The organism is Bacillus siamensis KCTC 13613 (assembly GCF_000262045.1).
Lineage (GTDB): Bacteria > Bacillota > Bacilli > Bacillales > Bacillaceae > Bacillus > Bacillus siamensis.
On the sequence record NZ_AJVF01000023.1, the window covers coordinates 1 to 109,862 of the forward strand.

Annotated in this window: 102 protein-coding genes, 2 tRNA genes, 4 pseudogenes and 2 riboswitches; of the genes and pseudogenes, 26 read left to right on the forward strand and 82 right to left on the reverse strand. The window is 44.3% G+C overall.

The genetic code is table 11. The features are described 5' to 3' along the window. The 4 genes and pseudogenes from Y79_RS1000000121380 to Y79_RS0106640 all read left to right on the forward strand — a co-directional run. Positions 1–550: pseudogene (locus Y79_RS1000000121380) on the forward strand (hypothetical protein); the annotation flags it as partial. A gap of 22 nt (positions 551–572) precedes the next feature. Beyond that, positions 573–779: a bacteriocin immunity protein gene (locus Y79_RS0106630; RefSeq protein ID WP_014417133.1), complete on the forward strand. Its 207-nt coding sequence runs from the start codon at positions 573–575 to the stop codon at positions 777–779. A 191-nt stretch (positions 780–970) separates the two neighbouring features. Further along, positions 971–1,441, forward strand: a complete 471-nt coding sequence (locus tag Y79_RS0106635) for an antitoxin YezG family protein (RefSeq protein ID WP_016936982.1) — start codon at positions 971–973, stop codon at positions 1,439–1,441. A gap of 44 nt (positions 1,442–1,485) precedes the next feature. Continuing rightward, the gene (locus Y79_RS0106640) at positions 1,486–1,956 is read left to right on the forward strand and encodes an antitoxin YezG family protein (protein WP_016936983.1); all 471 of its coding nucleotides are present in this window, start codon (positions 1,486–1,488) and stop codon (positions 1,954–1,956) included. 352 nt (positions 1,957–2,308) lie between these two features. Here Y79_RS0106640 and Y79_RS0106645 read toward each other — a convergent pair whose 3' ends face one another. From Y79_RS0106645 to Y79_RS0106680, 8 genes are read right to left on the reverse strand one after another with little or no spacing between them, the layout of a single operon-like run. Further along, positions 2,309–3,184, reverse strand: coding sequence for an ABC transporter permease (locus Y79_RS0106645; RefSeq protein WP_016936984.1), 876 nt, complete (start codon positions 3,182–3,184; stop codon positions 2,309–2,311). Continuing rightward, the gene (locus Y79_RS0106650; protein ID WP_016936985.1) at positions 3,185–4,138 is read right to left on the reverse strand and encodes an ABC transporter ATP-binding protein; all 954 of its coding nucleotides are present in this window, start codon (positions 4,136–4,138) and stop codon (positions 3,185–3,187) included. 36 nt (positions 4,139–4,174) lie between these two features. Beyond that, positions 4,175–4,888, reverse strand: a complete 714-nt coding sequence (locus Y79_RS0106655; protein ID WP_016936986.1) for an SDR family oxidoreductase — start codon at positions 4,886–4,888, stop codon at positions 4,175–4,177. A 10-nt stretch (positions 4,889–4,898) separates the two neighbouring features. Then, complete coding sequence (locus Y79_RS0106660) at positions 4,899–5,849, reverse strand: beta-ketoacyl synthase N-terminal-like domain-containing protein (RefSeq protein ID WP_016936987.1); 951 nt, start codon at positions 5,847–5,849, stop codon at positions 4,899–4,901. 18 nt (positions 5,850–5,867) lie between these two features. Then, on the reverse strand, positions 5,868–7,067 hold the full coding sequence (locus Y79_RS0106665; protein WP_016936988.1) for a beta-ketoacyl-[acyl-carrier-protein] synthase family protein: 1,200 nt from the start codon (positions 7,065–7,067) through the stop codon (positions 5,868–5,870). A gap of 1 nt (position 7,068) precedes the next feature. Then, positions 7,069–7,509 carry a 3-hydroxyacyl-ACP dehydratase FabZ gene (fabZ, locus tag Y79_RS0106670; protein WP_016936989.1) on the reverse strand — a complete coding sequence of 147 codons (441 nt, stop codon included), beginning with the start codon at positions 7,507–7,509 and terminating at the stop codon, positions 7,069–7,071. Between the two features lies 1 nt (position 7,510). After that, on the reverse strand, positions 7,511–7,774 hold the full coding sequence (locus Y79_RS0106675; protein WP_016936990.1) for an acyl carrier protein: 264 nt from the start codon (positions 7,772–7,774) through the stop codon (positions 7,511–7,513). A gap of 18 nt (positions 7,775–7,792) precedes the next feature. Next, positions 7,793–8,356: a GNAT family N-acetyltransferase gene (locus Y79_RS0106680; protein ID WP_016936991.1), complete on the reverse strand. Its 564-nt coding sequence runs from the start codon at positions 8,354–8,356 to the stop codon at positions 7,793–7,795. A 614-nt stretch (positions 8,357–8,970) separates the two neighbouring features. On the opposite strand from Y79_RS0106680, the gene Y79_RS0106685 reads away from it, so the two are divergent. After that, positions 8,971–9,573, forward strand: a complete 603-nt coding sequence (locus Y79_RS0106685; protein ID WP_016936992.1) for a response regulator transcription factor — start codon at positions 8,971–8,973, stop codon at positions 9,571–9,573. An 82-nt stretch (positions 9,574–9,655) separates the two neighbouring features. Here Y79_RS0106685 and rlmD read toward each other — a convergent pair whose 3' ends face one another. The 3 genes from rlmD to Y79_RS0106700 form a co-directional block, all read right to left on the reverse strand. After that, positions 9,656–11,044 (reverse strand): 23S rRNA (uracil(1939)-C(5))-methyltransferase RlmD, encoded by a 1,389-nt coding sequence (rlmD, locus tag Y79_RS0106690; protein ID WP_016936993.1) that lies wholly within the window; start codon positions 11,042–11,044, stop codon positions 9,656–9,658. Positions 11,045–11,203: 159 nt separating this feature from the next. Continuing rightward, entirely contained in the window at positions 11,204–12,115 is a 912-nt protein-coding gene (locus tag Y79_RS0106695) for a diacylglycerol kinase (protein WP_016936994.1), read from the reverse strand. Positions 12,116–12,267: 152 nt separating this feature from the next. Continuing rightward, positions 12,268–15,411, reverse strand: a complete 3,144-nt coding sequence (locus tag Y79_RS0106700) for an efflux RND transporter permease subunit (protein ID WP_016936995.1) — start codon at positions 15,409–15,411, stop codon at positions 12,268–12,270. A 129-nt stretch (positions 15,412–15,540) separates the two neighbouring features. On the opposite strand from Y79_RS0106700, the gene Y79_RS0106705 reads away from it, so the two are divergent. Next, a complete protein-coding gene (locus Y79_RS0106705; RefSeq protein ID WP_016936996.1) occupies positions 15,541–16,389 on the forward strand; it encodes a TetR/AcrR family transcriptional regulator in 849 nt (282 codons plus the stop codon). Positions 16,390–16,451: 62 nt separating this feature from the next. On the opposite strand, the gene gatB is transcribed toward Y79_RS0106705, so the two are convergent. From gatB to gatC, 3 genes are read right to left on the reverse strand one after another with little or no spacing between them, the layout of a single operon-like run. Further along, positions 16,452–17,882 (reverse strand): Asp-tRNA(Asn)/Glu-tRNA(Gln) amidotransferase subunit GatB, encoded by a 1,431-nt coding sequence (gene gatB, locus Y79_RS0106710; RefSeq protein ID WP_016936997.1) that lies wholly within the window; start codon positions 17,880–17,882, stop codon positions 16,452–16,454. 13 nt (positions 17,883–17,895) lie between these two features. After that, positions 17,896–19,353 (reverse strand): Asp-tRNA(Asn)/Glu-tRNA(Gln) amidotransferase subunit GatA, encoded by a 1,458-nt coding sequence (gatA, locus tag Y79_RS0106715; RefSeq protein WP_016936998.1) that lies wholly within the window; start codon positions 19,351–19,353, stop codon positions 17,896–17,898. A gap of 14 nt (positions 19,354–19,367) precedes the next feature. Then, positions 19,368–19,658 (reverse strand): Asp-tRNA(Asn)/Glu-tRNA(Gln) amidotransferase subunit GatC, encoded by a 291-nt coding sequence (gatC, locus tag Y79_RS0106720; protein ID WP_003155732.1) that lies wholly within the window; start codon positions 19,656–19,658, stop codon positions 19,368–19,370. A 422-nt stretch (positions 19,659–20,080) separates the two neighbouring features. On the opposite strand from gatC, the gene putP reads away from it, so the two are divergent. Then, positions 20,081–21,559, forward strand: a complete 1,479-nt coding sequence (putP, locus tag Y79_RS0106725; protein WP_016936999.1) for a sodium/proline symporter PutP — start codon at positions 20,081–20,083, stop codon at positions 21,557–21,559. 120 nt (positions 21,560–21,679) lie between these two features. Further along, positions 21,680–22,372, forward strand: coding sequence for an MgtC/SapB family protein (locus tag Y79_RS0106730; RefSeq protein WP_016937000.1), 693 nt, complete (start codon positions 21,680–21,682; stop codon positions 22,370–22,372). A 37-nt stretch (positions 22,373–22,409) separates the two neighbouring features. On the opposite strand, the gene Y79_RS0106735 is transcribed toward Y79_RS0106730, so the two are convergent. From Y79_RS0106735 to pcrB, 5 genes are all read right to left on the reverse strand, one after another. After that, positions 22,410–23,405, reverse strand: coding sequence for a phosphotransferase enzyme family protein (locus tag Y79_RS0106735; protein WP_016937001.1), 996 nt, complete (start codon positions 23,403–23,405; stop codon positions 22,410–22,412). A gap of 235 nt (positions 23,406–23,640) precedes the next feature. Next, positions 23,641–24,837 carry a CamS family sex pheromone protein gene (locus tag Y79_RS0106740; protein ID WP_016937002.1) on the reverse strand — a complete coding sequence of 399 codons (1,197 nt, stop codon included), beginning with the start codon at positions 24,835–24,837 and terminating at the stop codon, positions 23,641–23,643. A gap of 15 nt (positions 24,838–24,852) precedes the next feature. Continuing rightward, the gene (gene ligA / locus Y79_RS0106745; RefSeq protein ID WP_016937003.1) at positions 24,853–26,859 is read right to left on the reverse strand and encodes an NAD-dependent DNA ligase LigA; all 2,007 of its coding nucleotides are present in this window, start codon (positions 26,857–26,859) and stop codon (positions 24,853–24,855) included. A gap of 24 nt (positions 26,860–26,883) precedes the next feature. Next, a complete protein-coding gene (pcrA, locus tag Y79_RS0106750; protein ID WP_016937004.1) occupies positions 26,884–29,103 on the reverse strand; it encodes a DNA helicase PcrA in 2,220 nt (739 codons plus the stop codon). Between the two features lie 57 nt (positions 29,104–29,160). Continuing rightward, a complete protein-coding gene (gene pcrB / locus Y79_RS0106755) occupies positions 29,161–29,850 on the reverse strand; it encodes a heptaprenylglyceryl phosphate synthase (protein WP_016937005.1) in 690 nt (229 codons plus the stop codon). A gap of 195 nt (positions 29,851–30,045) precedes the next feature. Between pcrB and Y79_RS0106760 the strand changes: the two genes are divergently transcribed. Continuing rightward, the gene (locus tag Y79_RS0106760; RefSeq protein WP_016937006.1) at positions 30,046–31,620 is read left to right on the forward strand and encodes an FMN-binding glutamate synthase family protein; all 1,575 of its coding nucleotides are present in this window, start codon (positions 30,046–30,048) and stop codon (positions 31,618–31,620) included. A gap of 34 nt (positions 31,621–31,654) precedes the next feature. Here the strand turns inward: Y79_RS0106760 and Y79_RS0106765 are convergent, their stop codons facing one another. From Y79_RS0106765 to Y79_RS0106775, 3 genes are read right to left on the reverse strand one after another with little or no spacing between them, the layout of a single operon-like run. Further along, entirely contained in the window at positions 31,655–31,966 is a 312-nt protein-coding gene (locus Y79_RS0106765) for a YerC/YecD family TrpR-related protein (RefSeq protein WP_003155745.1), read from the reverse strand. Between the two features lie 2 nt (positions 31,967–31,968). Then, complete coding sequence (locus Y79_RS0106770) at positions 31,969–32,964, reverse strand: DUF3048 domain-containing protein (RefSeq protein WP_016937007.1); 996 nt, start codon at positions 32,962–32,964, stop codon at positions 31,969–31,971. 24 nt (positions 32,965–32,988) lie between these two features. Continuing rightward, complete coding sequence (locus Y79_RS0106775) at positions 32,989–34,731, reverse strand: adenine deaminase (protein WP_016937008.1); 1,743 nt, start codon at positions 34,729–34,731, stop codon at positions 32,989–32,991. Positions 34,732–34,853: 122 nt separating this feature from the next. Here Y79_RS0106775 and Y79_RS0106780 point away from each other — a divergent pair, with 122 nt between their 5' ends. After that, positions 34,854–35,084 carry a YgaP family membrane protein gene (locus Y79_RS0106780; RefSeq protein WP_003155749.1) on the forward strand — a complete coding sequence of 77 codons (231 nt, stop codon included), beginning with the start codon at positions 34,854–34,856 and terminating at the stop codon, positions 35,082–35,084. Positions 35,085–35,196: 112 nt separating this feature from the next. Here the strand turns inward: Y79_RS0106780 and purD are convergent, their stop codons facing one another. The 19 genes from purD to Y79_RS0106875 form a co-directional block, all read right to left on the reverse strand. Next, on the reverse strand, positions 35,197–36,465 hold the full coding sequence (gene purD, locus Y79_RS0106785; RefSeq protein ID WP_016937009.1) for a phosphoribosylamine--glycine ligase: 1,269 nt from the start codon (positions 36,463–36,465) through the stop codon (positions 35,197–35,199). A gap of 15 nt (positions 36,466–36,480) precedes the next feature. After that, positions 36,481–38,019, reverse strand: coding sequence for a bifunctional phosphoribosylaminoimidazolecarboxamide formyltransferase/IMP cyclohydrolase (purH, locus tag Y79_RS0106790; RefSeq protein WP_016937010.1), 1,539 nt, complete (start codon positions 38,017–38,019; stop codon positions 36,481–36,483). Continuing rightward, positions 38,016–38,603: a phosphoribosylglycinamide formyltransferase gene (purN, locus tag Y79_RS0106795; RefSeq protein ID WP_016937011.1), complete on the reverse strand. Its 588-nt coding sequence runs from the start codon at positions 38,601–38,603 to the stop codon at positions 38,016–38,018. Before purN ends, purH begins: the two co-directional genes overlap by 4 nt. Continuing rightward, positions 38,600–39,640, reverse strand: a complete 1,041-nt coding sequence (gene purM / locus Y79_RS0106800) for a phosphoribosylformylglycinamidine cyclo-ligase (RefSeq protein ID WP_016937012.1) — start codon at positions 39,638–39,640, stop codon at positions 38,600–38,602. The genes purN and purM overlap by 4 nt, the downstream gene beginning before the upstream one ends. A 90-nt stretch (positions 39,641–39,730) precedes the next feature. Beyond that, positions 39,731–41,161 (reverse strand): amidophosphoribosyltransferase, encoded by a 1,431-nt coding sequence (gene purF, locus Y79_RS0106805; protein ID WP_016937013.1) that lies wholly within the window; start codon positions 41,159–41,161, stop codon positions 39,731–39,733. Further along, positions 41,137–43,365 carry a phosphoribosylformylglycinamidine synthase subunit PurL gene (purL, locus tag Y79_RS0106810; protein ID WP_016937014.1) on the reverse strand — a complete coding sequence of 743 codons (2,229 nt, stop codon included), beginning with the start codon at positions 43,363–43,365 and terminating at the stop codon, positions 41,137–41,139. Before purL ends, purF begins: the two co-directional genes overlap by 25 nt. After that, positions 43,349–44,032 carry a phosphoribosylformylglycinamidine synthase subunit PurQ gene (gene purQ, locus Y79_RS0106815; RefSeq protein ID WP_016937015.1) on the reverse strand — a complete coding sequence of 228 codons (684 nt, stop codon included), beginning with the start codon at positions 44,030–44,032 and terminating at the stop codon, positions 43,349–43,351. The genes purL and purQ overlap by 17 nt, the downstream gene beginning before the upstream one ends. Then, positions 44,029–44,283 carry a phosphoribosylformylglycinamidine synthase subunit PurS gene (purS, locus tag Y79_RS0106820; RefSeq protein ID WP_003155758.1) on the reverse strand — a complete coding sequence of 85 codons (255 nt, stop codon included), beginning with the start codon at positions 44,281–44,283 and terminating at the stop codon, positions 44,029–44,031. The genes purQ and purS overlap by 4 nt, the downstream gene beginning before the upstream one ends. Beyond that, on the reverse strand, positions 44,283–45,002 hold the full coding sequence (purC, locus tag Y79_RS0106825; RefSeq protein ID WP_016937016.1) for a phosphoribosylaminoimidazolesuccinocarboxamide synthase: 720 nt from the start codon (positions 45,000–45,002) through the stop codon (positions 44,283–44,285). The genes purS and purC overlap by 1 nt, the downstream gene beginning before the upstream one ends. Before the next feature lie 75 nt (positions 45,003–45,077). After that, positions 45,078–46,370 carry an adenylosuccinate lyase gene (gene purB, locus Y79_RS0106830; protein ID WP_016937017.1) on the reverse strand — a complete coding sequence of 431 codons (1,293 nt, stop codon included), beginning with the start codon at positions 46,368–46,370 and terminating at the stop codon, positions 45,078–45,080. Then, a complete protein-coding gene (gene purK / locus Y79_RS0106835; RefSeq protein ID WP_045926633.1) occupies positions 46,370–47,551 on the reverse strand; it encodes a 5-(carboxyamino)imidazole ribonucleotide synthase in 1,182 nt (393 codons plus the stop codon). Before purK ends, purB begins: the two co-directional genes overlap by 1 nt. Next, positions 47,505–47,993, reverse strand: a complete 489-nt coding sequence (gene purE / locus Y79_RS0106840; RefSeq protein WP_003155768.1) for a 5-(carboxyamino)imidazole ribonucleotide mutase — start codon at positions 47,991–47,993, stop codon at positions 47,505–47,507. Before purE ends, purK begins: the two co-directional genes overlap by 47 nt. A 133-nt stretch (positions 47,994–48,126) precedes the next feature. Then, positions 48,127–48,228, reverse strand: a riboswitch (purine riboswitch). 78 nt (positions 48,229–48,306) lie between these two features. After that, entirely contained in the window at positions 48,307–48,504 is a 198-nt protein-coding gene (locus Y79_RS0106845; protein WP_003155772.1) for an NETI motif-containing protein, read from the reverse strand. After that, a complete protein-coding gene (locus Y79_RS0106850) occupies positions 48,501–49,055 on the reverse strand; it encodes a DUF2179 domain-containing protein (RefSeq protein ID WP_016937019.1) in 555 nt (184 codons plus the stop codon). Before Y79_RS0106850 ends, Y79_RS0106845 begins: the two co-directional genes overlap by 4 nt. Before the next feature lie 117 nt (positions 49,056–49,172). Continuing rightward, on the reverse strand, positions 49,173–49,346 hold the full coding sequence (locus tag Y79_RS01000000120010) for a Fur-regulated basic protein FbpA (RefSeq protein ID WP_076982558.1): 174 nt from the start codon (positions 49,344–49,346) through the stop codon (positions 49,173–49,175). A gap of 137 nt (positions 49,347–49,483) precedes the next feature. Continuing rightward, positions 49,484–50,266 (reverse strand): hypothetical protein, encoded by a 783-nt coding sequence (locus tag Y79_RS0106860; RefSeq protein WP_016937021.1) that lies wholly within the window; start codon positions 50,264–50,266, stop codon positions 49,484–49,486. A 197-nt stretch (positions 50,267–50,463) separates the two neighbouring features. Continuing rightward, entirely contained in the window at positions 50,464–51,786 is a 1,323-nt protein-coding gene (locus Y79_RS0106865) for an NCS2 family permease (protein ID WP_003155780.1), read from the reverse strand. Positions 51,787–51,917: 131 nt separating this feature from the next. Then, positions 51,918–52,019, reverse strand: a riboswitch (purine riboswitch). A gap of 123 nt (positions 52,020–52,142) precedes the next feature. Beyond that, positions 52,143–53,585: a DUF4179 domain-containing protein gene (locus Y79_RS0106870; protein ID WP_016937022.1), complete on the reverse strand. Its 1,443-nt coding sequence runs from the start codon at positions 53,583–53,585 to the stop codon at positions 52,143–52,145. Then, positions 53,567–54,100 carry a sigma-70 family RNA polymerase sigma factor gene (locus tag Y79_RS0106875; protein ID WP_016937023.1) on the reverse strand — a complete coding sequence of 178 codons (534 nt, stop codon included), beginning with the start codon at positions 54,098–54,100 and terminating at the stop codon, positions 53,567–53,569. Before Y79_RS0106875 ends, Y79_RS0106870 begins: the two co-directional genes overlap by 19 nt. 447 nt (positions 54,101–54,547) lie before the next feature. Between Y79_RS0106875 and Y79_RS0106880 the strand changes: the two genes are divergently transcribed. Continuing rightward, a complete protein-coding gene (locus Y79_RS0106880) occupies positions 54,548–55,585 on the forward strand; it encodes a PIN domain-containing protein (RefSeq protein ID WP_016937024.1) in 1,038 nt (345 codons plus the stop codon). 186 nt (positions 55,586–55,771) lie between these two features. Here the strand turns inward: Y79_RS0106880 and Y79_RS1000000120365 are convergent. The 16 genes and pseudogenes from Y79_RS1000000120365 to Y79_RS1000000121470 form a co-directional block, all read right to left on the reverse strand. Next, positions 55,772–56,422, reverse strand: a pseudogene (locus Y79_RS1000000120365) (site-specific integrase); the annotation flags it as partial. Between the two features lie 404 nt (positions 56,423–56,826). Beyond that, positions 56,827–56,967 (reverse strand): hypothetical protein, encoded by a 141-nt coding sequence (locus Y79_RS1000000121385; RefSeq protein WP_016937026.1) that lies wholly within the window; start codon positions 56,965–56,967, stop codon positions 56,827–56,829. A 224-nt stretch (positions 56,968–57,191) separates the two neighbouring features. Then, the gene (locus Y79_RS1000000121200) at positions 57,192–57,350 is read right to left on the reverse strand and encodes a hypothetical protein (RefSeq protein ID WP_016937027.1); all 159 of its coding nucleotides are present in this window, start codon (positions 57,348–57,350) and stop codon (positions 57,192–57,194) included. A 235-nt stretch (positions 57,351–57,585) separates the two neighbouring features. Further along, on the reverse strand, positions 57,586–59,127 hold the full coding sequence (guaA, locus tag Y79_RS0106900; protein WP_007408887.1) for a glutamine-hydrolyzing GMP synthase: 1,542 nt from the start codon (positions 59,125–59,127) through the stop codon (positions 57,586–57,588). A gap of 163 nt (positions 59,128–59,290) precedes the next feature. Next, a complete protein-coding gene (locus tag Y79_RS0106905) occupies positions 59,291–61,498 on the reverse strand; it encodes a DUF4129 domain-containing transglutaminase family protein (protein WP_016937028.1) in 2,208 nt (735 codons plus the stop codon). A gap of 18 nt (positions 61,499–61,516) precedes the next feature. Continuing rightward, positions 61,517–62,701, reverse strand: coding sequence for a DUF58 domain-containing protein (locus Y79_RS0106910; RefSeq protein WP_016937029.1), 1,185 nt, complete (start codon positions 62,699–62,701; stop codon positions 61,517–61,519). Beyond that, a complete protein-coding gene (locus Y79_RS0106915) occupies positions 62,701–63,663 on the reverse strand; it encodes an AAA family ATPase (RefSeq protein ID WP_016937030.1) in 963 nt (320 codons plus the stop codon). The genes Y79_RS0106910 and Y79_RS0106915 overlap by 1 nt, the downstream gene beginning before the upstream one ends. Before the next feature lie 138 nt (positions 63,664–63,801). Continuing rightward, positions 63,802–64,136, reverse strand: a pseudogene (locus Y79_RS1000000120710) (cation transporter dimerization domain-containing protein); the annotation flags it as partial. A gap of 28 nt (positions 64,137–64,164) precedes the next feature. Beyond that, entirely contained in the window at positions 64,165–65,649 is a 1,485-nt protein-coding gene (locus tag Y79_RS0106925; protein ID WP_016937032.1) for an ABC transporter substrate-binding protein, read from the reverse strand. Next, positions 65,642–66,361 carry an aspartate/glutamate racemase family protein gene (locus Y79_RS0106930; protein WP_016937033.1) on the reverse strand — a complete coding sequence of 240 codons (720 nt, stop codon included), beginning with the start codon at positions 66,359–66,361 and terminating at the stop codon, positions 65,642–65,644. The genes Y79_RS0106925 and Y79_RS0106930 overlap by 8 nt, the downstream gene beginning before the upstream one ends. Before the next feature lie 135 nt (positions 66,362–66,496). Then, a complete protein-coding gene (locus Y79_RS0106935) occupies positions 66,497–67,522 on the reverse strand; it encodes a TauD/TfdA family dioxygenase (protein WP_016937034.1) in 1,026 nt (341 codons plus the stop codon). Positions 67,523–67,585: 63 nt separating this feature from the next. After that, complete coding sequence (locus Y79_RS0106940; protein WP_016937035.1) at positions 67,586–68,830, reverse strand: ATP-grasp domain-containing protein; 1,245 nt, start codon at positions 68,828–68,830, stop codon at positions 67,586–67,588. A gap of 26 nt (positions 68,831–68,856) precedes the next feature. Beyond that, the gene (locus tag Y79_RS0106945) at positions 68,857–70,104 is read right to left on the reverse strand and encodes an MFS transporter (RefSeq protein WP_016937036.1); all 1,248 of its coding nucleotides are present in this window, start codon (positions 70,102–70,104) and stop codon (positions 68,857–68,859) included. Next, entirely contained in the window at positions 70,091–71,353 is a 1,263-nt protein-coding gene (locus Y79_RS0106950) for an ATP-grasp domain-containing protein (RefSeq protein ID WP_016937037.1), read from the reverse strand. Before Y79_RS0106950 ends, Y79_RS0106945 begins: the two co-directional genes overlap by 14 nt. Positions 71,354–71,438: 85 nt before the next feature. Continuing rightward, positions 71,439–72,482 carry an amino acid--tRNA ligase-related protein gene (locus Y79_RS0106955; protein WP_016937038.1) on the reverse strand — a complete coding sequence of 348 codons (1,044 nt, stop codon included), beginning with the start codon at positions 72,480–72,482 and terminating at the stop codon, positions 71,439–71,441. Between the two features lie 196 nt (positions 72,483–72,678). Then, a pseudogene (locus tag Y79_RS1000000121470) lies at positions 72,679–73,108 on the reverse strand (cation efflux transmembrane domain-containing protein); the annotation flags it as partial. Positions 73,109–73,318: 210 nt separating this feature from the next. Between Y79_RS1000000121470 and gabP the strand changes: the two are divergent. From gabP to Y79_RS1000000121475, 4 genes are all read left to right on the forward strand, one after another. Beyond that, positions 73,319–74,704: a GABA permease gene (gene gabP / locus Y79_RS0106960; protein WP_016937039.1), complete on the forward strand. Its 1,386-nt coding sequence runs from the start codon at positions 73,319–73,321 to the stop codon at positions 74,702–74,704. A 108-nt stretch (positions 74,705–74,812) separates the two neighbouring features. Beyond that, positions 74,813–76,351: an outer spore coat copper-dependent laccase CotA gene (gene cotA, locus Y79_RS0106965; RefSeq protein ID WP_016937040.1), complete on the forward strand. Its 1,539-nt coding sequence runs from the start codon at positions 74,813–74,815 to the stop codon at positions 76,349–76,351. 206 nt (positions 76,352–76,557) lie between these two features. Then, the gene (locus tag Y79_RS0106970; RefSeq protein WP_029575254.1) at positions 76,558–76,773 is read left to right on the forward strand and encodes a cold-shock protein; all 216 of its coding nucleotides are present in this window, start codon (positions 76,558–76,560) and stop codon (positions 76,771–76,773) included. 98 nt (positions 76,774–76,871) lie between these two features. After that, positions 76,872–77,030, forward strand: a complete 159-nt coding sequence (locus Y79_RS1000000121475; protein ID WP_016937042.1) for a hypothetical protein — start codon at positions 76,872–76,874, stop codon at positions 77,028–77,030. A 32-nt stretch (positions 77,031–77,062) separates the two neighbouring features. Here Y79_RS1000000121475 and Y79_RS0106980 read toward each other — a convergent pair whose 3' ends face one another. Together Y79_RS0106980 and Y79_RS0106985 are read right to left on the reverse strand one after the other, a co-directional pair. Next, positions 77,063–78,106, reverse strand: a complete 1,044-nt coding sequence (locus tag Y79_RS0106980; protein ID WP_016937043.1) for a TolB family protein — start codon at positions 78,104–78,106, stop codon at positions 77,063–77,065. A gap of 65 nt (positions 78,107–78,171) precedes the next feature. Continuing rightward, positions 78,172–78,540 carry an RlpA-like double-psi beta-barrel domain-containing protein gene (locus Y79_RS0106985; RefSeq protein WP_016937044.1) on the reverse strand — a complete coding sequence of 123 codons (369 nt, stop codon included), beginning with the start codon at positions 78,538–78,540 and terminating at the stop codon, positions 78,172–78,174. Positions 78,541–78,900: 360 nt separating this feature from the next. Between Y79_RS0106985 and Y79_RS0106990 the strand changes: the two genes are divergently transcribed. The 4 genes from Y79_RS0106990 (at position 78,901) to Y79_RS0107005 (ending at position 83,684) form a co-directional block, all read left to right on the forward strand. Then, the gene (locus Y79_RS0106990) at positions 78,901–79,941 is read left to right on the forward strand and encodes a 2,3-butanediol dehydrogenase (protein ID WP_016937045.1); all 1,041 of its coding nucleotides are present in this window, start codon (positions 78,901–78,903) and stop codon (positions 79,939–79,941) included. A 188-nt stretch (positions 79,942–80,129) separates the two neighbouring features. Beyond that, complete coding sequence (locus tag Y79_RS0106995; RefSeq protein ID WP_016937046.1) at positions 80,130–80,627, forward strand: RNA polymerase sigma factor; 498 nt, start codon at positions 80,130–80,132, stop codon at positions 80,625–80,627. Next, entirely contained in the window at positions 80,627–81,487 is an 861-nt protein-coding gene (gene rsiV, locus Y79_RS0107000) for an anti-sigma-V factor RsiV (RefSeq protein WP_016937047.1), read from the forward strand. The genes Y79_RS0106995 and rsiV overlap by 1 nt, the downstream gene beginning before the upstream one ends. 265 nt (positions 81,488–81,752) lie before the next feature. After that, positions 81,753–83,684, forward strand: a complete 1,932-nt coding sequence (locus Y79_RS0107005) for an acyltransferase family protein (protein WP_016937048.1) — start codon at positions 81,753–81,755, stop codon at positions 83,682–83,684. Between the two features lie 39 nt (positions 83,685–83,723). On the opposite strand, the gene Y79_RS0107010 is transcribed toward Y79_RS0107005, so the two are convergent. The 8 genes from Y79_RS0107010 to gutB form a co-directional block, all read right to left on the reverse strand. Further along, positions 83,724–84,728, reverse strand: a complete 1,005-nt coding sequence (locus tag Y79_RS0107010; protein WP_016937049.1) for an SPFH domain-containing protein — start codon at positions 84,726–84,728, stop codon at positions 83,724–83,726. A gap of 26 nt (positions 84,729–84,754) precedes the next feature. Continuing rightward, on the reverse strand, positions 84,755–85,516 hold the full coding sequence (locus tag Y79_RS0107015; RefSeq protein WP_016937050.1) for a TPM domain-containing protein: 762 nt from the start codon (positions 85,514–85,516) through the stop codon (positions 84,755–84,757). Further along, positions 85,516–86,541 (reverse strand): TFIIB-type zinc ribbon-containing protein, encoded by a 1,026-nt coding sequence (locus Y79_RS0107020; protein WP_016937051.1) that lies wholly within the window; start codon positions 86,539–86,541, stop codon positions 85,516–85,518. Before Y79_RS0107020 ends, Y79_RS0107015 begins: the two co-directional genes overlap by 1 nt. Before the next feature lie 50 nt (positions 86,542–86,591). Further along, positions 86,592–87,278, reverse strand: a complete 687-nt coding sequence (locus Y79_RS0107025) for a PspA/IM30 family protein (RefSeq protein ID WP_016937052.1) — start codon at positions 87,276–87,278, stop codon at positions 86,592–86,594. Positions 87,279–87,396: 118 nt separating this feature from the next. Further along, the gene (locus Y79_RS0107030; protein WP_016937053.1) at positions 87,397–87,711 is read right to left on the reverse strand and encodes a DUF4306 domain-containing protein; all 315 of its coding nucleotides are present in this window, start codon (positions 87,709–87,711) and stop codon (positions 87,397–87,399) included. A gap of 233 nt (positions 87,712–87,944) precedes the next feature. Then, entirely contained in the window at positions 87,945–88,907 is a 963-nt protein-coding gene (locus Y79_RS0107035) for a carbohydrate kinase family protein (RefSeq protein WP_016937054.1), read from the reverse strand. 101 nt (positions 88,908–89,008) lie between these two features. Further along, on the reverse strand, positions 89,009–90,385 hold the full coding sequence (locus Y79_RS0107040; RefSeq protein WP_032864775.1) for an MFS transporter: 1,377 nt from the start codon (positions 90,383–90,385) through the stop codon (positions 89,009–89,011). A gap of 74 nt (positions 90,386–90,459) precedes the next feature. Next, positions 90,460–91,521, reverse strand: a complete 1,062-nt coding sequence (gene gutB, locus Y79_RS0107045) for a sorbitol dehydrogenase (protein WP_016937056.1) — start codon at positions 91,519–91,521, stop codon at positions 90,460–90,462. A gap of 200 nt (positions 91,522–91,721) precedes the next feature. On the opposite strand from gutB, the gene Y79_RS0107050 reads away from it, so the two are divergent. After that, positions 91,722–94,199: a tetratricopeptide repeat protein gene (locus Y79_RS0107050; protein ID WP_016937057.1), complete on the forward strand. Its 2,478-nt coding sequence runs from the start codon at positions 91,722–91,724 to the stop codon at positions 94,197–94,199. Between the two features lie 197 nt (positions 94,200–94,396). On the opposite strand, the gene Y79_RS0107055 is transcribed toward Y79_RS0107050, so the two are convergent. Both Y79_RS0107055 and Y79_RS0107060 read right to left on the reverse strand, forming a co-directional pair. Further along, complete coding sequence (locus Y79_RS0107055) at positions 94,397–94,786, reverse strand: hypothetical protein (protein ID WP_016937058.1); 390 nt, start codon at positions 94,784–94,786, stop codon at positions 94,397–94,399. Positions 94,787–95,267: 481 nt separating this feature from the next. Then, positions 95,268–95,867, reverse strand: a complete 600-nt coding sequence (locus Y79_RS0107060) for a hypothetical protein (RefSeq protein WP_029575256.1) — start codon at positions 95,865–95,867, stop codon at positions 95,268–95,270. Between the two features lie 197 nt (positions 95,868–96,064). Here Y79_RS0107060 and Y79_RS0107065 point away from each other — a divergent pair, with 197 nt between their 5' ends. The 3 genes from Y79_RS0107065 (at position 96,065) to Y79_RS1000000121950 (ending at position 98,041) form a co-directional block, all read left to right on the forward strand. Continuing rightward, positions 96,065–96,478, forward strand: a complete 414-nt coding sequence (locus Y79_RS0107065) for a PLAT/LH2 domain-containing protein (protein WP_016937060.1) — start codon at positions 96,065–96,067, stop codon at positions 96,476–96,478. A 2-nt stretch (positions 96,479–96,480) separates the two neighbouring features. Further along, positions 96,481–96,867, forward strand: a complete 387-nt coding sequence (locus Y79_RS0107070) for a PLAT/LH2 domain-containing protein (protein ID WP_016937061.1) — start codon at positions 96,481–96,483, stop codon at positions 96,865–96,867. A gap of 1,012 nt (positions 96,868–97,879) precedes the next feature. Further along, positions 97,880–98,041, forward strand: a complete 162-nt coding sequence (locus tag Y79_RS1000000121950; protein WP_223152434.1) for a tyrosine-type recombinase/integrase — start codon at positions 97,880–97,882, stop codon at positions 98,039–98,041. 194 nt (positions 98,042–98,235) lie between these two features. On the opposite strand, the gene groL is transcribed toward Y79_RS1000000121950, so the two are convergent. Further along, positions 98,236–99,870, reverse strand: a complete 1,635-nt coding sequence (gene groL / locus Y79_RS0107075) for a chaperonin GroEL (RefSeq protein WP_003155941.1) — start codon at positions 99,868–99,870, stop codon at positions 98,236–98,238. Between the two features lie 41 nt (positions 99,871–99,911). After that, on the reverse strand, positions 99,912–100,196 hold the full coding sequence (gene groES, locus Y79_RS0107080; RefSeq protein ID WP_003155970.1) for a co-chaperone GroES: 285 nt from the start codon (positions 100,194–100,196) through the stop codon (positions 99,912–99,914). A gap of 236 nt (positions 100,197–100,432) precedes the next feature. Between groES and Y79_RS0107085 the strand changes: the two genes are divergently transcribed. Together Y79_RS0107085 and Y79_RS0107090 are read left to right on the forward strand one after the other, a co-directional pair. Continuing rightward, entirely contained in the window at positions 100,433–101,167 is a 735-nt protein-coding gene (locus tag Y79_RS0107085) for a CPBP family intramembrane glutamic endopeptidase (protein ID WP_016937062.1), read from the forward strand. Continuing rightward, positions 101,164–101,355, forward strand: a complete 192-nt coding sequence (locus tag Y79_RS0107090) for a YdiK family protein (RefSeq protein WP_003155975.1) — start codon at positions 101,164–101,166, stop codon at positions 101,353–101,355. The genes Y79_RS0107085 and Y79_RS0107090 overlap by 4 nt, the downstream gene beginning before the upstream one ends. A 38-nt stretch (positions 101,356–101,393) precedes the next feature. On the opposite strand, the gene tatC is transcribed toward Y79_RS0107090, so the two are convergent. From tatC to moaC, 4 genes are read right to left on the reverse strand one after another with little or no spacing between them, the layout of a single operon-like run. Next, positions 101,394–102,155 carry a twin-arginine translocase subunit TatC gene (gene tatC, locus Y79_RS0107095; RefSeq protein WP_095241917.1) on the reverse strand — a complete coding sequence of 254 codons (762 nt, stop codon included), beginning with the start codon at positions 102,153–102,155 and terminating at the stop codon, positions 101,394–101,396. A gap of 6 nt (positions 102,156–102,161) precedes the next feature. After that, positions 102,162–102,332 carry a twin-arginine translocase TatA/TatE family subunit gene (locus Y79_RS0107100; RefSeq protein ID WP_003155981.1) on the reverse strand — a complete coding sequence of 57 codons (171 nt, stop codon included), beginning with the start codon at positions 102,330–102,332 and terminating at the stop codon, positions 102,162–102,164. An 18-nt stretch (positions 102,333–102,350) separates the two neighbouring features. Next, positions 102,351–102,998, reverse strand: coding sequence for a redox-sensing transcriptional repressor Rex (locus Y79_RS0107105; protein WP_016937064.1), 648 nt, complete (start codon positions 102,996–102,998; stop codon positions 102,351–102,353). Then, the gene (gene moaC, locus Y79_RS0107110) at positions 102,995–103,507 is read right to left on the reverse strand and encodes a cyclic pyranopterin monophosphate synthase MoaC (RefSeq protein ID WP_003155986.1); all 513 of its coding nucleotides are present in this window, start codon (positions 103,505–103,507) and stop codon (positions 102,995–102,997) included. Before moaC ends, Y79_RS0107105 begins: the two co-directional genes overlap by 4 nt. 139 nt (positions 103,508–103,646) lie before the next feature. Here moaC and Y79_RS0107115 point away from each other — a divergent pair, with 139 nt between their 5' ends. Further along, positions 103,647–105,575, forward strand: a complete 1,929-nt coding sequence (locus tag Y79_RS0107115) for an ABC-F family ATP-binding cassette domain-containing protein (RefSeq protein ID WP_016937065.1) — start codon at positions 103,647–103,649, stop codon at positions 105,573–105,575. A 223-nt stretch (positions 105,576–105,798) separates the two neighbouring features. Here Y79_RS0107115 and tsaD read toward each other — a convergent pair whose 3' ends face one another. The 7 genes from tsaD to Y79_RS0107150 form a co-directional block, all read right to left on the reverse strand. After that, complete coding sequence (gene tsaD, locus Y79_RS0107120; RefSeq protein ID WP_016937066.1) at positions 105,799–106,839, reverse strand: tRNA (adenosine(37)-N6)-threonylcarbamoyltransferase complex transferase subunit TsaD; 1,041 nt, start codon at positions 106,837–106,839, stop codon at positions 105,799–105,801. Beyond that, the gene (gene rimI, locus Y79_RS0107125; RefSeq protein WP_016937067.1) at positions 106,832–107,287 is read right to left on the reverse strand and encodes a ribosomal protein S18-alanine N-acetyltransferase; all 456 of its coding nucleotides are present in this window, start codon (positions 107,285–107,287) and stop codon (positions 106,832–106,834) included. The genes tsaD and rimI overlap by 8 nt, the downstream gene beginning before the upstream one ends. 10 nt (positions 107,288–107,297) lie before the next feature. Then, positions 107,298–107,987: a tRNA (adenosine(37)-N6)-threonylcarbamoyltransferase complex dimerization subunit type 1 TsaB gene (tsaB, locus tag Y79_RS0107130; RefSeq protein WP_016937068.1), complete on the reverse strand. Its 690-nt coding sequence runs from the start codon at positions 107,985–107,987 to the stop codon at positions 107,298–107,300. Continuing rightward, positions 107,968–108,444 carry a tRNA (adenosine(37)-N6)-threonylcarbamoyltransferase complex ATPase subunit type 1 TsaE gene (gene tsaE / locus Y79_RS0107135; RefSeq protein ID WP_016937069.1) on the reverse strand — a complete coding sequence of 159 codons (477 nt, stop codon included), beginning with the start codon at positions 108,442–108,444 and terminating at the stop codon, positions 107,968–107,970. Before tsaE ends, tsaB begins: the two co-directional genes overlap by 20 nt. Before the next feature lie 15 nt (positions 108,445–108,459). Further along, entirely contained in the window at positions 108,460–109,437 is a 978-nt protein-coding gene (gene thiL, locus Y79_RS0107140) for a thiamine-phosphate kinase (RefSeq protein WP_016937070.1), read from the reverse strand. A gap of 181 nt (positions 109,438–109,618) precedes the next feature. Beyond that, a tRNA-Asp gene (locus Y79_RS0107145) sits at positions 109,619–109,695 on the reverse strand. Positions 109,696–109,707: 12 nt separating this feature from the next. Next, positions 109,708–109,784: transfer RNA gene (locus Y79_RS0107150), tRNA-Met, on the reverse strand. Positions 109,785–109,862: the final 78 nt, after the last annotated feature.

Consider the following 109,862-nt stretch of genomic DNA (forward strand, 5'->3'; position numbering starts at 1 on the left):
GTACGAACCCGCGCTTGCCGGAATAGCACAGGATATTGAAAATACTCACAATGTGAAGAATACTCCTTTGTTAAAGAAAATTATAGAAGAAACTAAAGAATCCAGCATTCTGTTCACCAAAAGAAACATTCCAGGTGTTGCAACTGGTAAAGCAATTCCAAGCAGAGGGCTTCAGCTTCAAGAAAGACTAATGTACAATAATGGTAAATTAGGGGTTATACCTCAAGAAGTACGTAAACAGCTCCTTGGGAAGGAGTTCAAATCATTTGATGAGTTCAGAAAAGAATTCTGGAAATCAATAGCAAACACTGAATATGCAAATGAATTTAATAAAAATAACATAGCAAGAATGAAAAACGGGAATTCCCCTATCGCGCCAAAAAAAGAGCATTACGGTAAACATAAGTCATATATTTTACACCATAAACAACCTATTGATAAAGGTGGGGATGTGTATAATTTAGATAACCTAATTATTACTTCTCCCAAAATGCATCAAGAGATTCTAGATCCGGCTTATCATTTCGGAAAAAAAGGAAGTAAAAATTAAATGTAGAAAGGAAGAATTAGCCTTGAATAAAATGTCAAAAGAAGAATTAGTCTCATTGGTGAAAAAAATTATGAATCCTGAATTAGAAGATGAGGTAATTGGTAAATACATCGATTTATTAGAAGAAAATGTCCCTCATCCTGCACCAAGTGATTTAATTTTTTGGAGCGATGAAGAATACACAGCTGAGCAAATTGTGGAGATTGCTCTAAACTATAAAGAAGAGTAATCACACTATAGCCCGTAACCTTCAATAACAATCAAGATGTTTTGTCCAATTAGGACTCTAAGGGTGAAATTTTAAAGTTCTCATATAATTTACACCAATGGGCAGTACCCCCACCGTCTATTGGTATTGGAATCTACAAAACAAAAATAGCTCTTCTCTACTGGGCTATTTTTGTTTCTGGAGATGATTTTATGGAGACTCAAAAAATGGATTTATTATATCAAAAAATAGCAGAACAAATTAATGAAATGATTCCATCTCAATGGAAAAAGATCGTTTTATATGCTGAAATACTTGATGACTCAGCGGATATATACTTTTATTTTACAACACTAAATAACAGTGATTATTTATTTTCTCATTATATACCTGAACATTTTGAGGTGAGCGAAGAGATTTACGATCAACTGCTAATTGAACTTCAAGAGCTATTTGAAGAACTAAAAGCAGAATTTAAGCTAGGCAATCAAGATATTTGGACAAATCTCACTTTAAAATTAGAAAACACCGGAAAGTTTTCAATTGATTATAATTATGATGATGTTTTATCCTCTCAACTTGATGACCTTCAAAGACGAGATGTTTGGAAATATCAAAATCTCGGCATACTGCCAGCTGATGAGGAAGATAGAAAATTCATAGAAGAGTATCTAAACATATAATAAGCTTTCAAACGGCTAAAAAAATTAAAAAGGATTCTGATATTGTGGAAACTGAAAAGATGGGAATAATATATCAAAAAATCGCTGAGCAAATAAATGAAATTATCCCCTTTGAGTGGGAGAAGGTTGCTCTTTATGCCGAAATTTTAGATGACTCTTCAGAAGTTTACTTCTTCTTTACTACTCCACAAAATCAGGGATATATATATTCACACGATATTCCTGAACATTTTAATGTTGATGAAGATATATATGACGAACTTCTATATGAGTTGCATGATTATTTCGAAGAGTTACGAAATGAATTTAAAACAAACAATGAAGACTTATGGACAAACCTCACTTTACATTTAGAAAGAAGCGGGAAATTAGCAATAGATTATGATTACACCGATGTCATTGCTTCAGACTTAAACGGTACTCAACGCCAAGCAGTATGGGAATATCAAAATTTAGGGATATTGCCTGAAGATGAGAGCGATAAAGAATTTGTAATAAACTACTTCGGTCTATAAATCAATAATGGCTCAGCACTTCTTTGCTGGGCTATTTTTTATACTGGGATTTCTCGAGGATTGAAAGTGAAAAGATTGGAAACTTAAAAATGCAAGATCTGTACCAGCTTATTAGCCAGAAATTAAATAAATCATACCTTGTGAATGGACAAAAATGTATTTTTGAAGATTTCATCAAGACTAGCGAAAGAAAAATAAAAAGCTGACAATCAGGATATCTTGACTAATGTACACAAAGACAGAATTTGCGGAAGCACAAAAATATGGGCATGCTCCCATAAGACTAAGCAAAACAGGCAGCATCCAGTAAACGGATGCTGCCTGTTAAATCGTTATGTATCGACTGAATAGGTTATTTATTTTGTTTTTTAAATATGAAAATAGATATAACGGTAAATATGATAGCTGTAATGACAATGATCCACAAGCTTGCTGCCGTACTGATAAAATGGCCGTTTAACTTGTAGACGATCCCGTAATGCTTTTCATATTCCTGTATTTGTTCCGCAGAGGCATGTTTAAATACTTTGTCAACTGAATCTGTCATAAACGCCTTTCTGAACAGAACAGCGGTATGGCTGATAGGGAAATACATAATAATCTTCTGTACAAAAGCCGGTACACCGCCGATCGGCACATAAACTCCGCATAAAAAACCGATGGCTGTTCCGACAATCGTACTTAACGTCGAAAATGCATTTTGTGTGTGAATAAACAGCGTTAAAAATAAATTAATAGAGCTTGACAGTGCAACTGAAAGAACAATAATCCCCAATACTTCAAGTATATCTGTACCGCTTAAAAGCTTGCTGCCTGTTGAGACGAGAAAAATTTCACAGCCTAAAAAGGCGATGAAAGAAAAGATCAAACCGATGACAAATGAATGAATGACGTAGCTCAATTGGATGGTCGCCCTTGATAAAGGAGCTGTTAAAAAGTCATACGTTCTCTTGCTTTCTTTATCCTTCACCATAATTCCGAAAGCGCCTAAAGTCGTTGTCACAGCTGTAATGGACAGCAATCCCGCCACCATCCATTCGTTCACCATTGCTTTGGAATCATCTGTCGAACCGACCAGAGCTTTAATAGCGTCCAGCTGTGTCTGCTGTAAGAACACGGCATATAACAGAATGACGATAAATACTGACAGCAAAGAAAGAAGCAAAAGCGTTCGATCACGGAAGTAAATTTTTATATTTCTGCTGATTAAACTGGATAAAGACTTCATTTACGCAATGCTCCCCTTTACTGGCAAACTGCTTCCTTGTTCTTCGATAATATGGATAAACACATCATCCATATTCCCTTTAATCACCTCGAAAGATTCAATTTTTCCTTCAAGACCTTTCAAAATGTCCAACGCATGAAGAGTGGACTCTACACGAAGGGAATAAATAGAGTTTTTAACCGTAAAATCCAGTTGTTTATTTTCAAACCACGCAGTCGGATCAACGCCTTGCTTAAATATCATATGCAGACTGTCAAACGCATATTGATCTTTCAGCTGACTCGGTGTGCCCTCTGCGATCAGACGTCCTTCTTTGATGACCACAACGTTATCAGCCACAGCGGCCTCCTCCATGTAATGGGTCGTTAAAAAGATTGTCATGTTTGTTTCTTCCTGCAGCCTTTTAATCGCATTCCAAACAAATACTCTCGTTTGCGGATCAAGACCTGTAGTAGGCTCATCTAAAAATAATATAGTCGGTTTATGGATGATGGCACGGGCAATATCTGCTCTTCTTCTTTGTCCGCCTGACAAATCGCTGTATTTTTTCTCCTTAATATCATCCAATTTTAAATAGTCTGTTACAAACTGATAGTTCTCTTGCACTTGTGCCTTGCTTAAATGATAATATTGTCCGCGGTTCATGATATTTTCATAAACGGTCAATCGTTCGTCCAAAATGCTCTCTTGAAAGACAACCCCAATCTTTTTACGGATATGATTATTCTCTTTCCCCTCACCAAGCGTAAAACCGTCTATTACCACTTTTCCGGATGTCTTTTTAATCAGCGTACAGAGAATATCGATAGTGGTCGATTTCCCCGCACCGTTCGTTCCCAGAAATGCAAACAGCTCGCCGCGTTTGACAGAAAAGGATACCCCTTTCACTGCTTCAAATGATCCATATTTTTTGCGCAGATCCGTTACTGTAATAATGTCTTGTTCTTCTCCCATTCTGTTCACCTCGAAAAGTAAGATTACTAAATTATGCTAGATTGTTAGTCCTCCGTCAACTGCAATCATTTGCCCAGTAATGTATTTGGATCTATTTTCCGCCAAAAAAAGTGATAATTCACTTACATCATCCGGACTTCCTACATACTGCATTGGGATAAGATTGATCATCCTGTCCTCGTCCAAATTACTTGTCATGTCTGATTCTATAAAGCCTGGGCAAACGGAATTGACCCTAACATTATACTTTGCCAATTCTTTCGCTAAAGTTTTTGTAAGCCCGTTAACCCCTGCTTTTGCCGCACCATAATTAGTCTGGCCTTCAATACCTTTTATACCTGAAACCGAGGACATATTAATAATTGAACCATAACCTTGATTGATCATATATTTCGAGACGAATTTACAACAATTGAAAGTACCGTTCAGATTTGTATCGATTACTTCTGACCAAGACTTTTGATTCATAAAAGAAATTGTTTTATCTTTATTAATTCCGGCGTTATTAATTAGACAATCTATTCGTTCATGCGTTTTATATATTTGCTCGATAAATTCTTTCACAAGGCTGTATTCTCTGACATCGACCTTTATAGCTTTTGTTCCAGGGTATTTTTCTTCAATCATTTTAGCTCTCTCGACATTTCCAAAATACGTAAAATAAACAATATAATTATTATGATGAAATTTATCAATAAGTGATTGTCCTAAATCTCCGGTACCACCCGTTATAATGGCTATTTTTTTCATAATCTGATCCTCAACTAATTTTTGAATTTATTTTAATGATGCTATCGTTTCCAACTTCATTCGTCTCGATCACTAATGTTTCACCTTCCATGTCCATTGATACCAGCAACTTCAAAAACCCAGATAAAGCATTTGACATCCCAGAGCTTCGAGATATATCCAATATATTTAATTCATCGTCAAATTTTTTGCTTTTTAAATAGTTAAAAATGATTTCATCATTGCAATTATTTGAACCATAAATTAAATTTTTTGTTATTCCGTTATTTAAATCTTTTTCTAAATTCATAATGATTTTATCTCTATTATCTTCAGTATGTTGGAAACTATTTATATTTTCTATATTTGGATAGTTATTTTCATCTTTTTCTATAATAAACGAAATTGCGCCTGTAACAGCATTTACTTTTTTTTGAAGGTTCCCTTGTTGATAAATGGATCCTGCTTCGTTTCCCTCAACAGCAGTTACAATGGCAACATCAATAACATCATTGTTTATATACGAAACTGCCATTTTTAAAGCGTCTATTCCAGAAAGATTTCCTGAAATTACAGTAGAGTTTAGGCCTGTTATTCCGTATACAATGGAAGCCCATCCGGAAATATTATTTAATACGGAACTAGAGAATTTAACTGGACTCACAAAATCCGGAGAAGCTTCATAGACATCTGTCATAAAATGATAAGCGGCATCCAAAGGGTTTAATGTACTTCCCACAAAAACACCGATTCTTTCTAGTGAATGTTCACTGTATCTGCTTCCCGCATCTGTAATTGCCTCACTTATTGATGCAATTGCTAAATTAGTTGCTTTTGTTAATGAACGGAGTCCTTTATATTTAACATACTGTTTTATATCAAAATTCTCAGGTTCAAGGATACCGTTTATCTCTACGTTATTTCTTATGCTTTCCACGCTTATTGTTTCAGAAAGGACTTTACCTCTTCCAATAATATTCATTTTTACTCATCTCCATTTTTAGCAATTGTCTCTGAATTTCTTAAAAATGATGCTGGAATTGGCGCCGCCAAAAGCGTAAGAATTATTCATAGCATACTCAATAGGAAATGACCGTTTATTATTTGGAATACAATCAACATCACAATTTATATCTTTTAGTTCAAAGTTTATTGTTGGAGGTGCAACGTCTTCTTTTACAGCGTTACAACATACAATCGCTTCAAGAAGACTTGCAGCCCCCATAGAATGACCTATCATGGACTTAATTGAACTCATCGGCACTTTTTTATTAAATAATTGGTTAACTGCAAACGATTCCGCTTTATCATTGGCTTGAGTACCTGTACCATGAGCGCTGATGTAATCTACATTATCAGTTGTAATACCAGCCTTTTTTATAGCTTTTTCCATGGCTTGTATTATCCCTGTCGAATTAGGATGCGGCGCAGTGATATGATAAGCATCACATGAAACTCCATACCCTTTAACTTCTGCCAAGATATTAGCCCCTCTTTGTTGGGCGTGTTCTAATTCTTCTAATACTAAACAGCCCGCTCCTTCAGCAACAAGCATTCCATCTCTGTGAGCATCAAATGGTTTACATTCTTTTGCTGCAATAGCCTTTAATCGGTTAAACCCGTAATAAGCAATAGTCGAGAAAGGATCTTCTCCTGCTGTAAAACAGATAGATTGTTCTCCGTTTCTGATCTTTTCATAGCCTTGAATAATTGCATAATTACCTGCAGAACAAGCATTTGCAACAAGCATTGTCTCTCCCTGTAACTCAAATTCTCTGCAGGCATTTGCTAATAACGTATGCAAGAATCCTTGGTCTAAAAGATGTTGAGGGCTAGCTTCTTCCAAATGACGATTATAGTCAGTTTTTTCAATGGATATTTCACCCATAGTGGTTCCAACATATAAATCTGCCATTTTATAAGTTTCAGGCTTCAATTCAGCATTTTTGATTGCATCATACATACTTGCAATTAACAATTGAGAACCTCTTCCAATTGACTTATAATCGTTAACTTTAATCCATTCAGAAGCATTGAAGTTATGAATTTGACCGCCATATTTAGGATCCAATAGTTGAAGTCCGTCTTTTTGAATAGGTGAAATGCCGGACTCTCCACTTAAACAAGATCTCCAAAAATCTTTTGAATTAAGGCCTATTGAGGTAATAGCTCCTGTACCGGTTACTACAACTCTTTTCAAATTATTCATCTCCCACAAGTGTAAAGGTCAATTCTCCCGATGCGCATTTAGAATCATTTACTTTCACTTCAGCTTTCACAATTGCAGCCTTACTAATTTTCTTTATTATATTTAATGTAATTATCATTTGATCTCCCGGTACAATTGGCTTTTTAAATTTCACATTTGTGTGGTAAAGGAGAGGAAGAGTTTGTTTTGTTTCTGCTGAATTTTCGTTCTGTGAAAACAAAAGAATAGCTGCTTGAGCAATCGCTTCTGTGATATACACACCCGGAAATATTTTCTTTTCAGGGAAATGCCCTTGGAAGCACGGTTCATTTCCTGATACATTTTTCATAGCTGTTATGTAAGTTTCATTAGCCTCGATCACTCGATCTATCATTACAAAAGGGTATCTCTGCGGTAATTTCTCTAAAACCTCATCATGCGACAATGAATTCATATTATTTTTCCTTTATTCTTTCTTCAATAATTGAAATAATATTATTTACTGTGGTGAAGTTTTGTAACTCTTCTTCCGGTATTTTTATTTGAAACTCCTTTTCGACACAGGCTAAGATTTCTAAAGCCATCATTGAGTCAGCATCTAATTCTTCAACCAGATCTGTATCATCCTTTATTTCTTCTGGTTCCACTTCCAAGATTTCCGTGATCATTCCCACTAGCTTTTCTTTTTTTTCTACACTAATTAATGTTTCCAGACTCATTTAGCTCCATCCCTTTCATTAAATAAATTCCGATATATTTACTACCTTTTCGCTTACTTTCATTACGTCAAGCTTCATAGGACATTGGTATGATTTTTCTCTGTATAATTTAAAATCACCGATTTGTTTAAACCCTATTTTTTCGTACATTTTTTTAGATTTCTCTCTGCTCTGTAAAAGAAGATGAGTAATATTTTCAGAGATAATAATATCTTTCACTTTATCAAATAGAAGGTTCATTACTTTACCTTTCATTGAAATCGTTTTAGTAAAAGATGTTTCTAACACGACTAATCTCATGACTTCTGCATATTTTTCATTCACTTGCGGTTTCAAATTATGAGTTTGTTCAACCTCTAATAATTCATCATCTTTTTTTACAATTAAAGTCATAAACCCAACTAATAAACTGCCTTCATAACAACCGATTTGGTAAGCATAATCATCAGAATGGTCCTTTAATAAACCGTCCTTATAATTTTCAGCAGGTACTGATTTTTCCTGTTCAACAAAGATTTTATATCTCGTTGCATATAGTTCTTTTTTCTCTTCTTCGGTTTCTAAGATCTTTACTTTTAACATTATTACCCCTCCCTTTGTCCCATCTCAAGATTAAATCCTGACTCTGTAACTCTTTAAAAAGTTTACTCTGTCTACACCTTAGCTGAAGTGCATCACAGTATTTTCGAGGTGTATCCCAAAAACAACATCAGTGAAAATAGTATATTCTGCCTCTATTTAACCAATATTTTCTTCTCTACATAAAAATATCAAAATATTGACTCAGATGAAATCCGTAAATCCCGCCAAAGAACTGGCGCGATGTCGCCAACTTATTATTGTTAATTGAAGGTTTTTTTTGAGGTTGTTATCAATTTAGGAAATTTAAGTAATTAAAAATATGAATTATTAAGAAATAAATAACAAAAAAGGGATAGTATATTATGCTTTTATCTAGATTAAAAACAAGAAAAATGATATAATATTCCATAAGGACAGTATTATAGACATTTATCTATAAAAAAGTTTATAAACCTTCTTACCAATGATCAGGATATACATCATTTTAGAAATGACTAAAGCCCAAAGCAGATATCTTATATTCGATCCTTTTCTGTTTTAATTTATAACCAAAGATAAAAACGTTTTAACACATTATTGTTACAACTACTTTTCCAATGAATGGAGTAAATCAGTTGAAAATCAAAGTATTGCTGTTAGATGATCATATGATGATGGTACAAGGTATTAAACAATTGCTAGAACACGACAGAGTCGTTGAAGTAGTTAGCACTTTATCAAATCCTGCAGAGATATATGATGAAATCGACTACCATTGTCCCAATATTCTAATTATTGATATTAGGATGAAATCTTTTAATGGAATCTCCTTGACAAGAAACATTAAGAAAACATTTCCGGAGTTAAAAATTGTAATATTATCCGGTTATGAGTATGATGAATATATATATGCAGCATACAATGCTGGAGCTGCTGCTTATGTAAGGAAAGAAAATTCAATTAATGAACTAATAACTGCAGTCAAACAAACTTTTGCAGGAAACCATGTATTTCCTCAACATGCTGTAAACCTTTCTGTTGATCGCCTTACTCATAAGGAACTGGAGGTACTGAAGTTGATAGCAGAGGATAAAACAAATATGGAAATCAGTTCTGCATTAAAGTTAAGTAAAAGAACTGTAGAACGTCATATTTCTTCTATTATTCAAAAAATGGACGCCAACTCAAGAGTTGGAGCAGTTGTGAACGGAATTAAACGAGGGCTGCTACATGTATAACTTAAGGATTAAAAAATAGCAACTTTCTTAAATGAGAGGAGTAAAGATATTTATTATCTTTACTCCTTCTTCTTAGTAACAGTTAATGAACTGCATCCTTAGAATAAAGCACTGCCACACACTCCACATGATTCGTATGGGGAAACATATCCACAGGCTGCACTTCGAGCATCTGATACCCGCCATCCTCAAGCACCCGCAGGTCTCTTGCAAGCGTACCTGGGTTGCAGGACACGTACACCACCCGCTTCGGTTTCATGTCGATGATTGTGCGCAACAGCGCTTCGTCACAGCCTTTTCTTGGCGGGTCGACGACTAGCGTATCTGCCGTGATGCCTTCTTCGTACCACTTTGGAATGACGGTTTCTGCTTCTCCGACTGCGAATTCCGCGTTTGTGATGCCGTTCAGCTCAGCGTTGCGTTTCGCATCCTCGATGGCTTCCGGCACGATTTCGACGCCGTACACTTTTTTCGCCTGCTTCGCCAAGAAGAGAGAGATCGTTCCGATGCCGCAGTAGGCGTCGATGACGGTTTCTTCCCCTTGCAGCTCCGCGTACTCAAGCGCTTTGTCGTAGAGCACTTTTGTCTGTTCCGGGTTGACCTGATAGAACGATCTGGCGGAGATGGCGAATTTGACGTCTCCGATGAGGTCGTAGATGTATTCTTCGCCCCAGATGACGTTTGTTTCGTCCCCAAAGATCACGTTTGTTTTATTTGGGTTGATGTTTTGCACGATTGATTTGACGTGCGGGAATTGCGCCGTAATGTCTTCGATGATCTTCGCTTTGTGCGGGAAGTCGTTTGTTCTTGTGATGAAGACGATCATCATTTCGCCCGTGACGACGCCGTATCTGACCATGATATGGCGGAACCAGCCTTTGTGGCGTTCTTCGTTGTAGGCTTTGACGCCGTATGCCGCGCAGATGTCTTTGACGGCTTGGACGGCTTCGTCGTTTTTGGATTGCTGAATCAGGCAGGCGCTCATGTCGATGATGTCATGGCTTCTTTGCTGGTAGAATCCGGCGACGAGTCCGCCTTCTCTTTCTCCTACCGGCACCTGCGCTTTGTTTCTGTAGTTCCAAGGGTCTTCCATGCCAAGCGTCGGGTGCACGGTGACTTTTGAAAGATCCAGCTTGCCGATGCGTTCTAAGACGTCTTTGACTTGTTTCTGTTTAAACAAGAGCTGGCCTTCATAGGTCATGTGCTGAAGCTGGCAGCCGCCGCATTGCTTGTAGATCGGGCACGGGGCATCCGTTCTGTGCGGGCTTTCTTCCTTCAGCTCGATTAAGCGGCCGAAAGCGAAGCCTTTTTTGACGCGTGTCACTTTGATTTGCGCTTTTTCCTCAGGCAGGGCGTTCGGCACGAAGATCGGGAAGCCCTCAACCTTTGCGACGCCCGCTCCTTCATGCGTCAAATCCTCAAATGTCACGTCATAGTATTCATTTTTTTCTACCGGGGGTTTCATTTTCATTTATAATCACCTCTAGTTTTAAGCGAAAGAAAACTCGGCCAAAAGCCTTGTTTCAGCGTGCTGGCAAACCTTCAAATTCAGGCCTTCAAAGGTTTCCGATCACGCTGAAAAGATGACAAAATCCTAAAACGAATACTGTTTTAGGATTTTGTCCGCGTATTAATCATCCAGCTGTTCCGCTTTCTCCTTCGGCATGATGACGTGAATATGCCGGTACAGATTCACGAATTCTCCCGGCAGCATGCCGCCGTATTCGCCGTCCAGGTTCAGCTGCATCTTTTCTGATACATTGACTTTTACACGGTTCGCTTTTGTGTAAATAATGTGCTGATCGTTAATATGATCGCCTCTGAGCGCCATGCTCGCGACTCTGATAAACTCCGCGAGATTGGCTTTTTTCAAAATAATTAAATCAAACATGCCGTCATTCAGGCTGGAATCAGGGGCCAGCTTCTCGAATCCGCCGACCGAGTTGGTCAGCGTCACTAAAAACAGCATAATTTCGCCTTGAAACAGCTTGCCGTCATATTCAATCTCGACTTCTGTCGGTCGAAGTGAAGGCAGCATTTCCATTCCCTTTAAATAATAAGCAAGCTGGCCGAGCATCGTTTTCAGTTTGCTCGGCACATCATACGTCAGCTCCGTCAGACGGCCTCCGCCGGCGATGTTGATGAAGTACTGACCGTTCACCTGACCGATGTCGATCGGGCGGGCTGTGCCGTTAATGACGGTATCAGCGGCATTCAGTATACTCTCTCTCGGAATGCCCAGCGCTCTGGCGAAGTCATTTGTCGTGCCGACCGGAATGATGCCGAGTGTCGGGCGGTTGTCTAACGGCGCAAGGCCGTTGACGACTTCATTAATCGTTCCGTCTCCGCCGGCTGCGATAATCAGGTCAAACTCCCGCAAAGCGGCTTCTTTTGCGGCGTGAGTGGCATCCCCCGCGCATGTGGTGGCATGGGTGGAGGTTTCATAACCGGCTTGTTCAAATTTTTGCAGGACCTGGGCAAGATTTTTCTTAAAAAGCTCCCGTCCTGAAGTCGGATTGTATATTATGCGTGCACGTTTCATTATCTCATCATCCTACTTAAGAGTATCCGATCCATTATTAACACTAACAACCTTTAATTATACTATGACTTGAGAAAATCGCAACAATATGTACAGGAATTGCCAGAAGAAAAAAGGCCCCGGCTCCTTTTAAGGAGCCAAGGCCCGCTGTCTTACTCTTCTTCTGTTCCTGGTTTTTTCTTACGGAATTTCGCCAATACTTCATATACGATCGGCACAATCAGAAGGGTAAGCAGAGTCGAACTGATTAAACCGCCGATAACGGTGACACCGAGTCCTTTAGAAATGACCTGGCTTCCGCCTTCGAAGCCCAATGCCAATGGAAGCAGGGCGCCGATTGTCGCGATCGCCGTCATCAGAATCGGACGCAATCTCGTAGAGCCGGCTTCAAGGAGCGCTTCTCTCGTCGATAAGCCTTCCGCTTCTTTATGAATGACGCGGTCAATTAAGACAATCGCGTTTGTGACGACGATTCCGATCAGCATCAGCATACCGATCATGGCGTTCAGACTGATCGTCTCTCCGGATACATATAGTCCGGCTAATGCGCCGATGATTGTAAACGGAAGCGAGAACAGAATCGCAAACGGCGCTAATGCTCCGCCGAACGTGATCACAAGCACGAGGTATACGATGGCGATTGCGGCAAGCATCGCTAAACCGAGTTTCGTAAAGGAATCAGCAATATCGGCTGATACACCGCCGGTATCAATGGATACATTGTCCGGCTTATCCAGTTTGTCTACTTTCTTTTGAACGGCTGATGACACCTTCGTGACGTTGTCAGAAGTGACGGTTGCCGTTACGTCAGCGTACACTTTGCCGTCGCGTCTGGAAATGGTATCAGATGTCGTGCCGTTTTTCACTTTCGCCACATCGCCGATTTTTACTTCTTGGCCTGCAGGCGATGTGATGGTTTTATCCTCTAATTCTTTTACACTCTTATACTGGTCTTTTTCTGTTTTGATGTTTACGTCAAGCTCTTTGCCGTCTTTTTTCACCGTTGTCAAAGGAGACTGTGACGTTTGCGGCATCAAGGCTTGGGAGATTTGCGAAGCCGTCAGGCCCATCTTGCTGAGCTTCTCCTGGTCAGCGGTGAACGTGTACTCATCATATGTGCTGGAAAGGCCTGAGTTGACGTCTTTCAGATCCTTCTGCTTTTTCATGATGCCTTCGATGTCTTTGACCGTGCCTTTAATATCAGACTCTGAATCTCCGTACACATAGTACGTTAATTCGTTGTTGTTGCCTGACGAGCTGAAATTTTGTGATTTCCATTCGCCGCGGCTGGATGTTTTTTTGACTTCTTTTAAGACATTGTCTTTTTCTTTGTCAAAATCAGGCGTGTCATCCTCGTATTTCACGTAGAACAATGCCCCGTTTGAGCTTCCGCCGAGCGGGCTTTGCGAGCCTAATGAATACTGGACGGTATCGACATGTTTGCGTTTAAGCAGCATGTCTTCCGCTTTTTGCGCAGCTTTTTCAGCTTCGCTTTTCGTTTCACCCGGTTCAGGCGTGTATGTGAGCTGCATTGTTTTGTCCGCTTGCGCAGGCAGGTAGCTCGCGCCGATCAGAGGTACGAGGAACAAACTGCCGGCAAGCATCAGAACCGCGATAATAGATGTAATCCATTTATGGCTTAATGACCAATTCAGCACTTTTTTATAGAAATTGGCCAATCTGCCCGGCTTATGCTCTTTCGCTTTAACAGGCGCGCCTGTGAGCGATTTTTTGAACAAACTGTGCGCAAGCATCGGCACCAGTGTGATGGAAATCAACAATGATGCGGCAAGCGCGAAAACGATTGTTAAGGCAAACGGCATAAACAGTTCGCCGATCTGTCCGCCGACCATGGCAAGCGGCAGGAATACGGCAATGGTTACGATCGTTGATGACATGATCGGTTTAAACATTTCTTTTGTCGCTTCACGCACCAATTGCTTCCCGCGTAAAGGCTCATCTTTCAGCCTCATGCGGCGGTAAATGTTTTCGATAACGACAATGGAATCATCGACTACCCGTCCGATGGCGACCGTCATCGCGCCGAGTGTCATAATGTTCAATGTGACATCGAGCTGATTCAGCACCAGAAGCGCAATCAGCAGTGACAGCGGGATGGAAACGATAGAAATCATCGTTGATTTAATATCTCTTAAGAATAAGAGAATAATCACGACCGCAAAAATCGCGCCGAAAATCGCTTTGCTTAACATCGTCTCCACTGACTCTGTAATCGGCTTTGCCATATCAAGAGTCGAGCTGTACTTGAACCCTTTGTGGTCTTTTTTGTATTGATTCAGTTCATCTTTAATCGCATCGGCCACTTCCACCGTGTTGGCGTCATTGGCCTTTACGATATTAATTCCGATGCTGTCCTTTCCGTTCGTGCGGGAAATGGATTCTGCTTTTTTCACATCTTTAATGTCGGCAATGTCAGAAAGCTTGACTGTCGGCACCCCTGCTGATGCGCTTTGCTGTGCCTGCTGCGCAGCTTGAGCGTCCGCCGCGGATGCCGCACCAGCTCCGCCCGCTTGACCTTGAGCGGCAGAAGAAGATGTGACCGGAATTCTCATATCTTTCAGATCTTTAATTGACGTAATATTTCCGTTAACGACAACTGATTTTTCTTTGTTGCCGAACGTGTACAATCCAAGCGGCGTATTGACGTCAGAGCCTTGGATCACTTTCTTGACGGTATCTTCATCAAGTCCGTACTCTTTCATTTTTTTGTCTTTGAAAGAGAATTCCACCTGCTCTTCCTGCTGTCCGGAAACTTGCACGGACGCAACGCCCTGGATGCCTTTGAGCTTAGGAACGAGAGTGTTTTCCACATTTTTGGTCAGATCTTCAAGCGAGCTTTTGCCGCTTGTCACACTGAGCGTCAAAATCGGGAAAGAGTTGAGACTGTAACGGGAAATGTCAGGTTTTTTCGCGTCGTCAGGAAGGCTGACACTGTCCAGCGCTTCAGCGACTTCAGTTTTCGCCTTGTCCATATCCTTGCTGTAATCATATTCAATCGTAACCGATGAGACGTTTTCAGAGGATGTGGACGATACGACGCTCACTCCTTCTAAATTCTGCACCGCCTGCTCAATTGGTTTCGTTACGTCATCCGCAACTTGACTCGGAGCAGCTCCGGGATAAGTCGTATTTACTGAGAGGTAAGGCATGTTGACGTCCGGTATGGATTCCTGTTTCATATTCAGACCGGCATACAGCCCTGCTACAGTAACGATAATCGTCATCAGCCAAACTGCGAATTTGTTCTTCAGTACAAAGTTAATAATGTGGTTCATCATGTCCTCCGTTATTTTTTATTGACTGACTGGTCATTCTATATAATACTAAACGGTATAACTCAACATCGTCAACCAATAAGGCAGTAAATTTTTCTAAATTTTTCAAGGATTAAGGGGAAGCACGTCATGAACGAAAAAAAAGAGAAAATCATAAAAACAGGCATCCATTTATTTGCTAAAAAAGGATTTTCTTCAACAACGATTCAGGAAATCGCCGGCGAGTGCGGAATTTCAAAAGGCGCCTTCTATCTCCATTTCAAATCAAAAGAAGACCTTTTGCTGTCCGCATGTGAGTATTACATCGGCATGTCTATGGAAGAAATAAAGAAGATCAAAACAGAACATCTGCATAAACCGCCTAAGGACGTATTCCAAAAACAAATCGCATATCAATTCCAGGAATTTATGGAGCATAAGGACTTTATCATTCTCTTGCTGAGCGAAAAGGTCATCCCAGAAAATCAAAAGGTAAAACAATACTTTCATGAGGCGAATATTCAATTTAACATGCTGTACCGGGATGCTTTGCTGTCCGTTTACGGAGATGCCGTCATACCGTTTTTAGCGGACGCATCCGTTATGGCCCAAGGGATTGTGAGTTCTTATATCCATTTCTTGATTTTCAATGAAAATACGGCATTCCGGACGGAAAACGTGGCCCCCTTTCTGATCGCAAGGATCGATGATCTGATTACCGGACTGATAAAAGACAATCCCGATCCGCTTTTGCCTGAGGATATTTTCACTCAGCCCGCGGCGGACAGAAAGAGACTGCTCGCGGATATTCAAATGGCAAAAGCTCAGCAGGGGCTGCCTGAGGACGTTCTCGTTTCGCTGGAAGTCATTGAAGAGGAAAGCGCAAAGGAAGAGCCGCGCAAACCGATTATTAAAGGAATGCTGTCCAATTTGGCAGGCAGCGGAAATAAACAGATTGAAACGCTGCGTGCTTCCATTGAAACCTATTTCAGCTTATAAAAAAAGAGACCGGCGCATACCGGTCTCCGTGTCAGCAGCGCCCTTACAGGCGGCTGCTTTTTTTATCGTTTTTTGATTTCTTCAAGTAAGATTTTGTTGACCATCGGCGGGTTGGCCTGTCCTTTTGAGGCTTTCATAATCTGCCCGACAAGGAAGCCGATCGCGCGGTCTTTTCCGTTTTTGAAGTCTTCAATTGACTGCGGGTTGCTGTCAAGCGCATCTGTCACCAGCTTCAGAAGCACGCTTTCGTCAGAAATCTGCACGAGGCCTTTTTCTTTGACGATTTTTTCAGCGTCTCCGCCTTTTTCAATTAATTCTTTGAAGACTTTCTTCGCGATTTTAGACGAAATGGTCCCTTTTTCAATCAGCTTAATCATGCCGGCAAGGCCTTCAGGAGTCAGTGCGACATCCTCAAGCTCTTTTTGTTCGGCGTTCAGGTAAGCTGACACTTCACCCATCAGCCAGTTTGATGCCTGCTTGGCTTCTGCGCCTTTATTGACCGTTTCTTCGAAGAAATCAGCCATTTCTTTCGTCAGCGTCAGAACCATTGCGTCATAAGCCGGCAGGCCGAGCTCTTCGATATAACGTTTGCGGCGCTCATCCGGAAGCTCAGGAATGGTTGCTCTTACGCGTTCTTTCCATTCGTCATCAATGTAGAGCTCAACAAGGTCAGGCTCTGGGAAATAACGATAGTCATCCGAACCTTCTTTGATACGCATCAAAATAGTTTTTTTCGTCGCTTCATCGTAGCGGCGCGTCTCCTGCTGAATGACGCCGCCTGACAGAAGCACCTGCTCCTGGCGTTTTTCTTCATGCTCAAGGCCTTTTTGCACGAATGCGAAGGAGTTCAGGTTCTTTAGCTCCGTTTTTGTGCCGAATTTCTCCTGGCCGATCGGACGGAGAGAAATGTTGGCGTCACAGCGCAGTGAACCTTCTTCCATTTTACAGTCAGACACGCCTGTGTATTGGATAATTGATTTCAGCTTTTCGAGATATGCGTAAGCTTCCTCCGGTGTGCGGATATCCGGCTCAGATACAATCTCGACAAGCGGCGTGCCCTGGCGGTTGAAGTCAACGAGGGAATAGCCGTCGCCCGTATGCGTCAGTTTTCCCGCATCTTCTTCAAGGTGAAGACGGGTAATGCCGATTTTTTTCGTTTTTCCGCCGACTTCGATTTCAATCCAGCCATTTTCGCCGATCGGCTTGTCAAATTGAGAAATTTGATATGCCTTCGGGTTGTCCGGGTAGAAATAGTTTTTCCGGTCAAACTTCGTATCCGTTGCGATTTCGCAGTTCAATGCCATTGCGGCTTTCATCGCGAATTCGACCGCTTCTTTGTTTAAAACGGGCAGCACGCCGGGATACCCAAGGTCAATGACGCTCGTTTGGGTATTCGCTTCCGCTCCGAATGGCGTCGGTGAGCTTGAGAAAATTTTAGATTTTGTTTTTAATTCCACATGGACTTCAAGTCCGATTACCGTTTCAAAGTTCACTTCATTTCACCCCTTACAGTTCAGGTTTCGCTTTATGATGATCTGTTGCCTGCTCAAAAGCATGAGCGACGCGGTATACAGTGCCTTCATCGAAGTGTTTTCCGATGATTTGCAGTCCGAGCGGCAGTCCGTCCGCAAATCCGCATGGCACGCTGATTCCCGGCACACCCGCGAGATTGACAGGGATCGTTAAAATATCGTTGGCGTACATTGTTAGCGGATCGCTGGTTTTTTCGCCGATTTTGAAAGCCGGTGTCGGCGTTGTCGGTCCGACGATGACATCGTATTTCTCAAAGACGTCTTCAAAATCTTTTTTAATGAGCGTGCGCACTTTTTGCGCTTTTTTGTAATACGCGTCATAGTAGCCTGAGCTGAGCGCGAAGGTGCCGAGCATGATGCGGCGCTTCACTTCGTTGCCGAAGCCTTCTGAGCGTGTCTGTTTATAAAGGTCGATCAGGTTGTCCGCATTGTCTGAGCGGTATCCGTAGCGGATGCCGTCAAAGCGCGCAAGGTTCGCAGACGCTTCGGAAGATGACAGCAGATAATACGTCGCAAGCGCGTATTTGCTGTGCGGCAGAGATACTTCTTCCCATGTCGCTCCAAGGTCTTCAAGCACTTTTAAAGCGGCTAAAACCGATTCTTTCGCTTCTTTGCCGACGCCTTCTCCGAGGTATTCTTTCGGCACGGCGATTTTTAAGCCTTTAATGTCGCCCGTTAATGAAGAAAGAAAGTCCGGCACTTCGACATTGGCGCTCGTAGAGTCCATTTTGTCCGCGCCTGAAATCGCCTGAAGCAGGAATGCGTTATCTTCTACGTTTCTTGTGATCGGTCCGATCTGGTCTAATGAAGACGCAAAAGCGACCAAACCGTAACGTGACACGCGTCCGTATGTAGGCTTTAATCCGACGACGCCGCAGAAAGAAGCAGGCTGACGGATGGAGCCGCCCGTATCAGATCCGAGTGAAAACGGCACTTCGCCGGCTGCAACCGCAGCTGCGGAACCGCCGCTTGATCCGCCGGGAACCGTATCAAGATTCCAAGGGTTTTTCGTCGCTTTGTACGCGGAGTTTTCAGTAGAAGAACCCATCGCGAACTCGTCCATATTCAGCTTTCCGATCGTGACGGCTTCAGCGGCCTGAAGGCGCTCCACTACCGTCGCATCGTAAATCGGATCGAAGTTTTCGAGGATTTTGCTTGAGCATGTTGTGCGAAGCCCTTTTGTCACGATGTTGTCTTTGACGCCGATCGGCATTCCGAAAAGTAGACCGTGTTCAGACCGGCCGTCAACCGCTTCGTCAAGCTCTTTCGCGTAAGCGCGGGCTCTTTCTTCGTCAAGCTGCAAAAACGCCTGCACCTTATCATCCACGGATGCGATCCGTTTGTAAGATTCGTCAACAAGATCGGAAATCTTGATGTCTTTATTATGTATCATTTGTTTCAGTTCTGTGATTTTGTGATCAAATAATGACATACTGTCTCCCTCCTTTAATCCAGAATAGATGGCACACGGACATAGCCGTCTTTATGATCGGGAGCATTCTTCATGACATCCTCGACCGGAAGGCCTTTACCCGCTTCATCTTCTCTCATTACGTTTTTCATTTTCAGTACGTGTGTTGTCGGTTCCACGTTATCCGTGTCCACTTCATTAAGCTCCTCGGCAAACGAGATGATGCTGTCAAGCTGTTCTGTGAACATTTCAGCTTCTTCATCCGTAATGGCAAGTCTCGCCAAATGAGCGACATGTTTTACTTCTTCTATAGAAATTCGTGACATAAGATCCACCTCCGCATAATTCTCCGTTTCGTCATATAATACAGATCATATCAAAAACGAGCCCTCTAAAGCAACAAAACGCCGCCTCCTGAGGCATGATGAAACCCTCTCTATTTTATCCTAAATCGGGGAGAAAGAGAAACGAATTATATGTCAGAAAATTTTTACTTTTATAATTTATTGGTAGCGTTTTCATCTTTAAGCTGTTCTATGTTGCCGGGGATTTTTTCCTTGAATGGGCCAGGTTTCGAGAGTTGATTGATCGGGGATACTTTGTTAGGTTTAGTAACCATAGCCTGCACAAAATCATGCACTCGGCATGTCATGATGACTAAAAGGCTTGCCGCCGGCGCAAAAGTCCGGCACTACTAATCTGCAGAGGTGATGCAACATTTACTTAAAAGAAGAGAGGGTCCAGAAACGTGAGTATTGAATTAATTATATCTCTTGGCATTTACTTTGCTGCCATGCTGTTGATCGGCTGGTACGCATTCAGAAAGACAACGAATATTAATGATTACATGCTGGGCGGAAGAGGACTCGGCCCGTTCGTAACGGCGCTGTCCGCAGGTGCGGCGGACATGAGCGCATGGATGCTGATGGGGGTTCCCGGCGCAATGTTCGCAACGGGATTATCGACCTTATGGCTGGCGCTCGGTTTGACGATCGGCGCATATTCAAATTATCTGCTGCTTGCTCCGAGGCTGCGCGCCTATACGGAAGTTGCGGATGATGCGATTACGATTCCCGATTTCTTCGATAAACGGTTCCGCCATTCGTCATCATTGCTGAAAATCGTTTCCGCCGTGATTATTATGATCTTTTTCACACTGTACACATCGTCCGGAATGGTATCCGGAGGCAGGTTATTTGAATCGGCATTCGGCGCCGACTACAAATTCGGTTTGTTTTTAACGGCCGGTGTTGTTGTGCTTTACACGCTGTTTGGCGGTTTCCTTGCTGTCAGTCTGACTGACTTCGTACAGGGAGCGATCATGTTTGCGGCATTAGTGCTTGTGCCGATCGTTGCTTTTACCCAGCTCGGGAGCGTTTCAACGACGATTGATTCGATCAACGCCGTAAACCCGAAACTATTGGATATCTTTAAAGGCGCGAGCGTCATTAGCATTATTTCTTACTTGGCATGGGGACTCGGCTATTACGGCCAGCCTCATATCATCGTACGATTTATGGCGATTAAAGAAGTGAAGGATTTAAAACCCGCCCGCAGAATCGGGATGAGCTGGATGGTTATTTCAGTTGTCGGTTCACTGCTTACCGGGATTATCGGGGTTGCGTATTCTCATCACTTCGGGGTCTCCGTAAAAGATCCGGAAACGATTTTCATTATTTTTTCTAAAATCTTGTTCCATCCGCTGATTACGGGCTTCCTGCTGTCCGCGATTTTAGCGGCGATTATGAGTTCCATCTCCTCACAGCTTCTCGTAACGGCAAGCGCCATTACGGAAGATTTATACCGCGCCTTTTTCAGACGGGAAGCGAGCGATAAAGAATTGGTCATGACCGGACGCCTGTCGGTATTAATTGTGGCCGTAATTGCCATCCTGCTTTCCATGAATCCGAACAGCACCATTCTTGATCTGGTCGGATATGCGTGGGCAGGCTTCGGTTCGGCCATCGGCCCGGCGCTCCTTCTCAGTCTGTACTGGAAACGGATGAATGAATGGGGAGCGCTTGCGGCGATGATTACCGGAGCTGCGGCCGTTCTAATCTGGATTACGACGGGGCTTGCCGCTTCAACCGGCATATACGAAATCATCCCGGGGTTCTTCCTCAGTCTGATTGCCGGTATTGCCGTCAGTCTGCTGACCAAAAAACCGGCCGATGCTTCTTATCAGCTGTTCAGCCGGATGGAAACTCTTTTGAAAAAGAAGAAATAGACAAAAAGCCGTCAGATTTTATCCCTGACGGCTTTTTTCTTCCGCACTTGTCCTGCTATAAATACTGTGAGAAAATCATATCAATTTACTATAAGAAAAACTGCGGAGGTGCTGTGCAAATTGAGCTGGCCTATCGATCCGGACATTTTATTAAAACTGGGCATTGCCACGCTGATCGGGATGATCATCGGTCTTGAGCGCGAGCTGAAAAATAAACCGCTCGGACTGAAAACCTGTATCGTCATCGCCGTCAGCTCCTGTATGCTGACGATCGTCAGCATTAATGCGGCCTATCATTTTCCGAAATATTACCGTATCATGATGGATCCGCTCCGTCTCCCCGCCCAAATCATTTCCGGCGTCGGCTTTATCGGTGCGGGCGTGATTCTGCGTAAAAGCAATGACGTCATTTCCGGCCTGACGACATCGGCTATCATCTGGGGTGCAGCCGGACTGGGTCTGGCTACAGGCGCCGGCTTTTATAAGGAGGCGTTCGCAAGCCTCTTGTTTATCCTGATCAGCGTCGAGTTTCTTCCGTGGCTGATCAGAAAAGTCGGCCCCAACCGCTTGAAGGAGAAAGATATCCGCGTGAGGATGTCTCTTTCCGACAAAGACAAAATGACCGAGATTTTAAAGGAAATGAAAAGCAAACAGCTCCGCATTCACTCCGTCCGGATAGATGATCTGCATGAAAAGGAATTTCCGATTATGGAAGTAAAAATCAGCGTTCATAAAAACCGCTACACCACGGACGTGTATTATGATATTAAAGAAATTCAGGGTGTCGTCGGAGTGAAATGTGATACGTTATAAAAAAACGCCGGACTGATGTCAGCCGGCGTTTTTCTATTTATACGAATGCAGAAAAATGATATTCAGTAATCGGTGTTTCGTTTTCAATATCGCGTCTGAAGCCTTTCAGCATCTCAAGCTCTTCATCTCCGAGTGAGTCTAGGTCAAACGCCTGATGCAATAATCCGTAGATCAGCATATGGCGCAGCCGGAGGAAATCCGGGATTTTTTCAAGCCAGGCGGGATCAAGGTCATTTTCTTCCCTGTAGCCTTTCATAAAGTGTGTCATGAATTCACCAGTAAACGCGGCCTTGTCTTCATACGGGATGACCGGATACCACAACATGTTGTACAGCAAAATACTGATATCATTCACAAACCAATTGTAGCCGATATCATCAAAATCAAAGGCAGTAATTTTTCCGTTGTCCCAGTTGAAATTGCCATGGTGCAAATCGGCGTGCACCAAACCGTAGCTTTCCGGGTTCTTCGGCAATTTCCGCAGTTCCTCCATTAAAGCATCCGCCCGCTCGAATACGAGATGCTGATCTGCGGGCACGTATTTTCTCAGCTTCAGCTGCTCCTCTTCGTCCCATTCCTGCCTTTTATATTTCGGGTCGCTCAGACGGTAGCTTTTCGTCAGCCGATGCATGTTCCCCGTATACTTGCCAAGCTCATAAAACAGAGTTCCGTTCCAGTCTGATTCTTCAACTTTATGGCCCGGCGCTTTTTCGTAGACTCTTAATAAAAACGCTCCGCCTTTTCCATCCGGCACTTCTTCGACATCTCTGCCATTTAATGAAGGAATCGGTTTTGCTGCTGAAAGCCCTCCCTTTGTGAGATGATGAAGCCATTCCATTTCTCCCAGAATATATTCCGGTGTTCTGCGGATCGTATGCGTAATTTTTAAAATATAAGGTTCGTTATCTTTCACAATTTCATATACGTAGTTCTCTGCGTCTGCGATAAATTGAAATTTGGTAAAGCCGTATATTTCACCGGCTTTAGCGAGCACCTTATCTTCCTCAAAAACCGCTTTAATATCTTTATGCATGCTGATTCACCCTCTTCATATCTTTTGGCAGTGATATGTGTACTCAGCATAAGTCATTCATCAACATCCCGCCCTTCTTTTTGTTCCTAACAGATTAGTAACTTCAGCCTATAAACAAAAAAGTTTTTCCTGTTAATCCTTATTTATACAAATATCTTAACATACGTCACTGCTCTCACCAACGATATATACAAGAAAAACCCTTGCTCATAAAGAAATGAACAAGGGCGCTTAATTAATCGTAAATATGGACGGTCGGTTCTTTGTCACCCGCATTTCGGACGATCAGCGCTTCCTGGCCGTCTGACGAGGTGATATTGATTTCAACATCGACTGAGCCTTTTGAATAATAATCCATGAGCTCACCCGTTAAGTATTGGGTAAAGGCGATGACTTCGCTTTTACCGTAAAATTGCATCGGGATTTCTATTTTCATTTTTCTCATTTCATCATTTTCGTACATCGCCGTTCCGACTACTCCGGTGTAGTTCGGGAAGTAGCTGTCGATCGCGTTTTTGAAGCGTTTAAACACTTCGGAATCGTCAGGGTATTTCTTTGCCGTGTCTGTATCCGCCGGATAGAACACGTATTTTTCTTTGACATCATCCCAGTTTGAAATGGTGGATGAGCCGGCTTTGACTTCTGTTTTTGCAATGTAATTTCCCGGTACGATTGATGTTTTCGGCGCTTGTTTATAAAGGGCGACGGTAATCGGCACATTTTTCAGGTTATCCATTTTCCGGAGACGGTTAACGACTTCCTGGGCGATTTCTTCCCCGTGGCTGCGGATCGTTTTGTCGCTGAGCTCTACTTCCTGCTGCGGATCACCGGTTTTTTCGCGGTAATAGTAAACAGAGTTGAGAGCGAGACCGATCATGACACCGCCAAGCTGGATGGAATTTTTATCTTTTCTTACTAAGTAATCCTGTTCAAGCATAGACGCTAAGTAAATCGGGCTGTTTTCGTTTTTCTCTTTTGCCGATCCCGAACTTGGCAGCACCGGGTTTAATCCGAGATTCTGGAAATTGGCGTCTGCCTTTTTCGCCTTTTTCAGATCACTGCCTTCTTTTTTGCGGTCAAGCCAGCTGAGTACCGTATCCTCATCTAAATACTGGCCTTCCTGGTACAAATAATCATCTGTCGGGAACGTGTCTTGGGCGAGCCGCATCAGCCCCGTCTCGAATTCATCGATGTCCAGCCTCGTATTCAGCCGGTCCGCGGTCAGGCCGCGCGCTTTTCCGGCCTTAAACGGAAGCACCATCTTATAGTAGGAATCAGAGATATTATATTTCGGTATGATCGCTTTTTCAGAAGACTTTGCAGTTTTCTGCGTGATCTCTTCCTCTTTTTTTCCTCCGAAACTCGGCGAACAGGCTGACAGCATCAATACTGCCGCGGTCGCCGTCGCCGCCAATGCCAACATCTTTTTCAATAGAAAACACTCCTCTTATTTCTTTAGCTCTCCCAATAGCTGTGCTTCATTCCATACTTCAATGTTTAATTCCTGCGCTTTTTCCAGCTTGCTTCCGGCCGCTTCTCCGGCGATCACCAAGTCTGTTTTTTTGCTGACAGATCCCGTCAGCTTTCCGCCGAGCGCTTCGATCTGCGCTTTGGCTTCATTTCTGGACAGCTCTTCAAGCTTTCCGGTTAACACGATGGTTTTTCCGGCAAAATAAGAGTCGCTGTCCTCCGCTTTTACTTTTTTCGGGCCTTTATAGAGTGTATTCACACCGAGCTCTTCCAGTTCATTCAAAAGCTCAAGCATTTCTTCTTTTCGGAAGTAGGTGATGACGGCATCAGCCATCTTTTCACCGATTTCGTCTACTGCAAGCAGCTCTTCCTCTGTGGCTTGTTTCAGATTTTCCAGGCTTTCAAAATGCATGGCCAGTGTTTTGGCCGCTTTTGAGCCGATAAAACGGATGCCGAGACCGAACAGCAGCCGTTCCAGCGAATTCTCTTTCGACTTTTGGATGGAGCTGATCAAATTGTCAGTTGATTTTTCCCCCATCCGCTCAAGCCGGATGACCTGTTCTTTCGTCAGCTTATACAAATCAGCGACATTACGGACGAGATGTTCACGGAAAAGCTGTGTGATGACACGTTCTCCGAGTCCGTCAATATTCATCGCGTTGCGTGAGACAAAGTGAATCAGGCCTTCTCTGATCTGCGCCGGGCATTCCGGGTTGATACAGCGCAGCGCGACCTCTCCTTCAATGCGGACAAGTTCGCTTCCGCACTCAGGGCAGCTGGTCGGCATATTGAATTCTTTTTCTTCTCCGGTCCGCTGTTCAACTAAGACATTGACGACCTCAGGGATGATATCGCCCGCTTTTTTGACGACCACTTTATCGAGAATGCGGATATCCTTCTCTTTAATTAAATCTTCGTTATGAAGGGATGCTCTTGAGACCGTCGTCCCCGCGACTTTTACCGGTTCCAGGACGGCAGTCGGCGTAATGACGCCCGTTCTTCCGACATTCAGTTCGATATCGAGCAGTTTTGTCACGACTTCTTCTGCCGGGAATTTATAAGCAATCGCCCAGCGCGGGCTTTTTGCCGTATACCCGAGCTCTTCCTGCTGATCGAGCGAATCCACCTTGATGACGATTCCGTCAATTTCATACGGAAGATCGGCCCGCTTCGCCTGCAGCTCTTCGATCATTTCAATCACTTCATCTATCGTGGCGCATTTTTTCCGTTCCTGGTTTGTTTTAAAACCGAGCTCATCCAGAAAATCCAGGCCTTGACTCTGTGTTTCCACACCCATTTCGTCAAGCTCCGCTATACTGTAGACGAAAATGTCAAGATTTCGTTTCGCTGCAATTTTCGGATCGAGCTGCCGGAGTGAGCCCGCAGCCGCATTCCGGGGATTGGCAAACGGCTCTTCTTCATGTTTCAGCCGTTCTTCGTTGAGTGCTTCGAATGACTGTTTCGGCATGTACGCCTCTCCGCGCACTTCTATGGAGAGGTTCCGTTTCATTTTCAGCGGAATGTTTCGGATCGTTTTTAAGTTTTCCGTAATATCTTCGCCCGTCGTTCCGTCTCCTCTTGTCGCGCCTCTGACGAAATAGCCGTCTTCATAACGGAGAGAAACAGCAAGACCGTCTATTTTCAGCTCCACATTGTAAGCGACGCCGTCGCCGACAGCCTGACGGACGCGGCGGTCAAAATCGCGAAGATCGTCATCGTTAAATGCGTTGCCGAGACTGAGCATCGGCGTGCCGTGCTGCACCTTTTGAAACGACTCAAGCACCGCTCCTCCGACCCGCTGTGTGGGCGAATCAGGCGTTCTGAGCTCCGGGTGCTCTTCTTCTATGGCCATCAGCTCCTGCATCAGTCTGTCGTACTCGGAATCCGGCACGCTCGGTTCATCTAAGGTGTAATATTCATAACTGTACTGATCGATGGTGCGGCGCAATTCTTCTGCCCGGTGTTTCGCTGTTTCTTTGTCCATCATGTTCTTCCTTTCCTCTTCAGGTTACTGCTTTTCAATCGGCGCAAAAGCGGCAAGCAGACGCTTCACGCCGACTGGGCTCGGGAATGCGATATCAAGCTCGGTGCTCTCGCCTTCTCCTTTTACGCTGACAACCGTTCCGATGCCCCATTTTTTATGGCCCGCTTTATCGCCGACCGCCCAGCTGAGCGAGTCGCCGCCTGTTTTGTTCGCGTAGGAAACAGGACGGGATACGGGCCCGCGTTTCGGCTGCACTTTTCGTCCCGGCTGCATGCGAGGTGTTTTCTTCTCATTTAGGTTCTCCAATAAATCGTCAGGTATTTCCCTGATAAAGCGGGATTCCGGATTCATATTGGTACGCCCGAACAAGGTGCGCATTTTGGCATTCGTTAAGTACAGTTCTTCTTCCGCCCTCGTAATGCCTACATATGCGAGCCTGCGCTCTTCTTCCATCTCGGCTTCTTCCATCAGGGAGCGGCTGTGCGGGAATACGCCTTCCTCCATGCCCATTAAGAACACGACAGGAAATTCAAGCCCCTTAGCGGCGTGCAGCGTCATTAACGTGACGGCATCCTTTCCGCCCGATTCCTCTTCCTTCTGGTCGAGCTGGTCAATATCCGCAATCAGCGCCAGATCGGTGAGAAACGCGACGAGAGACTTGTCTTCGCTTTTTTGTTCGAAGTTTTTCGTGACAGAAAGAAACTCGTCGATATTTTCAAGACGGCTCTGGGCCTCAATAGACTTTTCAGCCTTCAGCATTTCTCTGTATTCCGTTTTATCGAGAATTTCTTCCGTGAGTTCCGTAATGGACAGGTAATCCTGCATATTCGTCAGGTTTTCAATCATCGCGCCAAAGCCGTCAAGCGCGTTTGCCGCTTTCGCGCTGACGCCGATGAAATCAATCTGTTTGATCGCCTGGAACATTGACATGCCGTTCATCGCTGCGTATGAAGCGATTTTTTCAAGCGAAGTGGCGCCGACGCCCCGTTTCGGCACATTGACGATCCGTGTAAAACTGATGTCATCGTCCGGGTTTGACACAAGGCGCAGATATGCGAGAATGTCTTTAATTTCTTTTCTGTCGTAGAACTTGGTTCCGCCGACGATATTGTAGTTCAGACCGGCTTTTAAAAGGGTTTCCTCGATAACGCGCGACTGGGCGTTTGTCCGGTATAAAATCGCGATATCGGAAAGCTTCCGCCGGCCTGAGCTGTTCAGCTCATAAATTTTGCCCGCGACGAATTGGCCTTCGCCGAATTCATTGTCGCCGCTGTAATAAGCAAGCTTGACGCCTTCGTCATTCTCCGTCCACAGGTTTTTCGGCTTGCGGTTTGAGTTGTTTTTGATCACTTCGTTGGCCGCCTGCAGAATCCGCTTTGTTGAGCGGTAGTTTTGTTCGAGCAGAATCACGTTTGCGCTCGGATAATCTTTTTCAAAGGAAAGGATATTCGCGATATCCGCCCCGCGCCATCTGTAAATGGACTGGTCGGAGTCACCGACGACGCAGATATTTTCAAGACGGGCCGCAAGCTGCTTAACGAGCAGGTATTGCGCTCTGTTCGTATCCTGATACTCGTCTACGTGAATGTACTGGAATTTGCGCTGATAAAACTCAAGCACTTCCGGCACACGCTCGAAAAGCTTGATCGTCGTCATGATTAAATCATCAAAATCGAGCGATTGGTTTTTCAGCAGTTTTTTCTGATAATCGGTATACACGTCACTCGTGACCTGATCGTAGTAGCCGCCGGCCGTTTTTGCGAATTCCTCAGGTTCGATCAGCTCGTTTTTTGCGCTGCTGATCGAGCCTAAAATACTTCTCGGATCAAACTTTTTCGGGTCAATATTCCGCTCTTTCAGAATCCCTTTAATAACGGAAAGCTGATCAGCCGTATCAAGAATGGAGAAGTTTCGGTTGATGCCGATTCTGTCAATGTCCCTGCGCAGAATCCGCACGCACATGCTGTGGAAGGTGGATATCCAGATTTCATCCGCGCCGGGGCCGAGAATGCTCTCCACCCGCTCCTTCATTTCTCTGGCGGCTTTATTTGTAAATGTAATCGCCAGAATGTTCCACGGCGCCACGTGTTTTTCCGCCATTAAGTACGCGATTCTGTGCGTCAGCACCCGTGTTTTTCCGCTTCCCGCACCTGCCATCAGAAGCAGCGGACCGTCCGTCGTCTTAACCGCTTCCTGCTGAACGGGATTTAATCCGCTTAATAATTGATTGCTAATGTAATTCATATCCGTTCACCGCCTATCAAACATATGTTCTATCATAAATCAAATTCGTCCGCTTGGCTACTTTGTCTTTACAGCCGCCACCGTTTTGAGCGCCTGATCAAAATCTTCATATACGGCATTTCCCACAACGATGACATCGGCATGACGGCCGAACCGTTCCGCCGTTTCCGCGTCTTTAATGCCGCCGCCGTAAAACAGGACGGACTTGTCCAGCACACCCTTCGTTTTCTCTACTGTTTCTATGTCTGCCAGCATCCCGCTGTATTCCAGATAAAAAATCGGGAGATGAAGCAAATTCTCCGCGACCCGCGCATAGGCGAGAATATCTTCTGTTTCTATATGTGTATCCGCCTCCGTCAAAGCGGCCGCCTTACAATCAGGGTTGACGATGCAATAGCCCTCCGTCACGATTTCCTCCATTGACATGAGCTCGCCGTATTCTTTCATCGCCTGGTGGTGCATGCCGACAATCCAGTCCGCATTTTTGCTGTTAAGCACACTCGGAATGAAATAAAGATCAAACCCGGGCACAATGGAATCAATCGTTGACACCTCAAGTACGCACGGCACTAAAAACCGCCGCACCTTTGACATCAGCCTCAGCACATTGTCCTCGGTGACATTGTCGCTTCCTCCGATCACAATGGCGTCAGTCCCTGATTCACAAAGCCGTTCCAGCTGTTCATCCGGTAAATCTTTATTCGGATCGAGTTTAAAAACGTGCTTCCACTCGTTAACATCGTACATGCGTTTTCGTTCCTCCATTCGTTTCTTGCCATTTAAACATTATAACAAATTCATTTGGCCCGGAAAAACGGAAAAAGACGTCATTCACCTGATTCACAAAAAAAGATTGCGCTCCGCCTGCAGGGATACGGCTATGTTTCAAAAAAGACAAAATGTGGAATGTCAAAGAGAAAAAAGGCAAGGAGTCTGATTTCAATGGAACAAGCCATTATCATACTGATTTGTATATTAATTTTGATTATTTTAGTTCCCGCCGCATTGTTTCTTTGGATATACATAAGAGACGAAAAGCAGGAAGAGCATTCAGTGCTGCGCAATTATCCCGTAACGGGAAAGCTGCGTTATATATTTGAAAAAATCGGGCCTGAGCTGCGGCAGTATTTGTTCAGCAATGATAACGAAGAACAGCCGTTTTCCCGGAGAGAATATGAACAGACAGTCATGTCGGGAAAGTATAAAAGCAGAATGATGGGCTTCGGATCGGAACGGGATTTCGATCAGCCGGGCTATTATATCCGTAACGCCCTCTTCCCGAAACAAAGGGAGGAACTGCGCACAGATCAGACGCCGAAGATCGAGACGATGGTATACAAGATTGACAAAGACAATCTGCTGAAACGCAGCGAGCACCGTGAAAAAGCGAAAGCAGACCCTTATTACCTGCATCCGGACGATGTGCAAGTAATCGGCCGTGACACATGTAAGAAGCCGTTTTATGTAAAAGGATTAATCGGACAATCAGCGATGAGCTACGGCTCACTTGGCGACCGGGCAATTACCGCCCTGTCAAAAGGGCTGCACCAAGCCGGAGGCACATGGATGAATACAGGCGAAGGCGGCCTGTCAGAGTATCACCTGAAAGGCGGCGCGGATATTATCTGCCAAATCGGCCCGGGGCTGTTCGGCGTCCGCACCGAAGAAGGAGAATTTTCCTGGGAAGAATTTAAGAAAAAAAGCCGTCTCGAGCAGATTAAAGCCTTTGAATTAAAGCTTGCGCAAGGGGCGAAAGCAAGAGGCGGGCATATTGACGGCTCAAAGGTGACCGAAGAAATTGCCGCCATCAGGAATGTGCAGCCCGGACAATCCATTGACAGTCCCAACCGCTTCAACGAATTTTCAAATGTACCGGACATGCTTGATTTCATTGAGAAATTAAGGACTGTAGGTGAAAAACCGGTCGGCATTAAAATTGTCCCCGGCAGCCGCAAAGACCTTGAAGATCTTATTTCCTGCATGAGTTCATCAGGCAAACATCCCGACTTTATTACGATTGACGGCAGTGAAGGGGGGACCGGGGCTTCTTTCCATGAGCTGGCGGATTCCGTCGGCCTGCCGATTCTGACCGGCCTCCCCCTTGTTGACGGCCTTTTGAAGACATACGGTATAAGAGATAAGCTGAAAATTTTCGCATCCGGAAAGCTGCTCACTCCGGATAAGATTGCCGTCGCCCTCGCGCTAGGCGCGGATTTTGTCAATATTGCCCGGGGAATGATGTTTTCAGTCGGCTGTATCCGTGCTCAAGTATGCCACACCAATCATTGTCCTGTCGGAGTGGCGACAACCGATCCAAAACTTCAGCGCGCGCTCAGTATCGAAGACAAACAGCACCGCGTCTGCAACTACGTGCTTTCCCTGCGTGAAGGGCTGTTTCACCTTGCCGCGGCGGCGGGCATCAGCTCGCCGATTCATTTCTCAGCTGAACACATCGTATACCGGGAGAAAGACGGAAGCCTGAGGGAACTTCCCGGCCGTATGGATCAGCACGCATAAAAAAACCGCCTGCCGTCACCGGCAGGTCGGTTTTTTACGTTGCTGAGGAAGATTCCCCTTTGTTTACACGGTCAAGCGCCATTTCATAGGCGTCATTTCCGTAATTTAAGCAGCGCTTCACTCGGGAAATCGTCGCTGTGGAAGCACCCGTTTCGCTTTCAATTTTGTGATACGTATTTCCTTCGCGGAGCATTCTTGCCACTTCCAAACGCTGCGCCAGCGATTGAATTTCATTAATCGTACAAAGATCGTCAAAGAAACGATAGCATTCCTCCAGATCTTTCAGCGATAAAATAGATAAAAATAACTGGTCCAGTTCTTTTCCGCGTAATTTATCGATTTGCATCGTCAAACACCTTCTCCTTTACTAATGGAAGCTGCATCGAGATCAGGAACGATATTAATCCATGTCTTTCCCGGCACAAACGGAAGAATCTCACCGCCTTTAACGGGCAGAATACGGCCGTCTTTGTATTCCCAGTCTGACTCAATAACATCGCCGTGCTGAAGCAGGAGGCCTTTCCCTCCTGATTGAATATCGATGGCCCGCCTTCCATCTTTGTCTGTCATGCGATGGCCGGCTTCAACAATAAAAATGTTGCGCATGGCTAAAGGCTTTCCGGTCTCCCGGTCTGTCGCTTTCACACCATCAGAGCTTCTTGTATAAGTATCAGCTTTTTTATCATAATCGTATTCGACAAGATTTGTAACGTTTTGTGTTCCATAATCTATCCGAATATTGTAGGTTTCGTTTCCGGGATTTGCATCTGATGTCTGAAATGGAAGCGGTTTTGTTTTTCCGTTCAGCTTGTATCCTTTTTGTTCCGCCGCCTTTCTGATATTGTCATAAGACGTGTAGGAATTGTGGGGCGGCTTGCTGAAATCGGCCCGCCAAAACAGGCTTCCGTCAAAATCCAAACCGTTTATATAATCGTAAGCACCGGACTCCAGCTGCTTTTTAGCGCCGGGACTCCAGCCATGATGGATAAATATGCTGTTAAACCCGCTGCTGAGGGTGACAAAGTATTCCCTCGCGCTCCGCACAGGCCCGACCGTTTCCGGCATCTCACTCTGAAAAATCGCGAGAAACCGCGTAATCCTGCCTTCCGCGAGCGCTTCGATGACAACATCCGCCTTTGACAGCCCGGATTGGGGCCTCGCCTTCGGATGATTGTTCACTATAACTGCAATCGGACGGCGTTCTGCAAGCTTCCGCTCAGTTTTTAACCCCGTTAAAGGAGCTTCCGCCTCTTTCGGCTTCACCTGATCGGCATCATTCTGCCGGCAGGCGGCAAGCAGCAAAAACGCAAAACAAAGCATACAAACGGTTTTCCATCTTTTCATATGTCGGCTCCCTGCTTTTATATTTTAACGCATTATCGATGGAAAGAGTACAGTTTTTTTCATCACGTCGAATATTCCTCTCGGCGTAATGCGAATATAAGGCAGATGTGTGCTCTGCAAAAAGAGCAGCGTATAGATCGGATCGCAGAATCGGTAGCCCCGCTCCTCAAGCAAAGTCCTCAGCTTTTGCTCTTTTTCAAGCACGTCTTCAAAACTCTCCGCAGATGCAGAACCGTTCAAGGCAAGGGGAATTTCATGAAGAATCTTCCCGTTTTCGGCAAGCACGATTCCGCCGCCGATTTCTTTCATCCGTGAGAAAGCAAGCAGGATATCTTCCTTATTTTTTCCCGCAGCGATAATATCTCCGGTTGTCGTGTAAGAACTGACAAAGCCCTGCACCCGCTCGGCAAAACCTTTCAGCATTGTATTGACCCGCCATTTCCCATGCTTATCGAGAAGCGTGAGGTAACTTTCATCATGATCAAAAGAAAGCTGGTCAACAGAATTATCAATCGCAATCATATACGGCTCCATAATGACCGCGTTGCGCATTTTCACACCCATCGGCATTGAAAACTGTAAATCATCCATCGTCATATCATATGAAAGCTCAAGAGGGACAAGACCGCCTCTTTTCCAATCCGTTTTTGTAAACGCCTTCATATTTCGGCCGTCTTCTTTCAGCAGGATGCCTTTGGAGATCACCGTGACCGGGTCCGGATTCATCGGGTCGTCGAGAATGTTCAATGAGGCAAGCCGTCCCGGACCGACCACACCGAGAAAGTCATCCATCTGATAATACTTCGCGATATTAAAAGACGCCATATTGTAGGCGTCAATCACCGGAACCCCTTCCTCCAAAGCGATTTTGATCAATTCATTCGTCATGCCGCCTTTATAAAAATGCGGCGCCGCCCCATCCGTCGTGTAAAAGAAATGATCATAATGCCGGAAGCCTTTTTGATGGAGATCCTGCAATATCGTTCTCAAATCAGGGCGGATGGATGAATGTCTGAGTGAAACATAGTAGCCCAATTCAAGCCGTCTCATCACCTCGTCACCGTTCATGGCCTCATGGTCGGAATCAGCTCCGAACAGTTTCATCTTCGTCAATGTTTTCTCAGAAGCGCCGGGAAAATGCCCTTCGATCCGCTTGCGCAGTTTTTTCGTCGCCTGCATGCAATGAAGCATTAAGTCATCGCCGTCCATCAGGCGCGGCCACCCGGTCAATTCTCCGCCTTGAATGACATCCGGGTGCTCAATCCATTGTTTGCGGACATCATAAGAAAGCAGCTGATCCTCATTCAGCACTTCTGTCTGCAGGTCGTATCTGGACCACCAGAAATATTGCACCGGCTGTTTTTTCAGTTCCTCTAATATAGTAAGCGCTTTCTTTTTACCGCTGTTCAAAAGAAAAAACAAGTTATCATTAACAAACGTCGTTGTTCCGAATTGAGACACATATTCGGCGAGCGTTTGGGGATTATATATTTGAAAAGGATGTGTATGCGGTTCAATGTAACCTGGCACAATGTATTTTCCTTCACAATTTATGGTATGAATGTGCTCTGCTGCATCAGGAATCTCATCACCAACATATACAATTCGGTCTCCGTAAATCCAGACGTTCTTTTTCAGCCATTGTTTTAAAAAAGGATTTAATACGAGAGCATCCCGTAAAAGCAGCGTTGGAAGCAGCTTTGAGTCTACAACATCCGCCTGTGATCTGATGTCTTTATTTTTCCAGTTAAAGGTACGTTCGGACATTCACATACTCTCCTTCGCTTATATTAGACCCATCGTATCACATCCGCACAATTATCGCACGGCTGAAACGTTACAAATTATTGAAGATGAATGAAAAAACTTTTTCTAAGGGAGCTGAAATGATGAAACCGAATATCAGTTTATTGAACGCCGTTATGCGCATCACTTGCGGCCTCACCATTTTATCTGCTGCGTCAGCGAAATATACGAGGAAACCTTGGTGCAAGATGCATCTCTTCTGTATGATGATGGGCGCGATGAAAGCGGCGTCCGGCATCCTCCGCTTCTGTCCGGTGACATATATGTTCCAGGCCGGAATGAATCAGGATGACAGCCATCAGCAAGAAAAATAACAAGCCGCAACGGCTTGTTATTCCGAGAAGAATCATCTCTCACAGTAAATCGACAAACTTAGTCGTCCTTTCAGAAGAAAACCCGCGTCTTACATGACGCGGGTTTCCCTCTTTATCGCTGCGAAGCTTTCAGCGCACGGGCGCCGATGTCGCTTCTGTAAAACAGTCCGGGTTTTGTCAGCCCTGAAACGGCGCTGTACACTTTATCCCTCGCCGCTTCAAATGTTTCAGCAAATGCGGTGACATTGGCGACCCGTCCGCCGTTTGTGACAAATTGGCCGCCGGCTTTTTTCGTTCCGGCATGAAAAACGGCGATCCCGTCTTCAGCGGCCGTCAAACCGCCGATCGGTGTGCCTTTCGCATAGCTTTCAGGATAGCCCTCAGAAGCCAGCACAACGCTGACGGCGGCCGTATCCTTCCATCTTAGGTCAACATCTTTCTCATGCAGCAGATCCAAAAGCACCTGAATAAGGTCTGATTCCATTCTCGGCACGACGACCTGTGTTTCCGGATCTCCGAAGCGCGCGTTGAATTCAATGACTTTTGATCCGTTTTCCGTCAGAATCAGCCCCGCGTACAGCACGCCCGTGAAGGAGCGTCCCTCCTTCACCATTGCTTTTGCCGCCGGCTTCACAATCGTTTCGACGGCGCTTTTGACGATATCATCGGAAATGTGCGGTACCGGTGAATAGGCGCCCATTCCGCCCGTGTTCGGCCCTTTGTCTCCGTCGAAGGCGCGCTTATGGTCTTGGGCGATCACCATCGGATAGACGGTCTCCCCCTTCACAAACGCCATTAAGGAAAATTCTTCGCCGGCGAGGAACTCTTCAATAACAACAGATGCGCTCGCCTCCCCGAATTTCTCATCCTCAAGAAAATCGTGCAGGCATTCGATCGCTTCTTCTTCCGTCATCGCGACCGTTACACCTTTTCCGGCCGCAAGCCCGTCGGCTTTAATGACAATCGGCGCGCCTTTTTGCCGCACATAAGCTTTCGCCTCTTCAAATGAAGTAAATGTCTCATACTCCGCCGTCGGAATGCCGTATTTTTTCATTAAATCCTTGGCAAACTGTTTGCTTCCCTCAATGATTGCCGCTTTTTCGGACGGTCCGAAAACAAGCAGTCCGGCTTTTTCAAACTCATCCGCTATCCCTTCGATCAGAGGAACTTCGGGGCCGATAATCGTCAGGCCGACATGATGTTCTTTCGCAAAGGCGATGAGTGCGGCATGATCGCTTTCTTCGCTGCTGACCAGCGTCGCGCAATCCGCCATACCGTCATTTCCGGGCGCGGCGTACACCGTGTCAACAAGCGGGCTTTGCGCCGCTTTCCAAGCCAGTGTGTGCTCTCTGCCGCCTTTACCGATAATCAATACATTCACGCTTCGTTCCTCCCCTTAATGTTTGAAATGTCTGATGCCGGTGAATACCATGGCGATGCCGTATTCATCCGCTTTTTTAATTGAATCTTCGTCGCGGACCGATCCGCCGGGCTGGATAATTGCTGTGACGCCCGCTTTTGCGGCTTCTTCGACTGTATCCGGCATCGGGAAAAACGCGTCTGAACCGAGCGCGCTGCCTTTTGCTTTTTCTCCGGCCTGCTCAATGGCGATTTTGGCTGAACCGACGCGATTCATCTGTCCTGCGCCCACACCGACCGTCATATGGTCTTTTGCAAGAACGATTGCGTTGGATTTCACATGTTTAACGACTTTCCAGGCGAGCTTCAGATCTTCCCACTCCTGCTCGTTCGGCTCTCTTTTTGTCGGAATGCTGATGTCGGCTTCATCAAATCCGTGCACGTCTAAATCTTGAATCAAAAGGCCGCCCTGTACGGAAGTCAGCTGTTTTTCTTTCTTTCCTGATGAATTCACATCAAGCGTGAGCAGACGAAGGTTTTTCTTCACCGTCAGCACGTTCAGCGCTTCTTTGCTGAAAGAAGGGGCGATAATGATTTCTAAAAAGATGCCGTGAAGAGCTTCAGCCGTTGCCTGATCAACTTCACGGTTCAGCGCGATGATGCCGCCGAAAATGGACGTTTTATCAGCTTCATACGCTTTATTGAATGCTTCCTCAATTGAAGCTCCCGTACCGACTCCGCACGGGTTCATATGTTTAACGGCAACAGCCGCGGGTTCTGCAAACTCCCGGACGATTTGAACGGCCGCATCCGCGTCCTTAATATTATTGTAAGAAAGCTCTTTGCCGTGAAGCTGTTTTGCCGCCGCGATGGAACCGGAGACAGGCAGTGCGCTTTGATAGAAAACAGCCTCTTGGTGAGGGTTTTCGCCGTAGCGGAGCGATTGTTTTTTTTCAAATGTAACGGTGAATTGCTCTGGGTCTTTCTCACCGGTCTCGCGTGTTAAGTAATCAGCGATTAATGCGTCGTATGCCGCGGTATGGCGGAATACTTTGGCCGCAAGCTCGCGTTTTCTTTTAAGCGAAACGCCGCCGTGTTCTTTGATCTCATTGAGCACGGAGCTGTAATCGGCCGGATCTGTGATGACCGTCACATCCTGATGGTTTTTCGATGCGGCGCGCAGCATGCCGGGGCCTCCGATATCAATGTTTTCTATCGCTTCATCATATGTTACGTCTTCTTTTGAAATCGTTTCTTTAAACGGATAAAGGTTGACGACCACAAGATCAATGGGGGCAATGCCGTGCTCATTGATCTGCGCCATATGCTCTTCATTGTCTCTTACGGCAAGCAGTCCGCCGTGAATATTAGGATGGAGCGTTTTTAACCGTCCGTCCATGATTTCAGGAAATCCGGTCACTTCCGAAATGCCGATGACATCCACACCGTTTTCCTGGAGAAGTTTTTTTGTTCCTCCGGTCGAAATGACTTCGACGCCGAGCTCTGTCAGTTCCTTTACGAAAGGTACGAGATTTGTTTTATCAGAAACACTGATTAGTGCGCGTTTGATTGTCATGCCTTTTCACCTCTGTTATTTAGTCCCAGCAGCTGTTTCACAACGCTCGGATACCATTTGTGCTCAAGCTCGTGTATCCTAAGTTCTATATCTTCAAGCGTATCGTTTTCCTGTATCTCGAATGCTTTTTGCGCGATAATCGGTCCGGTGTCCATGCCTTCGTCGACGTAATGAACGGTAATGCCGGCCACTTTCACACCGGCCCGATACGCCTGTCCGACAGCGTCGATTCCCGGAAATGCCGGCAGAAGCGAAGGATGTATATTAACAATGCGGCCCCCGTAAGCTTCAAGAAGCGTATTTCCGATCAGTCTCATATAGCCGGCGAGAACGATTAGTTCCGCTCCGTGCAGACGAAGCTGTTCAATAATGGCCCGTTCAAAGGCAGCCTTGTTTGCAAAAGCTGACGGCTCAAAGGCGAATGACGGGATATGTAAAGCCTCCGCCCTTTCCGCAGCCTTTGCCTGGGGCTTATCCGTCACGAGAAGGGAGAGCTCCGCGTCCCACTTCTCTTCTCTCATACGTTTGGCAATGGCCTCAAAGTTCGATCCGTTTCCTGAAGCAAATACCGCAAATTTCTTCATGAAAGAGCCGCACCGCCGAAAGAAATGCCTTCGCCGCGTTTGACCCGTCCGATCAAATAAGCCTTTTCGCCTTGAGCTTCAAGCGTTTCGATAACGTCTGTCAGGTCCTCTTCTTTAACGGCAAGGACAAAACCGATGCCCATGTTAAAGACATTGAACATGTCTTCTTCTTTCAGCTTGCCGTGCTCCTGTAAAAACGGAAAAATCGGCGGGATCGGCCATGATCCGTGATCAATTTCCGCGCTCAATCCGTCCGGCAGCATCCGCGGGATGTTCTCGATGAATCCTCCGCCTGTCACATGCGCCATGCCGTCCACCTTACCGCTTTTCACCGCCTCAAGCACCGGTTTCACATATATTCTTGTCGGTTCCAGCAATTCTTCTCCGAGAGGCCGCGCAAACGGTTCATAGACAGTATCCAAATCAAGCCCGCCATCATCAAGAAGCACTTTTCTCACAAGGGAAAAACCGTTGCTGTGAAGGCCGCTTGAGGAAAGTCCGATTAAGAGATGCCCTTCTTCGATATGTTCACCGGTGACAATTTCGTCTTTTTCCGCGACACCGACTGAAAATCCGGCAATATCGTATTCATCAGCTGTATACAGCCCCGGCATTTCCGCCGTCTCACCGCCGATAAGCGCTGATCCTGACTGCTCGCAGCCGTCTGCCACACCTTGAACGATCTGCTCAATTTTCACCGGATCGGCCTTGCCGACTGCCAAATAATCAAGGAAAAACAGCGGCTCCGCTCCCTGGGCGAGCACATCGTTTACACACATCGCGACCGCATCGACGCCGATCGTGTCATGCTTATCCATTGAAAATGCGAGTTTCAGCTTGGTGCCGACACCGTCTGTTCCTGAAATTAAAACAGGCTTTTGATACGGGAGCTCTGACAGATCAAACATTCCGCCAAAACCGCCCAAGCTTCCCATAACGCCGAGCCTTTTCGTGCGCTCCACGTGTTTTTTCATTCGTTTGACGGCTTCATATCCGGCTTCGATGTCGACTCCGGCATTTTTATAAGCATCAGACATCCCTATCACTCCTTGTTAATTCGTTTCTCCTTAAAGGCAGAAAGAGAAAGGCAGCCTGAACTCGCGCTGCCTTTATATCATTTTCAAATTTTATTTTGTCAGCACCGCTTCTTTTACGTGAGGAAGCACTGTATCCTGATAAATTTCCGTCGGATATTTGCCTGTAAAACAAGCGAGGCATTGTCCGCAATTGGTGTCTTCAAATTTTCGGCCGACTCCTTTTAACAATCCGTCTACACTTAAGAAAGACAGCGTGTCGGCACCGATGATCTGGCGGATTTCTTCCACGGAATGGGAAGAAGCGATCAGTTCCTCATGGGTTGATGTGTCAATGCCGTAGAAGCACGGATGGGCGATCGGCGGTGAACTGATCTTGACGTGCACCTCTGTTGCTCCCGCTTCTCTGAGCATTGTAACAATCCGGCGGCTTGTCGTTCCGCGCACGATAGAATCATCAACCATGACGACCCGTTTTCCTTCAACAACACCGCGTACGGCCGACAGCTTCATTCTCACGCCTTGCTCACGGAGAGCCTGTGACGGCTGGATAAACGTTCTGCCGACATAACGGTTTTTAATGAGACCGAGTTCGTACGGAATGCCCGTTGCCTCGGCATAGCCAATGGCGGCAGAAATACTGGAATCAGGCACGCCTGTGACGACATCCGCTTCAACCGCGGACTCCTGGGCAAGCATTTTCCCGAGGTTTTTCCGGGCGCTGTGCACGTTAATGCCGTCGATATTGCTGTCAGGTCTTGAGAAATAAATGTACTCCATGCTGCAGATGGAACGATTGATATTCATGGAGAAACGCTCTGATTTCATGCCTTCATCATTGATGATCAGCATTTCGCCCGGCTCTACCTCGCGAAGGTATGTCGCGCCGACCACATCGAATGCGCATGTTTCTGATGCCACGACGTAAGCGTCGCCGAGCATGCCGAGCGAGAGCGGTCTGAGTCCGTTCGGGTCAAGCGCTGCAATCATCTCTGTTTCTGTCATGATTAAAAAGGCGTAAGCGCCTTTCAGCATGGACAGCGAATTTTTGATCTGATCCTTCAGTGAAAAGTGGCCGCTGCGTTTAATCAGATGAGCCAGCACTTCCGTATCGGAGGAAGTCTGAAAGATGCTCCCTTGGTTTTCAAGCTGCTGCTTCAGCTGAGTGGCGTTGACAAGGTTTCCGTTATGGGCAAGCGCCAGGCTGCCGTTGTTTTGCGAATGGAACAGGAGCGGCTGGACATTTTCATATCCGCCTCCGCCGGCCGTCGCATAGCGGACGTGGCCGATCGCCCCTTTTCCCTTCACTTTGCTCAGTTCGCCGTTTTGAAAAACCTCGGTAATAAGCCCCTGCCCTTTATGCGCCGTCAGTTTTTCGCCGTCGGTCGCCACGATGCCGGCGCCTTCCTGTCCTCTGTGCTGCAGACTGTGCAGGCCGTAATACGTAATCTGCGGAGCCTCTTCGTGACCCCAGATGCCAAACACACCGCATTCTTCATTCAGGCCTTTGATTTCAGCAAGCATGGAATAGCTCCTTTCCACGCGCGCTCAAGTTCTTTCGTTTGCGCGTGAACCAATTGTTGTCCTTCTTGGCTTCGGATCGTCAGCTGTCCGTCTCCTGTCACTTCACCGATATGAACGGCATCTGCCGCAGCCGCTTCAAACGCCGCCTTGTTTTCTTTCTTCACGGAAACGACAAAGCGGGATTGAGACTCAGAGAATAATAACGCCGCTTCCCCTTCTACAGTCACGTTCGCGCCAAGGTGTTCCGTCGTCATGACGATTTCCGCTATCGCCACGCCCAAGCCGCCTTCTGACACGTCATGCGCGGATTGGATCAGACCTTGTTTAATGGCGTTAAGAAGTGATGTTTGGCGGGCTTTTTCAACGTCAAGATCAATTTCAGGCGCTCGGCCATAGATTTTTCCTTCAGTCATTTTCTGAAGTTCACTGCCTGCATACTCAGGCTTCGTTTCACCGATGACGTAAATCAAGTCTCCGGCCGCTTTGACATGCTGTGTCGTAATATGTGCTGTATCTTCAATTAAGCCGACCATGCCGATAACAGGCGTCGGATAGATGGCCGTTCCGTTCGATTCATTATAAAGTGATACGTTACCGCCGATGACCGGAGTGCTGAGCACATTGCACGCCTCGCTAATCCCGTCGGCCGCTTTTTCGATCTGCCAGAAGATTTCCGGTTTCTCCGGATTTCCGAAGTTAAGGTTGTCTGTGACCGCAAGCGGTTCGGCACCTGAGCAAATGATGTTGCGCGCCGCTTCGGCAACGGCGATTTTTCCGCCTTCTTCCGGATCAAGATATAAATAGCGGGCGTTGCAATCCGTCGTCATCGCCAGTGCTTTTTTTGTGCCGCGGATTCTGAGCACTCCCGCATCAGATCCCGGAGCGACCACCGTGTTTGTGCGCACCATGTAGTCATATTGATCGTACACCCACTCTTTGCTGGCGATTGTCGGCTGCTGCAGCAGGGCAAAAAGCGTCTCTGTCGCATCTTTCACTTCAGGCGCGGGAACTTCCGTTTCCTGAAACTCGCGGTAGTACGCGGGTTCCGCTGACGGCTTGTGGTATACAGGTGCTTCTTCCGCCAGTGCGTCGACCGGAAGTTCGCATACAACCTCTCCGTTATGGCGGAGGCGGAGCATTTTATCATCCGTGACATGACCCACGGAAACCGCTTCAAGATCATATTTATTAAAAATATCGACAATTTCCTGTTCACGTCCGCGTTCAATGACGAGAAGCATGCGTTCCTGAGACTCGGAAAGCATCATTTCGTAAGCGGTCATACCTGTTTCCCGCTGCGGAATGAGATCAAGGTTCATTTCAATGCCGGAGCCGGCTTTGCTTGCCATTTCCGCACTTGAACTTGTCAGGCCGGCCGCCCCCATATCCTGAATGCCGACTAACGCGTCGCACTGAATGACTTCAAGGCAGGCTTCCAAGAGAAGTTTTTCCATGAAAGGATCGCCGACCTGCACCGCGGAACGTTTTTCTTCAGACGAATCAGACATTTCTTCTGATGCGAAAGTAGCGCCGTGGATGCCGTCGCGCCCCGTCTTAGCGCCGACGTACATGACCGTGTTGCCGACACCTTTCGCCTGGCCTTTTTTAATATCCTTATGATCGATTAAGCCGACGCACATTGCATTGACAAGCGGGTTGCCCTCATAGCTTGCGTCAAACTGCACTTCTCCGCCGACGGTCGGAATGCCGATACAGTTTCCGTATCCCGCGATTCCCGCCACTACTTCTTCAAACAAGTACTTCACTCGAGGTGAAGTGAGTTCACCAAATCGAAGAGAGTTTAATACAGCTATCGGACGGGCGCCCATTGAGAAAACGTCACGGATGATGCCGCCCACTCCCGTCGCAGCACCTTGGTATGGCTCAAGCGCTGACGGGTGGTTATGCGATTCAATTTTGAACACGACCGCCTGATTGTCACCGATGTCAACGATTCCCGCGCCTTCTCCGGGACCCTGCAGCACGCGTTCGCCGCTAGTCGGGAATTTGCGTAAAACCGGTTTTGAATTTTTATAGCTGCAGTGCTCTGACCACATCACGGAAAAAATCCCGATTTCCGTATAGTTCGGCAATCTTCCGATAATCGATTCAATGAGTGCGAACTCGTCATCACTGACACCCATTTGCTGATAGAGTTTCTCTTCTTTTATTTGTTCTTTACTTGGTTCAAGCAGTAGCGACATGAGTTTCCCTCCAATTTTTCACAATAGACTGGAACAATGCAAGACCGTCTGCGCTGCCGAGCAGTTCATCGACCGCACGCTCCGGGTGAGGCATCATGCCTAATACGTTGCCTTTCTCATTCACGACGCCGGCAATGCCGCTTACGCTTCCGTTAATATCGCTGCCGTATGTGAAGGCGATTTGATTGTTTTCTTTTAATCTTTCAAGCGTTTCGTCATCACAGTAGAAATTGCCTTCGCCGTGGGCAACCGGAATCGTAATCGATTGTCCCTCTTTATAAGAAGATGTGAACATTGTTTCGCCGTTCTGCACGATTAATTCAACCGGGCGGCAGATGAATTTTAAATCTTTGTTGCGTCTCATGGCGCCGGGCAGAAGTCCGAGCTCCTGCAAAATCTGGAATCCGTTGCAGACGCCGAGAACCGGTTTGCCTTCAGCAGCCGCTTTTTTCACCGCCGGCATGATGTTTGCGAATCTGGCGATGGCGCCGCATCTCAGGTAATCGCCGTAAGAGAAGCCGCCGGGGATGAGCACGCCGTCAAATCCGTCAAGGCTTGTTTCCTCGTGCCAGACATACTCGACTTCTTCGCCGAGTTCGTCCTTCACGGCGTGGAACATATCAATATCACAGTTGGAGCCGGGTAACACAATCACCGCAAATTTCACTGTGCGACAACCTCCTCAACTTCATATCGGTAGTCTTCAATGACTGTATTGGCTAGGAGCTTCTCACACATTTCTTTCACGAGCGCGTCAAGATCACGGTCAGATTTTTCGATCGTCAGCTCCATGTATTTTCCGATTCGCACATCCTGCACTTCATTGTAGGTCATGCTGTGCAATGCATGCTGCACCGCGCTTCCTTGAGGATCGAGCACACTTTCTTTTAAGCTGACATAAACTTTCACTTTATACATTATGAAATGCCTCCCAGTCTTTTGAAAATCTCTTCATATCCGTCGGTTAAGCTTCCCAGGTTCTGTCTGAACAAATCTTTATCAAGCTTTTCGTTCGTGTCTTTATCCCACAGACGGCACGTGTCAGGAGAAATTTCATCTGCTAAAAGCACCCGCCCCTCTGCGTCTAAGCCGAATTCCAGCTTAAAATCTATTAATCTGACACCGCAGTCTTCAAAAATATGCTGAAGTTCTGGATTCACTTGATTTGTAATTGATTTGATCGTTTTGATCTGCTCAGGAACCGCCGCTTTCAAGAGCCAGATATGGTCTTCGGTAATGAGCGGATCACCGAGTGCGTCGTCTTTATAGTAAAATTCGATAATCGGCTGCGGAAGCTCAGTTCCTTCCGGGATGCCGAGGCGTTTCGACATGCTTCCGGCGGCAAAGTTTCTGACCACGACTTCAATCGGAATAATGCTTACCTTTTTGATAAGCTGCTCTGATTCTGAAAGGCGCTCTACAAAGTGATTGTCAATTCCTTTGGCATGCAGATGTTTGAAAATCAGGCTTGAAATTTCATTGTTCAGACGGCCCTTTCCGCTGATCTCCGCTTTCTTCTCACCGTTAAAGGCTGTTGCGGAATCCTTGTAGACCACGCGGAGAATCTGTTCGTCTTCTGTTTGATAAATTCGTTTCGCTTTTCCTTCATAAAGAAGATTATTGTTCTTAATATTCACGGAAGGCCTCCTAACCCGAATGTTGGGAATATTCAATCTACAGCGGCTGAAGAAGCCGCCTCCGGCTGACTTCTTCTATAAACCTAAACGCTCAAAGATCAAGTCGACGTTTTTCAGATGATAATTGTAGTCAAAGCAATCGGCAATCTGTTCCGGTGTAAGACGGGAGGTGATTTTTTCCTCCGCTTCGACAAGCTCGCGGAACGGCACTTGTTTTTCCCACGCTTCCATCGCTTTCGGCTGAACCGTGTCATATGCTTCTTCACGAGGCAGACCCGTGTCGATTAAAGCGAGCAGCACGCGCTGAGAATAGATTAAACCGAGTGTGCGGTCCATGTTGCGTTTCATATTTTCCGGGAATACCGTTAAGTTTTTGACGATATTGCTGAAACGGTTCAGCATGTAATTCAGCGCGATTGTCGCGTCAGGAAGAATGATGCGTTCAGCCGATGAATGAGAAATGTCACGCTCATGCCATAACGGAACATTTTCGTATGCCGTCAGCATGTACCCGCGGATCACACGCGCCATGCCCGTCATATTTTCCGACCCGATCGGATTCCGTTTATGAGGCATAGCCGATGAACCTTTTTGTCCTTTTGCAAAAAACTCTTCCACTTCACGTGTTTCACTCTTTTGAAGACCGCGGATTTCCACTGCGAATTTTTCAATGCTCGTCGCAATCAAAGCCAGTGCCGCCATATAATCCGCATGACGGTCCCGCTGCAATGTCTGAGTGGAAATCGGCGCCGCTTTCAGGCCGAGTTTTTCACAGACATACTGCTCTACGAACGGATCAATATTTGCATACGTGCCGACCGCGCCGGAAAGCTTCCCGACTTCGATCCCTTCTTTTGCCTGCTTGAAACGTTCAAGGTTGCGTTTCATTTCTTCGTGCCAAAGCGCGAGCTTCAGACCGAATGTCGTCGGTTCCGCGTGTACGCCGTGCGTGCGGCCCATCATGACCGTGTATTTATGTTCTTTCGCTTTTTCTTTTATAATGTCAACAAATCTCTCAATGTCCTTGAGCAAAATCTCATTCGCCTGTTTTAATAGATAGGAAAGAGCGGTATCCACGACATCTGTTGACGTCAGGCCGTAGTGAACCCATTTTCTTTCTTCGCCTAATGATTCTGAAACCGCGCGGGTGAATGCCACGACGTCATGGCGCGTATCCTGCTCGATTTCCAAAATGCGGTTAATGTCGAAAGACGCGTTTTCGCGCATGACTTTAACATCTTCTTTCGGAATGACGCCAAGCTCAGCCCAGGCTTCACAGGCTAAAATCTCGACTTCCAGCCATGCCTGGTATCTGTTTTCGTCCGTCCAGATCGCGGACATTTCAGGTCTTGAATAACGTTCGATCATTATGCTCGTCCTCCGTCTCTTTTCATCCATATGTTCGTGATGTCCTGAATCCATTTTTCATCAGGCTCCCGCAAAAACGTTATATGCCCCATTTTGCGGCCTTTTTTAATTTCATGTTTTCCGTACAAATACAGTTTGGCTTCTTTTAAAAGCTCCGTATGCTCCTCCGCCAGCTTCACTTCATCACCGAGAAGATTCACCATCATTCCCGGTTTGAGCAGATCGGTTCGGCCGAGAGGAAGTCCGCAGACCGCTCTGATGTGCTGTTCGAACTGGCTCGTTTCACAAAGGTCGAGCGTATAATGCCCCGAATTGTGAGGACGCGGCGCCAGTTCATTGATCAAAAGGTCTCCGTCTTCTGTGACGAACATTTCTACCGCAAGCGGCCCGACAAGCTCCAATTTCTCCGCGAGCTGAACGGCAAGCGCCTCTGCCCGCTTTTGAACCGTTTCCTCCGCTCTCGCGGGCACGATGCTTTGGAACAGAATATTATTTTTGTGGATATTTTCAGCAGCCGGAAAGGTTGAAATCTCTCCGTGCACCGATCTTGTCACGATAACGGAAAGCTCCATCCGGAATGACACCCAGCTTTCCAGTATGCACGTGCCGTTTTCTAGCAGCGCGGCCGCTTCATCTGTCTGTCCTTCTTCCTTAATGACAAATTGACCTTTCCCGTCATATCCGCCGCGGCATGTTTTCAGCACTGCCGGAAGCCCCAATGACTGAACGGCTTCCTCAAGCTCCCGTCTGCTGTTTACGATCCGATAAGGAGCGACCTGACATCCGGCTGACTGGATCGCCTTTTTTTCCGTTTCCCTGTTTTGGGTGATAAGCAGCAGCTCGCTTCCTTGGGGAAGGTATGCATGTTCTTTGAGCCAGTTGAGCGCCTCGTAATCGATATTTTCAAATTCGTACGTAATGATATCGCTGACTCCGGCCAATTTTTGAATCGCTTCACGGTCATTATACTGGGCGGTAATCTCAATATCGGCGATCTGTCCGCATGGCGAGTCTTTCACGGGATCGACGACTGCGACTTTATAGCCCATCTGTTTTGCGGCGACAGCCATCATTTTTCCGAGCTGTCCGCCTCCGATAATGCCGATGACGGCGCCGGGAAAAATCGTTTTTTTATCAGACAAGCTGATCACTGCTTTCCAGCACCGTTTGTTTTGTCGCATTTCTTCTCGCCTCTAGTTTATCCGCAATATCACCGTCAAATGCCGACAAAATTTGCGCGGCTAACAGACCCGCGTTCACTGCGCCCGCTTTCCCGATCGCCGTCGTCGCGACCGGCACGCCGCCGGGCATCTGTACGATAGACAGAAGAGAATCAAGCCCGTTAAGCGATTTCGTCTGAACCGGTACGCCGATCACCGGCAGCGTCGTTTTGGCCGCCGTCATTCCCGGCAGATGCGCCGCTCCCCCGGCTCCGGCAATAATGACTTTTAAACCCCTGTCTCTGGCGCTTTCTGCATATTCAAACATCAAATCAGGCGTCCGATGCGCGGATACTACCTGTTTTTCATAAGGAATGTGAAGTTCGTCAAGTATGTCGCATGCATGTTTCATTGTCTCCCAATCGGAGGTGCTTCCCATGATGATTCCTGCTAGCGGCTGCATTCTGTTCCCACCTTCTCATGCTTTGTTTTTCAGAAAAAAAAAGCCCGGCTTATATTGCAACTATGAGGAAGCAATACAAACCGGGCATGGCGCGCGTATCGTCAGTCGTTCGCTTCTGCGATATCCATGTCAGCTGTTTATCACTTTCCTGCATAGTCCGGCCGTTTACGGCAGCCGGGTAGAAACTTATGGGCCATATTCCCAAGATTATATGAGGTCGTGTTTTGATTTCATGTTTATCTTAACAACGGACTTGGATAATGTCAACGACATTATCGAACGATATAAAAATTCTTTCTTTTAATGTTCGTGTTTAGATCAATTTCCCTTCAAATACGATTTTTTTCCCGCAAGGAACAACTTGAATTGATCCATTTTCTTTCTTTTCTGTAAAGATCGGCTCTTCCATCCGCCGGACGGGCATATAGCCCTCTTCCTTCATTAAAGTAAGAATGGTGTCGATCGTTTCGTGTTCCGTTACTTCAAACCGTTTTTTCTTTGGCTTTGTCATTCCTTAATTCTCCTCTTCTTCACTGCTTTCACCCAGAATCCGCCGTGGATCGCTTTCGGCTCAAAAGCGATGATAAACGCTTTTTCATCGAGCGTTTTAATCGTATCATACAGCTGAAGCTCATATTTGCGCGGCGTCAGAATCTGCATGGCGGTCCGGTCCCCTTCAAGGCCGCCCGCGACCCAGCTTGTGACTCCGTATCCTTTTTCCCGAAGCTGTTTCGGCAGGTCCAGATCAAGCTCTTTCGTAATGACATTGACTGTTATGTAGCCGAGCGCCAGTTTTTCTTCAATTTTCATTCCCACTATGACGCCGAGGCCGTAGCCGAGCGCGTAGGCAATGACGTTTTGAATCTGATTCAGATTGCCGAGCACGAGACTCAAGCCGGTCACATACACAAGGATTTCAACCGTACTGATGCCTGCTGCAAAATAGCGCTGCCCCTTTAATGTAAGGATCATCCTGATCGTAAAGAAAGAGACATATATAATATTAATGATGAGAATAATGAGAACCATACCTATACTGTTGGATAAAATCGTCTGCATCATTGATTCCCCCTCCTCTGACTTTGAAAAGCCAATCTTTCAATTAAGGATAGTTTACCCTCTTTTGATCATTTTCAAAAGAAAAAAAAGCCCGCCCCAAGGCAGACTTTCAAACTCTTTTCAGTGAAGCTCAGCTTTCTTCAATCGTTTGACCGCTTCATATTCCTTTTCAAGCTCGCTCAGCGTGTATCCGGACAGTTCCTGAACATGGTTTTGGTATAACCCTGAGCGGATCAGCTTGGTCCTCAGATGCTGTTTTTTCCGATTAATGGCTTCTCGCAACAACGGGGCCATCCTCATCATCCTTTCCGAATCATAAAGATTAATGCCGCTTTCCAATTTCTGTTGCTCCCATCATATATCGGACGGCTTTTCAAAACAACACGCTTTATTAGAAATATTTGTAAACATTGTGAAAGACAAATTTCGACTTATAAAGGGATCAGCGAGGCAGTAAAGTACTCTGAAATAAGCGGCCAAGTCACAGCCGTAAAGACGAGCATGATGATGACCGCCGCAGAAATACAGTACATCACGTCGACGGCAGGATTCTCAGCCGATTTGTACAGAATCTGCACAAACTGCACCATCGCCGATGCAGCCAGAAATAAGGTCAGCGCCGTAAACACCACGGTGATAACCGGCAGATTCAATATCGCGAAAATCATCCACACGATAGAGCAGACGACAGCCGGAACAAGAAGTGAACCGACTCCCGCGGCCGCATCCCGCATCGTAATTTTCTGTTTCAGCAGATAGCGTGATACAAGCCAGACCGCGCCGGCCGCAGCGGCAAAAAAGACGAGCGAATACACGAGAACGACGGTAAAGCCGTCAAAAAACGTGTGATGCCGTTCCCCGTATCCAAGCGGTCTCTGCTGGCTCGCCCTCAGCTGAAACCAATTTCCGGTTGAGAAAAAAATACTGAATACAAGCATTGAAATAAGAGCATATTTAAAGCGGGAAAAGCCGTCTTCTCCAACGACCTTCACCGGTGATGTCAAAATGCGCAATGCGAAACGGCAATAACGTTTGACCGCGGCCCATACAGAAGCGAGTTTTTCCGTAAAAGCCGGAGCCGGGCGCCGTTCCTTTTCTTTCTTCTTTTGCTTTTGATAACGTCCCGCTTTTCTGGACATTCTCGAGAGCGGTTCCTCATCAGTTCCCTGATGCTGTTTTTCTTCTTCCAACGTTTCTTTTCTTTCTTCCGTCATGTCAGCAACTCCTATCAAAAAAATACGGCGGAATTTGTTAAGCAAGAAAATAAAACACTTATATAAGGTACCGAAGCGTCCTTCATCAGTCAAGCGGTTTTCTTCACCCGGACACCTACATGACGTTTTATATTATGTATTGGTTTTACGGAATAGGACAAAAACAAAAAACCGGCTGTCCTCAGCCGGTTTTTCCGTTATTTCAAGAAGATAAAATACAGGATAAAGATGACGAACAGCCCGTACATAATCGGGTGGACGCTTTTTCCTTTTCCTTTGCAGATCATTGTAATCGGGTAGAAAATAAAACCGATCGCAATCCCCGTCGCAATGCTGTACGTCAGCGGCATCATAATCATCGTTAAAAATGCCGGCACAGCCACCTCGAATTTATCCCAGGCGATCTTACCGAGCGGCGCCACCATCAGCGCGCCGACGATAATTAAAGCCGGAGCCGTCACATTCGTGGTGACTACTGACAGAAGCGGCGAGAAAAACATCGCCAGCAAAAAGAGAATGCCCGTCACAACAGCCGCGAACCCGGAGCGCGCTCCCGCCGCAACGCCTGAGCTTGATTCAACATAAGAAGTCGTTGTAGACGTACCGAGCACGGCTCCGATAACGATTGAAGTTGAATCTGCCAAAAGCGCTCTTCCCGCACGCGGAAGTTTGTTTTCCTTCATCAGTCCGGCCTGTGTCGCTACAGCTACCAGCGTACCGGCCGTATCGAAAAATCCGACGAACAGGAAAGTTAAAATGACAATCAGCATTTGTACGGAAAAGATATCCGGAAGGTGCATCCACGCCTGTCCGAAAGTCGGCGCAAGACTCGGCACGCTGCCGACAATGTGTGTCGGAACCGGAATCAGCCCGCAGATCATACCGGCAACCGCCGTCAGAAGCATTCCGATAAATACGCCGCCGTTTACGCGAAGCACCATCAGAATGACCGTCACAATAACACCGAAAACCGTCAGCAACACAGGCCCGCTGTGAATATTGCCGATAGATACCAAAGTCGATGAGTTCGCTTCAATAATGCCCGAACCCTGCAAACCGACAAATGTAATGAATAAACCGATACCCGCGCCGACCGCTAATTTCAGCTCAGGCGGAATCGCATTAATGATTTTTTCCCGCAATCCCGTCAGCGAAAGCGCTACGAAGATAATTCCGGAAATCAAGACACCGGAAAGCGCAGCCTGCCATGAAATCCCCATGCCGAGGACGACAGAGAAAGCAAAAAACGCGTTTAATCCCATACCCGGCGCAATCGCGATCGGATACTTTGCAATGAGCCCCATTAAAATACACCCGGCCGCAGATGCAAGAGCTGTAGCGGTGAACACCGCGCCCTGATCAATTTTTAATGCTTCCGGAAATCCTTTCACACCGTTTAAAGACAATGTGAGCGGATTGACGAACAGAATGTACGCCATTGACAAAAAGGTCGTTAAACCGCCGATGATTTCATTACGATAGCTTGTCCCCAGCTCATCAAACTGAAAAAATTGCTTCAAGCCAATTGCCTCCTTCATTCTCTCCCATTTATTCTGCCCGTTATCCGCCAAATAAAAAACGCCCCAAATACATTTGGGACGCTTGACTACATACGTTCAGTCTGAATAAATAAGAATGGATTATTTATATCAAACGATTGAGATTGATCCGTAGTCAAGCCATTTACGGTAGCTTGGTAGAAACTTGCGGGCCATATCCCCGCCATTATACGATATCTGCATATTTGATTTCTGAGTCTATTGTATCAATTCAATTTTGAAAACTCAATAAAAAAAACGAACAATCTTGTTTGAAAAAATTAGTTTATTCGTCAATTGACCAATAATGGAAGACGGCAAAAGCCGCCTTCCTGACATCATTTTCCGTCCGCAGGCCGGACCGGCACCGAGAATGTGATCCCCTTGTCATCCGCCAGCAAGTTCATAACCGTTTGATTGACGTACAAAGCATATGAATCGAATGAAAAATCGCGCAATGAATAGTCTTTATCTGATGAATCATCTAATTCAAAAACAGATTCCATTTCACCCGTTTTAAGGTTCGTGACTTTCGCCTTATTCCCTTTCAGATAATAGCCTTTTTCATACTCATGAAGCGATGGCCAGGTTTTCATTTTTTTCGTATTGCCGAGACCGATTGATTCACCGACATTCATCAACTGATCTTTATCCGTTTTGCTTACATCAATTCCGCTGAATTGATAATCGACAATTACCCGTCTGCCTTGCTGTTTGATCTTTTTGATGGTGATGCCGACATGATGATGTTTCGTTTTATAACTGACGGGCAGTTTTGTTTTCAGAGGCACGATTTCTCCAGGCTCTGATTCTGATTTTACATCACCCGTGATGAAAAGTGTTTTCGCTTTCGGGTCTATCGGTTTGCTGAATTGAGTTTGGCCGCGTACTCTTTTCCCGCCGCCGGGAAGGTTCTTTCTGCTGCCAAGTTCAATATTCGACATCGTCATTTCATAATGGTTTCCAGCATCATCCGATGCCTCGTAAATCGAGATGGCATCATTTTTAGCAGCATCGTGAAAGTCGACTGAATACAGGAGAGCCGATCCCGTCGTTCCGTTTTCCGCCCGGATATCGAAAAAGCGGTATAGTCCGTGATTTACATTCACAGCTTTCGTTCCTTCAAGAGAAACTGACTTTTGTTTTTTAATCGGGAGTGTAAAGCGCCAGTTTCCGGGGATATCCTTGATTTGTTTAATGACAAGCGGAAGCTTATCACCGTCTTTCATCTTTGGGCCGTCCGCAAAAAAGCGAAGCTGCCCCCCGTACTGCCCGTCTTTCATTTTTTTCATGCCCTGACTGTCATAATCCAAAGATAATATATTCCGGCTGTCTTTATAATCGACTTCAAAAGGAATATCCTCCTCATCAGATTTCAAATTGTCAACGGTAAAATTGTAAACGAGCTGTCCGCTGTCGTAATACACACTTTTCACTGTAACCGTAATCCCGCGCGATTCCGCTTTCTCGTTCAGTTTTGTCACCAAATTGCTTTTAAACAGCGCAGAACCTGCCTTATCCTGAAATACCCTGTAAATCTGCCCGGCAACAGGGATGTTTCCCATAGCCGTATTAACGGAGGGCATGAACAAGCCTGAGGACAGATACAGAATAAACAAAGCAGCAGCAACCGCGAGGCTGTTTATCACTTTTCGTCCCCATCTCCGTCTGACGGCGCCTTCTTTTCCGGCACGGACAGCGGCGCTATGTATCACGTTTTTCAATTCAGCTTTCGGCACGTCAATGTCCTGATACAATTGCTTCATTTGATGCTTTTCCATATTTGTTTATCCTCCTTTTCCAGCTCCTGCTTCAATGCTTTTCTCGCCCTGTGGAGATGCGTTTTTACAGTGCCTTCCGCCATACCGGTCTGTTCAGCGATCATGGCAATCGAGAAATCTTGAAAATAATAAAGCTGAATGGTCAGCTGTATATGTTCGTCAAGCGTTTCCAGGGCATTCCGAAGATCTATGTATTCTTCAATGTTCTTATTCTCCGCGCGTGTATCATGTTGCGGCTCAAACGGGATAACGTCTCCGTTCTTTTTCCTCATTGCAAAAATCGTATTAAGCAAAATCCGGATCAGCCACGTTTTAAAATATTTCGGCTCCTTCAGCTGCGCGATATGAAGAAAAGCCTTGTAAGCCGTTTCCTGCACTGCGTCCAGCGTATCTTCTTTGTGATGCAAATAGAGATAAGCTGTTTTATATAAAGTATCCTGATGGGTTGTGATCAGTTTTTCAAAGGCTGAGGCATCACCTTTTTTCGCCTTTTTGATCAATCGTTCTTCCTTCACCTTATCCACCTCCTATGCTGTTAGATATAAATCTGGGCAAAACGGTTTCAAAAAGATAAAAAAAACGCCTCTTTTTTAAAAAGAGGCGTTTTTTTATTGATTTATTCCCACTCAATAATATATGGCACTTTAAAAACCTTTAGAATATTAATTTTTTTAACTGTAGACATTAATTTGGTGGGGGTTTCGGTGGTCTACCAATATTATAAATAAATTCACCAAGTGCCAATTTATAATTTAATCCCATATAAACATAAGATCTTCAATTTTTAAATGTACCTGTTTTTATACGTATTTCTTTCCTAAATCGTCCGCATTTATAAAATTGAAATGGTAAAGAGCTTTTCCCTCTAATAGCAAAACAATATTATTGCATATTTTGCCTAAAATTTAATTATATTGTATAATTAAATGTTAAAGGCTTTAATCAAAAAAGGAGAGAATCTAATGTCCTATACAATTGTTTTGGATACAAATATTATATTTAATGATTTTTTCTTTAAATCTGCAAATATGAAAAAGTTACTCAAATTAACACAACATGATAAAATAGAACTCTGTATCACGAAGTTTAATTATCATGAAATTCTAAAAAAGTTCAGGGATCAAATTAGACCTCAGATTAAAACAATAAAAAGTGCTAGAGCTGATTTAAATAAATTAGGAGCATCCCAAATAATTGATTTTGATAATTTAAAAGCTGATACATTTGTTGAAACATATAGGAATACTCTTGATGAGATAATTAATGAAAATAACATTAAAATCATTGGTTTCCCTAAATCAAAGGATGTAACTGAAACAATCTCACTTAAATACTTTAATAATAAGAAACCATTTGATGAAAATAAGGCTTCTTTCCAGGATGCAATTATATGGGAAAGCTTAGTAGAATATTGTTGTGACAGCCAACCAGATCAAATTGCATTTATCTCAACTAACCATAAAGATTTTGCTAATAAAGATAAAAACGATATTCATAAGGATTTAGCAGAGGATATTCAAGATTTATCATATTATAAGTCATTATCGGAATTTTTAGTAAATGAAGAAGATAATTTAAGAGACTACTTTATTGATAACTTTGAGTACGATGAAGAATCATTATTAACTAATTTAAAATCATTCTGTGAAGAAAATTCGTTTATGCAAGATACAATTGATGACATGCTATTAAATGAACAATTTGAAGGTGAATATTTTAGTGGTTGGGGTACTGATGGATATATTGAGAATTACCATATTTCTATAAACGAAGTTTCTATGGATATTGAAGACAAAACTTTGTTGGTGCATTTTGACATCGAAGCAGATGTAAGTTTCAGTATTGAAACATTAGACCCGACATATGAACGCGGAGATCCTGGCGATGGAATGATGTCAGAAAGTAGTAGTACACAAATTTTGATTTGTAGTAATATAACTTACTTGTTAGAGAGTGAAGAACTAATAGATTATGTTGAATTACACAGAGAATTTTGTTAATATTTTGAATCCATTTTGATTAACTTTTTCAAAATGGATTCTTTTTATTTACCGTAGAATACTAGTTAAAACGATGTTTAATCATACTTTATTTTAAAGCAACACCACACACTAATGCTATTTACAGTCTTTAACTTCTTTTAAAAAAATCCAAAGAGAGAAGATAAATTAAATTCTTCATAATTGTTATTCTCCACTTAAAGCACTCTTATTTACTACTTGATTCCCATTAAATTTAATCTTTGTTTGTTCAGCAGTTTTGATTTCTATATTTCAAGTCATTGCATCCACAATTGCAGTATCTGCCCCACTCCACATATGAGCATAGTGTTTTAAAGTAATCTCTGGACTTGAATGTCCCATACGTTGTGATAATACAAGAACAGAAACATTAAATTCATTGATTAGATACGAAGCATGAGAGTGACGCAATCCCTTTGCTTGAATCCTAGTTACTCCTGCGAATTGAGAATAGTGTTTAATGATTCTGCTTATTGTCGATTTAATCATTGGCAATCCATCATAACTAAAAATAAAGTCATTTGAATTACCTAACCCTATCTCCAATTGTCTATTTCGCCATATTGTTAATATATTTATTGTATCACTATCAAAAGCAATTATTCTCTTTCCATCTTCCGTTTTTGTATATGAATTTCTTTTCCATTCACTTCTCGTTTTCATAATTAACATATGATGGACACGTAAACGTTTATTTTTTAAATCGACATCATTCCACCATAAAGCAGTGCCTTCATTCACTCGTATTCCGGTCATATAGCAGACCCACAGCATAACAAAATTCAGATGTTCATAAAAATCTTCTATTTTTATTTTTCATTGTAATCTCTTCCTTTTTAAATTGATATCCCGTTGAAAATAATTATCCAAAAACGGTAATCAATATAATGGATATATTTATTTTGGCAGACTACTTTTTTGGCGGGAAAATGAATCCCCGCCAATTAATTTCTTTTTCAAACGAATATTTCTTCTTTAATTATTAACCTTTTTAGAATTAAGAAGAATACGCTTATCAAAGAGTTCTTCTATATGAATGATTTTGCTTTTTAGAGGAACGAGTAAATTCTTTACATCATCTTCACTACATTCATAACGATTTGTTGAAAGGTTTGCTACTAAATCTAATTTGATTAATACTGTGTCTAATCTTTTATTTAATAATCTTTGAAATTTATCCTTTTTTTAATAATATGTAATTCTCCTCCTTTCTAATTGAATTAATCAATAATGATTTCTCCATTTGGACCAATATGGTAATCCCCGTTCCCAATTGCTACAGATTCCATATACTCCTCTAGATACTCAATGACTTCGAGTTGTTCCTCATCTGACAAATTTTCAAACTCTTCTTCAAACATTTCGGTTAATACCTCCTCAATTGAATTTCATCACGCAAATAAACACCAAATTGCGTTAAAACAACATTAACACCATAAAAACACCATGTCAACACCAAAATAACATACAATTGCGTGATTTTTAATTGATTATTATTAAAAAATATATTCACCCGAGAAAAAGGAAAAATAAAAAGGCTAATCTAAAATGATTAACCTTTGTTTTTATGTGTTTATATTTCTTCTTATTTCTTCTTTTCCATTTGTTCAACTTGATTTTTTAGTGCATATCCAATAGCAAAACCTTGAGTTACTTTTCCTCCTCCAGATTCTTCACTAATTAACTTTTGCAACTTTGTTAAGTTCTCTTTCGCTTCAATGGATAATGTAATTGTCATTCTCATAAAATTTCCTCCTATGCTTAAACATCCTATTAGGTGTCATTTTACCATCAATATGGTGACTTCACAATTTAGTTGAATAATCATGAATACAACCTTATTAAAAAACCCCCCCAAGAATTATTTCTTGGGGGGTTTTTTGGTGGTTAGTACTATTGTATATCAAGCATTTAAAACATTTAACATGTTGAAAAACACTTTAGATAGGCTTTATAAACATTATTAGATTAATGCTGCCTTACTCCCACTCAATCGTTGCAGGCGGCTTGCTCGTAATGTCATACACGACGCGGTTGATGTGTTTCACTTCGTTGACGATCCGTGTTGAAATCACTTCAAGCACATCCCAAGGGATACGCGCCCAGTCAGATGTCATGCCGTCGATTGATGTCACGGCACGGATACCGATTGTGTAATCATACGTTCTCGCATCTCCCATGACGCCGACGCTGCGGATGTCAGGAAGAACCGTGAAGTACTGCCAGATGTCGCGCTCTAGGCCGTGGTTTGCCACTTCTTCACGCAGAATCGCGTCTGATTCACGAACGATTTCAAGTTTTTCTTCCGTTACTTCGCCAAGTACGCGGATGCCAAGACCAGGGCCAGGGAACGGCTGACGCCATACGATATCATCCGGAAGGCCGAGCTCTGTGCCAAGCGCGCGCACTTCATCTTTGAAGAGCGTGTTTAACGGCTCGATCAGTTCAAACTGCATATCTTCAGGAAGTCCGCCGACATTGTGGTGAGATTTGATCGTTTGCGCCGTTGCAGTACCGCTCTCGATAATATCCGTGTAAAGCGTTCCTTGCGCAAGGTAATCGATGCCTTTAAGCTTGTCCGCTTCATCATCAAACACGTAAATGAATTCGTTGCCGATGATTTTGCGTTTTTGCTCAGGATCAGAAACACCTTTCAGCTTGTTTAAGAATCTGTCTTTCGCATCAACTTTAATGACATTCATATTAAAGCCTTCGCTGAACGTTTTCATGACGCCTTCCGCTTCGCCTTTACGAAGCAGGCCGTGATCGACGAAAATACAAGTCAGCTGGTCGCCGATCGCTTTATGAATCAAAGCAGCCACAACAGAGGAATCAACACCGCCGCTTAGCGCGCAAAGAACCTGCTTGTCTCCGACTGTTTCGCGGATTTTTTGCATTTCGATTTCGATAAAGTTTTCCATTGACCATTTGCCTTCACAATCGCAAACGCCGAAGACAAAGTTTTTCAGAAGATCATTGCCGTATTCAGAGTGGCGCACTTCCGGGTGGAACTGAACACCGTACCAATTCTTGTCCGCTTTGCTCATCGCTGAATTCGGGCAGTGATGGCTTGTTGCGTCAACAGTGAAGCCTTCAGGAACTTCTACAACCAAATCGCCGTGGCTCATCCACACAACCTGTTCTTCCGGAAGATCTTTGAACAGGTCAGGAGTTCCTTGAATCTGAATGTTCGCTTTTCCGTATTCGCGCTGGCTTGCCGCCTCGACTTTTCCTCCGAGATAATGAGTCATCAGCTGCATGCCGTAGCAGATGCCTAATACAGGAATATCGAGTTCAAAGATTTTTTCGTCACAGCGGAAAGATCCTTCATCATATACACTGTTCGGTCCGCCTGAAAGGATAATTCCTTTTGGATTCATTTCTTTGATTTCCTCAGCTGTCAACGTATGGGGATGCAGCTCGCTATATACGCCAAATTCACGGATCCGGCGGGTAATCAGCTGGTTATACTGACTGCCGAAATCAAGAACAAGAATCATTTCATTCACTAACTTCGTCATGGTTGTCACCTAATCTCCTCTAAGTTTTTGACACAGAAAAAACGGAGGACAAACGTTCAGCCCTCTGTCGCGCAAGACTTGTACGGAAGCCCGGCTTTTTAACGCTCCCGGGCTCCCATTTAACATTCATTTATTCTAACAACAGGACGATATGCGGTCAAGACTATCTTGTTTTAATTATATTTTCCCACAACTGTCCCGATTCATTCCAAAGCTCCGCGGCATTATCCCTGCGGTATAAGGCCCGCTCATAGCGCAGCGTCAGCTCGGACATGTCGTTTGTACCGTATGCCTCGTCAATCCTCGCGGCAAAATCGCGCAGCGTTTCTCCGTCTCCTCTGCTGAATCCTTTTCGTTTCAGCTGGCGGAGCAGCGCGGCATATGCGTCGAAAAAGACGTCTTCATCCGTGCGCCGCTTCAGTCTGGCTGCTGCAGCGTACGGAATCCAGCGCGCGCGGAGCAGCCAGGCGAGCGCCGCCGCGGCTGAAATCACGAGGATGACGGCTGCATACGGCCACAGCTGTGCCGCGGTTTTGTTGCGGATCACAGGATGCGGTGCCGCACTGTGCTCCCGCTTTTTCGGTGCTTCTTCTTTTTCAGGCTTTGTTTCCTGACGCTGCTTGTCAGACGGTGTATCCGAATTCCCCGCTGAGCCCCCGCTGTCTTTTCCCGCTGCTTGATTCTGCTCTGACGTAAACTCCGTCGGATTGGTGAAGCCTTTCGTCGGCTCAAACGTCACCCAGCCCTGATCGGGAAAATACACTTCAACCCATGAATGGGCGTTGTTGTTTGTGACTTCATAAATCTGGCCGTTATGGTCGCCTGCGCCTTTATACTCGCCGGATGTATAACCCTTCACCCAGCGGGCGGGAATACCCGCAGATCGGAGCAGCACGGCCATAGCCGATGAAAAGTTATCACAATAACCTTTTTTCGTTTCAAACAGAAATTGATCCACATAATCCTGATTGTGCTCCGGAATGGCGACATCCTGCGTATCATACGAAAATGCGGAAGATCCCAGATAGTCCTCGACAGCCTTCGCTTTATCAAACATATTATGATGATCCCGCGTCAGCCTGTCCGCAAGCTGTCTCACTCTTTCCGGAACGCTGTCCGGAAGCTGTAAATACCGATCATTGAATTGGTTCTGCTCACGGTATCGTTTCACTTTCACTTTTCTGAGATCATTCAGCTTAAAGACGGGCGCGTGAAAAGTCACCGTGTACCGTCCCATATTGCGGATGTTGCCCACTTGTTCACTGATCGGCGTGATTTGCTCGGTGTTTCCGTTCATCTCAAGCTGAATCGAGTGCTTCGGTTTAATATTGGAGAGGCCGATCGGATACATGACGTGATTATAAAGATAATTTTCATCAATGGACACCTGTGCCGTATAGCGTCTCGTCTGCACACGCCGGTCAAACCATATGTCTTCCACATTGCCGCCGTTCAGTTTATAGGACATGCCCTGGTCGGTCTCCACCCAGCCTTTTCCCGTATATGTATCCTTCGTTTCCACACGGAAGTACGCCCGCTCTTTTCCCTTCCATGTAAAAACCGGCGTATCGTCCTGCTGAAAAGGACCGCCCAATGTTTCATCATGATTGCCGTAGCCGATTTTGCTTTCAGCGGCGGGCACTTCTTTGTGATGTGTTATTTTTTTCAGAAACGGCACGGGGTCCGGCCAATTCGGATCTGATTTCGGAGCCGCCAGACCGAACACGACGGAAGCGCAGATAAACAGCGCCAGCGGCAGAAACCATTTGAAAATCAATCTTTTTTTAAATGCTATGTGTTCTGTCAGGCGGATGCGCTCCATATACAAAAGCCCCATCATCAAAAAGCCGATAAAGACGATCCGGATGACGGCGTATGCGGCATCATAAGGAGTAAATGTATCAAGTACGGTAATATACGCCACCGTCATGATAAAAAAGAATAAGATTTTCCGCTGATAGATCACCCAATAATGCAGCAAATACACAAGCAGCCATAAAAGCACAAAAAACAGCAGTGTGCGGAATGACGGGTTCATATCATTCCATCTTCCGGTTCCGATGTGCCGGACATTCAGCATCACGTCCCGCAAAAAAGAAGCAAGCCATTCCGGCTGAAAAACCGAACCTTTATAAAACAGCATGTGAATACTGATTAACGTAAACAGAATGCAGGACGGCACGGTGACGTACCACCTCATCCGGAAGAATGACAGCAGAAATGCCAAACCGATAAAGACGATGAAAAAACCGGTATGCTTTGTATCCGTAAAATTGTGCAGCGGCCTGAGCCATTCCCACAACAATAAAAAAGCGAGAAAATAAAACAGCAGCAGACTCAGCCTGCTTCCCTGGTTCTCGTCATGCGGCATGGCGCGCCACCTCTCTTTCTAAACAACATGGGACACCCGTTTGTCCCTGATCATTTGCACCTTGATATTCTTTTGAGCGAAGATGCGAGCGAGATTCCGTTCTTTTTCCGAAAGCACGGCATTCGTTTCTTTCGCCAAAAATACCGTCATGTCAGTGCGGACGGACTCAGCCTGTTTGAGGAGATCTTCTGTAAGACTGCCCGTCACGACGGCAATAAAAGCTTTGCGGACGCGCGAATCTGCCAGCTCTTTTCCTAAACGACCGCCTGCACCAGCTTCTTCCGATTCAGAAGCTGATGCCAGGTAACGCAGCACATTTCTGAAATGCTCTTCTCCCTCCCGGACGGGAAAAACAGTCCGGTCGCTCCCTAATGAAATAAATCCTGCGGGAGAGCCCTTCACAAGCGCGGTGTAAAGCAGGGATGCTGAGGCTGACACCGCGGCTTCAAATGAAGGAGACGGCCTGCAGTCCAAAAGGAAAATCATATCCGTGCTCTGCAGCGGGTCAAATTCCTTCGTCATCAGTTCATTGCGCCGCGCGGACGTTTTCCAGTCGAGAGCGGAAAACCGGTCGCCCGGCTGATAATTTCTGACGCCCGCGGCTATTGCGGAGCGGTGAACCTGAAACGGCGTGCCGGCACCCGCACCTTCTTCGCCTGATGCAGCCTGCTGCTTATCATGAACAGACCCGTACGCCGGGAATACTAAGACCGTATCCGTTACGGAAAATGAAGCCGTCTTGTCCAAGAGCCCGAGAACATCTCCCGTCCGCACTCTTATCGTATGGAATTGATGCTCCCCGCGCGGCGCCTGCGGCAGCTCATATTGTAACGTCAGCTTCTTTTGAAACCACGGAAATACGAGCTGTTTTGCACTGCGCCTCTCGCCAAGCGTTTCCGGCATCACGTCTTCAATGACCATATATGTCAGCGGGAACGGCAGGCGCCTCGTCAGCCTGATGGTGACAGACAGTCTGTCACCAGAAGTTAACCGGGCGGAAGAAATCTCACGCGCCGCCTGAAACGCCCGCAGCGGATACACGGCGACCAGCCCGGCGTAAACGATAAACGGCAAAAACGCATAAAATAAAAACCAGCTCACAAATCCGCCCTGAAACATGGCATAAGAAAAGACCGCCGCCGTCAGCACGGCCAAAATAAGCAGCTTCCAGCCGTATAACAGCCAATGCACTTTCTTTCTCATTAGCGGACCGACATCCTTTGAACGGGAACTTTTTCCGTTTGCATGATGTCTTCGATAACCGCTTCCGGCGTGACATCATTAAATTTCGCATCGGCAGTCAAGATCATTCTGTGCGGCAGCGTATACGGAGCCAAATACTGGACGTCATCAGGAATGACGTAATCGCGGTCATGAAGCAGCGCGTACGCCTGCGCGGCTTTCATTAATGAGATCGAACCGCGCGGACTTACGCCCAAATGTACGGACGGATGCCGGCGGGTATGCTGAGTGATGCCGACGATATACGCTTTAATTCCATCATCTACCCGCACCTGCTCCAGTTGTTGCTGGAGGGTGATGAACTGTTCTTTAGAAATGACGGGCTCGAAGGTTTCGAGCGGATTGCGCCCTTCCTGCAAAGACAGAACCCGAAGCTCCTCCTCGGCAGTCGGATAGCCCATGCGCAGCTTAAATAAAAACCGGTCAAGCTGCGCTTCAGGAAGCGGATACGTTCCTTCATATTCAACCGGGTTTTGTGTCGCCATGACGAAAAACGGCTCGGCCAGCCGCATTGTCTTTCCGTCAATCGTGACATTCCCCTCTTCCATCGCCTCAAGCAAAGAAGACTGCGTTTTCGGCGAGGTTCTGTTAATTTCATCGGCCAGCACGATGTTCCCCATAATCGGTCCGGGGCGGTACTCAAATTCCATCGTTTTCGTATTATAAATAGAGACACCCGTCACATCTGACGGCAGAAGATCCGGCGTGAATTGAATCCTCTTAAAGTCAGCTCCGATCAGCTTGGCCAAAGCGCGGACCATCATCGTTTTTCCGACTCCCGGCACGTCTTCCAGCAGCACATGCCCTTTTGCGAGAATAGCGGCCAGGCTGAGTATGGCGATGTCCCGTTTTCCTATGATGATGTTTTCAATATGCTCAACGGCTTTCTCCAGCAGCGGATGCAGCTCTTCTTTATAAGCCATTCTTCTCCCCCTAGTCATCTCTCAAATTTCAATTATTGTAACCTAACTTTACCACAAAATATAATCAGTATAAAAAAACGTTTCAGCGAATTGTGTTCAGTCCGAAAAGACAAAAAAGCTCCCTTTAGAAAGGAAGCTTTATTTCAGCTGAAGAGGCTCCATATGAACGTGTGAATGGTCGATGGCGTGTTCCTCTTTCATCCTGCGTTCTACCTCATTGGCGATATCATGGCTCTCTTTAATATTCAGATCAGACGGCACTTCAATGACGACATCAATATAAACGCAGCTGCCAAGATATCCCGCTTTAATACCTTTTAAACGGCTGACGCCAAGATGTTTCGATCGTCTGTTTATAAGCTGAAATGTCCGTTACATCGAAGCCATCTGTCAAAGAGTGGGATGATTCTTTTCAAAAACTAAGGAGACCGATCACACACCGTGACTGTATCAATCCAAGCAAGGCAGATTTGCAACTCAATGGTTAAGTTCACCTTAGGATTACATCGTTTCCAATGTTAATGGTTTTATGTATTCATATGCAGGCTGATAAAATTGATCAAAAAAACTTTTTCCATCCATTTTGGATTTACGAAATAGATAAGATTCATAGGTTAAAGCTATAGGAAACACTAAGCTGTTTTCTATAACTAATTCTTCTACTTTTCTATACATGTTATTTCTCTTATTAATATTAATTTCTTTTTTCGCATCTTTGAGGAGACCTCTAATATGAATAAGAGTTTCAGTATTCGCACGATAGATTTCTTTATCACTGCTGAAAAATAAAGATAAATCTTCCGGATCATTATAGTTAAAACTTGAGGAACTGACTAATATATGCTGCTGAGTATCTAAAAGGCTTTCATTTAAGGAAGAAAGTTCTGTTTTAACTACGTCGAAGCCTTTGGCACTCAATAATTGATATAGCTTGTTCTGCATTTCACGCAGATGAGAGTGTTCACTATAGTTATTGTAAACAATGATACTTAATTGAGGAATATACCCACATTTCAAAAGATAATTTTCCTTAGCAGCTTGAAAATTAAAATTTGTTAATTCTTCCTCATTATCAGGCATATCTAATATAGTTTCAGGTAAAAAACTATGAGCAGGCGAATATATTGATCTCTCTGATTTCGGTATGCTGGATAATAGATCTTCTTTGTTTATTGCTAAGTTAATTAAACCTCTTAATTCCTTCCACATTTTATCTTCATCATGTAACACAAAATATTCTAGAGCTATTGTGACGCTTATAGGGCTTTTCAAAATTTCAAACTCGTTTTCTGTTTGGTTTTCTGCTTCGGATAATAAATCAACTTGACTTACGTCTGTATATACCACAAACTGTAATTTTTCAAAAGAATCGATTCTTTCCTCAAAGTAATCCTCGTTCTTTTTTAAAGTCAAAACCTTAGAGTCTTCACTTAGGCTTTCATAGCAGTAAGCCCCTACTCCTATAGGGTTGTCTTTCCACACCCAGAGATCATTTTCTAAAAACTCTTCTCGCGGAACAATACTTAAGGCACTTCGAGTAAAGTATTTTAAAAAAAGCAAATTTAGATGTTTCAATTTTATTTTTAGTCTGTAATCATCAAAAACCTCTATGCCGGAACACATATTCGGAACATATCTATTTGTCTGACTTACCTCTTCATAACCTTCTATATCGGATAGTAATTCTGAAAAGGTGGATCTTGCCCCCTTCATCATTCCTCTGCATAAAGAAAACTCAATATCTCGGGCTAAAGCCTTTCTGCCATTGTGAAAGTAAATATCTTTTCTAAGTACAAGGAGGTATTCATTATCACAATCATTAATTTCCCATTGTTCAATAATGTTAGGCAATAAATGCCCTTCTTTGGACATCTTAAATAATGGAGGAAAAAGAGCTCTGCATATTTCATAATCACATGAATAAATATTAAAAGGAGAGATATTTTTAGAAATAGCCGAAACCCCCACTTTCAAGGTACTATTCATTCTTCCCACTCTCCAAGCCCTCTTTTATATATCTTTCTACTAGTCTTCTCGCTAGTATCTGAGAAGAATCATATATCTTGAGTTTAGTATGATTCGTACAAAAAAATAAATCAGTACAAGCACAAACTACTTCATTTATCCCTTCTGTTAAAAGAATATCTTCTATCGTTTTCCATTCATCCGTTACTTTTGAACAAACTCCTAATGTTTTAGTTTTTAAAATTAATTCATCAACTCTTTTTTGATACTCATCGTTCCAAAATACATTTTTACCTTTTAACTTTAGTTTTTCTTGATATAAATTGCTTTCCACAGTCCCTCTTGTAGCAAGTAAGCCGACTGCACTTCCTTCATTTTCTAATTCGTTTACTGTTTCATCAATTATATTTAATATAGGTATATGTGTCATTTGGCACAATTCTTTATAATATGAATGAACCACGTTACAAGGTATTGCTATAATCGAACAATTAGAATTGTTTAGTGAGTCAATTCCGACTTTTAATGCCTTTAACATCTCGCTGTCATCAATCGCTTTTTTAGGATGAAAAGGTGTTGGCAGCGAATATATTATCATGTGGGGAAAATCATCATCGAACTTTGCTCCATATAAATTTTCACAGCAGTCCAGAACAGATTCTAAAAATGGACCTGTTGATCTTGGTCCCATCCCTGCAAGAATTCCAATTTTATAAACCTCACTATTATTCATTCTGGTTCTCTCCTTGTTAATATCTTAGAGGTTAACAATTAAAATAAACCATACACTTAGTTAAACGATAAAATTTATTCTAAGTGTATGATTTAAGAAATTTATATTAAGCTAACTGCATAAAACGACTATCATTTACTTTAGTTTAAGTTCATATTTTAGAGGTATGCAAACATGACTGCCAGGGCTTCTGCTAAAACTAGATCGGCCTAGATCATTCACCGTAAACATTCTTTGAAGCCAACGATCATTCCCATCGTATTGTGGGGTAAAGGATGAGCGAGCGTGCGCTGCTAATCTGTTGTCGATAATAATAAGGTCCCCAGGACAGAGAGGTACTTTTATAGAAACCTTACTTAATGCTTCTTTTAATAATTCCAATGCCCATTTTGCTTCTTCAGTTATTCCTTCCATTAAGGAACAATGTATAACCATTTCTGGTGCTTGAATGCTGCCTGAAAGCACGGGTATGATCTTTGATAAGTCATCCGAATTAAATGAAGCAGGCGGGCTTAATTTATACAGAGGCTCTCTTAATGTTAATACTACTGAACTTGGCAGTAATTCTAAAGCATTAACTATAGAAGCAGTTTCTGTTTGTGCTTCGTTTTTATGGTCTGACCGTAAGCAATATAAAGCAAGGTGATCAGGTCTGTATGGATGTATAGCGTCTTCAGTATGATAAGTAAAAAAGACTTTGGAACCAGAGTTTTCCAAACCGCTTTCTTTCCCCTTAATCGGACAAATATCATGAATGAGCTGTCCATTTTTTTCATCAGCATACCCAATCGGCTCACCCATATACAGCATGAATAGCACTAGACATAATTCACTAACAAAGGTGATCTTATCCAAAGAAGGATTGCCATCATCAGGAGTCTGAGGTAAAATATCGTCTGTAGGCAAGTTTTTAAATAAAATCGTTCCTTCTCTGTTAGAATTTCGCTTAAAATTAATTAGAGCACTCTTTACTCTGTCTGGAAGATTATGCGAAACAAATTGTAATCTATTTAGGTCAGAATTATTAATAGCATTTGGATTGAAATTAATATCCTTTATTAAGTTCTCAATTAATTCTTTTTCAGCTTGTGATATTTCTAAAACTACACCTTCACTCATACCTAGAGACGAACTTTTTCCTTCGGTAAGCAAGGTTGACAATTTAATCTTCCCCTTCCAAAACTCAAGTTAATGAATCTTATAAAATTATTTTTTATTATAATATTACTGTTTTACAAAGCTTTTATATTCATACTGATGTTCTTTGATAGCATTCATTACATCTTTATAAACTTGATTTGTTTCCCCTTTAAAGATGTATCTGGCCGGAATCTTCAAATATCCGCCGCTTCCATCCAGTACGTCTCCTTTACTCCGTAAATACTCTTCTACTAAAGTTGACAATTTCCCTTTAAATGAAGTGTTTTTTTCCATTAAACAAGGCAGTTCTGCTGGAAAAGGAATTAAGAGATAGCCTGAAGATACTCCTTCATCCAGCCGCACATCTGAAACTTCTTCCCCTAATTCAACTTTTAACTGATCAGTTACAGCATCTCTGCCAATCAATAGGCTTACACATCTTGGTATATCTGCTCCTCCCATACGGGCTCCAATTTCCATAAAAATAGGTTCGGGCTTGTCACTTTTCTCATCTACAATTAATTCAAGATGGAACATCGTATTGTTTATTCCCAAGGCATTAACGGTCTTTTGGGTAAAGTCGATGAGCCCCTCATATAACATAGTCTCATTCTTATCTACAGAAACCGCTCCCAATGGACTTTGTTGAAAGAATTTTATTGGTGGATTGATATACCGAAACGGAATACAAAATTTTAATTGATTATCCTTTACTAATCCATCAACGTGAAATACTGTTCCCTCACAATATTCCTCGCATTCCAAGTCCTTAAATTCTATGTGTGGCAATATTTCGTCATACTCCTCTTGATTATGAAGAATATGAACTCCTTTACTAGCAGCCATTCTCCTAGGCTTTATGACAATAGGAAAGCCTGCTTGGTTAATAAATTGTTCTAACTCCTCTACACTGTCGCATTTACTAAATTTAGGAGTTCTTAAGCCGGATTGGCTGACAATCTCTTTCATCTTTACCTTATCTCTGGCATTTAGAGCCTGTTCAAAAGATAGACCCTCTAATCCCTTTTCATCTCTTAATTTCCCTGAATTCAATATATCCCATTCACTCAGAGCTATTAACCGATCTATACTTCCTCCTTTTTTTTCAATCTTTTCAAATGCTGTACGAATGTTATCCAAAGAGTTAATATCCTCAACAAGCTCTATGATAGAATTTTCTAAAATATTTTGAGATAAACCTTTATTGCCTTCAGCGTCAACAATATAACTTACTTTATATTCGTTATGATTCATTATCTTTTCATAATCAGGTTTTTCAGAATCCCATCCTACTGACCAGCGATTAATAATACATATGTGTTTAGTCATTATACTAGTCCCCTTTATCCTTCATATTATAATTCTAAAACATCTTTTTGGGCAGCATGACGTTTATTATAAAAATAATAAGTAAATATTGTGGAGTTGACTACAATCCAAAAAATCGAAACTCCTAATATTACTTCTTGAGGTCCTGTAATTTTAGTAAAGGTAGAAGTTATTAATCCAGCAAGGGGCAGGCTTAGACGATTAAAGAAAACAATAGTTCCCATACTCTTACCTAATTGATGTTTCGGTATTAACTTAACTCGTTCTGTTCTTAGAAATACATTAAAAATCCCTATTCCACAAACCAAAAGGGCGTAGCCGATAACATAAATGTAAAATTGATTGGCTATTCCCAAAATGACGCCGGATAATGTTAATAACACAATAGATGCTATGCCTATATTATTAATACTCTTACTTTTTTTCAAAAATACAGGAATTAACAAAACCACTATAGATCCCGTGATCCCGCCAAACATCGCCAAAAATGAATACTCTCTAGATGTTGCACCAAGAACCCCTTGGGCTACAGCTGGATTTAAAGCCATTACAGTCCCCATCACAAGATTAATAAGCATTGTTGCCAGTACCAACAGCCGAAGAAAGAAATTTTTAGCTATAAACTTAAACCCATCCCCAATTGTTCCTAGAACTCGTTTAATGGACTTCGTTTCCCTAACAACCAGATTTTTAGCCTTATTGGGAAGACCCAGTACTCCGAAACCTGTCACTGCAAATGCAATACCAGTAATAATAAGAAAATCCATCTCTTTTATAAATAGAACCAATATACTTGCCAAAGCCGGTCCTATCACTTGAGAACTAAGCTCCAATCCTTGGATTAACGATTGGATGCGGGGAATATCGTTATTATCAAAGTTCCTCCCGATAGTTGTTTCTAATGTGACAAAGTTTAATGAGTTTAAAATAGCGAACAAAGATGCAGCAACTGAAAGTATAATAAATGTTTGGCTTGGCATATAGATTAATAATAAGAAGCCTGATATGGAAACCAATGCTCGCAGGCTATCGCCAATAATATAAAGTTTCTTTTCTTTATAAGTATCTACAAGCACTCCTATGAAGGGGAGTAATAATACTGCCGGCAACCACTCTATAAGAAATGCTAATCCTGATTTGGACGCTTCTCCGGTGTATTGAAAAATTAATAAAGGGATAGCAAATAGCAGAAGTTGTTCGGATACTGTTGATACAAATCTGCACCCAAGGAACCAAATCAATTTAGATGTATAGATACTATTAGACTTTTTCAAGATAGTCTAAAGGCTCCTTTAATTCCATATTATAGTACACAGGTTTTATCCATCCGTTATGTAGAGTTTTTACTCTTATAGAATCTACATCTTTAATTACGTCTTCCCTCAGTCCAGAGAGCATTCCAAGCCAACTCCAATTACTGCTTCCCATAGCGGAAACGGTGTCCCCTAAATTTTGGGCCTGTGTATGCTTAGATTTCATATTTTCTGCATACTTAATTTCAAGTACTCTATCTTGATTAGGAATTCCGTATGCTATCCCTAAGCTCTCCTTACATTCTTCTCCCCAAAAGGCCGCAGGAATGATCTCTTTTTCATTTAGAACTAACTCCATTGATTGTCGGTAAATACTATGCGGTTCAATTCCGTATGAACAAGCTATAATCTCAGTAATATTTGCTCCGCCAGGCCTTCCAAAGTTACAATCTATTAGTTTAACTTGATTTTCTGAAACAATAAATTCAGTATGGAAAAATCCTCTGCTATACCCGCTCCTCTCCACTAGAGTTTGAACAATCTTGCACAATTCTTTCTGAGCTATAGAATGATAAGGGAATATGAATACCGATTCTGCATTTTCCGTCTTCCTTCTGCCAGTTACTCCAATTGGAATTACTTTACTTTCTAAAACGTATCCCTCTAAGCTTACAAGTTCTCCGTCTATTATTTCTTGAACGACATATTCGTCAGGGTGCAGATGCTTAGGTAAGGTTTTATCAAATAATTTTTCTATATTCTCGATATCATTTTCATCCTCTAATACACTTATACCTTTAGCCCCAGCTGCAAAGGATGGTTTTAGTATCAATCCATTCTGTGAAGCTGATAACATTTTTTTTATCTCTGAATAAGGAATCGCCCCTGTAGTGAAAGAAAGTGATAGCGGCGTAAATTCTGGGATAATGTCATTGACATAAGCCTTATCCTTAAGTAATTCAATTTTTGGATCAATTCCCTTTATATCTAAAGCGCTGCATAATTTAGTGCAAATTTCTAATTTACTATCTAAAAAAGAGATAACTCCTGCAATGTCCTCTTTTGGAAAAGTTTTTATAATTTCATACAGTTCTTCAAAAGAATTAGTATTACAATTAATAAACTTATAAGATGTAAGTTGAGAGAGTGCATCTCCTTCCTGACTATTTAAGTTTGTCAAGAACAGAACATTCAGATTCATTTCCTTTGCCGCTTTTACAATATACTCTGGCCCAATAACAGAAGAATCAATAACAAATAAGGTTTTCACGTTTTTCTAATTCTCCCTTCTATACACTCAAAAGAAAGAAAAGGGTCAGAATTTAATTCCTTACCCTCTCCCCTATTAGAAGTTATTATTTTTGAATAGGACGTGTAATCGTCGTGTTTGGACCTGCATCATGATATTGAATGAAATCTAAAATACTTTCTGCGCCAGAGATAAACTTTAACAATCTCTCCAGTCCAATTCCAAATCCAGCTGTTTGTACTTGTGATTTATCTTTCCATTGAGCATATTCCGGATGATAAGAATTGCCGAGAGTTTTTGATTGGTTAATAATCTCCTCTCCGCTAGTTGGACGGATACCCCCGGTAGTCAGTTCACCGTAGCCAAAAGGTAACATTAAATCGTAAGTTTGAAAAACACCTTTTGGACTTTCGTGATAAATTGAATCTCTGACTCCTGCTGGATAGTTATAAATCCAAAAAGGTGTGTCAAATTGGTTAGAGAGAAGTGCGTCTTCTTCAGAAGTAAGATCCCCTTCTGAATCTTTAGATCGTCCTACTCTTTCTAAGGCTTCTTCAAATGTTATTCTAGGATATGAGCCTTTTACCAAGCTCTCTGTGTTGCGTTTTGCTAAAGGAGTTAACGTCAAATTATCATTATTATCAATTAAAGATAAAATCTTATTGCCTGCTTCATAGAGAATCTTCTCCCCTAAATCGAAAACATCTTCCATTCTCTCAGTTCTCCATTCAATTTCAAATTGAAAGAAGGAATAAATATGTTTTGCAGACAGCTCTTCCCCTTCCATCAATAATCGAAGGCATGGGGCAAGGCAATAAACCTTAGGTAAATATTCCGTTGCCATCTGTTTTTCTACAACATGACTAACACTCATATAGTAATACTGTTCACCTGCCACCTCAACTTTTGAGTTAGAGGAGGAGTCATGATCCCCATTTTCTCTAATGTCAGGTAAAGTTTTATCCCCTAGTACGATTACTGAATGCTTGGCACCTGGCTCATATCTTCTAGAAAAGGGAGTTGGAACAATTTCGTCAAACTTAAATAAATCCATTGAATTTCTCAGCGACTTTAAAAGAGTTGAAGTCCATGCATAAGTTTCATTATAAGCAAGTTGTCTAGTGTCTAAATTTTCAATTTCAACCTTCATTTGTTACACCTTCCTATTCTGAATATTAGTAAATAGATATAAATAATCTTTTAATTTAATTACAAAAATAAGAATAAATTGTATATTTGTAATTAAATACATTTACAGAAAACAGATTATTATAACGAAATGATTCTGTCAATTGAAAATATATGAAATAGTACAAATTATCTGTTCTCTCCTGTAATTCCGATAACGTGCTGATACTGACGAATGCCTCGAAATTTATTATTACCAGCTGCAAGGAGCACCTGGCTCTTCACTTTTATGACCGGCCTAATATTGTACTGGCAGGCCTGCTGTCGTCCAAGCTTTTGGCATCTCTTGTTTAGCAGAAAAAATAAATTCCAACAGCACTTGCAGTCCGACAACTATGATAATAAAAGATTCGATAAGCGATGCAATCGTTTCCGCCCGAAAGCGGCCGTGAATGGATGATCTACTTCAGGAGGTTTTTGAGAGGTGGCAGGACGATTATTACAGCCACCGAAACAATAATGTCAGTTATTATTAAACCTCTGCAGTAAGTGCTTCTGAGTGAAAAACATAACCGATGATCAGCTTCATTGCAGATAGAACACCATTGTCCCGGATTCTCCCTTTTTCAGTTCATCATTTCTCTTCATATTAAAAAACTCCTCTACTCGCATTTTCCTATTATTGAGATACATCACTGAACCACAGTGGGTCTATAGAAACACCTTGCGTCATTTTCTGTGTACGGATGAGAAAAGAAGTCACATTTTCTAACATCATTAACAAATGTCCAATGCATTTATGATAGAATAATATTTGTCGGAATATTCAGCATAAAACAACCCAAAAGGAGGCAAAGAATGAATCAGCCTAATTCTTTATCGAAGGGATTAAAAACCCGGCATATGACCATGATTTCAATTGCCGGCGTGATCGGCGCCGGATTATTTGTCGGAAGCGGATCCGTCATTCATTCCACCGGCCCCGGAGCGATTGTCTCCTACGCATTAGCAGGACTATTAGTGATTTTTATTATGAGGATGCTGGGGGAAATGTCCTCCGTCAACCCGACAAGCGGTTCGTTTTCACAGTACGCGCATGACGCCATCGGACCGTGGGCCGGTTATACCATCGGATGGCTGTATTGGTTTTTCTGGGTCATCGTCATTGCCATTGAAGCCATTGCGGGCGCCGGAATCATACAGTACTGGTTCCCCGGGATTCCGTTATGGCTGACGAGTCTGCTTCTGACCGTGCTATTAACACTGACGAATATTTATTCAGTTAAATCGTTCGGTGAATTTGAATACTGGCTTTCCTTAGTGAAGGTAGCAACAATCGTTGTCTTCTTAATCGCGGGATTTGCTTTCATTTTCGGAATCGTCCCCGGCAGCAAACCGGTCGGGCTGGAAAATCTGACGGGCAACGGCGGATTTCTCCCTAATGGCCCAAGTTCCGTTCTGCTCGGAATCGTCGTCGTCATTTTTTCTTTTATGGGATCTGAAATCGTCGCAATCGCAGCGGGAGAAACGTCAAACCCGGTCGAATCCGTCACAAAGGCGACCCGCTCAGTCGTCTGGAGGATCATTATTTTTTACGTCGGTTCCATTACGGTTGTGGTCACGCTGCTTCCGTGGAATTCAGCCAATATTTTGGAAAGCCCCTTCGTTGCCGTTTTGGGACATATCGGGGTTCCCGCAGCCGCTCAGATCATGAATTTCATCGTCCTGACAGCCGTTTTGTCCTGCCTGAACTCCGGGCTTTATACGACGTCACGGATGCTGTATTCACTGGCGGCGCGAAATGAAGCGCCGCGGCGTTTTATGAAACTGAGTAAAAGAGGCGTACCGGTCCAAGCCATTATCGCCGGCACCTTTTTCTCCTATATTGCCGTTGTCATGAACTACTTTTCTCCCGACTCCGTATTCTTATTTCTGGTCAATGCATCAGGGGCGATCGCACTGCTCGTCTATCTCGTCATCGCCGTCTCACATCTGAGAATGAGAAAGAAAATCGAACGGACAAACCCTGAATCTCTTAAAATCAAAATGTGGTTTTATCCGTACTTAACCTACCTGACGATCATCGCCATTTGCGCCATCTTGTTATCTATGCTGTTTATCAGTTCAATGCGGTCTGAATTTCTGCTGACAGGATTTATTACTCTGCTGGTGCTTGCCTCATATGTATTCCGCAAAAAACAAAAACCGAAAGAGAGCGCTTCCGCAAACCGGGTTGCGCAATAATAGAAACACCCGTCCTCAAAAAAGGGCGGGTGTTTTTTTAACCAACTTGTTCCAGGCAGCATTATCTATAGTACAGGAATTCAATAAATGATAAGGACAGGATGAATAATGGCACTTGAAAAATTTGCAGATGAACTGCCGATTATCGAAACACTGAAGCCGCAGAAGAAATCAGACGGCAGCACGTATTATGAAGTCACGATGAAGGAATGCTTTCACAAGCTGCACCGCGATCTCCCGCCAACCCGGCTGTGGGGGTATAACGGTTTGTTTCCGGGCCCGACGATCGACGTCAACCAAGGTGAAAGCATTTATGTTAAATGGATGAATGACTTGCCGGATAAGCACTTTCTGCCCGTAGACCATACCATTCACCATTCAGAAAGCGGCCATCAGGAACCTGATGTCAGAACCGTCGTCCATTTACACGGAGGAGAAACGCCGCCTGACAGCGACGGCTATCCGGAAGCCTGGTTCACACGGGATTTTAAGGAAACGGGTCCTTATTTTGAAAAAGAGGTATACCATTATCCAAACAAACAGCGCGGGGCGCTCTTATGGTATCACGACCATGCCATGGCGGCCACGAGGCTCAATGTGTACGCCGGACTTGCCGGGATGTATATCATCCGTGAGCGAAAAGAAAAGCAGCTGAAGCTTCCCGCCGGAGAGTATGACGTACCGCTTATGATTTTGGACCGCACGTTAAATGACGACGGTTCCTTGTCTTATCCGAGCGGGCCGGATAACCCTTCCGAAACGCTGCCCACCCCTTCAATCGTCCCGTTTCTTTGCGGAAATACCATTCTCGTCAACGGAAAAGCATGGCCGTATATGGAAGTCGAACCGCGGACATACCGTTTCCGCATCCTTAACGCCTCAAATATGAGATCATTTACTCTCTCGCTCAATAACGGCGGCCGGTTTATCCAAATCGGTTCTGACGGCGGATTGCTCCCCCGCTCTGTCAGAACACAGACCATCAGCTTAGCCCCGGCAGAGCGGTATGATGTGCTGATTGATTTCTCCGCTTTTGACGGAGAACATATCATTCTGACGAACGGCACCGGCTGCGGGGGCGACGTCGATCCGGATACAGACGCCAATGTCATGCAGTTCCGCGTCACAAAACCGCTGAAGGGAGAAGACACAAGCCGGAAGCCTAAATATCTTTCAGCCATGCCTGATATGACCTCAAAACGAATACACAATATCAGGACGCTTAAACTCACAAATACGCAGGACAAATACGGCCGGCCGGTTTTGACGCTTAATAACAAGCGCTGGCATGATCCTGTGACAGAAGCGCCGAAGCTCGGCACAACGGAAATCTGGTCGATTATCAATCCGATGGGGGGAACCCATCCGATACACCTGCACCTTGTTTCCTTCCAGGTTCTTGACCGGCGTCCTTTTGACTTAGAACGTTATAACAAATTCGGCGACATTGTGTATACGGGCCCCGCCGTCCCTCCTCCTCCAAGTGAAAAAGGCTGGAAAGACACCGTGCAGGCGCACTCGGGAGAAGTCATCAGAATCGCGGCGACATTCGCTCCTTACAGCGGACGCTACGTATGGCACTGTCATATTTTAGAGCATGAAGATTACGACATGATGAGACCGATGGACGTCACGGATAAGCAGTAAACAAGAATCACCCCTTTTCTCCGGAAGGGGCTTTTTTTATTTATCAAAAAGAAAAAATAAGAAGGCGCTTATTTGCATATACTGTAATAACAGGAAGACGATGCACCCTCATTGGAAATATGGATAGAAAAAGGAATTAGGAGATTAGGGAAAAGTATGAGACAATGAAGGAGTGCACGAAAATTCATAAGGGAAGAAGTGACTTTATGTCTTACTACAACAAACGTAATCAGGAACCGCTGCCTAAAGAAGATGTCAGTACGTGGGAATGCACGAAAGAGGACTGTATCGGCTGGAGCAGAAAGAATTTTGCCGGCACCGGCAGTGATACCCCGACTTGCCCCCTTTGCGGCAGTAAAATGATCGACGGCGTCCGTTCGTTGGTGAATCTCCAAAACAACAATCAAACGGCATCAAGTTAGACCTCCCTTTTACGAGTCTCAACATAGAGAAGGCCTCCATGTCCCATGAGAGGCCTTTGCGTTATCATGTCCTTTTATGATGCAAAGGAGCAATGAACATGAAAAACGATCAGCAGCAAAAAGACCTGAAGGAAATGGCGAAACGGAAGAAAAAGAACCTTGCCGCACAGTCATTCATCGAAACACTCCATTTTGCCGTTCCGCTTCTCCGTTTTTTCAAATGGCTCGCCTCAGCCGCAGCCAGCTTTGTTTATTAAAAAACACCCAGCTGGCGCTGAGTGTTTTTTCATTATTGGATAACGGAAAAGCTGTTGATAATGCCGCTGTCATTTTCCCAGACTTTTTCACATTTTTTCGTATCCAAATGATAAGCATAAATAGTCCGGACCTTCGCGTTCCGCCCCGTTTCATCCTTCAAGCGTTTAGCGCCTTTGGCTTCCGCCATGAAATAGATGATGCTGCCGTCTTTAGAAAACTGCGGCTGGGCATCTATCAGCGGAGAGAAATCCTTCCCGTTTGTAATAATCGTTTCATCTTTTTTCGTTTTGACATTCATCAGACGGATGGACGCTTTTTGTGCCGTCCCTTTTTGTGTATAAGATGTAAAGACAAGGTTTTTTCCGTCCGGTGACATCGCCACGTCGCTGATAAACTGTTCAAGATTGGTCAGATCCTGAAGGTTTTTGCCCGCCCCTGCTGCAAACCGGATATTCGTCGGTTCAGGGTCAATCCCCTTCTCATTTGCCTCATCCGTTTTTTTATAATCCTCTTTAACGGAATAATGCAGAAGCGCAAAATCGTTTTGGCTGCGGTTATAAAAGAAGCTGCTCACACTGTCGTCTTTCTCATCCGCCGCCGGATACAGATTTTGATAACGCTTCGTTTTCAAATCAAAAGATGCGAGACGGAAAATATCTTCATCCGCTTTACCGAGACGGAAATAAATGTGCGTCAGGTCCTTTGATAAAAACAGACTGTCAGCGCTCGCCGATCCTTTATAAAGCACCGTCTTCTTTTTCGTCTTCAGATCAAGCTTATACAGACGCATTTCATTTTGATCATTATTACCGACAAAATAGAGCGCCTGGTGGGCGTCATCCAGCGCAAACGCCGGATATGCCGAAAGCTTTTCCTCGTACAGCATGCGGCTGTCTTCGTAATATTTCGTCATCAGATCTTTGTCTGTAAGCGAAACAAGCAGCTTGTCATGCCCGCCGGAAACAACGGCTTTTCCGCTGCTGCCGCTTTTTCCTTTAATCAGCAGAACGGCTCCGATGACCGCCGCCGCCAAAACAGCGGCTGCGAGGATCCAAATCCATCGTTTCTTCTTCATTATCAATCTCTCCGTCAATCAGAAAAAGCAAGAATCATTCTCCTTGCTTTTTAAGATGGTCTATTTTAATAGCTGTAATGTCCGGATACTCTTCCTTTGCTTAACGGATATCCGAGCGCTTTGAACGCTTTCGGGCTGACATCCAATACGGCATTCGGCAGACGGCCTACATCATTTTTGTATACTGTGATAACCTTTTTCGGTTTTGATTTCGCATAAGCTCTGATTTTCGTTCCGTTTCTCGGAACGTCAAATCCTAATTTTGTCGCGCAATCCCAGTGTCCCAGTTTTTTACCGGACGATCCTTTTTTACCGACTCCATTATACCATGTAATATTTCCGTTCACTTTTTTAGCACTTGCATCAGAAGAGAAACTGATCGCTCCCAGCGTGCTTCCTGCTAAAATCAATAAGGCTAAGAATAACTTCTTCAAGCTTTCATCCTCCTGATTCTTTATTCTAGGCAAAATTATACACCAAGAAGACGTTTATAATATTTCAATCACTTTACATGTTCATTACAACGTGACGGAAACACGCACTCAATTGATGACACAAACTTCTGTTCTATATAATTCCATGGTAAATTATACTACAAAATTTAATACATTAGCGTTATAATATTCATAGAGTATTTCTGCATTCAATATGGACTTTTTATAAGGCCTATTGATAGTTGCGTCATATGATATAGTTTGAGAAATCAGGCTTCAGGAAGCATTTCTTCCTTTTAACCGTGGTTCATATTGATCATGTACCTATACTCGTTTCTATCAGACTAGGAGTGATAATCAATGAAAGCGGCAAGATGGCACAATCAAAAAGACATTCGAATCGAAAACATTGATGAACCTAAAGCAGAACCGGGAAAAGTCAAAATTAAAGTCAAATGGTGCGGGATTTGCGGAAGCGACCTTCATGAATATCTGGGAGGTCCGATCTTTATTCCGGTCGGCAAACCCCATCCGTTAACAAACGAAATGGCGCCCGTCACGATGGGGCACGAATTCTCAGGAGAAGTCGTGGAAGTAGGAGAAGGCGTCAAAAATTACAGCGTCGGCGACCGTGTCGTCGTAGAACCGATTTTTGCCACACACGGACATCAGGGAGCCTATAACCTTGATGAACAAATGGGATTCTTAGGCTTAGCCGGAGGCGGCGGCGGATTTTCTGAATATGTGTCCGTTGACGAAGAATTGCTGTTTAAGCTTCCTGAAGAGCTTTCTTACGAACAGGGCGCGCTTGTTGAGCCGTCAGCGGTAGCGCTTTACGCCGTCCGCCAAAGCAAATTAAAAGCGGGCGACAAGGCAGCCGTTTTTGGCTGCGGACCGATCGGGCTGCTTGTGATTGAAGCCCTGAAAGCGGCCGGCGCAACGGATATTTACGCGGTCGAACTTTCACCGGAACGCCAGGAAAAAGCGAAAGAACTCGGCGCTATCATCATTGATCCGTCAAAAACGGATGATGTCGTTGAAGAAATCGCTAAACGCACAAACGGCGGCGTTGACGTTTCTTATGAAGTGACAGGCGTTCCTGTCGTTCTCCGCCAGGCGATCCAGTCAACAAACATTTCCGGTGAAACGGTTATCGTCAGCATCTGGGAAAAAGGAGCGGAAATCCATCCGAACGACATCGTCATCAAAGAACGGACCGTAAAAGGAATTATCGGATACCGTGATATCTTCCCTTCCGTTCTTGCACTGATGAAAGAAGGCTACTTCTCAGCAGATAAGCTCGTCACGAAAAAAATCGTGCTCGACGATTTGATTGAAGAAGGCTTCGGCGCTTTAATCAAAGAGAAAAACCAAGTGAAAATCTTAGTCAAACCGAACTAAGCCGTTCGGCAAAATACCAGACACATCCGAAAAAGAGCCGCTCAGGCTCTTTTTTTCGTCTCTTCCTCTTCCCTTCCTTTTCCTTTTAAAAATGATCCGCTCTGCGCAAACTATTTTTCACCCTGTCCCGTCTATCCTTAGGCAGCAGCCTATGATACGTATTTTTTAAAAAGGAGCCCTTTGAAGCAATGAAGAACGAAACAGCCAAAGCGTCGCTTGTGACGTGCATAACTGAGCGCAAAGAAGACTTTTACCGGCTTGCGTACAGTTATGTAAAGAACAAGGATGACGCGTTAGATATTGTTCAGGAATCAATTCAAAAAGCGTTGACATCGGTCGAATCCGTCAAAAACCCCGATGTAATCAAAAGCTGGTTTTATAAAATTTTAGTGCGCACGGCCATTGATTTTCTCCGCAAACAGAAAAAACTTAAAGTAATGGACGATGAAACGATCGAGTTTTTAAGCCGCGGAAAGGAAGATCACTACAAAGACACAGACCTTCACGAAGCGCTTGACGACCTGCCGCATCCATATAAAACCATTATCATTCTGCGTTTCTTTGAAGACCTGAAATTAGAAGAAATCGCAGACATCACGGGGGAAAACATCAATACCGTTAAAACACGCCTTTACAGGGGGCTGAAGCTTATACGCATTCAGCTGACGAAGGAGGATCTTTCTTAATGGAAAAGAGATTAGAGCAATTAAGGGAAGAGTACAAAAGTGTGCCCATTCCTAAGGAATTGGACAGCATTGTCGAAAAAGCCCTTCAGCCAAAACCGAAGAAAAAACGAATCGTGATGTGGCCGACATCTGCGGCAGTCGCTGCGGCCGTTTTATTTACCGCCGTTGTCAATATCAATCCGGATGCCGCACAGGCCATGTCCAAAATCCCCGTCATCGGCAAAGTCGTCCAAGCCATCACGTTCGTGGAGATGAAAGAAGAAAAGAACCAATCAAGCATTGATGTGAAAACACCCGCTCTATCCGGCCTTTCGAATCATAAACTTGAAGACAGCATCAACCGGCATTATATGAAAGAAAGCAAAGAGCTGTATCAGGAATTTATGAAGGCGACCTCAAAAAGCAAAAAAGGCCACCTCAGCATCTACAGCGATTATGAAACCGTGACTGATACAGCGGATCTGATCTCAGTCCGCCGTGATATCGAAAAAACACAAGCTTCCGCTTATACGCAAAGCCGATACATCACGATTGATAAAAAAAATGAGGCCGTGCTTACGTTAAAGAGTTTATTCAAAGATGACCGTTATATCAAAGTCATCAGCCAAAATATTAAAGAACAAATGAAAAAACAGATGAAAGAAGACCCGAATAAAATATACTGGGTCGAAGATGATGATATGGCGGAGCCTTTCAAATCCATCCGCGCTGACCAAAACTTTTATATTACAGATCAGCACAAACTTGTCATCTCATTTGATGAATATGAAGCGGCACCCGGATATATGGGCGTTACAGAGTTTACAATACCGACCTCTGTCATCTCAAAACTGCTTGTCGGAGACCGCTACATCCGGTAAAAGAAAAAAATCCATGATATCCGCAGATCATGGATTTTTTCTTTTTCCCGCAACAGCCATTGCGCAAGGGAACCCTTTCATATAACAGACGCCGGACAGGGGCAGAAAAGTTTAAGAGAATCAGAACATTTCATTCATTTTTTCTGAAACAAAATCCCCTTCCGAATGCGTCTATTTAACGGAACAAATGGAAGACTGTACAGAAATCTGCCATAGCCAACCGCAAAACAGCGAGAATTTCCGCACACATTATTGGAGGAATACCATGTCAGACAAGTCACTGCACCACCGCTATATTCCCGGACTGGATGGACTTCGCGCCTTTGCCGTCCTCGCCGTGATCGCCTATCACCTGAATTTTAATTGGGCAGACGGCGGTTTCATTGGTGTTGATATCTTTTTTGTTTTATCGGGATATTTAATTACATCCATTATATTGCCTGCCCAAGGCAATAACATCACCCTTGATTTGCGTGATTTTTGGGTGCGCCGGATCAGACGGCTTCTGCCGGCGGCTTATCTCATGATTATCACGACAGTCATTTGGGTCGTACTGTTTAACAGCGAGCTCCTGCATACCGTACGAGGAGATGCGGTCTCCTCACTTTTTTACATAAGCAATTGGTGGTTTATCTTTCATAAACTTTCTTATTTCGACAGCTTCGGCTCCCCTTCGCCATTAAAAAACCTGTGGTCGCTGGCGATTGAAGAACAGTTTTATATCTTATGGCCCTTTTTGCTGCTTGCGGGAATGTACATATGTAAAACACGGGCCCGGCTTGCAGCTGCAGTCATGTTCCTCGCCTTATGCTCAGCAGTCGTAATGAGTATGATGTATGTGCCCGGCGGAGATCCGAGCCGCGTTTATTACGGGACGGACACCCGTTCATTTGAATTGCTGATCGGCTGCGCTTTAGCTTTAGTGTGGCCGATGAAACGATTATCTTCCAAACGGCTGCCGAGCAGCATGAAACATCTGCTGCACGGGGCAGAGCTTGCCGCCTTTGCCGCACTGGTGCTTTGCGTATTTTACACGGATGAATATGAACCCTTCCTGTACAAAGGCGGCATGCTTTTGATCAGCATCGCCGCAGCGGTTCTTGTCGCATGTATATGCCATCCGAGCAGCTTTATAGGATATGTCCTTTCATGGAAGCCGCTTCGCTGGATCGGAACGAGATCATACGGAATCTATCTTTGGCATTACCCGGTTATCGTGCTGAGCACCCCGGTGCAGGAAATCGGAAATCCGGTTTATTGGCATTGCGCCGTCAGAATCGGCGCCACTTTCATTTTGGCCGAGCTTTCTTATCATTTCATTGAGAAGCCAATCCGCTCTGCAGGCTTCCGGCCATTTTTACGCCGCGTGTTTCTGAACCGCTTTTTGGAATGGAAGACGTCCTCTGTCATCAGCAGAATGTCGCTCGGCCTCATTCTTGCCGCCATTCTCGTATTTGCGGGCGGGCTGTCAGGGATAGCCGAAGAGAAAAAACAGCCGCAATGGACGTACGCGCAAAGCGGGCAGCAAGAAACAGCCGCCTCTTCGCACAAAACGGCCGATCACGATCAGCCTGCTAAAGAAGAGGACAGCAAGAAAAAACACGGCGGCGAAAAAACGGATACCGCATCAGACAACAACAAGAAAAAACCAACAGGCAAATCAGATACGAAGAAGACGAAAGACAAAAAGGAACAGTCATCTCAAAAAACGGCTGACCCAAAACAAGCACAGCCTCAGCAAGACGTGCTGGCCATCGGTGACTCGGTGATGCTGGACATTGCGTCATACCTGCGGCAGTCCCTTCCTCATGTCACCATCGACGGAAAGGTAGGAAGACAAGTCTCTCAAGCACTCCGGCTCACTTCGGAATATGCGTCATTTAATCAGCCGAATAAAGCGGTCATCATCGAGTTAGGGACGAACGGCTATTTCACAAACAGCCAAATTGAATCACTGATCAGCTCCTTCTCAAAAGCCGATATCTATCTTGTCAACACGCGTGTACCGCGGCAGTGGGAAAGCAAAGTAAACGAATCATTGCGCCAGCAGGCCGAGTCACGCAAAAATGTGACCCTTGTCGATTGGCACGCAAAAGCATTGCAGCACCCTGAATACTTCACACCGGACGGCGTCCATCTCATACCTGAGGGATCAAAAGCGCTGACATCCCTCATCGTCCAAACAATGAAATCATGACAAAAAAAGAGGCCAAAAAAGGCCTCTTTTTCGTATATGTCAGGCAAGCTTCTGTCCGCAATTCGGGCAAAAATTCGCGCCTTCCGTTTTCGTTCCGCAGTTCGGACAAAATTTCGGCTTAGCCGCCCCTTCTGAGCCGTTTGCCTGCGCCGTCCCCTGATTTTGCTGACTTTGATTCTGCTGCGGCTGGTTCTGCTGATTTTGATTCATTTGGTTCATCATTTGATTGGCCATATTCATTCCCATCATCATGCCCGCCATGTCGGAGGCAGCACCGCTTCCGCTCATTTTGCCGGATGACATTCCGTCCGTCATGGAAATCTGCTGATAGCGGTTCACATCGCCCACCATACCGTAAGAAGCGTTTTTCGTAATCATATCCTGCACTTCCTGCGGATAGTTAAAGCTCATAATATTGAAGCCCGTAATCGACATCCCGTCTCCGATCAGCTGCATATCAAGGTCTTCTTGAATCCCTTTTCCGATTTCAAATGAATTCGACTGCAGATTGAACATGTCTTTTCCTTCTTTTGTGATCCATTTCATCAAAAGCTGATCGAGAATAGACGTAATCCGGATTTTAATGTCATCCACTAAATAGCTGTCCTTGACACCCGCAATCTTATCAATCAATCCGATGTAGTCAATGACCTTGAAGTTAAATGTGCCGTTTGCTCGGATCGGCATACCGCCCGGCATTCCCGCCGCCGGAATGTTAATGGCGTTTTTCGTGCCCCACTTCACCGTGAACTCCTTCGTATTCACAAACAGCACTTCAGCCCGCATGCCGCTGTTAAAGCCAAACTTAAATCCTTTTAATGTCGATAGAAACGGAATGATTTCTGATTCGATATCATAATCGCCGTCATCACGGAAAATCCCTTCAATCTTCCCGTTGTATAAAAAGATGGCATCCTGTCCCGGCCGGATGATCAGACGGCTGCCTTTTTTAATTTCACGGTTGTTCCATTTATAGAAGACCATGTCATCTCTGAATTCTTCCCATTCCACCACATTTGCTAACTGATTTCTGAAAAAGCCCATGTATGTTCAAATCCTTTACGTTAAATTTAAAAGCTTCCCTTGCTTCCGCTGTAAGACGTGCCGCCCCTCGTGACTCCGCCGTCATTGTCATTATCTTTGTCAGGCTTTCTTTCCCTTGTAACGTCCGTTCGGATATATGTGTCGTGCTGGTCCAGCACTTCAGACGTATCGTGATCCATATACGTGCTTCCGGTGACGGTGACCCTGCCGCCGGAATTGTACACCATCACGGTGACGGCGATACCGGCTGCGGCTGCGGCGATAATCAGCTGAAACCACCATGTGAGCAGCAGATTGTCAGACTTGCTGTCCGGGCTTTTCCCCATATCTTTATAAGACATTTTAATGTAGGTCTGAAATGCCTTTTCATAATGACCTGCGGAAATGTCTGACGAAATCGTATTCCTGATCGTATTCAGCCGGCTGCTGTTCAAATACGGCTCCGCCTTTTTATACCCGGAGATAAATACTTCCCGGTCCTTCATATCAATGGTCAATATCGCCGTGCTTCCGCTAAAATGACTGTCATAAAAATCACCGGCATACTGCTCGATGTCCTTACCGCCCGTTCCGTTTGCGGTAAGAATGATAAAATCGGTATGGCGCTTTGCCCCGAGCTTCCCCGCCAATTCCTCAAGTTTCTTCGTTTCATCCTTCGTTAATAAATGAGCATTGTCATAAACGTATTGCTTCTGTTCCGCAGCAGACGCTGTTGTATGTAAAGAAAAAGACAGCATCAGAAAAAGGACGAAGCACAAGAGACACGCTTTTTTTATTGATCCTCTCATCAAAAACCGCCTCCTATCATAAGTGAGACGAGTCTTAATGCTAAAAACGCACCGGCGGTTATGCCGCCGAACCACGCAGCCACTTTTCCGGCACTGATCGGCGGTTTGCCGACAACCTTGCCCGTCTGCCCGTTCATCGCAAAAATGTGCTCAGTCCGCTCATAATCGTAGCTGACCATCCAGACCGGAAGCAGCACGTAAAAGCTGCTGATCTTATCCGTCTGAATCTGTTCATCCGTTATGTCAGCCGTCGTATAGCCGGAGAAGGTGGATCTGATATAAGAATCAATATAATGGCTGATTTTATCCTTCGCCCGCGGAAAGAGATCGTCATCGGTATAATTGTACTTTTCCGCTATATAGCCAGCTAAATAAGCCGTATTAAACTCCTTCAGCTCACTGTAAGCGTAAGGCTCCAATTTGTCCATTAATTCATCATTCATTTTTTCTGAAGCGTCGACCGGAATTTTGAGATAATCGAGATTGATATCACGATACGCGTTGTAATATTCGGTCTCCGTCACCCGGTATTCGCCATCATCATAATGATGCACTCTCGTACAAACGGCATTGACCTGAACCTTGCTGTTTAAGTCAAACATCCAAAACGGCACGTACATACCGGTTATACTCTTCACCCGATCGGCAGTCATAAATCCCCTCGGTGTCAGCCGGCCGTTTCGGCACCACTTTTTAAAAGCGCTCATGGCCTCTTCTTTACTGATCGTAAAAGGAATCACCATGGAAGGCGCGAGATTTCCTGATAACCGGTCGGCGAGAACGGCGGCTCCTCCGCAAAATCCGCACGTCGTGGCAGTCGTTTCTGCCTCAGTCATCAGAACCGCGCCGCAGTTCTCACAGCGGTACTCGTTCGCCTCATTTTCGGAAAATCTCGTCGTAATATACTCCTTTGGCAGGCTTTCAATCTGATCCTGCCGCCCGCAGCTGGGACATGTCAGCATGCCGGATGAACTGTCAAAGACCATATCATCTCCGCAGTTCGGGCATTTATAAGAAATGATCATTCTGTTTCTCTCACTTTCTCTTTATATCGGACAAAGCTGCAGCCCGCTTTCTATTGGTCTTTACTGAAAAGCATTTTCTGCTTGAGCGCCGCCAGTTCATCATCAACACTGCTTTGATTGCTGTCATATTTAGCCGTCAGCTCGTCAATATCGTCTTTCGGAGACGCGTTCAGCTCAGCCATCGCATTGGCATGATCAAGCGCCCGGTTGACCTTGTCTTCCATTCTGCCGAAAGCGGTCAGCGATTGGCCCGCATTTGACACAGAGGACCCCAGTTTATTCATTCTTTCCTGTGTTTTCGCCACAGACCACTTCGCTTTGATGGCATTTCGCCGCGACTCAAGCTCACCGATATCAGCAACAAGCTTGTCATGCATCTTGCGCATTTGAGACGCGTTGGAAGAAGCGAGCTGATAAGCCGTTTGCAGCTCAGTCAGTCTTGATTCAACAGCCGCTTTCCTTTCCAAAAATGTCCGCGCATCGGTTTCATTGCCTGCCTGTAAAGCTTTCATCGCGTAGCTTTCCATCTTTTCGGCATCGGCCTGACATTCCGTCAACGCTCTTTTCGCCCGCTGTTCCTCAGCCATGACAGAAGCCGTCTCCGCCTTCACTTTTCCTAAATCACTGTTCAGATTCCGCAAATATTGATCAACCATTTTCTCAGGGTTTTCAGCTTTATCCAGCAACGCATTGATATTGCTTGACATAATGTCTTTAAATCTTCCTAAAATACTCATTTTTCATTTTCCTCCTAAAGTTAAATAGCAACAAATTCACAGTTATATATACTGATTTTTTTCGCAAAAAGTTTCATTTTCCCATGAATTTATGTATTTTTATATGAAAATAGTCTCATTAAGCCCATTTTTGCCGGCGGATATTCTTCATGACCAGATACAGTGAAAACAAAAAATAAATAAACAGCCCGATCATCAATCCGCTCACTAACGGATAATGCTTAGCAGAATACACAAAGAAATCCAGCTGCGATATCTGCTCGGGCCTTGTAATTGTATCCGTACCATTCAGCAGCTTTGAAAATTTAGCCGTATAATTCCAATCAAACGAATCAGTAACAAGCTCACTCCCCTGATACCAATTCACAGCAGCGAGACAGAAAAAACAAAAAATAGAAAACGTGCATTGCACAATAAGAAAAATATGTTTCATGAACATTCCTCCGCAGTCCAATATTTAAAGGCCGTCACCCTGTACATGACGGCAGCAGCAGAAACTTGGTTTTACTCGGGACCTGATAAAAACGTTATTGTATGTACTTCACAATGGTTCAATTTACTGGATATCTCTATAGAGTATACCGTATATCGAAAAGGGTTTCAGTCCTAAATAAAAAAGGATGCTTCCCGGAAGTCCGATGACTTTCAAGAAACACCCTCCATATTTTAAAGTGATACTTCAACCTCTTTTAAGCTCGGCAAAGCATCGATCGCACCGATTTTGGTGCACACGAGCGCCCCTACCTTATTGGCAAATGAGACAATATCACGCAGCTTCGCAAAATCAGCGGCTGCCGTCTGAATCTCATCAATGCGCGCCAGCTGATACAGCGCCGCTCCGACAAACGCATCTCCCGCTCCCGTTGAATCTATTGATGTCACCTGAATACTCGGAATGATGTCAAGGTCCTTTCCATTTGAAAGAAGGGTTCCGCTTTTTCCGAGTGTCACCGCCACAATGCCGGCCCCGATCTCGTGAAGGATCGCAACACCTTCTTTATGATCCTTCGCACCGCTGATGATCTCAAGCTCCTCGTCACTGACTTTCACAAAATCACTTACGGCAATTGCTTTTTTTGCGGTGTTTATAAACTCTGAAACTCTTCCCTTCCATAAATCCTCACGGTAGTTAGGATCGAAGGAAACAAACTGTCCATTGTCTTTCGCAATCGACATCAGCCGTAAATAGGCTGAGCAAAACGGATCTGATAACAGTGCCGTCGCTGATCCGAAATGAAGGATTTTGGCATCGTTTACCTTTTCCTGATCAATATCATCCAGCGTAAACAAAGCGTCCGCTCCTCTGTTAAACACAAAGTCGCGCTCCCCATTTTGTTTTAATGAAACAAACGCCAGCGTTGTAGGCGCTTTCTCATCCATGACGAGCATAGAGGTGTCGACGTGTACGGCGTCTAATGTCTGCTTCAAAAAATACCCGAACGGATCCTTGCCTGTTTTTCCGCTGAAAGCCGCGTCTCCGCCCAGTTTGGCAATCGCTGCCGACACATTCGCCGGTGCCCCGCCGGCACTTTTTAAGAAATTGCGCCCTTCCGTCAAGTCGACATCCACATCGGTACAAAAGAAATCAATTAATAATTCTCCAATACAAATAACAGATTGGCTTCCCACATTATCACACTCATTTATTAATTCTCGATTATAGTTTCAGTATAGTGCTTTCTGTCATAAATACAACCGTTTACATTGAATATTTTAAATTTTACATATACTTATCTTGCAGCTCTTTGCTCCAGATCAGACATCATCTGCTGATATTTTTTTTCAGTTAAAGGATAAAAAGAAATAAGAATAATGGACAGCAGAATGAACAATCCCGGAATGAGCGCATTCATATTTTTAATCGCATTCAATGACGATGCCGCCTGTTCGGTATTCGCGGCATACCCGGCGATTCCGAGATAAACGGCCGAAAATGACCCGGCTAACGCAACGCCGAGCTTATTGATAAAACTCATGCTCGATATCACCACACCATCTGCACGAACCCCGGTTTTCCATTCCGCATAATCGACACAATCGGCAACCATTCCCCAAGCAAGGGTATTCAAAGGCGTCGTGAAAAATCCAGAAACAAAAAGCCAAAAGAAAATAAGCGGAATCGAGGAATACGATGTAAACTGAAGGCCCGCATAAGAAATCAGCGATAACGCCGCCGTGATGATCATGACCTGCTTCCGGCCCCGCTTCTCAGCAAAGAAAGGAATAAACAGATTGCTGATCAGCGCCGCTCCGAAAAACAATACGGTTCCTAAAAATACAAATTCCTTATGGCTGACGTTATACGTAAAATAGTACACCATCGTGCTGAGCTTAATATTAAACCCGATCGCAAACGCTAAAAATGAAGAAACCAAAATAAGCAAAGGCTTATTTCTGAACAAAACAGATAACGTTTTTTTCATTCCTTGTTTTTTTCTTTTTTCAGGCTGAATCCGCTCCCGCACAGTAAAGAAACTGAACAGATTCAACGCGATGCTCACCGCCGCATAAATAAGCGCCGTCATCTGGAAACCAAACGCCTGGTCTTTCCCGCCGATAGCGTCCGCAAGCGGTGCCGCACAGGAAATCGATAACAGAATTCCGATATAAACCAAAATCATCCGTGTCGTTGTCAAAACCGTCCGTTCCTCCACGGAATTTGTCATCCGCCCCGTTAAGCTGTTGACCGGGATCGTCTGCATGCTAAAGGACATCCCAAGCAGAATATAGGTGATGTACGCGTATACCATGTTTCCTGTCTCGCCGAAATGAGGGGTCGTGAAGCATAAGAACGTAAATAGCGCAAAAGGAAACGCCACCCACAGCAGATACGGCCTTGCCTTTCCCCATCTAGTATTCGTCTTGTCTAAAATCACGCCCATAATCGGGTCAAAAATAGCGTCCAGCACCCTTACGATCAGAAACAAAGCTGCAATAACCGCAGGCTTAATGCCGCCTACGTCTGTATAGTAGAATAATAAGTATGCGTTTACAAACTGAAAGATCACATTGTACGACATATCGCCGAACCCGTATCCGATCCGTTCCATCCAGGACAGGCCGCGATGTTTCGTCTTTATTGCCGCTGCTTTTTCTGTTTCAATCATCATATCCCACCCCAAGAATCCGTTTTCATTTTTTGATAAGTAAGAGGGAGAATGCAAAGATCCTCCCCGTTCACTCAGCGATTTGGATATACCATCACTTTTAAGCATTCATTTTTATATTGAAGGGCGCGTTCCATCGCCTCTTGCGTCTTCTCAAGCGGAAATTGGTCCGTTACAAGGTGCTTCGTGTCCACAATGCCGGAAGCGAGAAATTCAATTCCCTTCGGATACGTATTCGCATAACGGAAGATTCCGTATATATCAATCTCGTTATCTGCAATAAACGGCACATTGAGCGGAATCTCGTTCTGAGAAGGCAAACCGACAATCGCCAGTTTTCCGCCCCGGCGCACGGAAGCCAGTGCGGATTGCAATGCCGCCGGATTCCCCGCTGTTTCCCAGGCAGCATCAACTCCTCTTCCATTTGTGATCGTTTTGATTTCTTCACCGGCATCCTGTTCCCGGACATTGATGACATGAGTCGCACCCATTTTTTTCGCGGCTTCTAAGCGCAGCGGCTCTAAGTCAGTCACGATAATTGTGCCTGCCCCGTATGCTTTCGCTGCCGCAACAGCCATTAATCCAACAGGCCCCATTCCCATAATCGCAATTGTTGATCCGGGCTGAAGCTTCGTTCTCGCGGCCGCATGAATGCCGACAGAAAACGGTTCAATCAAAGCCGCATCTTCATAGGAAAGTGAATCCGGAATCGAAAAAACAAAGTCCTGACGCATTTTGATGTATTGGACAAACGCGCCGTCTACCGGCGGCGTCGCCAAAAACTGTACATCCGGGCAAAGATTATAACGCCCCTCCTTGCACGCCTCACAGCGTCCGCATGTGACACCCGGTTCGACAGCGACACGGTCTCCTATGTTAAATTGATCGACAGACGATCCGACGGCGGCAATTTCTCCCGCGCATTCATGACCGAGGATAAATGGTTTTTCCACTACATAATTGCCGATTCTGCCATTTGTATAGTAATGCAGATCAGATCCGCAAATTCCGACAGCCATCACCTTTATCAATACTTCATCCTGATTGATCTCAGGCACGGGCAATGTTTCGATTTTGATTTCTCTCGTGTTATGCATAACCGCCGCTTTCATGTTTTGAGGCACTGTGTGAGTCATTTGGCAAAATCCTTTCTCTGCTCTGAAATGTAAGTGCATACATTTTTGTTTTCTCTGTTACTGCCTCCATTTTATCTGCTTTTCAAGACGTGCAAAAGCCTTTCCTGCTGTATAAAAAGACAGCGGCACTGTACTTTTTATTTTTTCATATACAAAAAACACTGAATTGATAAAATAGTACTAATAGGAGGTGCAGGCTAATGGCTGAACTTGAAAACCGGACACAATTTGCAGAACTGCTGGCGCCTGCCGTCAAATCACTGAAACTTCATCCTGATTACAAAATCAAAAGGACAAAGAACGTAAAAACAGGACAGTCTTATATAGACAAAATTGCACTCCGATTAGGCGTATCCTCTAACACGATCAAAAGCTGGATCGGACAGATGGGCGCAAACTACATTCCCGGACGAATTGACGACGGTAAGCTGTTCGGCATGATCTGGATTATTATAGAAAAGACCGACATGGATCCTGAATGGCTGACCGGCCTTCTGGAAACCACCACGATTCCCGTCATCAAACCCGCATTGCCCGTTTGGACGGCGTCTTGTCTAAAAAAAGCAAAAATACGCCGGAAAGACGGATCATTCGGAGCGCCGACTGATGAAGATGTTGAAAAAGCAGTGAAGCGGCTGTTTCATGACAGACCAAGCCATGAAACGAATGCGCTTACAGAACAGTCCGTCACGCATAACTTACCGTCACGCCGGACCGGGAACTTTATCGGCCGCGGCTTTGATATAGAAGCGATCCGCCAATGGATGCTTTCTCCGTCACCGGTCTGTTTAATCACAGGCTGGGCCGGCATGGGAAAAACAACGATCGCTCTTGAAGCAGCCTGCCTTTGTGCCGGAGGTTCTTCAAATTGGCCGGCATTCAACAGCATCATCTGGATCAGCGCTGACTGGAAAGGATTAAGCTTCAGTGATTTTTTAAACACGATTGCCTACCAGCTCGGACGCACCGAACAAATCGACAAATCCATCAACGAAAAACGGTTCGTCGTCCGCAATGCATTAGCCGCTCATTCAAATGAAAAACCCGTGCTGCTGATCGTTGACGGCATTGATACAGCGGAACGTGACATTCACGAATTTATCATCGGCCTTCCGCAAGGCGTAAAAGTCCTCCTTACGGCACGGGAAAACGTAAAACAGACATATCGGGACGGCCTCGGAGAACTGGCGGCCATCCAGCTGAGCGGTCTTGAACAAACGGATGCCCTTGATTTTTTCCATCAAGAAGTGCACCGCTGTCTGCAAACATGCAATCTCCCGCATAAACGGGAAAAGCTGGAGCAGCTGTTGCAGCTATCGCCTGACCTTAAGAATGAATTTGTCTCGGCAGCCGCCGGCAACCCGAAGGCCATGGCACTCAGCATTGCATACATGTCAGACGACGACATCCCCGCTCCCCAGCTCATTCAAGAGCTTAAACAAGCGGGTTACTCATTATTGGAATTGTTTGAGGTTCTCTTTGGCCGCACATGGGACAGATGTCATGAAGACACACGGAAACTATGGCAGACGCTTTGCTTTTTCGCTAAGCCCCCTGACGAAAAAAGCTTGGCTCAAGCGGCCGGATTAGACGCCCGCCGTTTTCATTACGCGATTGAGCAAATGCGATCATATGCTTTAATACAGCCGGAACGAAGCGAAGGAAGAATTCAATACGCAGCCCATCAAACCGTTGTCGCTTACGGAGAACAGCACTTATCCGAAAATCATGATTTTGCAAAAGAAGCCCGAAGCCGCTGGGCGCATTATTATATGGATTATGCGAAAACCCATATAAAACGGGAACAGCCGAATTCCATCTATTGGAGCTATCTGCTGGGACGGAATTTAGAGCTAATGAAAAAAGAATGGCCGAATATCCTAAAGGTCATCGAATGGTCGAGCAAAACCGGACAACATGAAATTCTAATCGAGCTCATCATCCGTATCAGCCATTTTCTAAGCAGAATCAGCCTGCCCCTGCGAATCGAATACGGATTAAAAGCCGCCGATGCCGCCCATCAATCAGGCGAACACACACGGGAAGCCTACTTCAGGATCGACACGGCAGGCTGGGCGCTGATGGAAGTCAACGATTCAGACGGAGCTCTCAGGCAAATAGAAGCCGGCCTGAAGATACTCGAACAATCAGGCGCACCGGATCACGATGACTTGAAAGTATGGGGAATCGCCCTGCAAGCAAGGCTGCTGTTAAAAACCGGAGAACCGGAAAAAGCGGCAGCAATGCTGGACGGCATCAAAGATCAGCCCGTCTCGCCCATTATCCGGCACAGGGTTCTTCTGGTCCGCGGCGACCTGAGTTTCGCCCGCTCTCACTATGAAGAAGCCATCACATTATACGAAGCGGCAAACACAACCAGCGCCGCATACGGCGGCGAAAAAACGATAGAAGCCTATTTCAACCTGGGCATGGCTTACGTCAAGTGTGATCAACTCGAAAAAGCGGAAAAAGCCTTTAAACAGATGCTCTATGACAAACACAACGCCAATCAAGTTGAACTGATCTACTATCATTACGGAATGGCACAGCTGTTGTACCGAAAAGGAGAGAAAACGAAAGCAATAGAATCGAATCAGAAAGCCATTCGTCTGATTGATTCGTGGGAGCCTGGGATTGGGATTCGGGGTGAGGTGGGGCAAATGGATATTCTCATTTAAAAGACAACTACATTGCGGCTAGCGGTACGAGCTTTGAAAAACACTCATGACCTTGTTGTTTTTAAAGATAAAAAGGTATCTTAATCAATACAGTAAATTGATTAAGATACCTTGATTGAAAAATTAATATTTCACAGAAAACAAATTTCTAAAGTTAAACTTTTTAACAACAAGAGGTTAATACTTATACAGCCGTATTAATGCTGTACTGTAATATAATGTTTTAGTTCACCTGACCAATATCTTCCTCCCCAATCCTGTCCAACTTGCACATCATACTTACCTGCAGGAAGATTTTTCGTTGAAAAACTCACACGAAAATTACGTGAACCAATACTATGCGAAATATCTTTTCTGGCAAATACTTTACCTTTATTATTTAATATAATTACTGAAAAGCCATTCTCTAAATCCCTAGCCAAAGTACCCGTAACCACAATGGAAGTGGCACTTTTCGTATATGTATTAGCATCTGTTTTAAATTTGATTGTACCTTTCGAATCCATAGCTAAGGCTTCTGACCCGCCTGCGAAAATGGCAACACCCAAAAGCACTGCTGTAAACAGGGTCATTACTAACTTTTTCATCTTTAGAATTCCTCTTTTCTTTTTAATATTTTAAATCCACAATTATAATAACATATTTCCCTAAAAAAAACAGAGGTTTTTCCATATCTTTCTTCTAAGAAGTGAATAAGTATGATAGAAATTTATTAATAATAATGCAAATTTAAGGTTCTTGTGAAATGAAGCTTAAAATTTGAAGTATCAGATCTATAAAACCTTTGCCAAGGTGCCCTTCCAAGCGCCCAATGAATATGGAGTAGAAAACACAATGTGAATAACAGCATGATAAGTGACACTATCCCTAAATATTTCCTCATGTTTTCCCCTTTCTCTTTCCTTCCATACTATTAAACAAGACTATTCTAATACCCTTGAACTGCATTTAAAATTGGCTTAGTGTTATTATTTAATAAAGATCTGTGCAATGAAAACTCTTTCTGTCCGATATACCCTTAAGTATTCCTAATCAACATTATGCTGGTGAGTTCAAATATTTCTTAATTCAAACTCTAGTTCTTCTGCTCTTTTTCAAGATCCAAACAAGTAATGCAATAAAAATGATGTTAATTATAAACGCAGAAATAACATAAGTTTCATCTGAAACGCCAATATACTTCCCTTTCGATTCTAAGAGATTCCTTACTTGCTTACTCCATAAAGAACCATTCAGCGAACTATCGTCTGCTCCAAATGTAATTTGTGCTGTTTCCTTATTGCTGTTTGTAATATTAACACCATAAAATACTGTATACCTATTGTTATAAAAGATAGGCATATAAGAATAGTCAGAAACTAAAGGCTTTACCTTTTTGGCAGGTAATGCTACGTACAAAATCGCAGAATAATTACCTACCCCAGTTTCAAATTGCTCTGCTTTAATAAGCTTCGTGTTTGAAGGTAGATCAATATTATAAAAATGCTCAAAAATTTGAATATCTTCTTCCGAAAAATCTGTTAATTGGTAGTAATGCGGATCAATAATACATTTATGAAAATACCATCCATTAAACAATAAAAAACAGGCACTTATTAAAATTACTAATACTCCCTTATATATAATCTTTAACTGTATCACAATGATATGCGCCCCCATAGCATGCATTATAACGCTTTTGCCTTGAAAATAAATGATAAAAATAAAAAAGGGGCCTCTCACAAGTTCATTAAACTTGTGAGGAGGCCTTAATATAGTGTTACACCTGACAAACCCTCATAAACCAAGGGGAACATTTGTATATATACTTTAAAAAAAGTACATACTAAAATTATAACATTTATGTATTGGAGGAAATGATAATAATGGGATATTATGTTGATTTTAAAACCGGTACAGTAAAAGATTCTGGTACTGATGCTACTGTAACTCTTGTCATACAGGACGAACAAAATAAACCACATCGTTTTGAAATTTCTGATACCAATGGTAACTGTTTTGAATCAGGGAGTTATACTAGTTTTTCACTTCACCCTGCCAATGATTTAGGTAACATTAATACAATTAACGTTTCACATGATAATACTGGAACGAATCCCGGCTGGTATCTAGAATTTGTTATCATTCGAAAAGATGGTGAATATTGGTCATTCCCTTATTCAGGTTGGATTTCTCAAAATACATCTCTTTCCATTTCACTCGAAAAATTCCCATTACCTTTATCCTCTAATACTATAATTAAAGAAATACCAAAACCAAAAGAGGAAGGACTTTCATAATAATGGGACTATATTATGTTGATTTTAGAACTAGTACAGTAAAAGATTCTGGTACTGATGCTCCCATAACTCTTATCATACATGATGAACAACATAAACCACATTGGTTTAAACTTTTTGATCCCAAAGGTAACTATTTTGAATCAGGAAGTTTTACAAGTTTTGAAATTGAAACTATTAATGATTTAGGTTCAATTCCTTTGATTAAAATTTGGCATGATCAAACAGGAACCAATCCTTATTGGAATTTAGAATTTGTTAGCATTCGAACAGATTCTAGTTTTTGGTTATTTCCGCATTATGATTGGCTTGAAAAATCAACTACAATAACACCAATATCATGTGGAATTAAGACATCTGGTGATATTAAAGAATTTCCAATTACCTAAAATTAATAATAATTTAATAAGTACACTTATTTTAAATATCCTTTTTATATTTCTAGATCTTGTACCTGACGCTTGGATTGTTTTCCTAATCCCACCGACATATTGGAAGAACGACATCTACCTTATCTGCTCAACATTCTTATCGATCCCAATTCAAGACATTTTCATCCAAGGGTCCAGGTATCAAAACGCGAAAAATTCACTCTAAGATTTTGTTTAGAAGATCTTGAGTTTCTGAACACCTTGTCGCTAAAGGATATAAACGTTTCCCTCCTATTTAGATGTCCAATAACTCATCTACTTCTAAATATAATCGCCAAAATTTAAACGATGAGAGCTTTTTTTAATCTTAAATATCTTCAGACCATAACTTCATGTGGATGACCCCAACGCGTTTCAGTTGAATTTGTCTACATATTCCTGAGTTTTTCATAACAGAATCAGTTCCCCTATTGTCACACATTTGAAACACCATTTCAAAATTTAAGGTAAAAATATGGTGTCCTTAGATCTTTTCAACTTGGGCAAATTGCAGAAATTGCTCAAAAAAGCCACTGAGTTTGCAGACTCATTAGGGCTTTTTGGATAAATAAATATATAAGTTTAAATGTCATTTTGTCATGAAAACCTATAAAACGTGATCATAATTAACTTTTTAATATATGACAAAACTTTGACATGATCGTCATATCGATTCATCTAAAAATATACATTTATTTAACGAATAATCATTTAATGTGAAAAAGTTATATTTTATTCCAATCACTTTTTCGCAATGAAATCCCTCTTCTGTATGCATATACCAAAAGTTGTCCTTGTTTCTCTTAAGCCTGGGATTTGTCGTAGAATATGATTGGTTTCAGGAGAATTTTTTAGACATATTGCTTTTGTTTAATAGATATTCGCGCCAGATTTCTAATGAGCATACTTTCTCTCTTAAAGATGAAACAGCGAGTGTTAATATCAGGATTCAGGTTTTATCTTTGCAGACAACATTGGTTATCCGATAGTGATGAAACTAGTAGCGATCCGACTCCAAAGGTTACTTAGAAAGCTTGAGATTAATAAGCATATTACTCCTCATAGCTTCCGACACATGCACACCTCTCTTCTTTTAGAAGCCGGAGCCGGCTTGAGAGAGACTCAAGAACGACTTGGGTCATTCAGACATTAATACAACCATGAATATCTATGCTCACATGACCAAAAATATAGAAGAAAAGACCTCTCATAAGTTCAGTGAACTTACAAAAGGCCTTCTCTAATGAGTGATATTCAGTTATAAAAATAACCGAAGTTAACAAAAAGTTAGCAAATCATGTTTCAAAACCTCATAAACCCTCTACGATCAAGGGTTATAGGCGATGATTACATCATGCCGCCCATACCGCCCATGCCGCCCATGTCAGGCATTCCTGCACCGCCGGCATTTTCTTCCGGTTTGTCAGCGACAACGGCTTCAGTTGTCAGGAGCATTGCTGCTACAGACGCAGCGTTTTGCAGAGCAGAACGCGTCACTTTTGTCGGGTCAACGATTCCTTTTTCGATCATGTTTACCCATTCGCCGGTTGCAGCGTTGAAGCCTACGCCGATTTTTTCGTTTTTCAGGCGCTCAACGATGACAGATCCTTCAAGACCAGCGTTGTGCGCGATTTGACGGATCGGCTCTTCAAGCGCGCGAAGCACGATGTTGATACCTGTTTGCGCATCGCCTTCAGCTTCAACTGCAGCGACTTTGTTGTATACGTTGACAAGCGCTGTACCACCGCCGGATACGATACCTTCTTCAACAGCTGCGCGAGTTGAGTTGAGGGCGTCTTCGATGCGAAGTTTACGCTCTTTCAGCTCAGTTTCAGTCGCAGCGCCGACTTTGATGACAGCTACGCCGCCGGCAAGTTTCGCAAGACGCTCTTGTAATTTTTCTCTGTCGAATTCAGAAGTTGTTTCTTCCACTTGAGCGCGGATTTGGTTGACGCGTGCAGCGATTTTTTCAGTATCGCCGGCGCCTTCTACGATTGTTGTGTTTTCTTTCGTTACCACAACTTTAGAAGCGCGTCCCAACTGTCCGATTTCAGTAGATTTCAGGTCAAGACCTAAATCTTCTGTGATCACTTCTCCGCCTGTAAGAACGGAAATGTCTTCAAGCATTGCTTTACGGCGGTCACCGAAGCCAGGAGCTTTAACGGCAACAGCGTTGAATGTGCCGCGAAGTTTGTTGACAACGAGTGTAGCAAGAGCTTCACCTTCAACATCTTCAGCGATCAGAAGCAATGGTTTGCCTTGCTGTACAACTTGCTCAAGCACAGGAAGGATTTCTTGGATGTTTGTGATTTTTTTGTCTGTGATTAAGATGTAAGGATTGTCAAGAACCGCTTCCATCTTATCAGAGTCAGTCACCATGTAAGGAGATGCATATCCGCGGTCGAATTGCATACCTTCCACAACTTCAAGCTCAGTTGTGAAGCCTTTAGACTCTTCGATTGTGATGACGCCGTCGTTTCCTACGCGCTCCATTGCTTCAGCGATAAGGCTTCCGACTTCCTCATCAGCAGCAGAGATCGCAGCAACCTGAGCGATAGACTCTTTGCCTTCGATCGGCTTAGAAATTTCTTTTAAGTTTTCGATTGCAACAGTTACGGCTTGTTCCATACCTTTACGCACGCCGACAGGGTTTGCTCCTGCAGTTACGTTTTTCAGGCCTTCACGGATCATAGCCTGCGCAAGAACAGTTGCAGTCGTTGTACCGTCACCGGCAACGTCGTTTGTTTTGCTGGCTACTTCAGCTACAAGCTTCGCACCCATGTTTTCAAACGCGTCTTCAAGTTCAATTTCTTTTGCGATTGTTACACCGTCATTTGTAATTAACGGAGAACCGAATTTTTTCTCCAGAACCACGTTGCGTCCTTTTGGCCCTAAAGTTACTTTTACAGCGTCAGCAAGCGCATCGACACCGCGAAGCATAGCGCGGCGTGCTTCTTCACTAAACTTAATATCTTTTGCCATGTTAACGAAACCTCCTCGAATTTTTAAAAGTATTTATTTGCTTAGCCGATAACAGCTAAAATGTCGCTTTCACGTAAGATTAAGTATTCAGTACCTTCGTATTTCACTTCAGTACCGGCGTATTTTGAGAAGATAATGCGGTCGCCCTCTTTTACTTCTAAAGCAACGCGCTCTCCGCTTTCCAACACGCGACCTGAACCGGCTGCCACGATTTTGCCTTCTTGCGGCTTTTCTTTTGCAGAATCCGGTAATACGATTCCGCTGGCAGTTTTTTCTTCAGATTCTACGAGTTCAATGACAACGCGATCACCTAATGGCTTTAACAATGTAATAACCTCCTCAATAGTATGAATATGTAATTTTAGCACTCAGCTCTAAAGAGTGCTAACACAATTATTATAATAAAGAATCTCACTTCCAATTTCAAGTCATAAGAATAAAAAATTTTCACGCTTACATCATTCTCTCTTACAGCGATTTTCTCCTTTTTTCACGTCTGGTTCACTTGTGTTACAATAAGAACAAATAAGTTGATTTTATAGGATAAAGGAGTACATATCATTTGAGAAAACAGTATTGGTATATCATTTTGACATACGTTATCATGCAGCTTTCCGCATTGATCGGCATTCCTTTAATGTACAAATTCGGCTATGCGGGCGGGCATCCTACGAATGCGAATCTCACCATGGCTCAGGGGATTTATTCCGTCGTAAGCTTTTTTATCTGCCTGATTATCGTTCTCTTAATTTTGAGAACCGCGCCGAAGCAGACATTAAGAAACGGGAAGAAAGCATCCGCCGGCATGTCCGTTCTCTGGGCGGTCGCGGGAATATGGCTCGCTTTATTTTCTCAGGGTATCGCCGGAATGATTGAGCAGTATGTCTTTCACGTGAACAGCGGTTCTGAAAACACGAAAGCCATTCTCGACATTATTAAAGCCATGCCGCTCATGATTATCGTTTCTTCTATCGTCGGGCCGATTCTTGAAGAAATCATTTTCCGGAAGATCATCTTCGGTGTATTATATGAAAAAACGAATTTCTTTTTCGCCGGACTGATCAGTTCCGTCATTTTCGGCATTGTGCACCAGGACCTCACACACCTGCTGCTATATACGGCCATGGGCTTTACCTTTGCGTTCTTGTATGTGCAGACGAAACGGATTATTGTGCCGATATTCGCCCATGTCATGATGAATACCATTGTCGTGGTCATGCAGCTCGGCCCCGCCCAAAAATATATTGAACAGCATAGTGAACAAATGCAATTAATTATTGGAGGATTGTTTGTATGAGGAACCCAATGACTTGGGGCTTGATTTATTTCGCAGTCGGCTGTATCTTTACGTATTTGGCCGCAAGCTCGCCGGGAAGCATGTGGTCTTTTTATTCCATACTGCTGATGGTTTTCGCCGCTTATAATATCAGCATCTCGTTTAAAATGTTCGCTTTCTCATTTAAAGTGAAGAAAAATCAAAAATAAAAGAAAAGCCATTTCTCATCATGGAGAAATGGCTTTTTTTATGCTGATACGTCCTGGTCGGATTCGCTGCTGCCGGTCTGCCTTTTCCGGTACGCCGCTTTTGAGATCAGGATACTGATCTCATATAAAATGCAAAGCGGAATCGTAATCATCAAGTGAGACAGCAGCTCAGGCGGCGCAATCATCGCGGCGATCACGAGCAGCACAAAATACGCGTACTTCCTGATCTTCGATAAAAACATCGGTGTGACAACCCCGAGCCTCGTTAAAAACATGATCAGCACCGGCATCTGAAACAGCAGCCCGAACGGAATCGTCAGCTGCAGCAGAAAATGAAAGTACTCGCTGATTCCGATCACTTGGTTGACATCGAGGTCATTCGAGACCCGCTTCATAAAATCAACGACCAGCGGAAATAAAATATAATAAGAAAATGACACACCGCCGACAAACAGCACGATCGAAATCGGAATATAGCTGAGTGTTACTTTGCGCTCCTTTTCATACAGCCCCGGGCTGACAAACGCCCAAATCTGATAGAGAATAATCGGCGAAGTCAAAATGATGCCGATAATAAACGCGAACTGCAAAAAGATAAACAGCGGATCCGTCAGGTTAAAAGCATTAAGGGTGAGCTCTTTTACTTCATCGGCTTTTTGAAGATACACAATGATAGGTTTTGCCAGAAAAAAGCCGGCAATAAAGAAAACCGTAAAGGATAACGCCACAATCAGCAATCGTTTCCGAAGTTCGGCAATATGCTCCACAAGCGTCATTTGATTCACTCTCATACGCGTCATCCTATCTTACTGTTCTTCTTTCTTTTTTTCCTCTTCTTCACCGGCTAATCCCTTAGTGGCGTTCTTAAATTCACGAAGCGTGTCCCCCGCGGCTTTTCCTAACTCGGGAAGCTTCTTCGGACCGAAAATAATCACCGCCACCACACCGATAACAGCCAGGCTTCCAGGACCGATCATGTGCAGCTCCTCCTTTCGTTATTCAATTTCTTCCAAAACAGAATAATGCTTTAAGAAATAAACCAATGATTGAAGCTCTACAGCTAAATCTATATGATGAATTCGAATGTGATCCGGCACATTCAAACGGGCCGGCGTAAAGTTAAGGATTCCCTTGATTCCGAGCGACACGAGCCGATCGGTGATTGACTGCGCGGCAACCGCCGGAACGGTAAGAATCGCCACGGGTTCATCCTTAATGTGAAGTTCTAAATCATTAAGATCATAGACAGGCACACCGCCTACCTCAGTTCCTATTTTACTCTGATTCACATCAAAAGCCATAGATATTTTTGTGTTATTATTTTTTGTGAAATTATAGTGAAGAAACGCCGTCCCTAAATTCCCGACACCGATCAAAATGACGTTCGTCGTTTCATCCTGATCCAATGTTTTTCTGAAAAATGACAGCAGGTAATCCACATTATAGCCGTATCCTTTTTTGCCGAGCGCCCCGAAATAGGAAAAATCCCGGCGGATCGTGGCCGAATCGACTTTTACCGCATCGCTCAGTTCAGCAGATGAAACGCGCTGCTTTCCTGACGCATGTAAATTCTTTAAAAAGCGGTAATAAAGCGGCAGCCGTTTTGCTGTCGCCTGCGGAATTTTTGATTGATCCTTGTTCATGATTGGTCCTCCACTTTATACTCAGATGCATCTCTTTTAAAATCACCGTTTTTGCCTCCCGTTTTTTCCATGAGGCAGGTCGGGCCGATGACCATTCCTTTATCCAGCGCCTTGCACATGTCATAAACGGTCAAAGCACAGACTGAAGCGGAAGTTAGCGCTTCCATTTCCACACCTGTACTCCCTTTCGTTTTTACGCTTGCCTGTATATGAAGAACGGCTTCGGAATCCTTTTCCTCCCAGCCGAATGAAATGTCGACGCTGCTTAAAGAAAGCGGGTGGCACATCGGGATAATCGCTGAGGTCTGCTTTGCAGCCATGATTCCGGCCACCTGTGCGACAGCCAGTACGTCTCCTTTTCCGATCTCGCGGTTTTTGATTCTGCTGTACACGTCATGCTTCATGTGTACGCTGGATATTGCAGCGGCAGTACGGACTGTTGAAGATTTATCGCTTATATCCACCATGCGGGCACGGCCTTCTTCATTAAAATGAGAAAATCCATTCATATTTAAACTCTCCTTACTTCTGATCATACACTATTTTCTCCCTGATGTCTTATCCTATAATGTTCCAATTCTGATGTATTGTTTGCTGACAGCAGGTTGATAAGCTACACTTAACTTATTATAACAGAGGTGAAATAATATGATGATCTTACAAATTAATCAGCTGTCCAAATCTTTTGGCGCTGATCCTATTTTAAACAATATAAAGCTTGAAGTCAGATCTCGGGATCGCATCGCCATTGTAGGCAGAAACGGAGCCGGCAAATCAACTCTCCTTAAAATTATCGCAGGTCACCTTTCATATGAAAAGGGTGAATTAATCAAACCGAAAGAATTAACGATGGGATATCTTGCCCAGCACACAGGCTTAGAATCTCAGCTTACCATAAAAGAAGAACTGCTGAGTGTTTTTGATTTCCTGAAAGCAATGGAAAAAGAAATGCGTTCTATTGAAGAAAAGATGGCCACAGCCGCCCCCGCGGAGCTTGAGACGCTGATGAAAACCTATGACAGGCTTCAGCAGGACTTCAAGGATAAGGGCGGCTATCAGTATGAAGCAGACGTCCGTTCTATCCTTCACGGCCTCGGTTTCGGGAAATTTGACGATTCCGTGAAAGTGCAAAGCCTGAGCGGCGGCCAGAAAACAAGGCTTGCTCTCGGCAAGCTTTTGCTGACCCAGCCTGATCTGCTTATTTTGGATGAACCGACGAACCATCTCGACATCGACACGCTTACATGGCTTGAGCATTATTTACAGGGATATTCAGGCGCCATCCTGATTGTCTCCCACGACAGATATTTCCTTGATAAAGTCGTCAGCCAAGTGTACGAGGTCTCACGGACAGAAAGCAAAAAATACCTCGGCAACTACAGCGCCTATTTAGAACAAAAAGCTGAGCAGTATGAGAAAGACCTGAAGCTGTATGAAAAACAGCAGGACGAAATCGCCAAGCTCCAAGATTTTGTCGACCGCAATCTGGCCAGAGCATCAACAACGAAAAGAGCCCAGAGCAGACGAAAGCAGCTTGAACGGATGGACGTCATGGCAAAGCCGCTTGGTGATGAAAAATCAGCCGCCTTCCGCTTTGACATTACAAAACAGAGCGGAAACGACGTCCTTCGCGTACAGGATGTTACCATCAGCTATGACGGCCAGCCGCCGCTTTTGAAAAACCTGACCTTCGGCATTACAAGAGGGGAAAGCGCCGCCCTCGTCGGACCGAACGGGATCGGCAAGTCAACCCTGCTGAAAGCCATTACGAATACGCTCAGTCCGAAATCCGGGTCGATCACGTACGGTTCCAATGTCACAATCGGCTATTATGATCAGGAGCAGGCCGAACTGACCTCATCTAAACGCGTCTTGGACGAGCTGTGGGATGAATATCCGGACATGCCGGAAAAAGAGATCAGGACATGCCTCGGCAACTTTCTGTTCAGCGGAGACGATGTCCTGAAACCTGTCCGTTCTCTAAGCGGCGGTGAGAAAGCAAGAGTCGCGCTTGCCAAGCTGATGCTGCAAAAAGCAAACTTTCTCATCCTTGATGAACCGACAAACCACCTTGATCTGGACAGTAAAGAAGTGCTGGAAAACGCCCTGATCGACTACCCCGGGACACTGTTATTTGTATCGCATGACCGCTACTTTATTAACAGGATCGCCACAAGGGTGCTGGAGCTGTCTCCGGATCATGCAGAAGAATATTTGGGTGACTATGACTATTACACCGAGAAAAAAGCCCAGCAGCTGGAATTGGAAGAAATGAAACGGCAGGAAAAAGAGCAAGCACAGCCTGCCGGCAAGGTCAAACAGGACACGAAAAGAACATACGAGGAAGAAAAAGAATGGAAAAAGAAAGAACGTCAGCGCCTGAGACGAATTGAAGAAATCGAAGCAGCCGTCTCATCCGCCGAAGAGAAAATCAGCGCCAATGAGGAGCTGCTGTGCGACCCTGACGTGTATCAGGATCACGAAAAGGTACAGACCATTCACTCAGAGAACGAAGCTCTGAATCAAGAGCTGGAACGATTATTAGCGGAGTGGGAAGAACTCTCCTCAGAAGAATAGAAAAAGTCAAGCACCTCTTTAAGGGGTGCTTTTTTATCCACAGCTTTTCTCCTTGCCTGCTATTTAAGTAAGCGCTTTATACACACTATCCACAAAATTTTCTGACTTTATCCACTTTACTAACAACTTATAGACCCTTATCCAGCCTGGATTTCTGAATATATTCACAATCCTGTGGATATGTTAGAATTATCTGTTAATAAATTAAAAAAAGCCTCACGTTTTACAACGTGAGACGATCAAAAGATGTTAATTCCAAGCCGGGCTGTCCATTCATATCATATGAACCCCGGATTCCCTTTTCAAAAGCAACGGTTCCGGCAGCCGCAATCATCGCTGCATTGTCCGTGCATAAAGAAAGCGGCGGGATAACAAGCTCAGGATCTCCCGGATGGCTGAATTCCTGCTGCAGAGCGGCTCTCAGCCCTTTGTTGGCGGCTACGCCTCCCGCAAGCAGCACTTGTTTAACCCCGTATTCTTTCGCGGCCTTAGAGGTTTTTGCCGTCAGTACATCAATGACACTCTGCTGAAAGCTCGCGGCAAGATCCTCAGGAGGAATCACCTCATTTTTTTGCGAGGCGTTATGGAGTGTGTTAATCACGGCTGATTTCAGCCCGCTGAAGCTGAAATTGTAAGATCCCTCATCCAGCCACGCACGCGGAAGCGGAATGGAATCCGTTCCCACAGCAGCCAGCTTATCAATCTGCGGCCCTCCCGGATAAGGAAGCCCCATCGTTCTCGCCACTTTGTCGTAAGCTTCGCCTGCGGCATCATCCAGCGTTTCTCCGATAACCTCGAATGAACCGTGCTCTTCCATATAAACCAATTCCGTATGTCCGCCCGACACAACCAAAGCAAGCGCCGGGAACTGAAGCTCCCCTACCAGTCTGTTTGCATAAATATGGCCCGCAATGTGATGGACGCCGACTAACGGTATTTGATGGGCAAAACTTAACGCCTTTGCCGCATTGACTCCGATTAACAGGGCTCCGACAAGTCCGGGTCCTTCCGTTACGGCAATCGCATCAAGATCGTCAAAGCCCATCTCCGCTTTTAAAAGAGCTTCCTCAATCACTAGGGTAATCTGCTCCACATGATGTCTGGACGCAATTTCAGGCACGACCCCGCCGAACCGTTTATGGCTTTCAATTTGAGAAGCGACTACGTTAGAAACGATTTCTTTACCGTTTTTTACGACTGAAGCCGCTGTTTCATCACAGCTTGTTTCAATTCCTAATACATAAATATCTTGTTTTTCACTCATGTAATGTCACCCACATTAATAACGCATCTTCCCCGTTATCTGTATAGTATTGTTTTCTGATTCCTCCGGCCTGAAGACCGAATTTTTTATATAAAGATTGGGCGGGATGATTCGAGACCCTGACTTCGAGAGAGAGCCTCCTTGCCTTTTTTTCTCTGCACAATTCTACCGCAGCGCGAAACAGAGCTTCTCCCAATGATTGGCCCCGGTATTCCGGCTTAATGGCTATGTTCGTAATCTGCGCGTCATCTATAATAATCCAGATTCCGCAATACCCCGCTAGACAGCCGTCCTTTTCAATGACAAGGTAGTGCGCATACGGATTTTCCAAAAGCTCATGATAAAATGAATCCTTCGTCCACGGAGAAGTAAAGGATGCTGTTTCAATTTCATAAATTTGATCAATATCTTCCGGCCGCATGCTTCGAATCGCCGTTTTCGTTTTCATCCCCATCACCCTATTTTTGAGATTCCATCCATTTCGCTTCAGCCTCTGCCAGACGCAAATAATCCGGAACAAGGCTGTGGACATCCGTTTCTTCTTTTTCCAAGCCTAAAAACGCCAGCTCTGACGGCCGCGGATTATGCTGTGCAGCCGTTCCCATCACTGCTTGAGATGTCAGTTCTTGCAGAATGGTTTCTTCATGAATGGCTGTATCATGCCCTAAAAATAAAACCGGAGACGCTTTTTCTTTCAGCATGCCGAGCCAATCCGTGAAAAGCACATTCTGATCAGGAAGAACGGATTGTAATCGGCCGTCCCGATATTCATAAAGTCCCGTATACACCTGTCCGCGTCTGGCATCAAATAACGGGCAGATCAGACCTTGAAAATGCCGTCCGTTCGCCGCCAGCACCTCAAGGCTCGACACAGCAGAAATCGGAAGCTTCAGCGACCAAGCCAAAGTCTTCGCCAACGTCACACCGATTCTGACACCAGTGTACGATCCCGGTCCTTTCGCCACCGCTATTTTCGTGAGATCCTGCGGTTTTATGCCGCAATCCTCCAGCAATGAATTGACAGCAGGCATCGCCCGCACGGAATGATTCTTTTTTAAATATGTAATATACTCCGCCATCACCGTTTGCTCACGAACGAGCGCGGCACCCAGCGTGTAATTTGACGTATCAATTGCCAGTATTGTCATGTTTATTAATCTCCTCACAAAGCGTTTCATACCGTGTTCCGCAGGCCGTAAAGGTAATGTCCCTTTCCTCATCACCGGCTCTCTTAATGACGATCTGCAGCCGTTCAGCGGGCAGCTGATCCTGAATTAAATGAGCCCATTCAATTAAACAGACGCCTTGTCCTTCAAAATATTCTTCAAGGCCCAAGTCTTCGCTTTCATCCTCCATGCGATACACATCCATATGATATAGAGGAAGCGAACCATCATGGTATTCTTTTATAATTGTAAAGGTCGGGCTGTTTACCACTCTTGTGATCCCCAGTCCTTCGGCAAACCCTTTTGTGAAAGTCGTTTTTCCCGCTCCCAAGTCGCCTTCCAGTGTCAGAATGTCTCCCGGCTTTGACAATGAAGCGGCAAGCTTGGCTACGGCTTTCGTTTCTTCAGGGTTTTTCGTTCTCCATTGTAATGTCTTCAAAGTGAGTCACCCGTCTTATTTAAAATGATTGTATCCTTTTTTCTCAAGGACGATTTGTCTCTGATCATTGGCTGTCAAAAGAACACTTGCTTCCTTCCGTTCAGACACCGCTCCGATCTTCGCAATCGGAATGCCTGATTGGGTGCAGTAATCAAGCAAAGAGTTCCACTCCTGCTGAGAGACCGTTCCAGCCAATTCATAATCTTCTCCGCCGAATAACACCCATCTCTTCCACTGAGGATCTGCCTCAGGCAAGTCCGGATGCACCGGCAGAAGCTGTTCTTCAATTTCTATCGTAACTGAGCTTGACTCAGCTATTTCATGCAGTTCACTGGCCAATCCGTCACTGATATCATTCAGAGCGGCGCGTTGAAGCTGAGAGCAGAAGCGGCCGACCTGAATCCTCGGCACGGGCCGTTTATGTTTTTCGATAAAATAATCACCCGTATGAAAAGCAGAAGGAGGTGTTTCTCCTAATAAAAGAGACAGTCCTGCTGCGGACGAGCCGGTTTCTCCCGTAACAAAAACGACATCCCCGGGTCTTGCCGAACTTCGCAGACAAGCTCGATTCTTTTCGACTTCTCCGATGACCGTAACGGTAATAACGGCTTGACCGGAAGCGGAAACGGTATCTCCCCCGATCAAATCCATCCGGTATAGTTTCGCCAGTTCCGCCATCCCTTCATACATTGCCTGGACATCAGCTTTCTGCCAGCAGGAGGGAACAGCAAGGGACACCAGATAAAACTTCGGAATGCCTCCCATCGCCGCCACATCACTAATGTTAACAGCGAGCGCCTTATAACCGATATCTTGAGGAGAGGAGTACTCTGATTTAAAATGGACACCCTCCACCATCGTGTCTAAACAGACAATTTGCTGCATGTGAGATGACGCTGTATATACCGCACCATCATCACCGATCCCAACATCGACGGAAGGATGATAATGCGAATGCGGAGTAATACTGTGAATCAAATCAAACTCGTCCATGTTTCTCCCGTCTCCCTTTCTGACGCTCTTGTGAAATACAGCTCTTTCTAGTGTATCGGATTATGTTTCAATATCCAAGACTTTAACGGTATAAAAGAAAGCTTGGTTAGAAACCAAGCTGAAAGTATTAAAAGAAAACACAAAAAAAACGAAAACATGATCGTTTCGTTTACAATGAAAATGGCGGTCCGGACGGGACTCGAACCCGCGACCTCCTGCGTGACAGGCAGGCATTCTAACCAACTGAACTACCGGACCATTTTTATTTTTTGGTTGCGGGGGCAGGATTTGAACCTGCGACCTTCGGGTTATGAGCCCGACGAGCTACCGAACTGCTCCACCCCGCGATGATAAAATTTTAGAAAAGCTTGGCGGCGTCCTACTCTCACAGGGGGAAACCCCCGACTACCATCGGCGCTGAAGAG

Bases quoted from the DNA above. Each gene is read 5' to 3' on its own strand.
- Y79_RS0106635 (WP_016936982.1), top strand. From the start codon at position 971: ATGGAGACTCAAAAAATGGATTTATTATATCAAAAAATAGCAGAACAA.
- Y79_RS0106645 (WP_016936984.1), bottom strand. From the start codon at position 3,184: ATGAAGTCTTTATCCAGTTTAATCAGCAGAAATATAAAAATTTACTTC.
- Y79_RS0106650 (WP_016936985.1), bottom strand. From the start codon at position 4,138: ATGGGAGAAGAACAAGACATTATTACAGTAACGGATCTGCGCAAAAAA.
- Y79_RS0106655 (WP_016936986.1), bottom strand. From the start codon at position 4,888: ATGAAAAAAATAGCCATTATAACGGGTGGTACCGGAGATTTAGGACAA.
- Y79_RS0106660 (WP_016936987.1), bottom strand. From the start codon at position 5,849: ATGAATATTATTGGAAGAGGTAAAGTCCTTTCTGAAACAATAAGCGTG.
- fabZ (WP_016936989.1), bottom strand. From the start codon at position 7,509: ATGAATTCATTGTCGCATGATGAGGTTTTAGAGAAATTACCGCAGAGA.
- Y79_RS0106675 (WP_016936990.1), bottom strand. From the start codon at position 7,774: ATGAGTCTGGAAACATTAATTAGTGTAGAAAAAAAAGAAAAGCTAGTG.
- Y79_RS0106680 (WP_016936991.1), bottom strand. From the start codon at position 8,356: ATGTTAAAAGTAAAGATCTTAGAAACCGAAGAAGAGAAAAAAGAACTA.
- rlmD (WP_016936993.1), bottom strand. From the start codon at position 11,044: ATGAAAATGAAACCCCCGGTAGAAAAAAATGAATACTATGACGTGACA.
- Y79_RS0106695 (WP_016936994.1), bottom strand. From the start codon at position 12,115: ATGAAACGTGCACGCATAATATACAATCCGACTTCAGGACGGGAGCTT.
- Y79_RS0106700 (WP_016936995.1), bottom strand. From the start codon at position 15,411: ATGAACCACATTATTAACTTTGTACTGAAGAACAAATTCGCAGTTTGG.
- Y79_RS0106705 (WP_016936996.1), top strand. From the start codon at position 15,541: ATGAACGAAAAAAAAGAGAAAATCATAAAAACAGGCATCCATTTATTT.
- gatA (WP_016936998.1), bottom strand. From the start codon at position 19,353: ATGTCATTATTTGATCACAAAATCACAGAACTGAAACAAATGATACAT.
- gatC (WP_003155732.1), bottom strand. From the start codon at position 19,658: ATGTCACGAATTTCTATAGAAGAAGTAAAACATGTCGCTCATTTGGCG.
- Y79_RS0106735 (WP_016937001.1), bottom strand. From the start codon at position 23,405: ATGCATAAAGATATTAAAGCGGTTTTTGAGGAAGATAAGGTGCTCGCT.
- ligA (WP_016937003.1), bottom strand. From the start codon at position 26,859: ATGGACAAAGAAACAGCGAAACACCGGGCAGAAGAATTGCGCCGCACC.
- pcrA (WP_016937004.1), bottom strand. From the start codon at position 29,103: ATGAATTACATTAGCAATCAATTATTAAGCGGATTAAATCCCGTTCAG.
- pcrB (WP_016937005.1), bottom strand. From the start codon at position 29,850: ATGTACGATGTTAACGAGTGGAAGCACGTTTTTAAACTCGATCCGAAT.
- Y79_RS0106760 (WP_016937006.1), top strand. From the start codon at position 30,046: ATGGAACAAGCCATTATCATACTGATTTGTATATTAATTTTGATTATT.
- Y79_RS0106765 (WP_003155745.1), bottom strand. From the start codon at position 31,966: ATGCAAATCGATAAATTACGCGGAAAAGAACTGGACCAGTTATTTTTA.
- Y79_RS0106770 (WP_016937007.1), bottom strand. From the start codon at position 32,964: ATGAAAAGATGGAAAACCGTTTGTATGCTTTGTTTTGCGTTTTTGCTG.
- Y79_RS0106775 (WP_016937008.1), bottom strand. From the start codon at position 34,731: ATGTCCGAACGTACCTTTAACTGGAAAAATAAAGACATCAGATCACAG.
- Y79_RS0106780 (WP_003155749.1), top strand. From the start codon at position 34,854: ATGAAACCGAATATCAGTTTATTGAACGCCGTTATGCGCATCACTTGC.
- purH (WP_016937010.1), bottom strand. From the start codon at position 38,019: ATGACAATCAAACGCGCACTAATCAGTGTTTCTGATAAAACAAATCTC.
- purN (WP_016937011.1), bottom strand. From the start codon at position 38,603: ATGAAGAAATTTGCGGTATTTGCTTCAGGAAACGGATCGAACTTTGAG.
- purM (WP_016937012.1), bottom strand. From the start codon at position 39,640: ATGTCTGATGCTTATAAAAATGCCGGAGTCGACATCGAAGCCGGATAT.
- purF (WP_016937013.1), bottom strand. From the start codon at position 41,161: ATGCTTGCTGAAATCAAAGGCCTGAATGAAGAATGCGGTGTGTTTGGC.
- purL (WP_016937014.1), bottom strand. From the start codon at position 43,365: ATGTCGCTACTGCTTGAACCAAGTAAAGAACAAATAAAAGAAGAGAAA.
- purS (WP_003155758.1), bottom strand. From the start codon at position 44,283: ATGTATAAAGTGAAAGTTTATGTCAGCTTAAAAGAAAGTGTGCTCGAT.
- purB (WP_016937017.1), bottom strand. From the start codon at position 46,370: ATGATCGAACGTTATTCAAGACCTGAAATGTCCGCGATCTGGACGGAC.
- purK (WP_045926633.1), bottom strand. From the start codon at position 47,551: ATGCGACAAAACAAACGGTGCTGGAAAGCAGTGATCAGCTTGTCTGAT.
- purE (WP_003155768.1), bottom strand. From the start codon at position 47,993: ATGCAGCCGCTAGCAGGAATCATCATGGGAAGCACCTCCGATTGGGAG.
- Y79_RS0106845 (WP_003155772.1), bottom strand. From the start codon at position 48,504: ATGACAAAGCCAAAGAAAAAACGGTTTGAAGTAACGGAACACGAAACG.
- Y79_RS0106850 (WP_016937019.1), bottom strand. From the start codon at position 49,055: ATGATGCAGACGATTTTATCCAACAGTATAGGTATGGTTCTCATTATT.
- Y79_RS01000000120010 (WP_076982558.1), bottom strand. From the start codon at position 49,346: ATGGCCCCGTTGTTGCGAGAAGCCATTAATCGGAAAAAACAGCATCTG.
- Y79_RS0106860 (WP_016937021.1), bottom strand. From the start codon at position 50,266: ATGACGGAAGAAAGAAAAGAAACGTTGGAAGAAGAAAAACAGCATCAG.
- Y79_RS0106870 (WP_016937022.1), bottom strand. From the start codon at position 53,585: ATGGAAAAGCATCAAATGAAGCAATTGTATCAGGACATTGACGTGCCG.
- Y79_RS0106880 (WP_016937024.1), top strand. From the start codon at position 54,548: ATGTCCTATACAATTGTTTTGGATACAAATATTATATTTAATGATTTT.
- Y79_RS1000000121385 (WP_016937026.1), bottom strand. From the start codon at position 56,967: ATGTTTGAAGAAGAGTTTGAAAATTTGTCAGATGAGGAACAACTCGAA.
- Y79_RS1000000121200 (WP_016937027.1), bottom strand. From the start codon at position 57,350: ATGAGAATGACAATTACATTATCCATTGAAGCGAAAGAGAACTTAACA.
- guaA (WP_007408887.1), bottom strand. From the start codon at position 59,127: ATGACGAAGTTAGTGAATGAAATGATTCTTGTTCTTGATTTCGGCAGT.
- Y79_RS0106905 (WP_016937028.1), bottom strand. From the start codon at position 61,498: ATGCCGCATGACGAGAACCAGGGAAGCAGGCTGAGTCTGCTGCTGTTT.
- Y79_RS0106910 (WP_016937029.1), bottom strand. From the start codon at position 62,701: ATGAGAAAGAAAGTGCATTGGCTGTTATACGGCTGGAAGCTGCTTATT.
- Y79_RS0106915 (WP_016937030.1), bottom strand. From the start codon at position 63,663: ATGGCTTATAAAGAAGAGCTGCATCCGCTGCTGGAGAAAGCCGTTGAG.
- Y79_RS0106925 (WP_016937032.1), bottom strand. From the start codon at position 65,649: ATGAATAGTACCTTGAAAGTGGGGGTTTCGGCTATTTCTAAAAATATC.
- Y79_RS0106930 (WP_016937033.1), bottom strand. From the start codon at position 66,361: ATGAATAATAGTGAGGTTTATAAAATTGGAATTCTTGCAGGGATGGGA.
- Y79_RS0106940 (WP_016937035.1), bottom strand. From the start codon at position 68,830: ATGACTAAACACATATGTATTATTAATCGCTGGTCAGTAGGATGGGAT.
- Y79_RS0106955 (WP_016937038.1), bottom strand. From the start codon at position 72,482: ATGAAGGTTGAAATTGAAAATTTAGACACTAGACAACTTGCTTATAAT.
- gabP (WP_016937039.1), top strand. From the start codon at position 73,319: ATGAATCAGCCTAATTCTTTATCGAAGGGATTAAAAACCCGGCATATG.
- cotA (WP_016937040.1), top strand. From the start codon at position 74,813: ATGGCACTTGAAAAATTTGCAGATGAACTGCCGATTATCGAAACACTG.
- Y79_RS0106970 (WP_029575254.1), top strand. From the start codon at position 76,558: ATGTCTTACTACAACAAACGTAATCAGGAACCGCTGCCTAAAGAAGAT.
- Y79_RS1000000121475 (WP_016937042.1), top strand. From the start codon at position 76,872: ATGAAAAACGATCAGCAGCAAAAAGACCTGAAGGAAATGGCGAAACGG.
- Y79_RS0106980 (WP_016937043.1), bottom strand. From the start codon at position 78,106: ATGAAGAAGAAACGATGGATTTGGATCCTCGCAGCCGCTGTTTTGGCG.
- Y79_RS0106990 (WP_016937045.1), top strand. From the start codon at position 78,901: ATGAAAGCGGCAAGATGGCACAATCAAAAAGACATTCGAATCGAAAAC.
- Y79_RS0106995 (WP_016937046.1), top strand. From the start codon at position 80,130: ATGAAGAACGAAACAGCCAAAGCGTCGCTTGTGACGTGCATAACTGAG.
- rsiV (WP_016937047.1), top strand. From the start codon at position 80,627: ATGGAAAAGAGATTAGAGCAATTAAGGGAAGAGTACAAAAGTGTGCCC.
- Y79_RS0107005 (WP_016937048.1), top strand. From the start codon at position 81,753: ATGTCAGACAAGTCACTGCACCACCGCTATATTCCCGGACTGGATGGA.
- Y79_RS0107010 (WP_016937049.1), bottom strand. From the start codon at position 84,728: ATGGGCTTTTTCAGAAATCAGTTAGCAAATGTGGTGGAATGGGAAGAA.
- Y79_RS0107015 (WP_016937050.1), bottom strand. From the start codon at position 85,516: ATGAGAGGATCAATAAAAAAAGCGTGTCTCTTGTGCTTCGTCCTTTTT.
- Y79_RS0107020 (WP_016937051.1), bottom strand. From the start codon at position 86,541: ATGATCATTTCTTATAAATGCCCGAACTGCGGAGATGATATGGTCTTT.
- Y79_RS0107025 (WP_016937052.1), bottom strand. From the start codon at position 87,278: ATGAGTATTTTAGGAAGATTTAAAGACATTATGTCAAGCAATATCAAT.
- Y79_RS0107030 (WP_016937053.1), bottom strand. From the start codon at position 87,711: ATGAAACATATTTTTCTTATTGTGCAATGCACGTTTTCTATTTTTTGT.
- Y79_RS0107040 (WP_032864775.1), bottom strand. From the start codon at position 90,385: ATGATTGAAACAGAAAAAGCAGCGGCAATAAAGACGAAACATCGCGGC.
- gutB (WP_016937056.1), bottom strand. From the start codon at position 91,521: ATGACTCACACAGTGCCTCAAAACATGAAAGCGGCGGTTATGCATAAC.
- Y79_RS0107050 (WP_016937057.1), top strand. From the start codon at position 91,722: ATGGCTGAACTTGAAAACCGGACACAATTTGCAGAACTGCTGGCGCCT.
- Y79_RS0107055 (WP_016937058.1), bottom strand. From the start codon at position 94,786: ATGAAAAAGTTAGTAATGACCCTGTTTACAGCAGTGCTTTTGGGTGTT.
- Y79_RS0107060 (WP_029575256.1), bottom strand. From the start codon at position 95,867: ATGCATGCTATGGGGGCGCATATCATTGTGATACAGTTAAAGATTATA.
- Y79_RS0107065 (WP_016937060.1), top strand. From the start codon at position 96,065: ATGGGATATTATGTTGATTTTAAAACCGGTACAGTAAAAGATTCTGGT.
- Y79_RS0107070 (WP_016937061.1), top strand. From the start codon at position 96,481: ATGGGACTATATTATGTTGATTTTAGAACTAGTACAGTAAAAGATTCT.
- Y79_RS1000000121950 (WP_223152434.1), top strand. From the start codon at position 97,880: ATGAAACTAGTAGCGATCCGACTCCAAAGGTTACTTAGAAAGCTTGAG.
- groL (WP_003155941.1), bottom strand. From the start codon at position 99,870: ATGGCAAAAGATATTAAGTTTAGTGAAGAAGCACGCCGCGCTATGCTT.
- Y79_RS0107090 (WP_003155975.1), top strand. From the start codon at position 101,164: ATGAGGAACCCAATGACTTGGGGCTTGATTTATTTCGCAGTCGGCTGT.
- tatC (WP_095241917.1), bottom strand. From the start codon at position 102,155: ATGACGCGTATGAGAGTGAATCAAATGACGCTTGTGGAGCATATTGCC.
- Y79_RS0107100 (WP_003155981.1), bottom strand. From the start codon at position 102,332: ATGATCGGTCCTGGAAGCCTGGCTGTTATCGGTGTGGTGGCGGTGATT.
- Y79_RS0107105 (WP_016937064.1), bottom strand. From the start codon at position 102,998: ATGAACAAGGATCAATCAAAAATTCCGCAGGCGACAGCAAAACGGCTG.
- moaC (WP_003155986.1), bottom strand. From the start codon at position 103,507: ATGAATGGATTTTCTCATTTTAATGAAGAAGGCCGTGCCCGCATGGTG.
- Y79_RS0107115 (WP_016937065.1), top strand. From the start codon at position 103,647: ATGATGATCTTACAAATTAATCAGCTGTCCAAATCTTTTGGCGCTGAT.
- tsaD (WP_016937066.1), bottom strand. From the start codon at position 106,839: ATGAGTGAAAAACAAGATATTTATGTATTAGGAATTGAAACAAGCTGT.
- rimI (WP_016937067.1), bottom strand. From the start codon at position 107,287: ATGAAAACGAAAACGGCGATTCGAAGCATGCGGCCGGAAGATATTGAT.
- tsaB (WP_016937068.1), bottom strand. From the start codon at position 107,987: ATGACAATACTGGCAATTGATACGTCAAATTACACGCTGGGTGCCGCG.
- thiL (WP_016937070.1), bottom strand. From the start codon at position 109,437: ATGGACGAGTTTGATTTGATTCACAGTATTACTCCGCATTCGCATTAT.